General features: G+C 62.4%; 121 protein-coding genes, 2 tRNA genes and 1 pseudogene (1 of these 124 cut by a window edge). 74 read left to right on the top strand and 50 right to left on the bottom strand.

The window, feature by feature from the left end:
- From ABCR88_RS07260 to ABCR88_RS07275, 4 genes are all read left to right on the top strand, one after another.
- A protein-coding gene (locus ABCR88_RS07260; RefSeq protein ID WP_350024122.1) for an LLM class flavin-dependent oxidoreductase crosses the window boundary here: on the top strand, nucleotides 1–385 show its end. Its footprint begins 947 nt before the window's first position; only the last 385 of its 1,332 coding nucleotides appear in the window; the start codon falls outside the window, past its left edge; it ends in the stop codon at nucleotides 383–385.
- A gap of 62 nt (nucleotides 386–447) precedes the next feature.
- A complete protein-coding gene (locus tag ABCR88_RS07265; protein WP_011059734.1) occupies nucleotides 448–786 on the top strand; it encodes a YegP family protein in 339 nt (112 codons plus the stop codon).
- 272 nt (nucleotides 787–1,058) lie between these two features.
- Entirely contained in the window at nucleotides 1,059–1,703 is a 645-nt protein-coding gene (locus tag ABCR88_RS07270; protein WP_019094812.1) for a hypothetical protein, read from the top strand.
- Nucleotides 1,703–2,236, top strand: a complete 534-nt coding sequence (locus tag ABCR88_RS07275; RefSeq protein ID WP_041116411.1) for a hypothetical protein — start codon at nucleotides 1,703–1,705, stop codon at nucleotides 2,234–2,236. The genes ABCR88_RS07270 and ABCR88_RS07275 overlap by 1 nt, the downstream gene beginning before the upstream one ends.
- 69 nt (nucleotides 2,237–2,305) lie before the next feature.
- On the opposite strand, the gene ABCR88_RS07280 is transcribed toward ABCR88_RS07275, so the two are convergent.
- The gene (locus tag ABCR88_RS07280) at nucleotides 2,306–3,193 is read right to left on the bottom strand and encodes a dihydrodipicolinate synthase family protein (protein ID WP_015634478.1); all 888 of its coding nucleotides are present in this window, start codon (nucleotides 3,191–3,193) and stop codon (nucleotides 2,306–2,308) included.
- Between the two features lie 31 nt (nucleotides 3,194–3,224).
- The gene (locus ABCR88_RS07285; protein WP_011059738.1) at nucleotides 3,225–4,007 is read right to left on the bottom strand and encodes an aldolase; all 783 of its coding nucleotides are present in this window, start codon (nucleotides 4,005–4,007) and stop codon (nucleotides 3,225–3,227) included.
- 161 nt (nucleotides 4,008–4,168) lie between these two features.
- Between ABCR88_RS07285 and ABCR88_RS07290 the strand changes: the two genes are divergently transcribed.
- Nucleotides 4,169–4,708: an XRE family transcriptional regulator gene (locus ABCR88_RS07290; RefSeq protein WP_325985643.1), complete on the top strand. Its 540-nt coding sequence runs from the start codon at nucleotides 4,169–4,171 to the stop codon at nucleotides 4,706–4,708.
- Between the two features lie 109 nt (nucleotides 4,709–4,817).
- Here ABCR88_RS07290 and ABCR88_RS07295 read toward each other — a convergent pair whose 3' ends face one another.
- Entirely contained in the window at nucleotides 4,818–5,837 is a 1,020-nt protein-coding gene (locus ABCR88_RS07295; protein ID WP_350404891.1) for a DUF4917 family protein, read from the bottom strand.
- A gap of 158 nt (nucleotides 5,838–5,995) precedes the next feature.
- On the opposite strand from ABCR88_RS07295, the gene yiaY reads away from it, so the two are divergent.
- From yiaY to ABCR88_RS07330, 7 genes are all read left to right on the top strand, one after another.
- Entirely contained in the window at nucleotides 5,996–7,144 is a 1,149-nt protein-coding gene (yiaY, locus tag ABCR88_RS07300) for an L-threonine dehydrogenase (RefSeq protein WP_011059741.1), read from the top strand.
- Between the two features lie 158 nt (nucleotides 7,145–7,302).
- Nucleotides 7,303–8,040: a hypothetical protein gene (locus ABCR88_RS07305; protein WP_015634481.1), complete on the top strand. Its 738-nt coding sequence runs from the start codon at nucleotides 7,303–7,305 to the stop codon at nucleotides 8,038–8,040.
- A gap of 25 nt (nucleotides 8,041–8,065) precedes the next feature.
- A complete protein-coding gene (locus ABCR88_RS07310) occupies nucleotides 8,066–8,797 on the top strand; it encodes a hypothetical protein (protein ID WP_350404287.1) in 732 nt (243 codons plus the stop codon).
- Nucleotides 8,798–9,036: 239 nt separating this feature from the next.
- Nucleotides 9,037–9,675 carry a LysE family translocator gene (locus tag ABCR88_RS07315; RefSeq protein WP_011059744.1) on the top strand — a complete coding sequence of 213 codons (639 nt, stop codon included), beginning with the start codon at nucleotides 9,037–9,039 and terminating at the stop codon, nucleotides 9,673–9,675.
- 104 nt (nucleotides 9,676–9,779) lie between these two features.
- Complete coding sequence (locus ABCR88_RS07320) at nucleotides 9,780–11,129, top strand: GGDEF domain-containing protein (RefSeq protein ID WP_011059745.1); 1,350 nt, start codon at nucleotides 9,780–9,782, stop codon at nucleotides 11,127–11,129.
- 159 nt (nucleotides 11,130–11,288) lie between these two features.
- Nucleotides 11,289–11,819, top strand: coding sequence for a DUF4142 domain-containing protein (locus tag ABCR88_RS07325; RefSeq protein ID WP_011059746.1), 531 nt, complete (start codon nucleotides 11,289–11,291; stop codon nucleotides 11,817–11,819).
- Nucleotides 11,820–11,862: 43 nt separating this feature from the next.
- Nucleotides 11,863–12,771 carry an SDR family oxidoreductase gene (locus ABCR88_RS07330; RefSeq protein WP_041116417.1) on the top strand — a complete coding sequence of 303 codons (909 nt, stop codon included), beginning with the start codon at nucleotides 11,863–11,865 and terminating at the stop codon, nucleotides 12,769–12,771.
- 38 nt (nucleotides 12,772–12,809) lie between these two features.
- On the opposite strand, the gene ABCR88_RS07335 is transcribed toward ABCR88_RS07330, so the two are convergent.
- Complete coding sequence (locus ABCR88_RS07335; RefSeq protein WP_072451069.1) at nucleotides 12,810–13,220, bottom strand: low affinity iron permease family protein; 411 nt, start codon at nucleotides 13,218–13,220, stop codon at nucleotides 12,810–12,812.
- A 201-nt stretch (nucleotides 13,221–13,421) separates the two neighbouring features.
- Here ABCR88_RS07335 and ABCR88_RS07340 point away from each other — a divergent pair, with 201 nt between their 5' ends.
- Nucleotides 13,422–14,195, top strand: a complete 774-nt coding sequence (locus ABCR88_RS07340; protein ID WP_232642696.1) for a GNAT family N-acetyltransferase — start codon at nucleotides 13,422–13,424, stop codon at nucleotides 14,193–14,195.
- 7 nt (nucleotides 14,196–14,202) lie between these two features.
- On the opposite strand, the gene ABCR88_RS07345 is transcribed toward ABCR88_RS07340, so the two are convergent.
- Genes ABCR88_RS07345 through ABCR88_RS07365 form a run of 5 tightly spaced genes read right to left on the bottom strand, consistent with a single transcriptional unit; the run spans nucleotide 14,203 to nucleotide 18,605 of the window.
- Nucleotides 14,203–14,979 carry an AraC family transcriptional regulator gene (locus ABCR88_RS07345; RefSeq protein ID WP_011059750.1) on the bottom strand — a complete coding sequence of 259 codons (777 nt, stop codon included), beginning with the start codon at nucleotides 14,977–14,979 and terminating at the stop codon, nucleotides 14,203–14,205.
- 59 nt (nucleotides 14,980–15,038) lie between these two features.
- Nucleotides 15,039–16,328 (bottom strand): FAD/NAD(P)-binding oxidoreductase, encoded by a 1,290-nt coding sequence (locus ABCR88_RS07350; RefSeq protein WP_174394854.1) that lies wholly within the window; start codon nucleotides 16,326–16,328, stop codon nucleotides 15,039–15,041.
- Entirely contained in the window at nucleotides 16,325–16,558 is a 234-nt protein-coding gene (locus tag ABCR88_RS07355) for a 2Fe-2S iron-sulfur cluster-binding protein (RefSeq protein WP_350404289.1), read from the bottom strand. The genes ABCR88_RS07350 and ABCR88_RS07355 overlap by 4 nt, the downstream gene beginning before the upstream one ends.
- Entirely contained in the window at nucleotides 16,555–17,676 is a 1,122-nt protein-coding gene (locus ABCR88_RS07360; RefSeq protein WP_053149521.1) for an FAD-dependent oxidoreductase, read from the bottom strand. Before ABCR88_RS07360 ends, ABCR88_RS07355 begins: the two co-directional genes overlap by 4 nt.
- Nucleotides 17,673–18,605: a 4-hydroxyproline epimerase gene (locus ABCR88_RS07365; RefSeq protein WP_065364415.1), complete on the bottom strand. Its 933-nt coding sequence runs from the start codon at nucleotides 18,603–18,605 to the stop codon at nucleotides 17,673–17,675. Before ABCR88_RS07365 ends, ABCR88_RS07360 begins: the two co-directional genes overlap by 4 nt.
- 276 nt (nucleotides 18,606–18,881) lie before the next feature.
- Here ABCR88_RS07365 and ABCR88_RS07370 point away from each other — a divergent pair, with 276 nt between their 5' ends.
- From ABCR88_RS07370 to ABCR88_RS07385, 4 genes are all read left to right on the top strand, one after another.
- Nucleotides 18,882–19,802 (top strand): dihydrodipicolinate synthase family protein, encoded by a 921-nt coding sequence (locus tag ABCR88_RS07370; protein ID WP_350404292.1) that lies wholly within the window; start codon nucleotides 18,882–18,884, stop codon nucleotides 19,800–19,802.
- Between the two features lie 159 nt (nucleotides 19,803–19,961).
- On the top strand, nucleotides 19,962–21,533 hold the full coding sequence (locus ABCR88_RS07375; RefSeq protein WP_350404293.1) for an APC family permease: 1,572 nt from the start codon (nucleotides 19,962–19,964) through the stop codon (nucleotides 21,531–21,533).
- A 32-nt stretch (nucleotides 21,534–21,565) separates the two neighbouring features.
- Nucleotides 21,566–23,140, top strand: coding sequence for an aldehyde dehydrogenase (NADP(+)) (locus tag ABCR88_RS07380; protein WP_350404294.1), 1,575 nt, complete (start codon nucleotides 21,566–21,568; stop codon nucleotides 23,138–23,140).
- A gap of 88 nt (nucleotides 23,141–23,228) precedes the next feature.
- Nucleotides 23,229–24,239 (top strand): Ldh family oxidoreductase, encoded by a 1,011-nt coding sequence (locus ABCR88_RS07385; RefSeq protein WP_065364411.1) that lies wholly within the window; start codon nucleotides 23,229–23,231, stop codon nucleotides 24,237–24,239.
- Between the two features lie 57 nt (nucleotides 24,240–24,296).
- Here ABCR88_RS07385 and ABCR88_RS07390 read toward each other — a convergent pair whose 3' ends face one another.
- Nucleotides 24,297–26,456, bottom strand: a complete 2,160-nt coding sequence (locus ABCR88_RS07390) for a TonB-dependent siderophore receptor (protein WP_350404295.1) — start codon at nucleotides 26,454–26,456, stop codon at nucleotides 24,297–24,299.
- 231 nt (nucleotides 26,457–26,687) lie between these two features.
- Here ABCR88_RS07390 and ABCR88_RS07395 point away from each other — a divergent pair, with 231 nt between their 5' ends.
- Nucleotides 26,688–27,224, top strand: a complete 537-nt coding sequence (locus tag ABCR88_RS07395; RefSeq protein WP_053156760.1) for a GNAT family N-acetyltransferase — start codon at nucleotides 26,688–26,690, stop codon at nucleotides 27,222–27,224.
- Between the two features lie 56 nt (nucleotides 27,225–27,280).
- Here ABCR88_RS07395 and ABCR88_RS07400 read toward each other — a convergent pair whose 3' ends face one another.
- From ABCR88_RS07400 to ABCR88_RS07415, 4 genes are all read right to left on the bottom strand, one after another.
- Entirely contained in the window at nucleotides 27,281–27,655 is a 375-nt protein-coding gene (locus ABCR88_RS07400; protein WP_041116439.1) for a hypothetical protein, read from the bottom strand.
- A 218-nt stretch (nucleotides 27,656–27,873) separates the two neighbouring features.
- Entirely contained in the window at nucleotides 27,874–28,161 is a 288-nt protein-coding gene (locus ABCR88_RS07405; protein ID WP_041116441.1) for a hypothetical protein, read from the bottom strand.
- A gap of 333 nt (nucleotides 28,162–28,494) precedes the next feature.
- Complete coding sequence (locus ABCR88_RS07410) at nucleotides 28,495–29,682, bottom strand: DUF1501 domain-containing protein (RefSeq protein WP_072443248.1); 1,188 nt, start codon at nucleotides 29,680–29,682, stop codon at nucleotides 28,495–28,497.
- A gap of 27 nt (nucleotides 29,683–29,709) precedes the next feature.
- Entirely contained in the window at nucleotides 29,710–31,248 is a 1,539-nt protein-coding gene (locus ABCR88_RS07415; RefSeq protein WP_350404296.1) for a DUF1800 domain-containing protein, read from the bottom strand.
- Nucleotides 31,249–31,622: 374 nt separating this feature from the next.
- On the opposite strand from ABCR88_RS07415, the gene ABCR88_RS07420 reads away from it, so the two are divergent.
- A complete protein-coding gene (locus tag ABCR88_RS07420; RefSeq protein WP_350404297.1) occupies nucleotides 31,623–33,398 on the top strand; it encodes a sensor domain-containing phosphodiesterase in 1,776 nt (591 codons plus the stop codon).
- Nucleotides 33,399–33,477: 79 nt separating this feature from the next.
- Here the strand turns inward: ABCR88_RS07420 and ABCR88_RS07425 are convergent, their stop codons facing one another.
- Nucleotides 33,478–34,206, bottom strand: a complete 729-nt coding sequence (locus tag ABCR88_RS07425) for a class I SAM-dependent methyltransferase (protein ID WP_041116450.1) — start codon at nucleotides 34,204–34,206, stop codon at nucleotides 33,478–33,480.
- 273 nt (nucleotides 34,207–34,479) lie between these two features.
- Here ABCR88_RS07425 and ABCR88_RS07430 point away from each other — a divergent pair, with 273 nt between their 5' ends.
- On the top strand, nucleotides 34,480–34,815 hold the full coding sequence (locus ABCR88_RS07430; RefSeq protein WP_350404298.1) for an SMI1/KNR4 family protein: 336 nt from the start codon (nucleotides 34,480–34,482) through the stop codon (nucleotides 34,813–34,815).
- 106 nt (nucleotides 34,816–34,921) lie between these two features.
- On the opposite strand, the gene ABCR88_RS07435 is transcribed toward ABCR88_RS07430, so the two are convergent.
- The 5 genes from ABCR88_RS07435 to ABCR88_RS07455 form a co-directional block, all read right to left on the bottom strand.
- A tRNA-Gly gene (locus ABCR88_RS07435) sits at nucleotides 34,922–34,995 on the bottom strand.
- Between the two features lie 155 nt (nucleotides 34,996–35,150).
- Nucleotides 35,151–36,035 carry an alpha/beta hydrolase gene (locus tag ABCR88_RS07440; protein ID WP_350404299.1) on the bottom strand — a complete coding sequence of 295 codons (885 nt, stop codon included), beginning with the start codon at nucleotides 36,033–36,035 and terminating at the stop codon, nucleotides 35,151–35,153.
- Between the two features lie 324 nt (nucleotides 36,036–36,359).
- Nucleotides 36,360–37,052 carry a pseudouridine synthase gene (locus tag ABCR88_RS07445; protein WP_015634506.1) on the bottom strand — a complete coding sequence of 231 codons (693 nt, stop codon included), beginning with the start codon at nucleotides 37,050–37,052 and terminating at the stop codon, nucleotides 36,360–36,362.
- Nucleotides 37,053–37,081: 29 nt separating this feature from the next.
- Nucleotides 37,082–37,300, bottom strand: coding sequence for a cysteine-rich CWC family protein (locus ABCR88_RS07450; protein ID WP_325985651.1), 219 nt, complete (start codon nucleotides 37,298–37,300; stop codon nucleotides 37,082–37,084).
- Complete coding sequence (locus ABCR88_RS07455) at nucleotides 37,293–38,780, bottom strand: sensor domain-containing diguanylate cyclase (protein ID WP_350404300.1); 1,488 nt, start codon at nucleotides 38,778–38,780, stop codon at nucleotides 37,293–37,295. The genes ABCR88_RS07450 and ABCR88_RS07455 overlap by 8 nt, the downstream gene beginning before the upstream one ends.
- A 312-nt stretch (nucleotides 38,781–39,092) precedes the next feature.
- On the opposite strand from ABCR88_RS07455, the gene ABCR88_RS07460 reads away from it, so the two are divergent.
- Both ABCR88_RS07460 and ABCR88_RS07465 read left to right on the top strand, forming a co-directional pair.
- The gene (locus ABCR88_RS07460) at nucleotides 39,093–39,329 is read left to right on the top strand and encodes a hypothetical protein (RefSeq protein ID WP_232642682.1); all 237 of its coding nucleotides are present in this window, start codon (nucleotides 39,093–39,095) and stop codon (nucleotides 39,327–39,329) included.
- Nucleotides 39,330–39,603: 274 nt separating this feature from the next.
- A complete protein-coding gene (locus ABCR88_RS07465) occupies nucleotides 39,604–39,999 on the top strand; it encodes a hypothetical protein (protein ID WP_065364737.1) in 396 nt (131 codons plus the stop codon).
- 104 nt (nucleotides 40,000–40,103) lie between these two features.
- Here the strand turns inward: ABCR88_RS07465 and ABCR88_RS07470 are convergent, their stop codons facing one another.
- Nucleotides 40,104–41,216: an enoyl-CoA hydratase/isomerase family protein gene (locus ABCR88_RS07470; protein WP_041116463.1), complete on the bottom strand. Its 1,113-nt coding sequence runs from the start codon at nucleotides 41,214–41,216 to the stop codon at nucleotides 40,104–40,106.
- A 132-nt stretch (nucleotides 41,217–41,348) separates the two neighbouring features.
- On the opposite strand from ABCR88_RS07470, the gene ung reads away from it, so the two are divergent.
- The gene (gene ung, locus ABCR88_RS07475; RefSeq protein WP_041120579.1) at nucleotides 41,349–42,041 is read left to right on the top strand and encodes a uracil-DNA glycosylase; all 693 of its coding nucleotides are present in this window, start codon (nucleotides 41,349–41,351) and stop codon (nucleotides 42,039–42,041) included.
- A 154-nt stretch (nucleotides 42,042–42,195) separates the two neighbouring features.
- On the opposite strand, the gene ABCR88_RS07480 is transcribed toward ung, so the two are convergent.
- From ABCR88_RS07480 to ABCR88_RS07500, 5 genes are all read right to left on the bottom strand, one after another.
- The gene (locus tag ABCR88_RS07480; protein ID WP_350023715.1) at nucleotides 42,196–43,227 is read right to left on the bottom strand and encodes an AbrB family transcriptional regulator; all 1,032 of its coding nucleotides are present in this window, start codon (nucleotides 43,225–43,227) and stop codon (nucleotides 42,196–42,198) included.
- The gene (locus ABCR88_RS07485; protein WP_011059777.1) at nucleotides 43,220–44,734 is read right to left on the bottom strand and encodes a tripartite tricarboxylate transporter permease; all 1,515 of its coding nucleotides are present in this window, start codon (nucleotides 44,732–44,734) and stop codon (nucleotides 43,220–43,222) included. Before ABCR88_RS07485 ends, ABCR88_RS07480 begins: the two co-directional genes overlap by 8 nt.
- Before the next feature lies 1 nt (nucleotide 44,735).
- A complete protein-coding gene (locus ABCR88_RS07490) occupies nucleotides 44,736–45,194 on the bottom strand; it encodes a tripartite tricarboxylate transporter TctB family protein (protein WP_011059778.1) in 459 nt (152 codons plus the stop codon).
- 58 nt (nucleotides 45,195–45,252) lie between these two features.
- Complete coding sequence (locus tag ABCR88_RS07495; RefSeq protein ID WP_350404302.1) at nucleotides 45,253–46,239, bottom strand: tripartite tricarboxylate transporter substrate binding protein; 987 nt, start codon at nucleotides 46,237–46,239, stop codon at nucleotides 45,253–45,255.
- A 79-nt stretch (nucleotides 46,240–46,318) separates the two neighbouring features.
- Nucleotides 46,319–47,611, bottom strand: coding sequence for an OprD family porin (locus tag ABCR88_RS07500; protein WP_041116471.1), 1,293 nt, complete (start codon nucleotides 47,609–47,611; stop codon nucleotides 46,319–46,321).
- A 236-nt stretch (nucleotides 47,612–47,847) separates the two neighbouring features.
- Between ABCR88_RS07500 and ABCR88_RS07505 the strand changes: the two genes are divergently transcribed.
- Entirely contained in the window at nucleotides 47,848–48,519 is a 672-nt protein-coding gene (locus ABCR88_RS07505) for a response regulator (protein WP_041116473.1), read from the top strand.
- Nucleotides 48,512–49,897 (top strand): sensor histidine kinase, encoded by a 1,386-nt coding sequence (locus ABCR88_RS07510; protein WP_011059782.1) that lies wholly within the window; start codon nucleotides 48,512–48,514, stop codon nucleotides 49,895–49,897. The genes ABCR88_RS07505 and ABCR88_RS07510 overlap by 8 nt, the downstream gene beginning before the upstream one ends.
- 7 nt (nucleotides 49,898–49,904) lie before the next feature.
- On the opposite strand, the gene ABCR88_RS07515 is transcribed toward ABCR88_RS07510, so the two are convergent.
- Together ABCR88_RS07515 and ABCR88_RS07520 are read right to left on the bottom strand one after the other, a co-directional pair.
- On the bottom strand, nucleotides 49,905–50,726 hold the full coding sequence (locus ABCR88_RS07515) for an HDOD domain-containing protein (protein ID WP_325985654.1): 822 nt from the start codon (nucleotides 50,724–50,726) through the stop codon (nucleotides 49,905–49,907).
- 37 nt (nucleotides 50,727–50,763) lie between these two features.
- Nucleotides 50,764–51,705, bottom strand: coding sequence for a folate-binding protein YgfZ (locus ABCR88_RS07520; protein ID WP_041116481.1), 942 nt, complete (start codon nucleotides 51,703–51,705; stop codon nucleotides 50,764–50,766).
- A 149-nt stretch (nucleotides 51,706–51,854) separates the two neighbouring features.
- Here ABCR88_RS07520 and ABCR88_RS07525 point away from each other — a divergent pair, with 149 nt between their 5' ends.
- Both ABCR88_RS07525 and ABCR88_RS07530 read left to right on the top strand, forming a co-directional pair.
- A complete protein-coding gene (locus tag ABCR88_RS07525; RefSeq protein WP_011059785.1) occupies nucleotides 51,855–52,109 on the top strand; it encodes a succinate dehydrogenase assembly factor 2 in 255 nt (84 codons plus the stop codon).
- Nucleotides 52,093–52,545 carry a protein YgfX gene (locus ABCR88_RS07530; protein ID WP_015634517.1) on the top strand — a complete coding sequence of 151 codons (453 nt, stop codon included), beginning with the start codon at nucleotides 52,093–52,095 and terminating at the stop codon, nucleotides 52,543–52,545. The genes ABCR88_RS07525 and ABCR88_RS07530 overlap by 17 nt, the downstream gene beginning before the upstream one ends.
- Here the strand turns inward: ABCR88_RS07530 and ABCR88_RS07535 are convergent.
- Nucleotides 52,514–52,705 (bottom strand): annotated as a pseudogene (locus tag ABCR88_RS07535) (L-aspartate oxidase); the annotation flags it as partial. The gene ABCR88_RS07530 and the pseudogene ABCR88_RS07535 overlap by 32 nt on opposite strands.
- 43 nt (nucleotides 52,706–52,748) lie before the next feature.
- On the opposite strand from ABCR88_RS07535, the gene ABCR88_RS07540 reads away from it, so the two are divergent.
- The 7 genes from ABCR88_RS07540 to ABCR88_RS07570 all read left to right on the top strand — a co-directional run bounded on the left by ABCR88_RS07540 (nucleotide 52,749) and on the right by ABCR88_RS07570 (nucleotide 58,654).
- Nucleotides 52,749–54,182, top strand: a complete 1,434-nt coding sequence (locus tag ABCR88_RS07540; RefSeq protein WP_350404305.1) for a tyrosine-type recombinase/integrase — start codon at nucleotides 52,749–52,751, stop codon at nucleotides 54,180–54,182.
- A 477-nt stretch (nucleotides 54,183–54,659) separates the two neighbouring features.
- A complete protein-coding gene (locus ABCR88_RS07545; RefSeq protein ID WP_350404306.1) occupies nucleotides 54,660–55,283 on the top strand; it encodes a hypothetical protein in 624 nt (207 codons plus the stop codon).
- 456 nt (nucleotides 55,284–55,739) lie between these two features.
- Nucleotides 55,740–56,495 (top strand): KilA-N domain-containing protein, encoded by a 756-nt coding sequence (locus ABCR88_RS07550; protein WP_350404307.1) that lies wholly within the window; start codon nucleotides 55,740–55,742, stop codon nucleotides 56,493–56,495.
- Nucleotides 56,495–56,689, top strand: coding sequence for a hypothetical protein (locus ABCR88_RS07555; protein ID WP_350404308.1), 195 nt, complete (start codon nucleotides 56,495–56,497; stop codon nucleotides 56,687–56,689). Before ABCR88_RS07550 ends, ABCR88_RS07555 begins: the two co-directional genes overlap by 1 nt.
- A complete protein-coding gene (locus ABCR88_RS07560) occupies nucleotides 56,686–56,973 on the top strand; it encodes a hypothetical protein (protein ID WP_350404309.1) in 288 nt (95 codons plus the stop codon). The genes ABCR88_RS07555 and ABCR88_RS07560 overlap by 4 nt, the downstream gene beginning before the upstream one ends.
- A gap of 165 nt (nucleotides 56,974–57,138) precedes the next feature.
- Complete coding sequence (locus ABCR88_RS07565) at nucleotides 57,139–57,573, top strand: hypothetical protein (protein ID WP_070415300.1); 435 nt, start codon at nucleotides 57,139–57,141, stop codon at nucleotides 57,571–57,573.
- Nucleotides 57,574–57,610: 37 nt separating this feature from the next.
- Nucleotides 57,611–58,654, top strand: a complete 1,044-nt coding sequence (locus ABCR88_RS07570; RefSeq protein ID WP_350404310.1) for a hypothetical protein — start codon at nucleotides 57,611–57,613, stop codon at nucleotides 58,652–58,654.
- 542 nt (nucleotides 58,655–59,196) lie between these two features.
- On the opposite strand, the gene nadB is transcribed toward ABCR88_RS07570, so the two are convergent.
- Entirely contained in the window at nucleotides 59,197–60,804 is a 1,608-nt protein-coding gene (nadB, locus tag ABCR88_RS07575; protein WP_350404312.1) for an L-aspartate oxidase, read from the bottom strand.
- 558 nt (nucleotides 60,805–61,362) lie between these two features.
- Here nadB and rpoE point away from each other — a divergent pair.
- The 4 genes from rpoE to ABCR88_RS07595 all read left to right on the top strand — a co-directional run bounded on the left by rpoE (nucleotide 61,363) and on the right by ABCR88_RS07595 (nucleotide 65,183).
- Nucleotides 61,363–61,944, top strand: coding sequence for an RNA polymerase sigma factor RpoE (rpoE, locus tag ABCR88_RS07580; protein ID WP_007930230.1), 582 nt, complete (start codon nucleotides 61,363–61,365; stop codon nucleotides 61,942–61,944).
- A gap of 31 nt (nucleotides 61,945–61,975) precedes the next feature.
- Nucleotides 61,976–62,563, top strand: a complete 588-nt coding sequence (locus ABCR88_RS07585; RefSeq protein WP_011059788.1) for an anti sigma-E factor RseA C-terminal domain-containing protein — start codon at nucleotides 61,976–61,978, stop codon at nucleotides 62,561–62,563.
- An 8-nt stretch (nucleotides 62,564–62,571) separates the two neighbouring features.
- The gene (locus tag ABCR88_RS07590) at nucleotides 62,572–63,528 is read left to right on the top strand and encodes a MucB/RseB C-terminal domain-containing protein (RefSeq protein ID WP_041116484.1); all 957 of its coding nucleotides are present in this window, start codon (nucleotides 62,572–62,574) and stop codon (nucleotides 63,526–63,528) included.
- Nucleotides 63,529–63,752: 224 nt separating this feature from the next.
- On the top strand, nucleotides 63,753–65,183 hold the full coding sequence (locus ABCR88_RS07595; protein ID WP_041116486.1) for a DegQ family serine endoprotease: 1,431 nt from the start codon (nucleotides 63,753–63,755) through the stop codon (nucleotides 65,181–65,183).
- Nucleotides 65,184–65,258: 75 nt separating this feature from the next.
- Here the strand turns inward: ABCR88_RS07595 and ABCR88_RS07600 are convergent, their stop codons facing one another.
- A complete protein-coding gene (locus ABCR88_RS07600; RefSeq protein WP_350404314.1) occupies nucleotides 65,259–66,692 on the bottom strand; it encodes a M48 family metalloprotease in 1,434 nt (477 codons plus the stop codon).
- A 232-nt stretch (nucleotides 66,693–66,924) separates the two neighbouring features.
- On the opposite strand from ABCR88_RS07600, the gene ABCR88_RS07605 reads away from it, so the two are divergent.
- Both ABCR88_RS07605 and ABCR88_RS07610 read left to right on the top strand, forming a co-directional pair.
- On the top strand, nucleotides 66,925–67,164 hold the full coding sequence (locus ABCR88_RS07605) for a sulfurtransferase TusA family protein (RefSeq protein WP_011059792.1): 240 nt from the start codon (nucleotides 66,925–66,927) through the stop codon (nucleotides 67,162–67,164).
- Nucleotides 67,165–67,204: 40 nt separating this feature from the next.
- On the top strand, nucleotides 67,205–68,275 hold the full coding sequence (locus ABCR88_RS07610) for an AI-2E family transporter (RefSeq protein WP_123430209.1): 1,071 nt from the start codon (nucleotides 67,205–67,207) through the stop codon (nucleotides 68,273–68,275).
- Between the two features lie 36 nt (nucleotides 68,276–68,311).
- Here the strand turns inward: ABCR88_RS07610 and ABCR88_RS07615 are convergent, their stop codons facing one another.
- Both ABCR88_RS07615 and ABCR88_RS07620 read right to left on the bottom strand, forming a co-directional pair.
- On the bottom strand, nucleotides 68,312–68,785 hold the full coding sequence (locus ABCR88_RS07615) for a peroxiredoxin (protein ID WP_015634519.1): 474 nt from the start codon (nucleotides 68,783–68,785) through the stop codon (nucleotides 68,312–68,314).
- A 9-nt stretch (nucleotides 68,786–68,794) separates the two neighbouring features.
- Entirely contained in the window at nucleotides 68,795–69,355 is a 561-nt protein-coding gene (locus tag ABCR88_RS07620; RefSeq protein WP_011059795.1) for a glycine cleavage system protein R, read from the bottom strand.
- 326 nt (nucleotides 69,356–69,681) lie between these two features.
- Here ABCR88_RS07620 and dapA point away from each other — a divergent pair, with 326 nt between their 5' ends.
- The 8 genes from dapA (at nucleotide 69,682) to ABCR88_RS07660 (ending at nucleotide 75,750) form a co-directional block, all read left to right on the top strand.
- Nucleotides 69,682–70,560: a 4-hydroxy-tetrahydrodipicolinate synthase gene (gene dapA / locus ABCR88_RS07625; protein WP_011059796.1), complete on the top strand. Its 879-nt coding sequence runs from the start codon at nucleotides 69,682–69,684 to the stop codon at nucleotides 70,558–70,560.
- 17 nt (nucleotides 70,561–70,577) lie between these two features.
- A complete protein-coding gene (gene bamC / locus ABCR88_RS07630) occupies nucleotides 70,578–71,693 on the top strand; it encodes an outer membrane protein assembly factor BamC (protein WP_011059797.1) in 1,116 nt (371 codons plus the stop codon).
- Between the two features lie 4 nt (nucleotides 71,694–71,697).
- The gene (locus tag ABCR88_RS07635; RefSeq protein ID WP_232642671.1) at nucleotides 71,698–72,456 is read left to right on the top strand and encodes an MBL fold metallo-hydrolase; all 759 of its coding nucleotides are present in this window, start codon (nucleotides 71,698–71,700) and stop codon (nucleotides 72,454–72,456) included.
- Between the two features lie 28 nt (nucleotides 72,457–72,484).
- Entirely contained in the window at nucleotides 72,485–73,198 is a 714-nt protein-coding gene (purC, locus tag ABCR88_RS07640; protein ID WP_011059799.1) for a phosphoribosylaminoimidazolesuccinocarboxamide synthase, read from the top strand.
- An 84-nt stretch (nucleotides 73,199–73,282) separates the two neighbouring features.
- Nucleotides 73,283–73,372 (top strand) — tRNA-Ser (locus tag ABCR88_RS07645).
- A gap of 373 nt (nucleotides 73,373–73,745) precedes the next feature.
- A complete protein-coding gene (locus ABCR88_RS07650) occupies nucleotides 73,746–74,441 on the top strand; it encodes a hypothetical protein (RefSeq protein ID WP_350404316.1) in 696 nt (231 codons plus the stop codon).
- The gene (locus tag ABCR88_RS07655; RefSeq protein ID WP_350404317.1) at nucleotides 74,442–75,110 is read left to right on the top strand and encodes a hypothetical protein; all 669 of its coding nucleotides are present in this window, start codon (nucleotides 74,442–74,444) and stop codon (nucleotides 75,108–75,110) included. It abuts the gene before it with no gap.
- Entirely contained in the window at nucleotides 75,103–75,750 is a 648-nt protein-coding gene (locus tag ABCR88_RS07660; RefSeq protein ID WP_350404318.1) for a hypothetical protein, read from the top strand. The genes ABCR88_RS07655 and ABCR88_RS07660 overlap by 8 nt, the downstream gene beginning before the upstream one ends.
- Before the next feature lie 57 nt (nucleotides 75,751–75,807).
- Here ABCR88_RS07660 and ABCR88_RS07665 read toward each other — a convergent pair whose 3' ends face one another.
- From ABCR88_RS07665 to ABCR88_RS07745, 17 genes are all read right to left on the bottom strand, one after another.
- Nucleotides 75,808–77,037: a DUF3596 domain-containing protein gene (locus tag ABCR88_RS07665; RefSeq protein WP_350404319.1), complete on the bottom strand. Its 1,230-nt coding sequence runs from the start codon at nucleotides 77,035–77,037 to the stop codon at nucleotides 75,808–75,810.
- A complete protein-coding gene (gene xisR / locus ABCR88_RS07670) occupies nucleotides 77,034–77,264 on the bottom strand; it encodes an excisionase family protein (RefSeq protein ID WP_350404320.1) in 231 nt (76 codons plus the stop codon). The genes ABCR88_RS07665 and xisR overlap by 4 nt, the downstream gene beginning before the upstream one ends.
- Nucleotides 77,261–77,569 carry a hypothetical protein gene (locus tag ABCR88_RS07675; RefSeq protein WP_350404321.1) on the bottom strand — a complete coding sequence of 103 codons (309 nt, stop codon included), beginning with the start codon at nucleotides 77,567–77,569 and terminating at the stop codon, nucleotides 77,261–77,263. The genes xisR and ABCR88_RS07675 overlap by 4 nt, the downstream gene beginning before the upstream one ends.
- Nucleotides 77,566–77,751, bottom strand: coding sequence for a hypothetical protein (locus ABCR88_RS07680; protein ID WP_350404322.1), 186 nt, complete (start codon nucleotides 77,749–77,751; stop codon nucleotides 77,566–77,568). Before ABCR88_RS07680 ends, ABCR88_RS07675 begins: the two co-directional genes overlap by 4 nt.
- Nucleotides 77,748–77,981, bottom strand: a complete 234-nt coding sequence (locus ABCR88_RS07685) for a hypothetical protein (RefSeq protein ID WP_350404323.1) — start codon at nucleotides 77,979–77,981, stop codon at nucleotides 77,748–77,750. Before ABCR88_RS07685 ends, ABCR88_RS07680 begins: the two co-directional genes overlap by 4 nt.
- Nucleotides 77,974–78,825 (bottom strand): hypothetical protein, encoded by an 852-nt coding sequence (locus tag ABCR88_RS07690; RefSeq protein ID WP_350404324.1) that lies wholly within the window; start codon nucleotides 78,823–78,825, stop codon nucleotides 77,974–77,976. Before ABCR88_RS07690 ends, ABCR88_RS07685 begins: the two co-directional genes overlap by 8 nt.
- Nucleotides 78,818–79,402, bottom strand: a complete 585-nt coding sequence (locus ABCR88_RS07695) for a hypothetical protein (protein ID WP_350404325.1) — start codon at nucleotides 79,400–79,402, stop codon at nucleotides 78,818–78,820. Before ABCR88_RS07695 ends, ABCR88_RS07690 begins: the two co-directional genes overlap by 8 nt.
- A complete protein-coding gene (locus ABCR88_RS07700; RefSeq protein WP_350404326.1) occupies nucleotides 79,399–81,456 on the bottom strand; it encodes a DNA cytosine methyltransferase in 2,058 nt (685 codons plus the stop codon). Before ABCR88_RS07700 ends, ABCR88_RS07695 begins: the two co-directional genes overlap by 4 nt.
- Entirely contained in the window at nucleotides 81,453–82,064 is a 612-nt protein-coding gene (locus ABCR88_RS07705; protein ID WP_350404327.1) for a hypothetical protein, read from the bottom strand. The genes ABCR88_RS07700 and ABCR88_RS07705 overlap by 4 nt, the downstream gene beginning before the upstream one ends.
- A 76-nt stretch (nucleotides 82,065–82,140) precedes the next feature.
- Nucleotides 82,141–82,962, bottom strand: a complete 822-nt coding sequence (locus tag ABCR88_RS07710; RefSeq protein WP_350404328.1) for a DUF2303 family protein — start codon at nucleotides 82,960–82,962, stop codon at nucleotides 82,141–82,143.
- 33 nt (nucleotides 82,963–82,995) lie between these two features.
- Nucleotides 82,996–83,340, bottom strand: coding sequence for a hypothetical protein (locus ABCR88_RS07715; RefSeq protein ID WP_350404329.1), 345 nt, complete (start codon nucleotides 83,338–83,340; stop codon nucleotides 82,996–82,998).
- A 52-nt stretch (nucleotides 83,341–83,392) separates the two neighbouring features.
- A complete protein-coding gene (locus ABCR88_RS07720) occupies nucleotides 83,393–83,635 on the bottom strand; it encodes a pyocin activator PrtN family protein (RefSeq protein WP_350404330.1) in 243 nt (80 codons plus the stop codon).
- Entirely contained in the window at nucleotides 83,632–84,000 is a 369-nt protein-coding gene (locus ABCR88_RS07725) for a hypothetical protein (RefSeq protein WP_350404331.1), read from the bottom strand. The genes ABCR88_RS07720 and ABCR88_RS07725 overlap by 4 nt, the downstream gene beginning before the upstream one ends.
- Nucleotides 83,997–84,272 (bottom strand): phage antirepressor KilAC domain-containing protein, encoded by a 276-nt coding sequence (locus ABCR88_RS07730; protein WP_350404332.1) that lies wholly within the window; start codon nucleotides 84,270–84,272, stop codon nucleotides 83,997–83,999. Before ABCR88_RS07730 ends, ABCR88_RS07725 begins: the two co-directional genes overlap by 4 nt.
- 10 nt (nucleotides 84,273–84,282) lie before the next feature.
- Nucleotides 84,283–84,855, bottom strand: a complete 573-nt coding sequence (locus ABCR88_RS07735) for a deoxynucleotide monophosphate kinase (RefSeq protein ID WP_350404333.1) — start codon at nucleotides 84,853–84,855, stop codon at nucleotides 84,283–84,285.
- Complete coding sequence (locus tag ABCR88_RS07740; RefSeq protein ID WP_350404334.1) at nucleotides 84,852–85,037, bottom strand: hypothetical protein; 186 nt, start codon at nucleotides 85,035–85,037, stop codon at nucleotides 84,852–84,854. Before ABCR88_RS07740 ends, ABCR88_RS07735 begins: the two co-directional genes overlap by 4 nt.
- Nucleotides 85,038–85,175: 138 nt before the next feature.
- Nucleotides 85,176–85,898 (bottom strand): LexA family transcriptional regulator, encoded by a 723-nt coding sequence (locus ABCR88_RS07745; RefSeq protein WP_350404336.1) that lies wholly within the window; start codon nucleotides 85,896–85,898, stop codon nucleotides 85,176–85,178.
- Nucleotides 85,899–86,014: 116 nt separating this feature from the next.
- On the opposite strand from ABCR88_RS07745, the gene ABCR88_RS07750 reads away from it, so the two are divergent.
- The 26 genes from ABCR88_RS07750 (at nucleotide 86,015) to ABCR88_RS07875 (ending at nucleotide 106,685) form a co-directional block, all read left to right on the top strand.
- Nucleotides 86,015–86,224: a helix-turn-helix domain-containing protein gene (locus ABCR88_RS07750; RefSeq protein WP_350404337.1), complete on the top strand. Its 210-nt coding sequence runs from the start codon at nucleotides 86,015–86,017 to the stop codon at nucleotides 86,222–86,224.
- Nucleotides 86,225–86,367: 143 nt separating this feature from the next.
- Complete coding sequence (locus ABCR88_RS07755) at nucleotides 86,368–86,856, top strand: phage regulatory CII family protein (RefSeq protein WP_350404338.1); 489 nt, start codon at nucleotides 86,368–86,370, stop codon at nucleotides 86,854–86,856.
- Nucleotides 86,849–87,055 carry a TraR/DksA C4-type zinc finger protein gene (locus ABCR88_RS07760; RefSeq protein ID WP_350404340.1) on the top strand — a complete coding sequence of 69 codons (207 nt, stop codon included), beginning with the start codon at nucleotides 86,849–86,851 and terminating at the stop codon, nucleotides 87,053–87,055. Before ABCR88_RS07755 ends, ABCR88_RS07760 begins: the two co-directional genes overlap by 8 nt.
- A complete protein-coding gene (locus ABCR88_RS07765; RefSeq protein ID WP_350404342.1) occupies nucleotides 87,052–89,745 on the top strand; it encodes a bifunctional DNA primase/polymerase in 2,694 nt (897 codons plus the stop codon). The genes ABCR88_RS07760 and ABCR88_RS07765 overlap by 4 nt, the downstream gene beginning before the upstream one ends.
- Complete coding sequence (locus ABCR88_RS07770; RefSeq protein ID WP_350404344.1) at nucleotides 89,742–90,077, top strand: hypothetical protein; 336 nt, start codon at nucleotides 89,742–89,744, stop codon at nucleotides 90,075–90,077. The genes ABCR88_RS07765 and ABCR88_RS07770 overlap by 4 nt, the downstream gene beginning before the upstream one ends.
- Entirely contained in the window at nucleotides 90,074–90,553 is a 480-nt protein-coding gene (locus ABCR88_RS07775) for a hypothetical protein (protein WP_350404345.1), read from the top strand. Before ABCR88_RS07770 ends, ABCR88_RS07775 begins: the two co-directional genes overlap by 4 nt.
- A 263-nt stretch (nucleotides 90,554–90,816) precedes the next feature.
- The gene (locus ABCR88_RS07780; RefSeq protein ID WP_350404347.1) at nucleotides 90,817–91,161 is read left to right on the top strand and encodes a phage holin family protein; all 345 of its coding nucleotides are present in this window, start codon (nucleotides 90,817–90,819) and stop codon (nucleotides 91,159–91,161) included.
- Between the two features lie 217 nt (nucleotides 91,162–91,378).
- Complete coding sequence (locus ABCR88_RS07785) at nucleotides 91,379–92,233, top strand: hypothetical protein (protein WP_350404348.1); 855 nt, start codon at nucleotides 91,379–91,381, stop codon at nucleotides 92,231–92,233.
- A gap of 183 nt (nucleotides 92,234–92,416) precedes the next feature.
- Nucleotides 92,417–92,989 carry a terminase small subunit gene (locus tag ABCR88_RS07790; protein WP_232642834.1) on the top strand — a complete coding sequence of 191 codons (573 nt, stop codon included), beginning with the start codon at nucleotides 92,417–92,419 and terminating at the stop codon, nucleotides 92,987–92,989.
- Nucleotides 92,990–92,993: 4 nt separating this feature from the next.
- Nucleotides 92,994–95,006 carry a phage terminase large subunit family protein gene (locus ABCR88_RS07795; protein ID WP_350404349.1) on the top strand — a complete coding sequence of 671 codons (2,013 nt, stop codon included), beginning with the start codon at nucleotides 92,994–92,996 and terminating at the stop codon, nucleotides 95,004–95,006.
- Nucleotide 95,007: 1 nt separating this feature from the next.
- Nucleotides 95,008–95,214 carry a hypothetical protein gene (locus ABCR88_RS07800; protein ID WP_041118658.1) on the top strand — a complete coding sequence of 69 codons (207 nt, stop codon included), beginning with the start codon at nucleotides 95,008–95,010 and terminating at the stop codon, nucleotides 95,212–95,214.
- Nucleotides 95,214–96,695, top strand: coding sequence for a phage portal protein (locus ABCR88_RS07805; protein WP_350404350.1), 1,482 nt, complete (start codon nucleotides 95,214–95,216; stop codon nucleotides 96,693–96,695). Before ABCR88_RS07800 ends, ABCR88_RS07805 begins: the two co-directional genes overlap by 1 nt.
- The gene (locus ABCR88_RS07810) at nucleotides 96,692–97,834 is read left to right on the top strand and encodes a head maturation protease, ClpP-related (protein WP_350404351.1); all 1,143 of its coding nucleotides are present in this window, start codon (nucleotides 96,692–96,694) and stop codon (nucleotides 97,832–97,834) included. Before ABCR88_RS07805 ends, ABCR88_RS07810 begins: the two co-directional genes overlap by 4 nt.
- On the top strand, nucleotides 97,831–98,175 hold the full coding sequence (locus ABCR88_RS07815) for a head decoration protein (protein WP_041118655.1): 345 nt from the start codon (nucleotides 97,831–97,833) through the stop codon (nucleotides 98,173–98,175). The genes ABCR88_RS07810 and ABCR88_RS07815 overlap by 4 nt, the downstream gene beginning before the upstream one ends.
- A gap of 63 nt (nucleotides 98,176–98,238) precedes the next feature.
- Nucleotides 98,239–99,234 (top strand): major capsid protein, encoded by a 996-nt coding sequence (locus ABCR88_RS07820; RefSeq protein ID WP_041118654.1) that lies wholly within the window; start codon nucleotides 98,239–98,241, stop codon nucleotides 99,232–99,234.
- A gap of 2 nt (nucleotides 99,235–99,236) precedes the next feature.
- A complete protein-coding gene (locus ABCR88_RS07825) occupies nucleotides 99,237–99,551 on the top strand; it encodes a hypothetical protein (RefSeq protein ID WP_041118653.1) in 315 nt (104 codons plus the stop codon).
- Nucleotides 99,548–100,201, top strand: coding sequence for a hypothetical protein (locus ABCR88_RS07830; protein WP_350404352.1), 654 nt, complete (start codon nucleotides 99,548–99,550; stop codon nucleotides 100,199–100,201). The genes ABCR88_RS07825 and ABCR88_RS07830 overlap by 4 nt, the downstream gene beginning before the upstream one ends.
- Nucleotides 100,194–100,703 (top strand): hypothetical protein, encoded by a 510-nt coding sequence (locus ABCR88_RS07835; RefSeq protein WP_232642825.1) that lies wholly within the window; start codon nucleotides 100,194–100,196, stop codon nucleotides 100,701–100,703. Before ABCR88_RS07830 ends, ABCR88_RS07835 begins: the two co-directional genes overlap by 8 nt.
- A complete protein-coding gene (locus ABCR88_RS07840; protein ID WP_350404353.1) occupies nucleotides 100,700–101,290 on the top strand; it encodes a phage baseplate assembly protein V in 591 nt (196 codons plus the stop codon). The genes ABCR88_RS07835 and ABCR88_RS07840 overlap by 4 nt, the downstream gene beginning before the upstream one ends.
- A gap of 43 nt (nucleotides 101,291–101,333) precedes the next feature.
- Nucleotides 101,334–101,549: a hypothetical protein gene (locus tag ABCR88_RS07845; RefSeq protein WP_041118649.1), complete on the top strand. Its 216-nt coding sequence runs from the start codon at nucleotides 101,334–101,336 to the stop codon at nucleotides 101,547–101,549.
- A gap of 4 nt (nucleotides 101,550–101,553) precedes the next feature.
- Nucleotides 101,554–101,880: a GPW/gp25 family protein gene (locus ABCR88_RS07850; protein WP_103326585.1), complete on the top strand. Its 327-nt coding sequence runs from the start codon at nucleotides 101,554–101,556 to the stop codon at nucleotides 101,878–101,880.
- Entirely contained in the window at nucleotides 101,877–102,758 is an 882-nt protein-coding gene (locus ABCR88_RS07855; protein ID WP_350404354.1) for a baseplate J/gp47 family protein, read from the top strand. Before ABCR88_RS07850 ends, ABCR88_RS07855 begins: the two co-directional genes overlap by 4 nt.
- A 1-nt stretch (nucleotide 102,759) precedes the next feature.
- A complete protein-coding gene (locus tag ABCR88_RS07860; protein WP_350404356.1) occupies nucleotides 102,760–103,449 on the top strand; it encodes a phage tail protein I in 690 nt (229 codons plus the stop codon).
- Complete coding sequence (locus ABCR88_RS07865; RefSeq protein ID WP_350404357.1) at nucleotides 103,446–104,990, top strand: phage tail protein; 1,545 nt, start codon at nucleotides 103,446–103,448, stop codon at nucleotides 104,988–104,990. The genes ABCR88_RS07860 and ABCR88_RS07865 overlap by 4 nt, the downstream gene beginning before the upstream one ends.
- 9 nt (nucleotides 104,991–104,999) lie before the next feature.
- Nucleotides 105,000–105,425, top strand: coding sequence for a phage tail assembly chaperone (locus ABCR88_RS07870; protein WP_350404358.1), 426 nt, complete (start codon nucleotides 105,000–105,002; stop codon nucleotides 105,423–105,425).
- Between the two features lie 96 nt (nucleotides 105,426–105,521).
- On the top strand, nucleotides 105,522–106,685 hold the full coding sequence (locus tag ABCR88_RS07875; RefSeq protein ID WP_350404359.1) for a phage tail sheath family protein: 1,164 nt from the start codon (nucleotides 105,522–105,524) through the stop codon (nucleotides 106,683–106,685).
- Nucleotides 106,686–106,692: the final 7 nt, after the last annotated feature.

A 106,692-nucleotide genomic window follows, 5' to 3' on the forward strand; every position in this document is an offset into this window, starting at 1 on the left:
GCAGGTGCCGTTGCTGGACGACGCCGCCCCCACCGAGCGGCATAAAAGCCGCCGGCACCTGGTGCAGGAACTGATCCGCCGGGAGCGGCCGAGCCTGGCGCAACTGCTGCGCAGCCTGTCGGCCAGCGGGCACAAGGTACTGGTGGGCACGCCGGGGCAGATCGTCGATGAGCTGGCTACCTGGTACCAGGAATACGCCGCCGACGGTTTCAATGTGCTGTTCACCCATCTGCCGGGGGCCATCGACGATTTCGTGCAACTGCTCACCCCCGAGCTGCAGCGCCGGGGTCTGTTTCGCCAGCGCTACACCGGCCACAGCCTGCGCGAACACCTGGGGCTGGCGCGGGTGGAAAACCGTTTCTTCAGCCACCGGGGCAATGGCTGAATGGCTGAAAGAGTCTTTACTCTCAAGGCGCAACGCCCATCGATCACCCTAGGAGCTACAGCATGTCCGGATGGTATGAGTTGAAGAAAAGCAGCAACGGCCAGTTTCGCTTCGTGCTCAAGGCGGCCAATGCCGAGGTCATTCTCAGCAGCGAGCAGTACACCACCCGCGCCGCAGCCGAGAACGGCATCGCCTCGGTGCAGGCCAACAGTCCCCTGGAAGAGCGCTACGAGCGCAAGAGCGCCAAGGATGGCAAACCCTATTTCAACCTCAAGGCGGCCAATCACCAGATCATCGGCAACAGTGAAACCTATTCCTCGGAAGCAGCCCGGGAAAAGGGCATCGCCAGCGTCAAGGCCAACGGCCCCAGCCACAACATCAAGGACCTGACGTCCGTTTAGGCCTGGCTCCACACACCCTCGACAGCACAAGGCCCGAACCCAAGCAGCGTTCGGGCTTTGTGCTGTCAGCGGGTTTTCACAAGCACCTGGCATTTGCCTGGAGGCCGGGCGAGGGCAGCGTATTGTGATCTGGCAGGCCGCCAGCCGATTGGCGACGGAGTTATGGCGCAATGCCATCATTTGCCTTATCCTCCGCGCCCGTCACCGGGCGCTCGGCAGGCCTGGCACTCTGGTTGACGTTATCAATCATTGTCCAAGGGATCTGCGACCTCATGATTCGCCCTCTCGTATTACTCGCCGCGCTGCTGGCGTTGAGCGGTTGCTACAGCCTGTCTTCCACGAAAGTTGCCGAGAGCATGCGCCCCGACTCGCAGTCGGGGGTGGCCTATGTGGTGGGGGTGGTCGGCATCTGGCCGAAGGCGGTGCACACCGCCAACGAACAAATGCTGCTGATTCGCCCGCGCGGCGGTGACGGGTTCGCCTCGGCGCGCTTGTACAACCAGATCTACGGCCGCACGCCACGGGATGTGCGCGAGACCTGGCACGGCATCGGCAGCCTGTTCGTGATGCCGCTCAAACCCGGGCGCTACGAGATCTACAACCTGCACTTCGACCGCGGCAACGCCACCGCCTGGAGCCGCGAAGACTTCTCCATCCCCTTGGAGCTGGAAGCCGGCAAGGCTTATTACCTGGGTGATTTTCGCGCCGGCTGCCTGTCGGCGTCGGGGGCCAAGTGCGTGTTTCTGCACAGCGACCACCTGGAGCGCGACGCCGCCCTGGTGCGCGCCAAATACCCGCAGGTGCCGAACCTGCAACGGGTCGATCTGGAGAAGATGGAGGAGGTCACGTCGTTGATCGTCAGGGAGCAGGGGCCCAAGGCGTCGATGCTCAAGGCCATGCTGTCGGGGGATCTGTAATGCGTAATCAATTGTGGTTTTTGATGGTGCTGATGCTGGGGCTTGGCGGTTGTCAGACCAGCCACAGTCTCAAGCCGGCCGAGGTGGATTATCAGCAGCGGCTACCGGCGATCAGCGTCAGTGTGATGGGGGCCATCCCTGCCGGCCTGATCCGTGACGAACTGCGTCGTCGCGGTACCTTCGAGCAGGTGCAGCCGGGGTTCAGTGCCGATGGCTACAACGTGATCGTGATGGCCAACAGTGATTACTTTGGCTGGCAGAACATTCCCATGGGGCTGCTCAGTGCCATGACCTTGTTTATCGTGCCGGGCCGGACCACTTGGGACAGCCAGGTGATGTTCCATGTCAGCCGCGGTGACCAGGAGGTGGCCAAGTATCGGGTCAGCAACCAGACCCGCTCCTGGCGTGGTTGGGCCAACACTGATGGCGGCCAATACCAGCATGTGCGGCGCATCACCGACGACTTCATTGCGCAGATGCTGCAGGACCCGCAGTTCAAGGCCCAGGCCCCGGTGGCGCTGGACAGTCACTGAACCACGCTTGAGCGCGGCCCCCGCCAAAGCCCGGACGGTGTCAGCCGTCCGGGCTTTTTTTTCAGGAAATCAACCCAGGCTCTGCAGCAGCGTCTGCAACTGTTGGCGACCGCCCTCGTTCAGTGCGAATACCGGCTTGCGAGGCTCCCCGGTGGGCAGCCCGGCGAGCTCCAGCCCGGCCTTGACCGTGGCCGGCAAACCGCCCTTGAGGATGAAGTCCAGCAGCGGCAACTGGCGGTAGAACAGCGCCCGGGCGCGAGCCAGGTCGTTGCTCAGCACGGCCTGATAGAGGTCGAGATTGAGCTGCGGGATCAGGTTCGCCGCCGCTGTGCACCAGCCACTGGCACCGGCAGCGAAAGCTTCCAGGGCCAGCGGGTTGCAGCCGTTGTAGAACGGCACCTGGCCTTCGCCCAGCAGTTGCAGCTTGTGCATGCGCTGGATATCGCCGGTGCTTTCCTTGACCAGGGTGACGTTTTCCACGGCGTGGAAGATCTTCAGGATCAGTTCCACCGACATGTCGGTGCCGCTGGTGGCCGGGTTGTTGTAGAGCATGATCGGCACGCCGATGCTGGCGCCGATGGCCTGGTAGTGAGCGAGGATCTCGGCTTCGCTGAGCTTCCAGTAGGAGGCGGGCAGCACCATCACCACGTCGGCGCCCTTGGCTTCGGCAAAACGCGCGCGGCGGATGGCCTTGGCGGTGGTCAGGTCGGAGACGCTGACGATGGTCGGCACGCGCTTGGCCACGTGGCGGATGCTGAACTCGCTGACCTGGTCCCATTCGGCGTCGCTCAGGTAGGCGCCTTCGCCGGTGCTGCCCAGGGGGGCGATGGCGTGGACGCCCGCGTCGATCATGCGGTCGATGGAACGCCCGAGGGCGTCCAGGTCCAGGCCTTCGCCGTTGGGGCCGAAGGGGGTGACGGTGTAGCCGATGATGCCGTGGATCTGGGTAGTAGGCATGGTGCAACTCCTGCAAGGCATAAGGGGTGGATCAGTTCAGGCAGTCGGCGTGTTTTTTCAGGTTTTGCCGAGCGTAGTAGTTGAAGGCGGCGCTGTGGCGCTTGGGCTTGGAAATCCAGTCGTGGGCTTCGCGGCCCAGCTCCGGGAGGATCGGCTTGATGGTGCCGGCGGCCATGGCCAGCAGTTGCAGCTTGGCCGCACGCTCGATCAGTTGAGCGATCACGCAGGCTTCCTCGATGCTCGCGCCGGTGGACAGCTGGCCGTGGTGGGAAAGCAGGATCGCGCGCTTGTCGCCCAGGGCGGCGGAGATGATTTCGCCTTCTTCGTTGCCCACCGGCACCCCCGGCCAGGCTTCGAGAAAGGCGCAGTCCTCGTACAGTGGGCAGAGGTCCATGTGCGACACCGCAAGCGGCACTTCGATCATCGACAGCGCGGCGACGTGGGTCGGGTGGGTGTGGATGATGCAGTTCACGTCCGGCCGGGCGCGGTACACCCAGCTGTGGAAGCGGTTGGCCGGGTTGGGCATGCCGTGGCCTTCGAGGACCTCCAGGTCTTCGTTGACCAGCAGCAGGTTGCTGGCGCTGATTTCATCGAAGCCCAGGCCCAGTTGCTGGGTGTAGTAGGTGCCCGGTTGCGGGCCGCGGGCGGTGATCTGCCCGGCGAGGCCCGAGTCGTGGCCGTTCTCGAACAGAATGCGGCAGGTCAGGGCCAGCTTTTGTCGGTCGGTCCACGTATTATCCGCCAGGGTATTTTGCATCTGGGTCAGGGCTTGCTTGACCAGTTGGTCTTTGGGCAATGCTAATGTCTTGGCCATGTCGAAGGTCCTTTGAGAAGTGCAATGGACGTCGGATCTGCGCTTCACCTGCTGCTTGCGACGGCGCTTGGTGAATTGCGATGACACTTAAGAGGCTATATGACACTTTGTGTCATTGGCAAGCGCCAATCGTTGTTTTCTAGATGGATTAACCGCTCTACATGTCTATCCGTTTGAAATTACTGAGAAAAAAACTGGGCGTGACCCTGGAAGCCCTGGCCGAGAAATCCGGGATGACCAAGAGCTATCTGTCGAAAGTCGAGCGCGGGCTGAACACGCCGTCGATCGCTGCCGCGTTGAAGCTGGCCAAGGCGCTAAACGTCAAGGTCGAGGAACTGTTCGCCGAGGACAGCATCAGCCTCGACAGCTACAGCCTGGTGCGCAGCGACCAGCGCCAGTCACTGGCGGCCAATGGGCAGGTCCCGGGTTATGCGGTGCTGGCCCATCAGGTCAGCGAGCGCAACCTGCTGCCGTTCATCATCTACCCGGCCCGGGAATTCAGTGACAAGACCTTCAAGGAACACCTGGGGGAGGAGTTCCTGTTCGTCCACGAAGGCCAGGTGGAAGTGGATTTCATGAACGAGCGGGTGATTCTCAACCGTGGCGATGCACTGCACTTCAATGCGCAGAAACCCCACCGCATCCGTTCCGTGGGGGACGAGCAGGCGCAGTTGCTGGTGGTGGTCAGCAGCGAGGACTGAAGGCGTTCAGCACCGCCAGGAGCCGGCTGGTTGGCGAATGAGCACCAAGACATGCATCGCCCTGGCGGACGTCTTCGCTGGCAAGCCAGCTCCTACAGGGCGGGAGTGCTCAGTGCTCCACGGGCACCGACAGGGCCGGATTGCCCAGGGCGTGGGTCTTGGAGTCGAAGAAACGCAGACTCAGGTCCAGGCCTTCGAACAGCTTGGCGTAGTGGCGTTTCTGGTGCTGGATGAACGCGGCGCTGCGCGGGTAGATGGAGATCGCCAGGGTCTGGGTCGCCGACTGGCGGATCGCCTGGACCAGGTGGCTGTCCTGGGGCCCCAGGTTGTGGCCGAAGATGCACAGCGCGCCGCTGTGATCCAGCAACTGCTGGTAGCAGAACGACAGGTAATCCGAGCTGCGGATGGTCTTGAGCTTGTCCGCCAGCGGCCCCTCGCTGACGAACAGCGGCACGTCGTCCAGGGTCTTGAGGGTGTTGTTGATGGCGAAGCTGCCCAGCAGGGTGCCTTCGGTGGAGGTCAGCTTGCGTGCGCTGCCGTCCAGGTTGCGCACCAGGTGCAGGCCGCCATGCAGGTAGAGAATGCGGGTTGGGGCGCTAGGGGCGCTGCCCAATTCGAAGGCCGGATCGGCACCGTGGAACAGGTCGTCGATGCCTTGGCTGTCCTGTTGCACGGCCCAGTAGTTGAGCAGGTCATAGTTGCTGGCGAACACCGTGGGATAGCGCCGCAGTTCCTGGTTGATCGCCGCCAGGCTCTGCTCCTGGACCAGGCGCCAGGGAATGTGCACCGCGTGCACGGTGTTGATCAGCGCTTCCTTGATGGCGTAGTAGCGATTGCGCGGCGCCGCCGAGCTGACTGCCAGGGCCTTGTTGACTCGGCTGGTGGTTTTCAGGGCGCCCAGTACCTGCTCGAAACTGCGAGTCTGCAGGGCCTCGAATACGCTGAGCTCGGACTGGCTGAGGGGTTTTTCTTCCACTGTGCGAGCGTTTTCGAACAGTGAGTCGTAGGCAAAGTCTTCCCACACGGCACGGCTGGCGCCGTTGCCGATCAGCAGGCCACTGAACGGTGTGCTGGCACCCAGGGCGTTCCAGTCTTCAAGTTCGGCATCAAATTCCTGGAAATCCATCATCGCGGTCATCGGTCTCAAGGCTGGAGGTATTTCGGCTGGCGACTTTATCACGACCGACCCTTGAGCCAGATCAACAACGCCGGTGACCGATCGGTCGATCCTGTTTGGCAAACATTGCATCGACACCGTGAAATCGGCATTCGCCGGGAGATCTTCTGATGAGCAGCACCTTTTTCATTCCAGCCGTGAACATCATGGGCATCGGCTGTCTCGACGAGGCCATGAGCGCCATCCGCAACTATGGATTTCGCAAGGCGCTGATCGTCACTGACACGGGCCTGGCCAAGGCTGGCGTGGCCAGCATGGTGGCCGAAAAGCTGGCCATGCAGGACATCGATTCGGTGATCTTCGACGGTGCCAAGCCCAACCCCAGCATTGCCAACGTCGAGCAGGGCCTGGCGCAATTGCAGCAGGCACAGTGCGATTTCGTCATCTCCCTGGGCGGCGGATCGCCCCATGACTGCGCCAAGGGCATTGCCCTGTGTGCCACCAATGGCGGGCAGATCCGCGATTACGAAGGCGTCGACCAGTCGGCCAAGCCGCAACTGCCCTTGATCGCCATCAACACCACCGCCGGCACTGCCAGCGAAATGACCCGTTTCTGCATCATCACCGACGAATCGCGCCACGTGAAAATGGCCATCGTCGACCGCAACGTCACGCCGTTGCTGTCGGTGAACGATCCGGCACTGATGGTGGCGATGCCCAAGGGCCTGACCGCAGCCACCGGTATGGATGCCCTGACCCACGCGGTGGAAGCCTATGTGTCCACCGCCGCCAACCCCATCACCGACGCCTGCGCCCTGAAGGCCGTGGAAATGATCAGCGCCAACCTGCGCCAGGCGGTGCACGACGGCAACGATCTGCTGGCACGGGAGAACATGGCCTATGCGCAGTTCCTCGCCGGCATGGCATTCAACAATGCGTCCCTGGGTTTCGTGCACGCCATGGCCCACCAGCTGGGCGGCTTCTACGACCTGCCCCATGGCGTGTGCAACGCGGTGCTGTTGCCCCATGTGCAGAGCTTCAACGCCACGGTATGCGCCCAGCGCCTGACCGATGTGGCCCACGCGCTGGGAGCGGACATTCGCGGTTTCAGCCCGGAAGAGGGCGCCCAGGCGGCCATCGCGGCGATCCGCACCCTGGCCCGTGATGTGGAGATTCCCGCTGGTTTGCGCGAGTTGGGCGCCAAGTTGCAGGATATTCCGCTATTGGCGGCCAATGCCCTCAAGGATGCCTGCGGCCTGACCAACCCGCGTCCGGCAGATCAGCGGCAGATCGAGGAGATTTTCCGCAACGCGTTCTGAGGGACGGGACCCTTCGCTGGCAAGCCAGCGAAGGGTTCATCCGCACGCCCGGTACCACAGACTCCCGAGCACCTGCTCCCGGCGTTGAAAGCGCCCGCGCCGCGGAGGATAGTGCGACCTGAAATGGCGCTCTATCCGCCTGTCACAAGGAGTCGTGAATGATCCGTTGCTCTTCCCTGGCCCCGCTTCTGGGCAGCTTGGCCCTACTGGCCGGTGCCACATCCGCCGCCGCCCAGTGCCTGCCGCCGCCACGCAATGCCGAAGTCCCGGGCTTTTCCCTGTGCAAGGACTGGCCGGCCTTTGCCGACCAGAGCATCAGCCTGCTGTCCGAGCAGGTTCCGGACCCCAGCGACACCGGCACCGATGACGGCACCTACAACCTGCAACTGGCCGTGCTGGACCGCAGCAGCGGACAGGCCCTGGCCAGCTATGAGCAGCCTGCCGCCTTTGTCTCCGACGCCTTTCGCCTGGAGAGCGTGAAGCTCGATACCGGGCGCTTCCAACTGACGCCTCAGGTTCGAGCGTTCGGGGTCCGGGCCGCGTTCGAGGGCTCGTCCCGGGTCAACCCCTTCAATCAGACCTGGCTCAGCCTCTACGTGCGCGAGGGCAGTACCCTGCGCCCGGTGCTGGAGAAGTTCGTGGCCCATTCCTACAACGGCGAATGGGACGGCCAGTGCGCCGGCGAGGGCACTAAAACCACGCGCACCCTGGATATCGCCAAGACCCGCAGCCACGGTTACGCCGACCTGATCGTGCGTTCGGTCAGCGTCAGTACCCAGAGCAAAAAAGTCGGGGAACAATGCCAGTCCACCTCCGTGGCCGCCAAACCGGTGGTCAGCACCCTGCACTACGATGGCCAACGCTACGTCCTGCCCAATGGCTTCAGTGGCATCTGATACCGGCGATCGATAAGGAAGCTTGATGAACCTGATTGAACAATCGACCCGCGGGCTGGTGCTGTGCGCTTTGCTGGGCGTGGCGACGATGGCACTGGCCGAGTGCGACAACAGCCCCAATTCCCCGGGAGAACTCCATGTCTGCAAACCCTGGCCGGCGGAAGACGGCATGAACATCGGGGTTCGAGCAACGCCGGTGCAAGGGGCCGAAAACGCCAAGGTACCTCGCTACAACCTGGATGTGGCGCTGCTGCTCGACGACAGCGGCTGGGCCGTGGCCAGCTACAACAAGGACCTGGCCCGGCGTTCCGATGGCTTTGCCTTACAGGGGGTGCAGATCGATACCGGGCGTTACCAGTTGAGCGAGGAGGAGCGGGCCTTTGGCCTGCGGGCCACCTACCGCCGCGCCTCAAGCACCCACCCCCATGAGAAAACCGTGCTGACCCTGTTCGTACGTGATGGCAAGGGCCTTCCGCCGAGGCTCGAAGGGCTGGTGGTGGATGAGCGCCGCGCTGAGCTCAGCCGGGGCGGTGAGTGTGTCGGGCGCAGCCGGACCCTGTACCGGACCCTGGAACTGGGCAACGGCCAGCGCAACGGCCATGCCGACCTGCTGGTGCGTACGCGAATCGTCGACACCGAGCATTTCAAGGGGCCGGCCGGTTGCGAAAGCCGCGACCTGGCGCCCAGGGACAGCCGTGTCACCTTGCACTACGACGGCCAGCGCTACCCCTTGCCGAAAACCTTGACGGGAGCGTGAACCATGCTCAAGGGGCTCAACCACCTGAGCCTGGCCGTCAGCGATCTGGCCTCGCGATTGCTGGCCTGGCGCGATCATCCTTACCCGGGAATGCGCTTTTACTCCGCCGATTGAGCGACTGTTCCACAGGGGCAGCTGACGAAAGCGGCTGGTGGCAAGGTGCCTTGATCGTGCAGAATCCGCCACATTCCCCCTGTGCCTGGCGTTTTTGTCAGGCGCATCGTCCTGGAGTCTTGCTGATGACCTCATCGCTGTTGCTGGCCGTTATCGCCTCGGGTTTCATTTATGCGATCACCCCCGGGCCCGGAGTGCTGGCGGTGTTCGGCATCGGCGCGGCCCGCGGGCGGCAGGCGGGGGCCGGTTTTCTCTGCGGGCACATGCTGGGCGACGTGGTCTGGTGCAGCACGGCGCTGATCGCCATTGTCGGGGCCCGGGAGATCGGCAGCGATGCGTTCAATATCCTCGGCGTGCTCAGCGGCCTGTACCTGTTCTGGCTCGGCCTGCGGGCCATCCGCAGTAAACCGCGCGATGGCGACGAACCCCAGGGCCCGGCGCGCAACCCGTTCTGGCACGGGATCCTGTTCGGCCTGACCAATCCCAAGGCTTATCCGGTGGCGGTGGCAACCTTCACCGCGCTGCTCTCCAGCCGCGCGGAGCTGTTGACCTGGTCGATGCTGCCGGGGCTGATTGCCCTGAGTTTCCTTGGCGGCCTTGGCGCATACGCTATCCTCATCGGCATCGTCGGCGCGCGTAAGGTACGCAATTGGTACCAGCGCCACGAGCTGGCGATCACCCGGGTCTGCGGGGTGATGTTCATCGGTTTCGCGATCAATGCCTTGCTGCACGCAGTGCCAGGGTTGGTCGGCAACAAGGCGTGACGCGCCGCGCGGGTTGCGACGGTGTGCAGTTGCAGGCTTCGGCCTGCGACCGGGCTCAAGGGATGGGTACTCAGTGCATTTTTCATGGGTAGTAGCTTTCTCTGATGGCAACCAAGAACTCCGCGCCTCTGGCCAGTTTCATCGACCTGCTCCTGGACGCCGTGTGCGCCGTGGATGTCGAGGGTCGCTTCGTGTTCGTCAGCGCCGCCTGTGAGCGGGTCTTCGGCTACACCGCCGACGAGCTGATCGGCCGCCCGATGATCGAGCTGGTGCACCCGGCCGATCGTGAACGTACCTTGCAGGCTGCCCGGGAAATCATGGGCGGGGTGCCCAAGCCGAATTTCGAGAACCGCTACGTGCGCAAGGACGGGCGGGTGGCGCATATTCTCTGGTCGGCGCGCTGGTCGGAAGTGGATCAATTGCGCATCGCCGTGGCCCGCGACATCACCGAGCGCAAGCAGGCGGAATCCCGGCAGGCGGCGCTGTACGCGATTTCCGAGGCGGCCCATGCCACCGAAGACCTGCTGGTGCTGTTCCGGCATGTGCATCGGATCATCGGCGAGTGGCTGCCCGCGCTGAACTGTTCCCTGGCGCTCTACGACGAGCGCAGCGCCAGCCTGAGTTTTCCCTATCACGTCGATGACTGTGAGGGCAGCCCGGAACTGCCGGGCACCTTGATCGAGCGCTTCTGCGTCGAGGTGCTGCAATGCGGCCAGCCCTTGCTGCTGGCGCCGGAGTGCCCGGTGAACCGGGTGCTCTGGAGCGAGTTCGCGGCTATCCAGGGTTCGCGCTGCTGGCTGGGCGTGCCGCTGAATTCGCAAAAGGGCACCATCGGCGTGCTGATGGTCAAGAGCGCCCCGGGCACCGAAAGCTACAGCGAACAGGACCAGGAACTCTTGCAGTACGTCAGCGCGCAGCTGGCCGCGGCCATCGAACGCAAGCAGCTGCATGCACGCCTGCATTACATGGCCGAATACGATCAATTGACTCACCTGCCCAACCGCGAACTGCTGCGCGAGCGCCTGCGTTCGGCCCTGGCCCGGGCCCGGCGCGAGTCGGGGCGCATGGCCCTGCTGTATGTCGACCTGGACAAGTTCAAGGAGGTCAACGACACCTGCGGGCACGCGGTGGGGGACATGCTGCTGCAAGCGGTGGCCAACCGGCTCAAGGGCTGCGTGCGGGAAACCGACACCGTGGCGCGGATCGGCGGCGACGAGTTCGTGATCCTGCTGGAGAGCGTGCAGCACAGCGAGGATGCCCAGCGGGTAGCGGAGAAGATCCGGCGGACGCTGGGCGAGCCGCTGCGCCTGGACGGCCACTCGTTGAACATCCTGCCGAGCATCGGCATCGGCCTGTATCCCGAGCATGGCCTGGAGGAAAAACAGCTGTTCAAGCACGCCGACGAAGCCATGTACGCGGTCAAGCGGGCACAGAAAAGCCGCTCCAACGCCTGAGCCGGCAAGCACCGGATGAAGCCCTGGCCCGGCCGTGCCGGGGTTCACCGTTCGTCGTGCAAGCGAGGGTTTTTCTAAACCTTTGCGCCCCCCACCTTTCCCTATGCAGACGGGAGCCATGGCTTCCGGCAGATCAATTTGCAAGCGGAGAGCCACCTCATGAACCCCATGGCCACAGTCATGCGCGGTGCCGGACTGGCACTGCTCCTGGGCCTTGGCGCCACCAGCGCCCTGGCCCAGTCCCCCGCGGATTTCATCGACGACGCCTCGGCCAAGGGCATGGCCGATATCGAAGCCAGCCGCCTGGCCCACCAGCAGACCTCATCCAAGGCGGTCAAGGAATACACCATCCAGGTGATCAACGACCGCACCACCGCCAACCAGCACTTGGCCAAGATCGCCAAGCAGCTGGACTTGCCGGTCGCCCCCCGGGAACAGGTGATGGACCAGGCCAAGCGCCTGATGCCCCGCGTACCTGAAGCCGAGGGCGAGGACTTCGATCGCGCCTACGCCGCCAGCCAGGTCAAGGCCACCGAAGAAGCCATCGAGCAGATCCAGCAGCAGGCGCAGACCAGCGAGGTGCCGGAGCTCAAGGCATTTGCCGAAGAGACCCTGCCCAAGCTGGAAAACCACCTGCAGATGGCCAAGGCCCTGCAGGCCGGGCGCCGGTCCGACCGGCTGGACGGTTGAGCCCCGCCGTTGCCCCATCCTTGCCCTTTAGTTGGAGAGCACCATGTCGACTCAACCCGTATCCAATCAGTACGCGATGCAGGATCCCCTGACCCAGTACCCCCAGCCGGAATTTCCCGACCAGCCGCAAACGGCGCCGGGCATTGACCAGGACATGATTCCCCGTCCCGACCACGGCGAGCACAGCTATCACGGTTTTGGTCGGTTGCTGGGGCGCAAGGCCCTGATCACCGGCGGCGATTCGGGTATCGGCCGCGCGGCGGCCATTGCCTATGCCCGTGAAGGCGCGGACGTCGCCATCAACTACCTGCCCGAGGAGGAGCGCGACGCCCGCCAGGTGATAGAGCTGATCAAGGCCGCTGGGCGCAAGGCCATTGCGCTTCCCGGCGATATCAGCGACGAACGTTTCTGCCGCGACCTGGTGCGCCGTGCCCATGAGCAACTGGGTGGGCTGGACATCCTGGTCAACGTGGCGGGCAAGCAGGTGGCGCAGGAGGACATCGCCGACATCAGCACCGCTCAGTTCGACGCCACCTTGAAGACCAACGTGTATGCCTTGTTCTGGATCTGTCAGGCGGCCTTGCCGCTGATGCCGGCTGGCGCCACGGTGATCAACACCGCGTCGATCCAGTCCTACCAGCCTTCGGCCAGCCTCCTGGATTACGCCACCACCAAGGCGGCGATCGTGGCTTTCACCAAGGCCCTGGCCAAACAGGTGATCGGGCGGGGGATCCGGGTCAACGCCGTGGCGCCGGGGCCGATTTGGACCGTACTGCAACCCAGTGGTGGCCAGCCTCGGGAAAAGATCCCGCAGTTCGGCCTGCAAACCCCCATGAAGCGTCCGGGGCAGCCGGCCGAATGCGCTCCCCTGTACGTGCTATTGGCGTCGCAGGAATCGAGCTACATCACCGGCGAAGTGTTCGGGGTCACCGGCGGCAACCCTCTGCCCTAGGATGATCGGCGCAGGGGCCTGCCTTTGTCGAACCGATCTCAGCACTGGTTGAGATCGGTCTTGTCCTGCTGGCTGGAGGTGCTGACGGACAGCTCGGAATCGCCGCCCTGGCCGATCTCGCGGTATTCGCGGCGCATCTGCTCCAGCTGCTTGAGGTCCAGCCCGTCCAGGCTGAGCATGGCGTTGTGGGCCGCCTTGGTGGCCCGCAGCAGCTCGTCGATCTTCAAGTGCAGAATGTCGTTGTCGCGGTTCTGGGTGTTCTGGATCAGGAACACCATGAGGAAGGTGATGATGGTGGTGGAGGTATTGATGATCAACTGCCAGGTGTCGTTGAAGTGAAACACCGGCCCGCTGAGCCCCCAGATCAGAATCAGCAGCAGCGCGCCGAGAAAGGTTTTCGGGCTGCCGGCCCACATCGACAGCGCTTGCGAGATCTTCGAGAACTTCATGGCCGTGTTCCTTATGGGGAGATGTCTGAAGGTGTGACAGCAGGGCTCTGGCGAAAGTGCTTTTTTCCAGTGCCCGCTTACACCTCACAGCACTCCTTCGCACAATAAAACAGGATTGTGCTGGAGCTGTCGGGGCGCTGGGCTTAACGTGGCCCGGGCCAGGTGCCCCATGGGGCGCCACGACGCTCAAGGAGGCAGCTTATGTCGGCCAGTACCGGTGCTTCGGTCATCGACCTGTATCACCAGGCGCAAGACTATTTCTTCGTTTCCATCTCCCAGTTCTATCGACGTTTCGGCAGTGGCCTGAGTGCCTATTGCACCGGGGTCGAAGCCAGCAGCCTGAACCTGTTGATGATGAATGTCTGCGCCGTCGACGAGCCGGGGGCGTTGGCCGAAGGCGTGGCGTTCCTGCAGCGCACGGGCATGCCGTTCTGTGTGGTGGTGCCCGAGGCGCTGGTGCCCCGGGTCAGCGGGCAATTGCATCAGCAGCATCTGCTGGCGGCGGACAAGACCACCTGCATGGTGCTCGATCTGACGCGCCATGAGCCCCGGCAAGCGCTTGCGGCGCAGGCCCAGGTGCGCTGTACCGACCTGCGCCTGGAGGATTGGGCGCAGCCCGTGCAGAGTGCGTTCGAGTCCGGCGAGGGGGGGATCGAGCAGTACCTGGCCCGGCATCGGGCGGCGCTGTCGGCGGGCCGGGCCCTGAGCCATTTCACCCTGTATGTCGAGGAGCGCCCGGTGAGTGCCCTGACCCTCTCGCTGCTGCCGGGGCTGGCGCGCCTGGATGACATCGGCACCGTGCAGGATTGCCAGGGCCAGGGCTATGCCACGGCGCTGATTCAAGCGGTGCTGGCGTTCGCCCGGGCCAGGGGCGCCAGGACCTGCGTGCTGGAAGCCTCCCTCGATGGCCTGTCGATCTACCGCAAGGCCGGCTTCGAACCGCTGTTCGACTACCGCACCTTCTGCCAGGAATGAGCCCGCCCTAGCGGGCAGCGTTCTGCCGGAACTGGCGCGGGCTGAGCCCGGTCAGGGCCTTGAACTGGCGGCTGAAGGCGCTGTGGTCGGTGTAGCCGCATTGCAGCGCCACCTCGGTGATGGGTTCTTCGGTGAGCAGCAACTGCGAAGCGTGTTCCAGGCGGACCTTGTGGATCATCTGCCGTGGCGTGAGGTGGAAGATGCGCTTGCAGTAGCGCTCCAGCTGGGCAGTGGACAGGCTGGCGATGCGGGTCAGGTCGTCCAGGCGGATGGCCTCGCTGTAGTGCTCGCGGATATGCCGGTCCACCGCTGCCAGGCGTTCATAGGCCGGATGGGTGTCATGGGCGGCCTGCAGGTCCAGGGAGATCCCGGCCATGCCGATGATCTGCCCGTCCCGCCCGTACAGCGGCAGTTTGTGGGTCAGGCACCAGCCGGGCTCGCGGCTGCCATACAGATGCAGTTCCAGCTGACCCTTGATGGTGATGCCCTGGCGCAGCACGCGCTGATCCTGCTCGGTGTAGACCGGGCCGAGCACCGCCGGGAAGACTTCGGCGGAGGTCTTGCCCAGCAGGGGCCGCACATTCTTGAAACCGCAGCGCTGGGCCAGGGTCAGGTTGGCCACTCGGTAGCGGGCCTGCAGGTCCTTGATGAAGAACACCGCGCTGGGGATGCAGTCCAGCAGCGGGGTGATCGGCGCCATATTGGCCAGCAGGCCATTGAGGTCCCGGGGTGCATGGGCGGCGATGGCCCGGGGCAAGTGGTGCAGCTGTGCGCCATCGATCATCGTCTGCCTCTCTCTATGGGGGCTTGGGGGATGGATCTGGGTCGATAAAGCCAAGGGGTTCACGGGCCGCCGGTTGCATTGTCGGCGCCGGGGCGTGCCTGCTGGCTGTCGAGCAGCAGCGTGGCGATTCGCGCCGGCACCAGGGGTGCCCGTGGCGGGGTGGGCGCCCAGCCGAACAGGCGGTGGGCCGCGCTGGCACAGACCCGGCCCTGGCAGGCGCCCATGCCGCAGCGGCTCTGCAGCTTGGCCTGGGCCCAGTCGGGGGCTGCGGCCACGGCGGCGTAGGGCACATCCTCGCACCGGCACAGCAGAGTATCAGCTCGGGCCAGTTGCAGGACCTGCGGCTGCAGCTCGAAATGCCGCAGCAGGCGCTCGGCAAAATGCTGCCAGTGACGGCGCTGCTGGATCAGTTCGGCGGCCCGGTCTGCCTGCCCGCTGGCCACACAGCCGGCGATCCGGCCTTCGATCAGCGCCAGTTCGCTGCCACCGATGCCCGTGCACTCGCCGGCGGCCAGGACCTGGGGCAGGCTGCTGCGCTGTTGCTGATCGACCGCGATGGCGCCCTGTTCTAGGCGGCAGCCCAGGTGGTTGGCCAGGCGCACATTGGGCACCAGGCCGAAGCCGCAGGCCAGGTAGTCGCAGGGGATTTCCAGGGTGCGCCGGCCCTGGCGGATGCGCACGGCCTGCAGGTGCTGCTCGCCCAGCGCCTCGACCACGTGGGCGTTGCAGCGATAGCTCGGGGTGGCCAGGCTCAGGGCTTGGGCCAGCTTGTTCGGCCAGCGCCACAACTGGGCGGCAAAGCCCAGCAGCGAGGCCGCCGGGGCCTGTTCCAGCACCCGCACCACCCGGCCGCCGGCGCGGCGCGCGGTGGCGGCGCTGGCCAGCAATAAGGGGCCGCTGCCGGCGATCACCAGGGTCTTTCCTGCCACCGCCAGGCCGTTCTTGAGCAGCGCTTGCAGGCCGCCGGCCCCGGTCACCCCGGGCAGGGTCCAGCCGGGGAAGGGCAGCAGCAGTTCTTGGGCGCCACAGCACAGGATCAGTTGTTCGAATTCCACGTGCCAGGCCTGCCGGGCATCTTCGAGCAACAGGCTGTGAGTACCCAGGGTCGAGATGATGCGGGTGGCGCTGAGGTAGCGCACCGCCGGGTGCTGCAGCACCTTGAAGTGTTCGGCCTGGGCGGCGCTGGGCGGATGCTGGGGGCCGTGGCGCCAGATCTGGCCGCCGGGGCGCGGGTTGTCATCGACGATCAGGATCGAGCTGGCGCTGCGGCTGGCGGCCTGGGCGGCGGCCAGCCCCGCCGGGCCGCTGCCGACGATGAGGATCTGGCACTGCAGGTGGCGGGCGGTCATTGGCTGCGCTCCACCTGCATGGCGTTCCGGCACAGGGTCTGGCAGGCCAGCTGGCGGCGGCCATCGATGGTCATCCGGCATTCCTGGCAGATGCCCATGCCGCAGAACACGGTCCGCGGCTGGCCACCGCAGGAGGTGCGGGTGCGCGGGTCGGGACTGCCGGCCACGGCGGCGGCCACGCTGAGGCCGTCGGCTACCTGCAGGGCCTGCTGGTCCAGGTAGATGATCATGGCAAGTCTCCAGTCAGGGCGGCAAAGCGCCCGGGCAGATAGGGGCGCGGGTCGAGCGCCGGGCATTCGCCCAGCATCAGGTCCACCAGCAGTCGCGCGCTGCCGGGGGCGGTGGTGACGCCCAGGCCTTCATGCCCGACCGCCAGCCACAGGCCCGGTTGCCGCGGGTGTTCGCCGAGGATCGGCAGGCCATCCGGCGTGGCGGCGCGAAAGCCGGTCCAGGCGCGGATGCCGTTGAGCTCGGCGAGCGCCGGCAGGTAGTCCACGGCGCGCCGCAGCATGGGCGCCAGTACGCTGGGGTCGATGGCCGGATCGAGGGTGTCGAACTGTCGGGACGAGCCGATCAACAACTGGCCGGTGGGCCGCGGCTGGACATTGAACGCCACCGAGGTGCCGTGGCTGGCGTGGGCGCTGGCGGCGTAACCCAGTTCCACCAGTTGGTGGCCGACCTGTTGCGGGTAGCGGTCGCTGATCAGCAGATGGCCCTTCTTCGGGCGCAGGGGCAGGGCCGGCAACAGTTCCCGGGCAGCGAAGCCGTTGGCCAGCAGCACCCGTTGTGCCCTCAGCACGCGACCGTCGGCGAGCTCCACCTGGTCCCCGGCGACGCTGCGCACCCGGGCTGCCTGGCGCCTGATCAGCGAAGCGTTGCCGAGCAGCCAGTGGGCAGTGGCCGGGGCGTAGAGGATCGCGTCGCCGGGGATCTTCAGCGCACCGGCCAGGCCTTTGCGCAACATCGGTTCCAGGCTCGCCAGCCGGGTGCTGTCCAGCAGCTCGCCGCTGATGCCGTGGTCGGCCAGGGCCTGCTGTTTGGCCCGCGCCAGGTCCCTCTCATGGTGGTCGGCGGCCAGCCACAAGGTGCCGCAGTTGCGGTAGGCGCAGGCCTCGGGCAGGCGTTCGCGCAGCTGCCGCCAGAGGCCGAGGGAGTAGTGACTCAAGGCCAGTTCCGCCGGGTTGTCGTCCATCACCACCAGATGGCCCATGCCGGCCCCGGTGGCACCGCCACGACCATCGTCGAGCACCTGCACCCGCAGGCCGCGCCGGGCCAGCTCATGGGCGCAGGCGGCACCGATGATGCCAGCGCCCACCACTATCACCTCGGCCTCGGCCACCGGCGTCACGAGCCGATGCCCCAGGCGAACGGATCGCTGTCGTCCAGCAGCAGAGTGGCTTCGGCGCTGATGTGGGCATTGCCGCGAAGGATCGGAATCAGTTGCTCGCCGACCTTCTCATAGTGGGCGCTGAACTGGCTGCCGATGACACTGGCCTGGCGCCAGGCCTGGCCCGGGGCGAGCTTGCCGTCCGCCGCCAGGCACGCCAGTTTGGCGCTGGTGCCAGTGCCGCAGGGCGAACGGTCGTAGGCCTTGCCGGGGCAGAGCACGAAGTTGCGGCTGTCGGCTTGCGGGTCGTCGGCGAACAGTTCGATGTGGTCGATGACCCCGCCCTCGGCGCCGGTGATGCCGGCGGCTTCGAGGGCCTGGCGTACGTCCCAGGTGTAGTGGGTCAGGGCTTCGACATTGTCCAGGGCAATGCGCTGGCCGTGGTCGCTGATCAGGAAGAACCAGTTGCCGCCCCAGGCGATGTCGCCGTGCACCTTGCCGTGGCCGGGCAGTTGCAGCATCACCTGGGTGCGGTAGCGGTAGGCGGGGACGTTGCGCACGCTCACCGACAGGTCCTCGTGCAGGGTGGCCTCGACGGTGCCCACCGGGGTTTCGATACGGTGCACGCCCTGGTCGATGCGCCCCAGGTGATACAGCGAGCGCACCAGGCCAATGGTGCCGTGGCCGCACATGCCCAGGTAGCCGCTGTTGTTGAAGAAGATCACTCCGGCACAGGCGTCGCTGGCCTGTGGCTGGCACAGCAGGGCCCCCACCAGCACGTCGCTGCCCCGGGGTTCGAGGACGCAGGCCCGGCGCCACTGGTCGTGCTCGCGCTCCAGGATCTGCAAGCGTTCGGCCATGGAGCCGCGGCCCAGGTCGGGAAAGCCGTCGATGACCAGGCGGGTGGGTTCACCCCCGGTGTGGGAGTCGATCACGGTTATTTTTTTCATGAGGGCACCTGAGGGCAAAGAGCTACAGAGTGGCCTTGGCGGGGGCGCTGCCGCTTGTGGGTTTTCGCTGTTGTGGATGACGAAATCGGCACAGTCCGTTCGGCTGTAGAGGCGGTGCGCGAGGAGCATGCCGGTGAGCCGCGAGCGTCGGGCAAGTGTGCCGATTTCGTCTCCTTCGGGGGTGAAAAGTCTCAAGCTGCGACGGGGATAAAAGGCGACTCTGGATTTCGTATCCAACGCCTGTCGGCCCGGCCGACCTCATACAAGGACAAGACCATGAGCCGTAAAGCCATCCAGTGGAGCGGTGTGTTCCCCGCAGTGACCACCCAGTTCAACGCCGATTTTTCCCTGAACCTGCAAGCCACCCACAAGGTCATGCGCAGCCTGGTGGACGATGGCGTCTCGGGGCTGGTGGTGTGCGGCACCGTGGGGGAGAACACCTCGTTGACCACCGCGGAAAAACTCGCGGTGATCGAAGTGGCCAAGGACGCCGCCGGCGGCCGGGTGCCGGTGATTGCCGGGGTGGCCGAATTCACCACCGAGTTTGCCCGCAACACCGTGTGCGAGGCCGCCAGGGCCGGGGCCGACGGGGTGATGGTGATGCCCGCCCTGGTGTACTCGGCCAAGCCCCATGAGACCGCCGCGCATTTTCGCGCCGTGGCCACCGGCACCGACCTGCCGGTGATGGTCTACAACAACCCGCCCATCTACAAGAACGACGTCACCCCCGACGTACTGATCGCCCTGCAGGACTGCGAGAACATCGTCTGCTTCAAGGATTCCTCCGGCGATACCCGGCGCTTCATCGACCTGCGCAATGCCGTCGGCGACCGCTTCGTGCTGTTCGCCGGGCTCGATGACGTGGTGGTGGAAAGCGTTGCGGTGGGCGCCGAGGGCTGGGTCTCCGGGATGTCCGTGGCCTTCCCCAAGGAGGGCGAGACGCTGTTCCGCCTGGCCAGGGAGAAGCGCTTCGAGGAAGCCCTGGCCCTGTACCGCTGGTTCATGCCGCTGCTGCACCTGGATGCCCGTCCGGACCTGGTGCAGTGCATCAAGCTCTGCGAGGAACTGGTAGGGCGTGGTTCGTCCATTACCCGGCCGCCGCGCTTGCCGCTGCAGGGCGAGACCCTGGCCGAGGTCAAGGCGATTGTCGCCAAGGCCCTGGCCACGCGCCCGAGCCTGCCCAACGTCGGCTTGTAAGGCGTTCACGGGCGCCCAGGGTGAAGGGCGCCCGCTTCCAAACAACAGTTCCGGGCAGCCACAAGGCACAGCCCGGGTGCAGTGTTGCAAGCGTCGGACGGCCCCGCCGACGTGACATTCCATCTGCCCATTCCAATAATCCAAAACAGGCGCAGCCCCATGTCAGGCAAAGGCAAATTCAAGAAGCAACTCTCTCTGGTGGACCTGACCTTTATCGGTCTGGGTGCGATTTTCGGTTCCGGCTGGCTGTTCGCTGCCAGCCACGTTTCGGCGATTGCCGGGCCGGCGGGGATCTTTTCCTGGTTGCTGGGCGGCTTTGCCGTACTGCTGCTGGGCATCGTCTATTGCGAGCTGGGGGCAGCCCTGCCCCGGGCCGGCGGGGTGGTGCGCTATCCAGTGTTTTCCCACGGGCCGCTGCTGGGCTACCTGATGGGGTTCATCACCCTGATCGCCTTTTCCAGCCTGGTGGCGATTGAAGTGGTGGCCGCCCGGCAGTACGCCGCGGCCTGGTTCCCGGCGCTGACCCATGAGGGGTCGAGCAACCCGACAATCATCGGCTGGCTGGTGCAGTTCGCCCTGTTGTGCCTGTTCTTCTGGCTCAACTACTACAGCGTCAAGACCTTCGCCAAATCCAACAACTTCATCAGCCTGTTCAAGTTCATCGTGCCGCTGCTGGTGATCGGGGTGCTGTTCACCTTCTTCAAGCCCGATAACTTCCATGTCCAGGGCTTTGCGCCGTTCGGTCTCTCGGGGATCGAGATGGCAGTCTCGGCGGGGGGCATCATCTTTGCCTACCTGGGGCTGACCCCGATCATTTCCGTGGCCAGCGAAGTGCGCAATCCGCAGCGCACCATTCCCATTGCCCTGATCCTATCGGTGTTGCTCTCGACCCTGATCTACGGCCTGCTGCAACTGGCCTTCCTGGGCAGCATTCCTACGGAAATGCTGGCCACCGGCTGGAGCGGCATCAGCAAGGAGTTCTCTCTGCCGTACCGCGATATCGCCCTGACGCTCGGGGTCGGCTGGCTGGCCTACCTGGTGGTGGCCGACGCGGTGATCTCCCCCAGCGGCTGCGGCAACATCTACATGAACGCCACGCCGCGGGTGGTCTACGGCTGGGCCCGCACCGGGACCTTTTTCAAGATCTTCACCCGCATCGACGAAGAATCCGGCATTCCGCGTCCGGCGCTGTGGCTGACCTTCGGCCTGTCGGTGTTCTGGACCTTGCCGTTCCCTTCCTGGGAAGCCTTGATCAATGTGGTCTCGGCAGCCCTGGTACTGAGCTATGCAGTGGCGCCCATCAGTGTCGCGGCCTTGCGCAAGAGCGCGCCGGAGTTGGCGCGGCCGTTCCGCGTGCGTGGTTTTGCCCTGCTGGGGCCGGTGTCCTTCGTGATCGCGGCGCTGATCGTCTACTGGTCGGGCTGGGGCACGGTGTCCTGGCTGCTGGGGCTGCAGATCCTGATGTTCGTGATCTACCTGTTGTGCAAGCGCCTGGTGCCCACCGATCACTTGAGCCTTGGCGAACAGGTGCGTTCGTCCCTGTGGCTGATCGCGTTCTATGCCCTGACCATCGTCATTTCCTACCTGGGCAGCTTCGGCGGCATCGGCGCCCTGGCTCACCCCTTCGACACCCTGACCGTCACCCTCATGGCCCTGTGTATCTACTACTGGGGCGCCAACACCGGCGTGCCCGGCGCCAAGCTGGTGCTGGACGGCGATGAGGTGGAATGAGGGTGCCCACTTTCAAGCAGACGAGGCAAACCATGACTGTTACTGGACAGATGCTGATCGGCCAGCAAGCCGGCTTAGGCACCCACGGGCATATCCATGGGCTGAACGCGGCCACCGGCCAGGTGCTGCAACCGGCTTTTGGCGGGGCCGCACCGGCCGACCTGGAGCGTGCCTGTGCCCTGGCCCAGGCGGCGTTCGAGCCTTATCGGCTGTTGCCGCTGGAGCAGCGGGCGGCGTTTCTGGAGAGTATCGCCAGCCAGATTCTTGAGCTGGGGGATGAACTGATCGAGCGTTGCCTGCTGGAAACCGGCCTGCCCCGTGCCCGCCTGGAAAGCGAGCGCGGGCGCACCGTTGGCCAGTTGCGGCTGTTTGCCGCGGTGGTGCGCAAGGGCGGGTTTCTCGGGGTGCGGATCGACCCGGCGCAACCCGGGCGCCAGCCTTTGCCCAGGGTCGACCTGCGCTTGCGGCAGATTGGTCTGGGGCCGGTGGCGGTGTTCGGTGCGTCGAACTTTCCTTTGGCCTTTTCCGTGGCTGGCGGCGATACCGCATCGGCCCTGGCGGCGGGCTGCCCGGTGATCGTCAAGGCGCACTCGGCCCACCCCGGCACCTCGGAGCTGGTGGCCCAGGCCATCGCCCGGGCGGCACGGCAGCAGGGAATACCCGAAGGGGTGTTTTCACTGTTGTTCGACAGTGGCCGGGATATCGGCCAGGGGCTGGTGGCGGACTCGCGGATCAAGGCCGTGGGTTTCACCGGCTCGCGCAGCGGCGGGATGGCCCTGATGCAGATCGCCGCGGCGCGCGCCGAGCCGATCCCGGTGTATGCGGAGATGAGTTCGATCAATCCGGTGCTGCTGTTGCCCCATGCCCTTGAGGAGCGCGGCGAGCAGATCGCCCCGGCGTTTGTCGCCTCGCTGACCCAGGGCGCCGGGCAGTTCTGCACCAACCCGGGGTTGATCCTGGCCGTCGAGGGGCCGGCGTTGCAGCGTTTTGAGCGGGCCGCCGCCGAGGCCCTCGGCCACGTGGCGGCGCAGACCATGCTTACGCCGGGCATTTACCGCAGCTACTGCCAAGGCGTGGCCAGCCTCGCGGCGCATGCCCGGGTGCAGCTCCTGGCCCAGGGCCCGGAAGGGCAGGGCCAGCAGGCGCGCGCGGCGTTGTTCGCCAGCTCGGCCGCGGCGTTCATGGCGTGCCCCGAGTTGCGCGGGGAGATCTTTGGCCCGGCCTCGCTGATTGTCCGCTGCGCCGACTTGACTGTCCTGCAACAGGTACTGCGCAGCCTGGAGGGCCAACTGACCATTGCCATTCACCTGGGCGAGGGCGATCAGCCGCAGGTGCGGGCGCTGCTGCCGCTGCTGGAGAGCAAGGCCGGGCGCCTGCTGGCCAACGGTTTCGGCACCGGTGTCGAAGTGGCCCATGCCATGGTCCATGGCGGGCCGTTCCCGGCCACTTCCGACAGCCGCAGCACTTCCGTGGGCAGCCTGGCGATCCAGCGCTTCCTGCGCCCGGTGGCCTACCAGGACCTGCCCGAGTCGCTGTTGCCGGCTGAACTGCACAGCGCCAATCCGTTGCAGGTGCCGCAGCTGCTCGACGGCCAGGGCCCGGGCTGACCCGAGGCGCGCCTGCTCATCCTTCTTGCCTTACCTATCCGCAAACTCTCCCACAGGAGCGTTCCCCACCTGCCATAGAGGTTCCTGCATGTCTGAATACATCACCCTGTCACTGGATGAAGTCTGTGCTCTGTCCTATCAGGTCCTCACTCGCCACGGCCTGTCCGACGCCCATGCCCGGGCGATCGCCGAAGTCATCACCCAGGGCCAGCGTGACGAGTGCCACTCCCATGGGGTGTATCGTCTGCTGGGCTGCGTACGTTCGGTGCGCGAGGGCCGGATAGACCCCCGGGCCGAACCCAGCCTGCGGCATGTTTCTCCCGGGGTGCTGGAGGTGGATGCCCATTACGGCTACTCCCTGCTGGGTTTTCATACCGGTTTGCCGATCCTTGCGGAAAAGGCCCGCAGCCAGGGCATCGCCGCTATGGTGATCAAGCGCTGCTTCCACTTTTCCGCGCTGTGGCCGGAGGTCGAGGCGATTGCCGACTACGGCCTTGTGGGGATGGCGATGAACCCCAGCCATAGCTGGGTGGCCCCGGCGGGCGGGCGTCATCCGGTGTTCGGCACCAACCCCCTGGCCTTTGCCTGGCCGCGCCCGGGGGGCCAGCCTTTTGTCTTTGACTTCGCCACCAGTGCCATTGCCCGGGGGGATATCGAACTGCATGCACGCCAGGGCAAGCCGATTCCCGAGCACTGGGCCATCGACGCCGATGGCCAGCCCACCACTGATGCCAAGGCGGCGTTGCAGGGCGCCATGCAGACGTTCGGCGGGCACAAGGGTTCGGCCCTGGCGGCGATGATCGAGTTGCTGGCCGGTGCCCTGATCGGCGACCTGACCAGTGCCGAGTCCATGGCCTTCGATGGAGGCGTGGGGGCTACGCCCTGCCATGGGGAACTGGTGCTGGCGTTCGATCCCAGGGTGTTTTTGGGGGAGGGCTATGCGCAGGGGCTGGAACGGGCGGAAGGGTTGTTCGCGGCGATTGCCCGGCAGGGCGCACGGCTGCCGTCACAGCGGCGTTTTGCGGCCCGGGCCCGCAGCCTGGAGCACGGGGTGCAGATTCCCCGAGGGCTGCTGGAGGATATTCGCGGGTTGCTCTGAGGCCTGTTCACCGGCAGACGGCTCCTGCGGATGAGTGCAGGAGCCGGCTTTACGGCATCAGAAGCGTACGTTGGCCGCCAGCTCGGCGGAGCGCCCCGGCGCGACGGTGGCGAACATCCCCACGTGGGAGGCGTCGTAGTAAGTCTCGTCGGTGAGGTTGAGCACGTTGAGTTGCAGGTCCAGGTTCTTGTTCACCCGGTAGGCGAGCATGGCGTCGTAGCGCCAGTAGGAATCGAGGCTGCGGGTGTTTTCATCGTTGGTATAGCGCTTGTCCACATAGTTGGCGCCGCCGCCGACCTTCCAGCGGTCGGTGAGGGCGTAGGTGGTCCAGACCGAGCCGCTGTTGGGGGCGATGAACTTGGCCTGGTTGCCATCGAAGTTGGTGTTTTTTCCGGACGCATACTTGACCGTCTTGGCATCCAGGTAGGTGTAGCCCGCCATCACTTCCCACTGCTCGGTGAGATGGCCGGTGGCTCCCACTTCAAACCCCTTCACCTCGACGTCGCCGTCCAGCGTGACCTCGTTGCTGATCGGGTCGTAGGTCCGGGCGTTGGTCTTCTCGGTCTTGAACAGGGCCGCGGTCAGGGACAGGCGTTCGTTCAGCAGGTCCCACTTGGTGCCCAGCTCGATGCTGCGGCTCTTTTCCGGATCCAGGTTGCTCAGCCGCCCGCCCGCGGCGCCGTCGGCCCCCCCGGATTGCCCGGCGGTTTCCCCCGATGGGTTGAACGAGGTGCCGTAGGACAGGTAGATGCTGCCGTACGGCAGCGGCTTGAAGACGATGCCGCTCTGGTAGGTCCAGAGGTTGCTGCGGTTGCTCTGCACACCATCTCGCACGTGGTAGTTGTCGAAGCGCGCCCCCAGGTTCAGGTCCCACTGTTCATGCAGGGCCATGGTGTCCATCACGTACAGGGCGCGGTTGTTGTGCTTGGTGACGCTGTGGTTGCCATTACCTCGTGCCACAGGCGCGTAGGGATCCTTTGGATTGGGGTTTTCCAGGCTGCCCGGGTCACTGCCTTTGGGTGAGTAGCGATTCTTGACATCGATCCGTTCGCGGGAGAACTCGACCCCGGCGCTGTAGCTGTGGCCGATGGAGCCGGTATCGAACTTGCCGAAAATATCGGTCTGGTTGATGGTCGAGGTGTTGACCACGTTGCGCCCACGGGCCGGGCCACGCAGTACGACACCCGTGAATTCGTTCTGCGCGGAGCCAAGCGTCGGCCGGCTCATGATGTAGTCCTGCATGCTGCGGCCCTGGCGCGTGGTGTTGCGCAGGGTCAGGTGTTCACTGAAGTCGTGCTCCAGTTGCAGGGTAGCAAGATCAGCCGAGGTCTTGCGGAAGTCACGCTTGGCAAAACCGTAGAAGTTGTCGCGGTCGACCTTGACCGGTTTGCCGGTGACTTCCGAGACCGGGTGCCCCTGGTCGGGAATGTCGTCGCTCTGCATGTGGTAGTAGCTGAGGGTGCCGCGGGTATCGGTGTTCAGGCCGAAGGAAAAGCTCGGTGCCAGGCCCCAGCGGGTAACTTCCACATCGTCGCGCCCGGGGGTATCGGCTTCATGTTTCATGGCGTTCAGGCGCAGCGCCATGTTCTGTTCGGGCAGGTACTGGTTGAGGTCGACGGTGGTGCGGCGCAGTTGATCGGTGCCCAGGGTCAGGCTGCCGGCGGCGAAGGTTTCCTGCTGCGGCACTTTGCTGACCAGGTTGATGGTGCCGCCGGTGGAACCGCGCCCCGCGTAGGCCGAGCCCGGGCCCTTGACGATCTCGATCTGCTCGACGTTGAAGGCTTCGTGGGTCATGCGCCCGACGTCGCGAATGCCGTCGATCATGATGTCGGTGCTGGCTTCGAAACCACGGATGAAGGGCCGGTCGCCCAGCGGCGTGCCGCCTTCGCCCGCGCCGAAGGTGATTCCCGGCGTGGTGCGCAGGGCATCGGCCAGGGTCGACACCGCACGCTCCTGCATCAGGGATTCGGTGATGATGGTCACCGACTTCGGGGTTTCGCGCAGCGGTGCGGTGAACTTCACCGAATCCGATGTTTCGCGCTTGTATCCCGGCTTGTGTTCGCCCTTGACGTAGGTGGTGCCGAGGGTGACGGATGCCGGGTCGGATGGGCGTTCGGTGGATTGCTCGGTGGCGCCGAGGCTGGTTTCGCTAAGGGCCATCAAACCGAGGGATGTGGACCACAACTTCCATGGGTGTGGGCGGGCAGGACTGGACATTTCGGTGGAGCCTCCGTTTTATTTGGAAGCGATTCTTATCTGCGAATTAATATCATTCAATCAGAACTATCTGAACAATCATGTCCAAAAGTGTATGCGTCGTTGTATGCGTGATAGCCGGGCCCTCCTCAGGACCGCTACCGGGGGGGCCGTGGCCTGTTGCTGAACCTGAGGGTTCTTTTTTTTCCGGCGTTGCTGTTTCATGAGCGCCCCCTTTCAGGAAGCTCACGGATGAACCTGCATTTCGAAACCGCCCGCCTGTTGCTGCGCCCCCGTACCCTTGAGCACTTCCAGGCGTGCCTGGGTATGGATCAGGATCCCGAAGTCACGCGCTTCATTCCCGGGACCTGGGATGGCGGGCAGTGGCACAGGGATTTTTTACAGGGGCGCATGACCCAGGATTTCGGCCCGCGCTGCGGGTATTGGGCGATCTTCGCCAAGGACGCGCCGGATGAGTTGCTGGGCTGGGTTTCCTTCATTCCCTTCGATGCTGTGGGGCCCGAGCTGGAAATGGGCTGGCGCCTGGTGCGGCGGGCCTGGGGGCGGGGTTTTGCCAGCGAGGCCGCGCGGCGGATCGTCGAGCATGCGTTTGCCGACCCGGCGGTGCAGCGCATAGTCGCCGATGCCCATGTCGACAACGAGGCGTCGTTGGCGGTGGCGCGCAAGGTCGGTTTTCGCTTCACCCACAATGCCGATTTCGAAGGCTTGCCCTGCCGCTTCTTTGCAATGACCCGTGAGGATTTTTGCCAGCAACGGCCGGCTGGCTGAGGCGGGGGGCACGCATGGGGCGCCGTTGGCGGCGCCCCGTAGGTCCATGCCTGCCGTCAGAGGTGGCGGCTGACCCACCACAGCACCAGGAAGGCAATGACGGCCACCAGGGCCGCGAACTGGAACAGATTGATCAGCCACTTCAGGCCCAGGGGGAACTTCCTGTAGTCCTTCACGTTCAGGCCGCCGTTGCGCAGGAACAGGTGGGGCATGGCGAACAGTGCGCCGATGCACAGCAGCATGAAGAAACGGCTAAGGGGGTCCTTGCCCAGGAGTGGCGTGCGGATGGCAATGACCCGGCAGCGCGACAGATGCTTGACCATGTCATCAAGCCTGAAATAGCCCAGGTAGACCTGGATCGCCAGGGACACCAGCCCGGCCATGACCACCAGAACCCAACCCGCGGTATAGATATCTTTTGCGTTACACATATCTCTTCAGTGACCTCCTCAAGGTGGCGACCACGCGCTCAGCGTATTGCTCCTCCAGTGAGCCCTGGCACGCAGGGCAGCCGGCCACCATAGCACTTTGGGAGCCGTGTCGGGCGCAGGTGCTCCGGTCCCCAGGGGCCAATGAGCACCGCATCAGGGCTGTTTAGCGCGGTCGTAGCCCTGGTCGGAGGCTGGGAGAGAGGGGGGGCAGGGCGGCCCTAGAGCTTGGCGCAACGCTCCACATCGGCCTGGGTGGTGACCTGGGTGTCGATGCCCAGGCGATATTTGCAATAGTCGATGATCATCTGGCGCTGTTCATCGGTGAGCTTTTCCACGCGCCGGTAGTCGCCGTCATTGGCGTGGATGTTGAAGAATTCCAGGCGCAGGGTCGGGGATGTCTTGATAAACCAGCGGGTATGGGTTTCAGCCTCTTCAAGCTCGGTGTAGTAACCGAGGTTGAGCACCGTCAGCAGGATGAGGGAGAGCAGCAACAGCAGTGTTTTCAAGGCACGGCTCCTTCCGTGGGGGGGCGCCAGGGGCGCGGGCTGCGAATGCTTCAGGATTTTCCCCGGCTTGGCAAGCGCTCGGGCAGGAGGGGGGACAGCATCGATGGCGGGATTGGCTTCAGGTTCAGCAAGCAGACAGTTGCGCACTGGTAAAAATATCGGCACGCCTGGCAGGAGCCGGGCGGTGACAGGGGGCAAATGGTTTCAAGCGGATTCACGGCAGGTTGCCAAGAGTCTGTCGGGGCGAATGGCCCGGTGCATCCGTTTGCAAACCGCAGAGCGATCTCAGGATCGCTCTTTTTTTGCCAGCACCCGGGCGTTTCAGCAATGGCATCAGACCAGGCCCAGGGTCGCGGGCCGGGAACCGGGGAACACCGCCTGCACCTGAGCGCTGGAAAGCCCCCAGGTAGCGCCCAGTAGGCCGCCGAGCAGATCCCGGTAGTTGTTGAGCACCGGGTAGTCGCGGTTCTGCAGCAGGCTTTGCGCGTTCACCGTCACTTGCTCGCCGGCCAGGCGCCCGCCGCGAATGCTGCCGCCCAACACCCAGTACACCGTGCCATGGCCGTGGTCGGTGCCCCGGGCGCCGTTCTCGCGAAAGGTCCGGCCGAATTCGGAGACCACGACCACCAGGCTGTCCTTCCAGTGCTCGCCCATGGCCTCGGCATAGGCCGCCAGCCCTTGCCCGAGATTGGCCAGGTTGCTGGCCAACTGGCCCTGGGTGCTGCCCTGGTTGACGTGGGTATCCCAGCCGCCGACATCGACGAAGCCCAGGCGATACTGCTCGCGCATCAGGCCGGCCATGCGCCGGGTCTGGGCGGCGAAGCTCTGTGCATTGGCCGCCCCGCGATTGGCTGCGAGCATCTCTTGCTGCAGCTCCCGGGAGACCTTCTGGCGCAGGGCCAGTCCATCGCTGGCCGCGGCGGCATAGGGCGTGTGCTGGTACATGGAGGCCAGAATCGCTGCCTGGCGCTCATCGAAGGGCGTCTTGCCGGCGCTGCGCAAGGACAGGTTGGGAATCTCCTGGCCGCCCTGGAAACTCAGGGGCAGGGCGTCGGTAAAGGCGATAGGCGCGCTGTCGGGCACCTGCCGCGCCAGGCGTGCGAGGAACCCCGAGTCGTAGCGCCGGTGCTGCTGGCTCGGCTGGCCGGCCTCGATAGTGTCCTGGGTCTGGAAGTGGCTGCGGGACAGGTCGTCGGTGCCGGCAAAGGGCACGAAGGCGAGTTCCTGGCGCTGCCACAGCGGGTACAGCGAATCGCGCAGCACCGGGTTCAGGCCCCAGTGGCTGTCCAGCGCGATGGCGCTCTGCGGGTTGTGCCCATCGGGCCGGGCTATCGCCAGGGTCGGGCGCGACTCGTAGTAGAAGTCGCTGCTGTAGGGCACCAGCAGGTTGTTGCAGTCATAGCCGCCGCGCAGGAACACCAGCAGGGTGCGCGGCGCCGAGGCCGGTGCGGCGAACAGCCGGGCACAAAACGTCAGGCTGGGCAGGGCGGCGGCTGCGATCAACAATTGGCGACGATTCATGACGGCTCCTGGTCAGGTGGGGCGCTCTCAGCGATTGTTGAAATCCGGCGAAGACAGCAGGAAGGTGTTCCATTCCTGGGGGGAAACGGCCTGCTCCAGGGCGTTGCGGGTGGTGCTGGAGAGATAGGGGGCGATCGCCTGGTAATACATCGGCGTGGTGATCATGGGAAACCCCGGCCCCGGGACCTGGCTGCCCTCGGCGGTGAACAGCCGGTTGTTGCCCGAGCCCATGGCCCGGGCGATTTCAAAGCGCTTGGCCATCTGCCCGGAACTCGACCAGCCACTGGCTACCAGCGGCCAGCCGTCGGGAGTGATGCGCCCGAACAGCGGCTGGCCCATCTGATTCAGCCAGTTGAGCAGTGGTCGCGGGTTGGCCAGGGGCTTGCCGTCATAGGTCAGGCGCAGCGCCGAGACCACGAACTGTTGCGGGTCCTTGAATTTCCTGCCGGCCGCATGCAGCAGCTCCGGCGATTGCATCAGGGTGGCCATGACCTGGGCGATGTCGCCATCGCTGTCACTGAAGCTCTTGGCCATGCGCGCCACCAGCGCCGGCGGCGGCTCGTCCGCGACGAAGTACTGGGCCAGCTTGCGCGAGATGAACCGCGCGCAGGCCGGTTGCCGGGTGATGAGGTCCACGGCCTGGGTGATCTCGTCATACCCGCTGCCCCTGATGGTATGGCCCAGCAGGTGCTTGTCGCTGAAGTCGTGACGTTTGGGGTTGAACTGGAACAGGCCCTGTTGCACCACCAGGGGCTGCAGGTTGCGGGGAAAGTGCTGCTCGCGACCGTCCAGGGGCGCCAGCCCGGCTCCGGTGAGGATCAGCGCCAGCTGTTGCACGTCTTCCTGGCTGTAGCCGGCGTCGACGCCCAGGCTGTGCAGTTCCATCAGTTCACGGGCGTAGTTCTCGTTGACCTTGCCCCTGGCGTTGCTGCTGTTGTCCAGGTATTCGAGCATGGCCGGGCTTTGCAGGGTGGCCAGCAGCAGGTCCTTGAACTTGCCCAGGGCGTGGGGGCGGAGGGTGTTTTCAAGGTAATCGGCGGTCAGCAGCCGCACCCTGCCCTTGCCCTGGAACACGCTGAAATGGTTGAGCCAGAACAACACCAGTTGTTCCTTGAGCTGGTTGGGGCCGTAGACAGCTTGCAGCAGCACACTGGACTGAGTCTGTTCAGCCAGTTGGGCGGCGTACTGGCGCAGGTCTTTTTGCGCCTGGTTGCGCGCCTCGCCCTCGGGCATTGCCTTGATCTGTTCCTGGCGCTGCCGGAACTCCTCCAGCAGGGAGCGGGGCGAATCGTTCAGGGCCGGATAACTGCGCAACAGGGTGTCGATGGCCGGTGGCAACGGATCGTGCAGGCGATCGTCCAGTTGCGCCCTCAGCAGCTCATTGCGCCCCAGGGTGCGCAGGCGCTGGAGTTGCGCCGCGTCCAGGTCGAAGCCGTCACGCCGCAGCCAGGCGATGTCGGCGGCACTGGGCGCGTGAGGTTGTGCGGCGTGGGCCAGGATTGGCAGCAGCACAGCCAGGGCAGTCGCCAGGTACAGGCAGCGGGGCAACGGGGAAAGCCTTGGCATGGGCGGTTGGTCCGAAGTGAGAGGTCGCGGCCGATGGGATTTTCGCCGTCTGTCGCCAGGTTCAGGGCAGGGCGTGAGGCCTGTCCCGGCTCCCTGGGCAGCACAGCGGTATAGCGTCGCAGGCTACCAGAGGGTTGTTCCGGCTTTCAGTCGGCAATGCTCTAGGACAAGTGTTTCAACGCAGGGTTGGGGGGCTTGCCGTCGACCGTTCGTCCGACGGATGGAATTGGCAAGCACTAGTCACTGCGTCATGCTGTCGATGGATGTCGTAGTGCCACTACTTCAAGGCCCGACCCGGTTTCCGGGTGTCGTTCCATCCCTGCGTTGGTGAGATAGATTGGTGATGAGTGTGTTGATCCTGCCCGAGGCGCAATATGCCCGATAAGGCGCTGGCCGAGGAGCAGCGCCTGGCTGCCCTGTATGCCCTGGAACTGCTGGATACGGCCCGGTGCGAGCGTTTTGACCGCATCTGCCGGCTGGCCGCAGAGTACTTCAAGGTGCCCACGGCCCTGATCACCCTGGTGGACCGTGATCGGCAGTGGTTCAAGTCGCGGGTGGGCTTTACGCCCGAGCAGACCCCCATCGAGCAATCGTTCTGCGCCTATACCATCAAGTCCGGTGATGTATTCGAGGTGGAAAACGCCCGCCAGGATGTGCGTTTCCACGCCAATCCCCTGGTGACCCAAGACCCGGGCATCGGTTTTTATGCCGGCGCGCCGCTGATTACCTCCACCGGGCATGCGATCGGCAGCCTGTGCGTCATCGATCGCCAGCCCCAGCGCCTGAATGCTGCCGAGCGTCAGCAACTGCGCGACCTGGCATCCCTGGTGATGGAGCAGGTGGAGCAGCGTCAGCGCCTGACCCGGCGCGACCCGGTGAGCAGGCTGCCCAACCGTGAGCAATTTCAGAGCGACCTGTACGACCTGGCGGATGAGAACCCGGGAGAACGGCGCGTGCTGGTGCTGGTGGACGCGGTGGACATGACCGTGGCCCACGAGCTGACCCTGGCCATGGGCCTGGCGCCGTTCGAGACCATCGTGCGTTTCCTGGCCCAGCAACTGCTCGCCTACCTGGGGCGCCATGTGCGGGTGTATCACGTATCGGTCAAGCGCTTCGGCTTCCTGCTGCCGGCGGCTCCCGGGATCGAGCGCTTCCTGGAAGGCCTGGTGCGGCGCCTGCGGCGTCAGCCGCCAGGGCTGGAACTGCCGATGATTCCCGGGGTATGCGCGGGCACGGTGGAGTTCTCCACGGATCGCGACGCCGTGCCCGACGTGTTGCGCAAGGCCATGTTCGCCCTGGAACTGGCGACCCTCAACCGCAGCACCTGGGCGCCTTACGACGTGGTGCGGGACCAGGCCTACCGGCGAGCCTTCAACCTGGCCTCGGATATCAGCGAAGCCCTGGACAGTGGGCAGATCTACCTGATGTTCCAGCCGCGTTTCGCCCTGCCCGACGGCGCCCAGGTCAGCGCCGAGGCGCTGATCCGCTGGGATCACCCCTGGCTGGGGCCGATTTCACCGGCGGAGTTCATTCCGGTGATGGAGCGCAATGCGTTGATCCACCGCGTAACCCACTGGGTGATCAATGCGGTGCTCGGCAAGCTGCAGGCCTGGAGCGACGGTGAAGTGCAGCGCCTGTCGATCAACCTCTCGCCCCAGGATTTCGAGGACCAGGACATCGCTGATGTGCTCAAGGCGGCCTGTCGCCGCCACGGCATCGAACCCCATCGCCTGGAAGTGGAAATCACCGAGGGTGCCTGGTTGCGTTCCAACCCGCGGGTGCTGGACCAGTTGAGCAAGATCCGCGCCCTGGGCATGGATGTGGCCATCGACGATTTCGGTACCGGCTACAGTAACTTCGCCTATCTGCATCAGATTCCGGCCAACGTGGTGAAACTCGACAAATCCATGGTCACCGACCTTGAGAGCAGTGCCCAGCACCAGAAGATCACCCGCTCGGTCATCGCCCTGGCCCGGGAACTGGGCTACCGCACCGTGGCCGAGGGCATTGAAAGCTTCAAGTGCCTGCAGATGCTGCGCACCTTCGGCTGCGATGAGGCCCAGGGTTATTTCCTGGCCCGACCCATGGTCCAGGAAAAATTCCTGGCCCGCAGCGCGGCCCAGCGCTTTCCACTCCAGCAAGGCTACTGACTGCGGCTTCTGTAGCCGCTGTCGCAGGCTGCGAGCGGCCCGAAGGGGCGTTAAAAAACCTTGAGGGCGCCGCACCTCCTCACCGCTGCGCTGCCACCAGCAACAGCATCGGCCGCTCCCGCTCCTCTGCCAGCGCCGGAAGGTCCTCGACCTGCTGCGCCGTGGGGCCCCACTCCTGCACATGGCGCAGGTTGAAGCCGGTATCGATCAGCGTGTTGAGCAGCGTGCCTAGGGTACGGTGTTGCTTGATCACCCCTTCGGCCAGCCAGTGGGTCACCCGCTCGCCTTCCTGCTGGTAGCTGTCCACCGGCCAGGACTGGCGGCCCTGCGCGTCCACCTGCCAGCCCGGGTTGCGCGGTGCCATGAAGATCGGGTGCTCGATGGAGAACACCAGGCGCGCCCCCGGTACCAGGGCCGCATAGACCTGGGCGAACAGGCCGGGCAAATCCTTGATGTAATGCAGGGCCAGTGAGCTATAGGCCAGGTCGAAGCTACAGGCGGGCAGACGCAGTTGTTCCAGGTCCTCCTGCTGATATTGCACGTTGGTTGCCGAGGTGGTGGCGCGGGCGGTGGCCAGCATCTTCTGCGAAACGTCCAGGCCTACTACCTGGCGGGCACCGTGCTCGCTGGCCCAGCGGCTGAACCAGCCATAGCCGCAGCCCAGGTCCAGCACCCGCAGCCCGTTCATCGGTGGCAGCAGGGCTTGCAGGGCTGGCCATTCCGGCGCGGCGTCGAGGCCGCCGAGGGAGCGGCCCATCTGGCTGTAGGCGTGAAAAAAAATCGGGTCGTCGTAGATGTTCTGAGTCATGTCGGGAGGCTCTATCAGGTTCGTGTGCAGCCCTGGTGGGCAGGGAATGTCATGCAGTGGAAACGGCTGAGGGGCTTCTCCCTCGCAGGGCGCGACGCAGGTATCGTCGATGGCCGAGCAGGTGGTGCAGCAAAACAGGTCGGATATCTTAGCCAGTTTTGCGGGCCGGGCCATCGCCGGATGCTTTGCACGCCAGGATCTTCATCAGCACAATTGCCGGCCCGGGAACACCGAGTGTCCCCGGCCCCGAATTCGTACCCCAAGAGAGGCATCATGGGCAAAGCGAGAGTGACAGGCACGACGATCGAGGCGATCCGCGCGGCAGAGATGGCATTGGGGCGTACCTTGCCCAGCTCGTTCGCGCGCTGGTTGCTTGAGCACAACGGCAAGGCCCTGGGGGCGCTGGAGGTGTTTCCGGTCTTCGATGCCCGGGATCCGCGCAAGACCTGGGAGTCGATAGTCCGCCATTTCGAAGGCGGGTGGCGGGCCTGGCAGGACAACGTCTGCGCTGACCCGGCGGTGGTGCTCTGGTCCCATGAGACTGGCGCCACGTCCGTGGTTGCCGATGGCTATACAGCTTTTCTGGCCAGCACCGATCGGCCCGGGTAGGCACAAGGCTTGGGCTTGAATGGTCAGGTCTGGAGGGAGAGATCGTTGCGGTTCAACGACTGGGAAACTGCTTGGAGCTTCTGCGTGGGCACGCAGATTGGGGAAGTGGAGCGGGTGAAGGGAATCGAACCCTCGTTATCAGCTTGGGAAGCTGGAGTAATGCCATTATACGACACCCGCTCGAACGGCTGCCTTTGTACCAGATGTGGCCGTGGATTTGAAGTTTTTCTTTAGCTGACTTGTGCTTGCGCGCCGCTGACCTTCATCGCCAACCCGCCCCATACCGTGAAAACCGGGGTTGTCACGGTATGCAGGCGGCCTGCGAGGAGGGCTTTTCAGAGGGCTCGTACATGCTGCTCCTGGGCATGCGGGGCACGCGAACGGTTGTCGTACTGGCCCGGTTTGAGGAACCCCAGCAGGGCCTGGCGGGTGTCGCGGCAGGCGGCCTTGTGCTCCATGTCGAGAAAGTGCCCGGAGGCCTGGATGGTGCTGAAGCTCGACTGCTGCACATGGTTGGCGAACAGCCGGGCATCGTTGGCCGAGGTGTACTCGTCCCATTCGCCGTTGATGAACAGCACCGGGACCTGGATGTTGCGTGCGGCCCTGAGGTAGCACTGGCGATCACCATGGAGCACATGGTTGATGTGGAAGTGCATCTGCCCGTATTCATGTTCTGCCAGGCTGCTGACATGGCGATAGTTGAAGCGCTTGAAAAGCGACGGCAGGTGCTTGCCGATGGTGTTGTTGACCAGGTCGCCGACGCGATGGCCATCGCGGCTGCCGAGGTAGTCGACACCGCGTTCCAGATAGTCGCGCATCGGTTCGTTGATCACCGGCGAGAACGAGCTGATCACCGCCTTCTCGATGCGTCGCGGGCGCTGGGAGAGCGCTTGCAGGGTGGCGGCGCCGCCCCAGGAAAACGACAGCACATGTTCGGCGGCGAAATGCTCGATCAACTCCAGCAGGATCTGCCCCTCGACTTCCTTGGTGAGCATCCGTTCGTGCCTGTTGTGGGCCTTGGAGCGACCGGCATAGGGCTGGTCGTAGAGCACCACATTGAACTGCGGGTGGAGGTTCTTCACGGTCTGGGCAAAGGACGCAGTGGTGGCCAGTGAGCCGTTGACCAGAATGATGGTCTTGTCTGCGGCATCTGCGCGATAGAACTCCGTGTAAACCCGATACTGACCCTGTATATCCAGCACAGCGATTTCTGGCCTCATGTCATAAGACTCCTGGCAAGCGGGTATGCGCGCAACGTGAGTGTGCACGGGCAATGTGACAGGTAGGCATACGCCTGGAATCGGAGCCCATGTCGATCCGGTAAGGCAGGTCGACGGGTGTTGTTATAGGCGGGCGATTTGCCGGGGGAAGGCAGAGCAGGCAGGGCTCAGGCCGGCAAAGGGTTTCTTAGATGTGTGGTTGTGACTCGTCGGTCACAATTCGGCCGACGGACAGATTCAAGCAGGGCAACCGGGAACCTGCAAGGTCATTGGGCAAATTGTTCGACAGCTTCTGCCCAGCGGTCGTGTGGCGCGGCGCAACGCTCAGATCAGGCGTATTTCGGCGTCGCTCAGAGCACGGTATTCACCGGGGGCCAGGCGTTCGTCCAGCAGCAGCGGGCCCATGCGTTCGCGGTGCAGGCGCAGCACCTTGTTGTTGAAGTGGCCGAACATGCGCTTGACCTGGTGATAGCGCCCTTCGACGATGCTCAGCCGGGCGCTGCGGGGGCCGAGGATCTGCAGTTGAGCGGGCAGGGTGGTCAGGTCCTCGAAGGCGAAATACAGGCCACGGGCGAAAGTCTCGACGTACTCGGGGCCGATCTCCTGCTCGGTTTCCACGTAATAGAGCTTGGGCAGTTTGGTCTGGGGCTGGGTCAGGCGCCGCGACCAGTTGCCATCGTTGGTGATCAGCATCAGCCCGGTGGTGTTGTAGTCCAGGCGCCCGGCGATATGCAGATCCTGCGGGTCCGGCTCATGGATCAGTTCGAGCACGGTCTTGTGCTCGGGGTCGCGGGTGGCGCTGACGCAGCCCATGGGCTTGTGCAGCATGAAGTAGCGCGCCGGCTTGCCGGCCTGCAGCACTTCGTCGTCCAGCTCCACCCGGCTGAACTCGCGGACCTCGGCCTTGGGGTCGCTGACCGGCTGCCCATCGATGCGAATGCGTCGTTGCACCAGCAGCACGCGCACTTGCTGGCGGTTGAAACGGGGCAGGTTGCTGAGAAAACGGTCAATGCGCATGGTGATCGGTGGCTATCGGCTGGAGGGGCTCAGGGACGGGGCAGGGTAGCGGCGCGCATCTGCGCGTCGACCCCGGCACAGCGCGGGCACAGGCAGGCCTGGTTGCGCAGCTCCGGCGCCAGGGCTTCGATGATCGCCGGGTCGATGTCCACGCTGTAGCACCAGCAGGCCTGGCCGGCGCGGCGCGGGTCAGCCAGGGTGCAGTCGTTGCGGGCACCGCAGGCGGGGCAGAGTTCAGGTTCATTCATGGCTGGAGTGAGGCATTTCCACGCAGGTTCGATTGCGTCCGGTGTGCTTGGCACGGTACATCGCGTGGTCGGCACGGGACAGCAGGCTGTGCAGGGTGTCCTGGGCTTGCAGGCTGGTCAAGCCGATGCTGACGGTCAGTTGCAGCGGCTGCCCTTCATAGTGATAGCGCTGCTGTTCGGTGAGCAGGCGGATCTTCTCGGCGATGCCCAGGGCCACGCTGCTGTCGGTGTCCTTGAGCAGGACGATGAATTCTTCGCCGCCCCAGCGGCAGACGATGTCGGACTGGCGCAGGCAGCCCTGCAGATCCCGGGCGAAGCCACTGAGCACCTGGTCCCCGGCCAGGTGGCCGTAGGTGTCGTTGAGGCGCTTGAAGTGGTCCAGGTCCAGCAGCATGGCGCACAGCGGCGTCAGGTCGCGCCAGGCCTCTTGCAGGGCCTGGGCCGCCAGCAGGTCGAACCCGCGGCGGTTGGGCAGACGGGTAAGGCTGTCGAGGGTGGCCTGGGCTTCGATCTTGCGCTGATAGCGGCGCACCACGGCGCTGAGCAGGACCAGCACGATGGCGGTGATCACCAGGCAGATCAGCAGGTTCAGGTACAGCGACTGGCGGATGCTGTTGAGGGCGCCGTCTTCGCGTTTGTCGACGAACAGGTACCAGTTCAGCTCGGGAATGAAGCGCACATTGAGAAAGTGCCCCTGGCCCTGGGAATTGTATTCATAGCTGCCGCTGTGGGGCTTGGGCAATTGGCTCAGCAGCCCCTTGAGGCTGTCCAGTTCATGCAGCGACTGGCCGCTGCGGGCGCCCTGGGGGCCACCGTCGGCACCGGTGAGGACGATGCGGCCGAAGGCGTCGACGAAGTACACGCTGCGCTGGTAACGCTGCTGGTACTTGTCGATCAGCTTGATCACCGCATCCACGGTCAGGCCGACCCCGGCGGCGCCGATGAAGCGGTCCTGGTAGTCGTAGACCTTGTAGTTGATGAAGAAGGTCAGCTTGTCCTGGTTGGCCAGGTCCGGGTCGACGTTGATCTCGTAGGGCGTGCTCATGTCGCGTACGCGAAAGTACCAGGCGTCCCGGGGCTCATCGGCCTTGACCTTCTTCAGCACGCCCTTGGCCTGGTAGTAGGTGAGGCTGGTGTTGGAGACGAAGAACGCGGTGTAGGCGTCGTAGTGGGTCATGACCTCGTTGAGGTAGCGTGTCATCTGGCTCGGGTCGCGCTCGCCGGCCACCACCCAGTCGCGCATGAAGGTATCGCGGGCCATCATCGAGGAGATCAGCACCGGCCGCACCAGGTCCTTCTGGATTTCCGAGTACACGGTATCGGAGGTCAGGGGCAGTTCGGTATTGACGATGCTGTCGCGGATCGAATCCCGCGAGGCGTAGTAGCTGAGCAGCGAGGTGGCGAGAAAACCGCTGCCCAGCAGGGCGATCAGGACCAGAACCAGCGAGCGCTGGGAATACAGGAGAGAGCGGCGCGGCATGGTGATTCCGTGATAGTGGCCCGATGACGCATTCTAGTGGCACCGCGCGCAAATAACTCGTTCATCACGCGCCTGAATTGTCTCGACTTCGATACGTTTGCCAGGCGCTGGAAGGCCCGTGGTGAGCTCGTAGCAACTGGAGCCTGCAAGGCCGCCAAGCGGGCCCCGCCACTGGTCGGTGAAGTCATCGGGGCACTGCTGCGCGACGCACCGCAAAGGCTTTTTGCGGTCCTATGCAATGCCAGTCATGCCGTTTCGATTGGCGTCGTCCAGCGTCGCTGGTACGGCTTGCACGCGGTCCGGGAGGCCGCCATGTTCCGTCGAATCTTGCTCGGTGTTGTGCTTGGTTTGAGTCTGTCCGCCTGTGTGCCCTATTACGTCGAGCCGGGGTACTACCGCACTGACGTGTATGCGGTTCCAGGCCCCTATTACTACGGTGGCTACCCCTACTATGGAGGCGGCTACAGGCCTCACTACTATGACCGGCCCTACTATCACGGTGGCTACGGGCCGCACTACTACGGCGGCTACCGACGCTGGCACCACTAGCCGGTACCAAGGCCCGGACAACAGGCCACCGCCTCGGATGACAAGAGGCCAAGGGCCGAGAGTCGTTGCCCACAGCGCTGCCTTTGCCTGAGGCAGCGCTTTTTCGTGGGCGTGGAAAACCGCAGGAAAGGACGTCAGCAGCACTTGTTTCAAAGTGTTGCGCAAATCGCACCACAAGCGCTTTTCGCGGTCAGATATTGCGTCAGTCAGCCTGTTGCTGATTGCCGCCTGCCAGCGTCGCTGGCGAGGCTTCTTCGCGGTCCAGGAGGCCGCCATGTATCGTCGACTTCTACTGATTGCCTTACTGGGTTCGAGTCTTGCTGCGTGTGCCCCTTATTACGGTGGAGGCTCCGGCTACTACAGCTCGGAGGTCTACAGCGCTCCCGCGCCGGCCTATTACTACGGTGGCGGGTCTTCCTACTATTCCACGGGGCGCAGTTACTACCCTCCGCGCTACTACCAGCCCGCGCCGCGCTATTACCAACCGGCCCCGCGTTACTATCAGCCACCACGCGCGGTATACCGGCCTTATCCGAACCAGGGTTGGGGTGGGCATGGCCGGCCGAACAACTGGAGCAACCAGGACTGGGGCGGCCACGGCGGGCGTGACAATGGCGGGCGCGGCGATCACGGGCGCGGCGACCATGGCCACGGTGGCCGGGGTCATTGAGCCGAACCTTGTAGCCGCTGCCGCGGGCTGCGACAAGGTCCGCAGGACCTTCGGCGAATCCGTTGTCGCCGGGTCCCTTCGGGCACTGCGCAGCCTGTGACGATCTAGTAATCCGTCAGGTCCGCCAGGGGATGGCGACCTTCCCAGGCCTTGTGGAAATGCGCCTCCACCACGGCCTCGGGCACGCTGTTGATATCCGCCCAGTGCCAGTGCGGCTGGTGATCCTTGTCGATCAGCCGCGCGCGCACGCCTTCGGCAAACTCCGGATGCCGGCAGCAGTTCAGGCTCAGGGTGTACTCCATCTGAAATACCTCGGCCAGGGACAGGTAGCGGGCGCGGCGGATCTGTTCCCACACCAGGTGTGCAGTCAGCGGGCAGCCTTCGACGAGGGTCTTGGCCGCACGGCTGTAGAGGGCATCGCTGTGGTTGTGCAACTGGCTGATAGCCCGCCAGGCACAGGCCACGTCACTGACATCCAGCCAACTGTCGATCTGTTGCCGGCGCGGCAGCCATTGAGCGTCGGGCATCTGCTCCAGGGCTTCCTGTTGCAGGGCCTTGAGCAGGCTGTTGAGCTGCCTTGGGGTCTGTTCCTGCCAGTTCAGTTGCAGCAGGCCCTCGATCAGCGCCTCCTGTTGCTCATCGAGCAGGAAACGGTCGGCAAGGTTCAGGTCCAGAGCGTCGCGGCCGTTCATATGGGCGCCGGTAAGGCCCAGGAACAGCCCGAGCTTGCCGGGCATGCGCGACAGGAACCAACTGGCGCCCACATCCGGGTACAGGCCAATGCTGATTTCCGGCATCGCCAGGCGGCTGCTGGGGGTGACGATACGAATGCCTGCACCTTGCAGCAGCCCCATACCGCCACCGAGGACATAACCGTGGCCCCAGCAGATCAGTGGTTTGGGGTAGGTGTGCAAGCGATAGTCGAGGCGGTATTCCGCGGCGAAGAAGTGCCCCGCCAGCGGCGGCACTTCGCCGGGGTGGGCCAGGCAGGCCTGGGCCAGGCTGCGCACTTCGCCGCCGGCGCAGAAAGCCTTGGCGCCGTTGCCCCGCAACAGCACGCACACTACCTGCGGGTCCTTGGCCCAGGTGTCGAGGTGTTCGCTCAACTGCTGGATCATGGGCAGGGACAGGGCGTTCAGGGATTTTTCCGCGTCCAGGGTGGCAATGGCAATGCGTGCACCATCGGTGCCGGTGAGTTCTTCGACGTGCAGGTTCATCGTGACCTCGATGGGAAATTTAAGCGGTCAGTATGATCGCTGTAAGGGAAAGTGCCGGTTCTGTGTCAGATCAATTGACAAGCGAAGTGGGCTTTCCTAGGGTGCGGCCATTGTTTTTTCACGGGCATGGCCATGACTGCTGACGATCGTATCAAACTCGAACCGAGCTGGAAGGAGGCCCTGCGTGCCGAATTCGACCAGCCCTACATGAGCGAACTGCGGGAGTTCCTGCGCCAGGAACATGCCGCCGGCAAGGAAATCTACCCGCCGGGACCGATGATCTTCAACGCCTTGAACTCCACGCCGCTGGATAAGGTCAAGGTGGTGATCCTCGGCCAGGACCCCTACCACGGGCCGGGTCAGGCCCACGGGTTGTGCTTCTCGGTGCAGCCCGGGGTGCCCGCGCCACCGTCGCTGGTGAATATCTATAAAGAGCTCAAGCGCGACCTGAACATCGATATCCCCAACCATGGCTACCTGCAGAGCTGGGCCGACCAGGGCGTGCTGATGCTCAACACCACCATGACCGTGGAACGGGCGAACGCCGCTTCCCATGCGGGCAAGGGCTGGCAGTTCTTCACCGACCGGATCATCGAAGTGGTCAGCGAGCATCAGCCGCACCTGGTGTTCCTGCTGTGGGGCGCCCATGCCCAGAGCAAGCAGAAGCTGATCGACGCCACCAAGCACCTGGTGCTGACCTCGGTGCACCCTTCGCCCTTGTCGGCCTATCGCGGCTTTCTTGGTTGCGGGCACTTCAGCCGTACCAACAAATACCTCGAGCAGAACGGCGAGACGCCGATCGAGTGGCGCCTGCCGCCGTTGTAACCAGTGCTCGATGGGGAGGCTGCTTGGCGGCCACCCCACTCGCGACTTGAACCAAGGCATATCGGTAGCCGTTGCCGCAGGCTGCGAACGGCCCGTGGGGACGCGGCGGTGGTTCGGCCACTGAAGGTCCTTCGGACCTTGTCGCAGCCGGCGGCTACAGGGGGCCTTTGTTCCAGTGGCGGAACAGGGGCTCGGCGAGAAACAGCACGAACAGCAACCTCATGACCTGCATCGCCGTTACCAATGGCACCGACAGTTGCAGGACCTCGGCCGTCAGGCTCATTTCCGCAATGCCGCCGGGCATCATGCCCAGGGTCAGCGAGCGCAGGTCCAGGCGGGTCAGGGCGCTCAGGCCCAGGGCTGCGAGGCCGGCGATCAGCATGGTCAGGGCGGTGCCGATCAGGGTGCGGCCCATGAACGAAGGGGCCCGGCGAAAGAACTGGCGGTTGAAGTGGCAGCCCAGGCCGCTGCCAATCAGCCACTGGCCCATCTGGCTGGCGCCGTCGGGCAGGCCGACGTGCAGGTCCCAGGCGATGCTCAGTGTCGCGCTGAGCAGCAGGGGGCCGAACAGCCAGGGGTTGGGCTGGCGCAGGCGCTGCCAGAGCCAGGCCAGCAGGGCACCGGCCGGAAACAGCAGGGCCAGCCAGCGCCAGTCCACCGTAGCGGCATGCAGGGCGGGCGTGCCTTCCCCCAGCAGGTACTTGAACGCCGCCGGCACACAGAGCACCACCGTCAGTACCCGCAGGCTCTGCCCGGCCGCTACCCGGCTGAGCACAGCGCCGTTGCGCGCGCCGAGGTTGACCATCTCCCCGGAGCCGCCGGGCATGCTGGAGAAGAACGCGGTGGCCCGGTCCTCGCCGGTGCGCCGCAAGAGCCAGACCCCGACCACGCTGGACAGGCTGGTGACCAGGGCGCCGAAGAAGATCAGGCCGAAATGGCTCAGCACCTGCTCCATCACCTGTGGAGTGAAGTGCAGGCCTATGCCGATACCCACCACCCATTGCCCGCATTTGCGCCCGCCGGGGATTTGCGCCAGTTGCCAGGGCGTCAGGCAGCGCACCAGGATGATCGCCAGCAACGAGCCGACCATCCACGGCAGCGGCCAGCCGATCTGGCTGGCGAAGTAGCCGCCAGCCAGGCCCACCAGGGGCGTGCCCCACCACTGTTTCCAAGTGGATTCAGACATCGGCCACGGCACGTTGCTGGGCCGCGCGCTTGCGCCAGATACGCAGCAGCGGCATCAGCAGCATGATCACGGTCAGCACCCAGACCCCGACGGTGATCGGGCTCGACCAGAGGATCTCCATGGCGCCGTTGGAAATCGACAGCGCCCGGCGCAGGTTCTGCTCCATCAGGCCACCGAGGATGAAGCCCAGCAGCACTGGCGACAGCGGGAAGTCCAGCTTGCGCAGGATGTAGCCGAAGATGCCGATGCCCACCATCAGGAACAGGTCGAAGGTGGTGGCGTGTACCGCATAGACGCCGATCCCGGTAATGATGGCGATCACCGGCACCAGGGCCCAGTTCGGCACCGCAAGGATGCGGGTGAAGATGCGGATCATCGGAATGTTGAGGATCACCAGCATGATGTTGGCGATGAACAGCGAGGCGATCAGGCCCCAGACGATATCCGGCTGTTGCTGGAACAGCAGCGGGCCGGGGGTGATGTTGTACAGCGACAGGGCGCCGATCATCACCGCGGTGGTGCCGGAACCGGGCACGCCGAGGGTCAGCATCGGTACCAGGGCGCCACAGGCCGAGGCGCCGATGGCGGTTTCCGGGGCTGCCAGGCCGCGCTTGTCGCCCTGGCCAAAGGTGCCGCTGGCACCGGCGATGCGTTTCTCGGTCATGTAGGCCACGGCGCTGGCCAGGGTCGCGCCGGCTCCGGGCAGCACGCCCATGATGAAACCCAGCAGGCCGCAGCGGATGTTCACCACGAACACCGAGGCCGCTTCCTTGAAGTTGAACATCATGCGCCCGGTGGCCTTCACCGCTTCCTGGCCGCGATGGGTCTTTTCCAGCAGCAGGAGAATCTCGCTGATGGAGAACAGGCCCAGCACCAGCACCACGAACTGGATACCGTCGGTGAGGTGGATGTTGTCCCCGGTGAAGCGGTACACGCCGCTGTTGGCGTCGATGCCCACGGCCGACAGGAACAACCCGATCAGCGCGGCGATGAAGGTCTTCAGTGGCCGATCGCCGGCCATGCCGCCGAGGCAGACGATGGCGAACACCATCAGCACGAAGTACTCCGCCGGGCCGAAGGCGATCGCCCACTTGGCCAGCAGCGGGGCGAACAGCACCATGCCGCAGGTGGCGATGAAGGCACCGATGAACGAACTCCAGGCCGACAACGACAGGGCTACGCCCGCCAGGCCCTTGCGTGCCATGGGGTAACCGTCGAGGGTGGTCATCACGGTGGAGGCTTCGCCGGGAATGTTCAGCAGGATCGAGCTGATCCGGCCACCGTATTCGCAGCCCAGGTACACCGCCGCCAAGAGGATCAGCGCCGATTCCGGCGGCAGGCCCAGGGCGAAGGCGATGGGGATCAGCAGCGCCACGCCGTTGATCGGGCCCAGGCCCGGCAGCAGCCCGACCACGGTGCCGATCAGGGTGCCGGACAAGGCGGTGACCAGGTTGTAGGGGGTCAGTGCAACGCCGAAGCCCTGGCCCAGATAGCTGAGGGTATCCATATCAATTCTCCAGAACGTCGAGCAGGCCGAGGGGCAGGGGGACGTCCATGACCCGGTCGAACAGCCAGTAGAGGCCGACACTGAGCAGGCAGATGATCACCAGGCTGGGCAGCCAGCGGCCGCCGTACAGGCGGGCCATGGGCACGCCGATGAGAATGCTGGCGACGATGAAGCCCAAGGGCTCGAAGGCCCCGGCGAAGACCAGCAGCAAGGCCACGCAGAGGGCGATCTTGGTCAGGGTCTGCCGGTCCAGGGGCGGTTCTTCTTCGCTGTGCTTGATCGGCGCCGGGCGAAACAGCATGTACAGCAGGGCCAGGCCCATCAGCCCGAGCATCAGCAGGGGGAAGGCCCGCGGGCCCACCGGTTCGTAGGAAAAGGCCGCCTGGTAGGGCCAGGCCATCAGTGCCAGGCCGGCACAGGCCAGCAGCAACACCGCGGCGAAGAGACGTTGAACGAGCATGGCTAACTCCCGGGCCCGGCCCCCGATGCGCGAGGGCCGGGCCGTCAGAAAGGGACGGTCACTGGATCAGGCCGAACTCTTTGGCCAGGGTCTTGTAGTCGGCTACCTGCCTCTTCACATAGGTATCCAGTTCGGGGCCGGTCATGGCGAAGGGGAACAGCTCGCGCTGGTCACGCAGCTTGGCGAACTCTTCGGAGGCCAGCAGCTTGTCGAAGGCCTCTTTCCACCAGGCGTACTCCGCATCGCTGACCTTAGGCCCGAGGTAGAAGCCGCGTACCACCGGCCAGACGATGTCGTAGCCCTGCTCCTTGGCGGTGGGGATGTCTTTCATTTCCGGCTCGTCCAGGCGCTGCTCGGAGAACACCGCCAGCAGGCGCATGTCGCCGGCCAGGATATGCGGCATGGAGTCGGAGATGTCGGTACTGCCGACCTGGATATGCCCGCCCAGCAGGGCAGTGGCGATCTCGCCGCCGCCTTCCAGGGCGACATAGCGCAGGTCTCGCGGGTTGATCCCGGCGGCCTTGGCGATCAGCGCGGTCTGCATCCAGTCCTGGCTGCCGACGGTGCCACCGGAACCGATCACCACTTTGCTCGGGTCTTTCTTCAGGGCCTGGACCAGATCGTCGAGGTTCTTGTAGGGCGAATCGCTTTTCACCGCGATGGCGCCGTAGCTGGTGCCCACCGCCGCCAGCCAGCGCACCGCGCTTTCATCGAAGCGGCCGAACTTGCCCTGGGCCAGGTTCAGCAGCGAACCACTGGACCAGGCCACCAGGGTCCCAGCATCGGCCGGACGCTGGGCCACCACCGCGTTGTAGGCCACGGCCCCGACACCGCCGGGCATGTAGGTCACGCGCATCGGCTTGGACAGGAGTTTCTCGTTGACCAGGGCGCTTTGCGCCAGCTTGCAGGTCAGGTCGAAACCGCCGCCAGGGGAGGCCGGGGCGATGCATTCCGGGCGCTTGGGCTCGGCGGAGGCTGCCAGCAACTGGCCGGCGAACAGCATGCAGCCGGCGGCGAGGGCGAGTTTGCGCAGTGAAAGGTCCATGAGCGTCTCCACAGGAGTTGTTGTAGGTATGTCCGGGTCATCCCCGACCCGTTTTTCGTAGGAGCGTGATAGGGGGGGCTTACCACAGCGCTACGCTGTAGCTCACCAGCAGGCGTACTTCATCCGCATCGCGTGCCGAATAGTTGGAACGGTAGGTGGCGTTGCGCAGGCGCACGGCGACGTCCTTGAAGGTGCCGCTTTGCACTACGTATTTGACCTCGGTGTTACGTTCCCACTCTTTGCCGGTGTCGCCGTTCTTCAGGGCAATGTTGTCGCCGCTGAGGTAGCGGGTCATGAAGCTCAGGCCGGGGACTCCCAGCTTGGCGAAGTCGAAGTCGTAACGGGCTTGCCAGGAGCGCTCCTTGGCCCCGGCGAAGTCGTTGATCTGCACGAAGTTCACTAGGTATGGGTCGCTGCCATCGACGTAGGGGAAAGCGCTGTCGCCGGACATGTGCTGGTAGCCGGCGCTGAGTTTATGCCCGTTGAGGGCGTAGCTCACCAGGCCGTTGAGGGATTTGTTGTCGATCTTGCCGCCCCGGGCCTGGCCCTGGTCGTCGCTGATGGCCAGACGCAGGTCGGTGCCGAAGGTGCCCGGGCCCATGGGCTGGGAGGCTACCAGGCCGAGAAAGTGCTGGTTGTAGACATCGTCCAATTGGGCGAAGTGGTAGCTGCCGGTGATCTTGTCGGTGAACTTGTAGTCCAGGCCGCCGAAATTGAAGTGCTTGCCGGCCACGGTGCCGGCGAAGCGGCTGTTCTTGTTGTTGAGGCGGATATCCTCGTAGTTGCTGTCATCGCGGTCCTTGGCCTTGTCCAGGCGACCGCCGGTGAAGGTCAGGTTCTTGATCTCCCTGGAGGTCAGCAAGCCGCCCTCGAAGGTCTGCGGCAGGATGCGCCCGTCGTTGGGCTTGAGGATCGGCAGTTCCGGAATCAGGCTGCCGATTTTCAGTTCGGTGGCGGAAATCTTCACCTTGCCGGTCAGGCCGAGCTTGGAGTACTCGTTGGCCGCGCGCCCGTCATCGTGGGTCGGCAGCAGGCCGGTGCCGGTGCGGTCGGGGCTGGAGTCGAGCTTGACCCCGAGCATGCCCAGGGCGTCCAGGCCGAAGCCCACGGTACCTTCGGTGTAGCCCGACTGCAGGTTGAGCATGAACCCCTGGGCCCATTCATCGCGCTTGGACTGCTGGGCGCTGGTGCCGTCGCGAAAGTCGCGGTTGAAGTACATGTTGCGGGTTTCGAAGGTGGCGCTGCTGTCTTCGATAAAGGCGGCCTGGCTCAAGGGCGCGAAACCGGCAAGGGTGGCGGCGCTGGCAAGAGCAGTTGGGGTCAGACGGGAAAAACGCGCGGGCTGGACAGCCTGAGGGTGCGTGGATGGCATCCTGGAGTACTCCGTTATTGTTCTTATTTTGACGAAAACGCTTCGAGGCGTTTTGCGGGTCAGCGGCCTTCACGGCCAGGGCAGTCGAGACTGTCCGTGGCGGGACTCTAAAGGGCCAACCTTTCGCTAACCTTTCAGTGCACTTTCGTGGCTTTCGGGCTTCACAGCGGCGGTTGCGGCGGTACACTCCGCGCCAAAGAGCGGCGTCGATCCCCCCTGAAACGAGGTAAACAGCCATGCGAGTCCTGCTCGTGGAAGACCACCTGCAACTGGCCGAAAGTATCGCCCAGGCGCTCAAGAGCACCGGCCTGACCGTGGATGTGCTGCACGATGGGGTGGCGGCCGACCTGGCCCTGGGCAGCGAGGAATACGCCGTGGCGATCCTTGATGTCGGCCTGCCGCGCATGGATGGTTTCGAAGTGCTGGCGCGCCTGCGGGCCCGCGGCAAGAACCTGCCGGTGCTGATGCTGACCGCCCGCAGCGACGTCAAGGATCGGGTCCACGGCCTGAACCTGGGGGCCGACGATTACCTGGCCAAGCCCTTCGAGCTGACCGAGCTGGAGGCCCGGGTCAAGGCCCTGTTGCGCCGCAGCGTGCTGGGGGGCGAGCGCCAGCAGCGTTGCGGAGTGCTGACCTATGACCTGGACACCCGGCGTTTCACCCTGGGCGAGGAGTTGCTGACCCTGACTTCCCGCGAACAGGCGGTGCTCGAAGCCTTGATCGCCCGCCCCGGCCGGGTCATGAGCAAGGAGCAACTGGCCTCCCAGGTGTTCGGCCTGGACGAAGAGGCCAGCCCCGACGCCATCGAGATCTACGTGCACCGCCTGCGCAAGAAGCTCGACGGCCATGCGGTCGCCATCGTCACCTTCCGCGGCCTGGGCTACCTGCTGGAAAGCCGCGATGCATAAGCCCAGCAGCCTGCGCTGGCGCTTGCTGTGGAACCTAGCACTGCTGCTGGTGGTGCTGATGCTGGCCAGCGGCCTGAGCGCCTATTGGAACGGCCGTGAGGCCGCCGATACCGCCTATGACCGGACCTTGCTGGCTTCGGCGCGAACCATCGCCGCCGGCTTGTCCCAGCGCGATGGCAGCCTGAGTGCCAACGTGCCCTATGTGGCCCTGGACACCTTTGCCTACGACAGCGCCGGGCGCATCTACTACCAGGTCAACGACATCCATCAGACACTGATTTCCGGTTATGAGAACCTGCCCGGGCCGCCGCCCGGCACGCCGCGAACCGATGATTACCCGGCCCTGGCGCGCTTCTACGACGCCCGCTACCAGGGCCAGAACGTACGGGTGGTGAGCCTGCTCAAGGCGGTCAGCGAGCCGAACATGAACGGCATGGCGGAAATCCGCGTGGCGGAGACCGACGAGGCGCGGGTGGCCATGGCCCGCAGCCTGATGGCTGATACCCTGCTGCGCCTGGGCATGCTGGCCATCGGCGCCCTGGTGCTGGTGTGGTTTGCGGTGAGTGCGGCCTTGCGCCCCCTGGAACGCCTGCGCGGGGCGGTGGAAGAGCGCCAGCCGGACGACCTGCGGCCGTTGCCCCTGGTCTCGGTGCAGCGCGAACTGTGGCCGCTGGTACGCGCCTTGAACCATTTCACCGAGCGCCTGCGCGGGCAGTTCGAGCGCCAGGCGCAGTTCATCGCCGAGGCCGCCCATGAGTTGCGCACCCCGCTGGCTGCGCTCAAGGCCCGCCTGGAACTGGGATTGCGCGCGAGTGAGCCGGATACCTGGCGCGCCACTCTGGAAAGTGCGGCCCAGGGCACCGACCGCCTGACCCACCTGGCCAATCAGTTGCTGTCCCTGGCCCGGGTGGAAAACGGCGCCCGGGCGATCGCCGAGGGCGGGGCGCAGTTGCTCGATCTCAGCCAGCTGGCCCGGGAACTGGGCATGGCCATGGCGCCTCTGGCCCATGCCCGGGGCGTGGCCCTGGCCCTGGAGGCCGACGAACCGGTGTGGCTCAGGGGCGAACCGACCCTGCTCAATGAACTGCTCAGCAACCTGGTGGACAACGCCCTGGCCCATACTCCGCCGGGTGGCAATGTGGTGCTGCGGGTGTCACCGCCCGGGGTGCTGGAGGTGGAGGACGATGGGCCGGGCATTCCCCTGGAAGACCGTGACCGGGTCTTCGAGCGCTTCTACCGGCGCAATCAGCAGGGTGCGGGTTCGGGCCTGGGGCTGGCGATCGTCGGTGAGATCTGTCGCGCGCACCTGGCACAGATCAGCCTGCACGATGGCGAGCCGTCGGGGTTGAAGGTGCGGGTGAGCTTTACAGCCGGCTAGGGGATGCTCAATAGAGCATGGAGCGTGATTCTTCCAGGTCCAGGCACATGGCCTTGTTGTCCGGGTCTATCCCCAGCTTCTTGAAGGCCGGCACGCTGAAGTCGTCGATCCGCGACAGCGGGTGCTCGGTGTCCTTGTGGCAGTACAGGGTCGCCACCTGGACCAGGTCGACGTAGTCGATCCGGCTCGACTGGCGGCTGAAGTCCAGGTATTGCCCGGGGATCTCCACCAGTTGCTCGGGGAACTCCCAGACCCGCAGCAGCTTGTCTCCCAGCAACGGGTGGATGCGCTCGATCACGTGATTGAGGCTGACCGGGTCGGAGAGCAGTTCGTAGTGGTCTTCGGCGTAGGTAAGAATCGGCAGCACGCCGATCTGGTGCACCAGGCCGCCCAGGGCCGCCTGGTCCGGCTTGAGCTGGCTGTAGCTGCGGCACAGCGCATAACTGACCCCGGCCACCTCCAGGCTGCGGCGCCAGACATCGCGCATTTTCTGTTCCACCACTTCGGAGCGGGCGTTGAAGATCTGCTCCATCACCAGGCCGATGGCCAGGTTGCTGCTGTAGTTGACCCCCAGGCGGGTGATTGCCGTGTGCAGGTCGGTGACTTCCTGGGCCGCCCTTAGCAAGGGGCTGTTGACCACCTTGATCAGCCGCGCCGACAGCGCGGTATCGCGGCCTATCACCTTGCTCAGGGTACTGACGCTGATTTCCGGGTCTTCGGCGGCCTGGCGAATCTGCAGGGCCACCTCCGGCAGGGTTGGCAGAACCAGGTCATCGTTGCCGATGGCCTCCAGCAAATCCTGTTGGACCTTTTGCGCCAGCTCAGTCATGTAAGTTCTCTAGGGTGTTGCAAGAAAAGGCAGGCAATCAGCGCTGGATCTCGCGGTCGCGATCCAGCTGGTACGGCAGGTCCAGCAGTTGCAGGGTTGGCCCTTCGAGTGTTTCCAGGTGCAGTTCGCCCCCTTCCACCGCTTCGGCCTGCAGCACGGCCAGCAGTTCCACGCCCTGCTGCGCCCGGGCGGCCAGGACCACTTCGCCAATGGCGCTGTTGTGGCTGGGAGCGAACAGCGCAGTGCCTGGAACGGGGAGGGCGTCGCCAGGCAGGGCAAGGCGGTACAGGCGACGCTTGAGCTTGCCCAGGTACTGCATGCGGGCGACGATTTCCTGGCCGGTGTAGCAGCCTTTCTTGAAGCTGACGCCGCCAACGGCCTGCAGGTTGAGCATCTGTGGAATGAACAGTTCACGGGTCTCGGGCATGACTTGGCCGAGGCCCGCGCGGACTTGCCCCAGCAGCCACTGGTTCAGCTCGCCCTCGGGCAGTTGCGCGGCCAGTTGCTGGCGCAGGCTGGCGACGCGCTCGGCCGGCACCCAGAGTTCGGCGCGCTGGCTGGATACGCGCAAGGCGATCAGGCCATCGGCGCGGGCCACGGAGCCGTCTTCCTCGGGCAGCTCAAGGCCCAGACCGCTCAGGGCGACCTGGGCATCGGCCAGGCCGAAACGCGCCCAACTGGCGCTTTCGTCGGCAAGCTTGGCCTTGGAGAACACCGCGTACTTCTTCAGGTCCGCCAGTTGCGGCTCGATCAGCTCGCGGGCCATGGCCAGTAGGCAGCCGTCGCCTTCCAGAAGGATGCGGAAGCTCGATTGCATGCGGCCTTTCTGATTGCAGCGGGCGCCGAGGCTGGACTGGCTGTCACTGAGGTAATTGAGGTTGCAGGTCAACTGACCCTGAAGGAATTTGCTGGCGTCAGGCCCGCGGACAGCGAGCACGCCTTCGTGGGAGAGGGGGCAGAAAAAAGCGGAGTCAGCCATGGTTCATCGCAGGGTAAAAAGTCTGGAGCACATCATAAGGGGGCGCCCCTGAAATGGATAGTTCACAAAGGATGGGTGGCCACCGACCAAAGCCGACTGTTCTCGTCTTCCCCGGGCTGTATACTTGCGCTCTATTTGAGGAGCGCTCCATGGTTGAAGATGTTGAACTGAATCGCCTCTACTGGCACAGCCGCCGCGGCATGCTTGAGCTGGACGTATTGCTGGTGCCGTTCGTCAGGGAGGTGTACCCGCATCTCAATGAGACCGACCGCGAGTGCTATCGCAAGCTGCTGGAGTGCGAGGATCAGGACATGTTTGGCTGGTTCATGGAGCGCAGCGAGTCCGAGGACCCCGAGCTGCAGCGCATGGTCCGCATGATTCTGGACCGTGTCCAACCCAAGTAGGTTGTTCGAATGCCGCTGGCGTGCCTCACGGCAACTGCTGGCGGCCTACCTGCTGGCCCAGGCGTTCGCCCTGGGCGCGTTTTTCCTGCTGGATCTTCCGTCTGTCGCCAGGCTCGTGGGGCTAGGGTTGTGCCTGCTGCACGCCGGCTGGGTGTTGCCGCGGCAGATTCTCTTGAGCCATCCACGTGCCTTCACCGGGTTGCGCCATTCGCCCGAAGGCTGGCAGCTGTGGAGTCGATCCGAGGGGTGGCAGGCCGTGCAGTTGCGCCCCGACAGCCTGGCTCTGCCATTGATCGTGGTGCTGCGTTTTCGGCTGCGGGGCGAGCGCTGGGTGCGCTCCCTCTGTGTACCGCGGGACGCGCAGGCTGCCGACCAACATCGGCGCCTGCGGCTGCGGCTCAAGTTCAGCCGGCGTAGGTGGGCGGCACCAGAATAGTGTCCCGGGCCTCGGGCAGCATCTGCGGGTAGTCCAGGGTGTAGTGCAGGCCGCGGCTCTCCTTGCGCTCCATGGCCGAGAGAATCATCAGCTCGGCCACCTGGGCCAGGTTGCGCAGCTCGATCAGGTCACGGCTGACCTTGTAGTTGCTGTAGAACTCGACCCTATGAGGCTAAACCCAATGGATACAGGGGTTTCAGCCGATGACCGTCAACCACCGCTCCCAAAGTGGGACAAACCTGTTACAAACTGCGCTCGCCAAGCCGTACCACTATCGCCGGTCTGGTCGCTATTACCTTCGCCTTCGCCCTCAAGGAACCGTTAAGGGCTTCTTCACGCTGTCACTCAGGACTACCGACAAGGCCACCGCAATGACCATCTCAGACGACATCCTCTCGACCCTCAAGGCTTACCACTTGGACAACCCAGAGGCGTCATGGGATGAACTGCGTGAGCGCCTGACTGACTTCGCTGAGTACAACCTGACGGTGGCACACGGTGACAGCTCACTGGTCGCTTACGAGATGATCAACGATGAGCATCACTTGGCGCTGCGTAAGGCGTCCGCAACGTTGCCTCTGAGCGTGAATCAGCAGCGGGCAGTGAGTAAGGCACTTGAGATCCTTGAGGCCTCTCAGGAGCGTATGCGGGGCCGTTCAGGGAAGCTGGTCGAGATCGTCAAAGACCTCAATGGCGAACCTTGTGGCACGTCTGAAGCCCTCTTTCTCTCCCAATCTGTAAATGCTTCTCCGGGTCTCACCTTCAAGTCCCTCTCTGCGTTGTACATGGAGGAACGCAAAGACAGCATTCAGGCCAGCACCATGCGGGACGTGAAGTCATCGTGTGAGGCTATCGGTGTGATCCTTGGCGACTTGGACATGAAGAGCCACACACGGGATGACATGAAGGGCCTGAGGGACAAGCTCCTTGAGGACCGTAAGCCTTCGACGGTAAAGAAGCTGCTGACCCGGCTATCAACGGTCATGGATTGGGCTGTGAACAACGGCTATTTGGACAAGAGTTTCGACAAGGGTCTGAAGCCCACGAAGGGCGCTGACAGTTCCCGTGAGGCGCTCTCTCAGGATCAGGTAAAGGCCCTGATGACCCATGCTAATTCACTACCAGTGGACGCATGGCAGCGCTGGGCGTTGTCCCTTGGGGTGATCACAGGGACCCGTATCGAGGAACTGAGGCAGTTGACCAAGGCTGACGTAAAGCAGGTCGGGACTGTGTGGGTCATCGACATCAATAGGAACGATGGCAAGACAGCCAAGACCAAGAATGCTCTGCGTGTCGTACCGTTGACTGACGGTGCCTATGGCTTCGACCTTAAGGCGTTCCTTGAGTTTGTCAGGAAGGCCGAATCTCGGCTGTTCACCTTGGGCGCTGGTCAGTTCTCGAACCTGCTTAACGGTGCGTTACGGGATGTCTTGAGCTTGAACGCTGATCGGACCCAGACCTTCCACTCGTTGCGTCACTCGCTGGCCGGTGCCTTGAAGGCCGCTGAGGTGCCTGTGGGGACCGCTGAGTCCATCTTGGGGCATGCGTCGGGATCTATCAGCTACGACCTGTACGGGTCTGGGAGTGCTGTTGAGGTGGGGCGTATGGCTGACGCTTTGGTGAAAGCTCTGCTCTGATTAGGCTGGGCACATTCGTGCTGGGCCCGCAGTGGAAAGACAGTATGCGGGCCCTACGTTACTTATTTTCCTTCAGTGTTCGTCCTTACATTCAGACGCCACCGAATAGTCCCTTGAGCCGCTGTGTGTTGGTGGTGGCTCTGTGGGGGAAACGGATCATCCTTGTTAGAGGTCACCTCTTTGTTGCAACCCAAGCAGCGGTAAATACCAGACATTGGAACGGTTGATCCCGGCTTATGCGTGGCTGTCCAATGATCACCCGGTTCGGTGACCCTCGTGACTCGCGAATCGTTTGTGTACCAAGACATCGCTAACTCCGTTTATTGAGATGTGAGTCCCTATCAGATAGCGCTGGATCCGTTATGTCAATTGGCCATGTGTCGTGCCTTGTGGCGTGGCGTGATGGCTGGTGTCGTTAAAAACACTCACTGAAACAGGATGACCACAACGGTCGCCATGATTTCAAGTGAGGACCATATGACCCAGCTAAACCAGCCCGGCCCGTATCACCGCCATGTTGACTACGAGGCCGGTTGCATCTTGCACGTTAACCCAGTCACTGGCGAGGTCATTGCCCAGAGCGCGATGGTTCGGGCGAAGAACCCCGAAGAGAAGTATCAAGCATGGGCTACTGAGCGACGTGCTGATGCCCTGCTCGTTTCGGACCACTCCAGTGCTGTCACGCTTTCGACTTTCCCGGAAGCGGTGGCCTCAGCTTTGAGGGCTCCTAAGCCTGCCAAGGCCGGACGGGGGAGACCCAAGACCAGTTACGCGAATCCGGTAGCCGCCTACATGCATCTCCTTGCGTTGCCTGACCTGCTGCCATGGGTCGATCACATCATCACCGGGTCGATCATCACCAGTGCCGGAGTCACGAATGGCAAGATCAACGTAAAGGCCCGTGCAGTCATCGGTGCGTTGTTCGCCACGGAGATCACAGCGGAGGTCTGCAAGACCAGCGAGATCAGCTTACGGACCGCACAGCGCATCGCTAAGGCTGCCCGACATGCTGCTCATGGGATTGCCTCGTATGTTGAGCGGCACCCTACAATCAAGGCTGAAATAGACGCGGAGGCTCTATTCCGGGCCTTTTCGATTTAACGCCGGATAATATAAAAGAAAACTTTATGACCTCAGGTCTTTACGGGTCTTGGGGTAAAACTCACTGGGTTACGCATTGTGGACCCCAAGGGCGTTAGGTGGACCCAGTGTGAAGGGATTTGCTATTGCAAAATAATCCCCTTCCTCAAAGTCAACTTTAAGTACTCCATGAGCAGCACGCCAAGGGTCTATTGAGTCTAAGGCCTAACAGGTTCTGCATGGTCACGTCAAGGGTGACGCAAAAACCCTCACTACAACAGGGTAGGCCCAAAGTCCTTTCGTAAAGGGCGCTCAATGGGTCTGCCCCGTGCATCTACGCCCGTCGCTGGGCGCAAACACAACTAATCCAGTCTTTCTGATAGTGCCTTTCATGCCACGCCGGGTCCCTTTGTCGGGGTCTGGATGCTCGGCTGTGGGTGCGACCTGAAGGGCACTACCAAAAAGGATCCGACAACTATGCTGACCAATAACCAAACCGAACTGCTGCCCATCGTGATTGAGGGTCAAACGTTCAAGCCGAACGAAGATGGAATGTGGAGCCTCACGGCCATCCACAAGGCACTGGGTCTGCCCGACAATAAACGCCCCGGTCAATGGAGCAATGCCGTACAGGCTGAGCTGCACCGATGTGGAAATTTCAACATCGTTCATGGCGACAACGGCGGGACCATGGCAACCGAGGCTGCGACTATCGCTTACGCCATGTGGGTTTCGACTGACTTCTACCTAATGGTCATCCGTGCGTTCATCGCCATGCGTAACAGCGCCATCCGTGACGCCAAGACAAAGGACGCCCTGCTGGCTGCCAACATGCCCAAGGCTACGACCCTCGACCTGAAGGCCCGTGGTGCTGGTCTTACATGGACCGAAGCGTGCCGTGTAGCAGGTATTCAGCAACCTCGCTTGGCTATGGACGTTCTGGTCACCATGAAGTCCTTCGTGTACCCCGTCGATAACTTCGGGTCCCGTACCGGCTCGCCACGACCCAAGAAACAAGGCTTCGAAGTGGGCGCCTTCGTAAAGGTCTCGTCGGTCTACGGCAACCGTGAAGGCTGGCGGGTTAAACCTCGTGGACTCGACTGGCTGCGTGAGAAAGCTCAAGAGGTCAACCTGAAGGTCGCCGAAAAGAAGACCGCTCAGGCCAAAGCCAAAAAGGCGGCTCAGGCATCACGCATTGACCGCTGGGGCCGTGTAAGCAAGGAGGTGGCCTGATGAGTATCCCTCAGGTCAACACCCTGTCCCGTAAGGAATCACGCCGTCTAATCTTGGTTCTGACCATGATGCTTCAAGGAGCCTCGGCGTATGAACGCAAGGTCGCCATGCAGTACCACAAGGACACCATCAAGATTCGTGAAGCAGCTTCCCGTGCCCGCGCTAAGGCTCGTGATAAGGAGGTCCACCCATGACCTTCGCTGAGCAACTCAATGCGTTCTTAACGACCCCTGCAAGTCGGACCAAGCTGGTCATCCTGCGTGCCATCTGGCGTGATCATTACGTCCGTAGACGGATGACCTGCAAGGGTGAGCAGGGTGTCATTTACGAGCGACTTTGCGAGCATCTGAAGGCCACCAATCCGGCCTTGGTCTCGTTCATCGACTCTATCGCCACCAGCAATATGCACCTTGATGCGGTCCTGATGGTCCCCATGCAGATCCCGCTGACCCGTCAACCGATCACCCTACCGCTGTAACACCCACCGCCGTCCGCCATCGGCACAACAACCCCATCTAACTGAAACCCAGAAGATATTGATCATGACCTTGAGAGGCCCGTGAGGCTACTCCTTGCCATCTGGTCACGTTGCCTCTATGCGGCAAGGCCATGAATCAATGTCTCTAATAGGAGACCCACAACCATGCAACTGAATATCCAGAAAGTCACCCCTGAAACCGTTGAAGTACAAGGTCAGGTCGTAGCCCGTGCGTATGCCGAGGGCGTCATGCTGGCGACCCTGATTGCCACCGCAGGGACCAACAAGCCTGCCCAAGAGGCCATCGTAGGTCAGTACCTCGATGCTGGTCTGAGCGCTGGTGCCTTCCCGTCCATCGTAAGGGCCATCGAGACCCGTAAGTTGGTCGCACAACGTGAGCAGGCTGAGCGTATCGCTGAAGCCAATGCCCATGCCGAGCGCTGCAAGTCCTATGAAGGTGGCTCTGCCCTTGAGGTCGCTCGTCGTCGTGCCGCTCGTGAGACCCGAGAGGACAAGTACCGGGCCATGGGCGTAGCTATCCGGTCCGCTAATGGCCGTAGCAGCTTCTCATCGGATGCCAACTGGCTCGACAACCACTAAGACCGACCTTTCTCACCAATTTCAGGAGACCACTATTATGTCCAACGCATTCAAAACTACCGATCACCGTGACCAGCGCGACCGCTACACTGCGCCGACTTCCTATGAGTCTGCCGTGTGGGGCAATGGCGGCAACCTTCAGTTCAGCTCGCAAGCCTCTACGGGCACCCAAGCGACTGACTCCAGCGTATTGGCTCAGGCCATCACTCAGGGCATGGACGAATTCTTCAATGGCGGCGAATGGGAGCAGAACGCTGTCGATGCGATCCCCTGTGAGTTCCGCCCTAAAGGCACCGAGCCGACCCCCGTTCAACTGGTCAACATGGTCAACCGCAACGTCGAGTTTGATCCGCGCCAGTCGATCTACGATCACTCTCTGATCACCAAAGGGGAGGCCGTAGCGGGCGACTTCATCTTCACTGAGCCGACCAATACCGCAGCGTTCTTCTCGCATCGCTTCACCCTTCTGGATGCTCACGTTGTTGCTGGCTTCACTGGCAATAGCATTGGTCAGATGATGGACAAGATGCTGGCTGACTTTGAGAAAGCCTGTGGTTCCACCGTGGTAGACATCCTCATCAAGTCCCCAAGCGTCGAAGCCAAGGAAGTCTCCATTGCGGGCACCACTCCGCGTGAACGTGCTGAGGACTGGATCGACGCCCTGACCTTGAGCATTAACCAGTCGGTCGGTAACTCACTGAGCGACTTCGTGTTGCTGATGCACATGACCGAGCAGGCAATGCTTGAGCGTGCTGCCCAGCGTGCCGGTGTCGAATCCATTGAGGAACTCTTGGGCTGCCGTACTCAGTTCTATTCCGGGTCTGACCGTGGCGTCTTCATGTTGCCCAAGGGCTTCGCCTCGCTGTCGTTCCGTCATGACCAAGAAGGCGACGTGTGGAAGATCCTTGCGAGCCGTAACGCTGGCGTACAGGGCTGGGACTTTGAGGTGAGCGGTGTGGCTGACGTAATGGCTCAGGCCAAGGTCAAGATCAAGCTGGCAAACCCTGAGGACCCAGCCGAGCGCCTGCAAGTTGAGTCCGTAAACTTCCCGCTGATTACCCGCGTGGTCGTCAAGGCGTAACACCCGCAGTATCCATAGGGCCCATCGCGGGCCTTGTGGGCTGACCTGAGCATCTACCTAAATAGGTGGGTCTTCAGTTGAGCCCATTCCGTGGCGCGTTCCTACGCTCGAAGAGCAGGGACATGACCCACAACAACCATCACATTTTACGTAGGAACGCCTAAGGAGACCGCTATGGCCGCCAAGAAACCGTGGTTGGCCGTCCTTAAGGCTATCGCTATGTCGAAAGCTACGTGGAAGCTGGTCGGAACCGTAGCGGTTCTTTATGGCTGCGCTCATGGCGAGCTAATCGCTGAGCTGGTCGGAGAGGTCATTGGCGACGTATCGCGTACCCTTTGAGAATCTGACACAAATTTCTCTGAGACCACCTGTAACTACTAACCTGCGCGGTTACCCCCGTAGGCCCTCGCACGCTCGCTCAGGCGCACACGATAAGGACCCTTGCGGGCAGGCGATAAGGACCCCAGCGTTGGGACAAATGTGTGCCAAAGCTGTTACAAAACGGGGTCCTATGGTGCTACGCTATGGGCTCCTAACGTGCCTCAAAAGGTCGGTGTAAGGATCGTATCCTTCGCCTCTGGCAGTAGCTCTGGATAGTCCAGCGTGTAGTGCAGACCCCGAGATTCCTTACGCTCCATGGCAGACCTGATCATCAGTTCCGCTACTTGAGCAAGGTTCCTCAACTCAATCAGGTCTCTGCTTACGCGATAGTTGCTGTAGAACTCGTCGATCTCGTCCAGCAGCAGGCGCACCCGGTGCTGGGCCCGCTGCAGGCGCTTGTTGGTGCGCACTATGCCTACGTAGTCCCACATGAACCGCCGTAACTCGTCCCAGTTGTGCGCAATGATCACGTCTTCATCGGAATCGGTGACCTGGCTGGCATCCCAGGCGGGCAGGGCGATGGGGATCGACACCTGGGGCAGTTGCCGAAGGATGTCGGCCGCCGCCGAACGGGCGTAGACGAAGCACTCCAGCAACGAGTTGCTGGCCATCCGGTTGGCGCCGTGCAGGCCGGTGAAACTGGTTTCGCCAATGGCGTACAGGCCCGGCACGTCGGTGCGGCCCTGTTGGTCCACCATCACCCCGCCGCAGGTGTAGTGCGCGGCCGGCACCACCGGGATCGGCTGCCGGGTGATATCGATGGAAAACTCCAGGCAACGCTCGTAAACGGTGGGGAAGTGGCTCTTGATGAAGGCTTCCGGCTTGTGGCTGATGTCCAGGTAGACGCAGTCGATGCCCAGGCGCTTCATTTCATGGTCGATGGCCCGGGCCACGATGTCCCGTGGTGCCAGCTCGGCCCGAGGGTCGAAGCGCGGCATGAAGCGTTCGCCGTTGGGCAGCTTGAGGTGGGCGCCTTCGCCACGCAGGGCTTCGGTAATCAGGAAGCTCTTGGCCAAAGGGTGATACAGGCAGGTGGGGTGGAACTGGTTGAATTCCAGGTTGGCCACCCGGCAGCCCGAGCGCCAGGCCATGGCGATACCGTCGCCGCAGGCACTGTCGGGGTTGCTGGTATAGAGGTAGACCTTGGCTGCGCCGCCGGAGGCGAGGATCACGAAGCGCGCGCCAAAGGTGTCGACCTGGCCGGTGCTGCGGTTGAGCACGTAGGCTCCCAGGCAGCGGTCGCCTTCCAGCCCCAGGCGTTTTTCGGTGATCAGGTCGACGGCGACCCTTTGTTCCAGCAATTCGATATTGGGGTGTTGCCGAGCCTGGGCCAGCAGGGTCTTGAAGATGGCCGCACCGGTGGCATCCGCCGCGTGGATGATCCGCCGGTGGCTGTGGCCGCCCTCGCGGGTCAGGTGGAATTCGAAGCCGCTGTCGTCGCTGCTGGAGTCTTCGTCGCGGGTAAAGGGCACGCCCTGGTCGATCAGCCACTGGATGGCCTCGCGGCTGTGTTCCACGGTAAAGCGCACCGCATCCTCGTGGCACAGGCCGCCCCCGGCATTGAGGGTGTCATCGACGTGGGATTCTACGGTGTCGGTATCATCCAGCACGGCCGCGACGCCGCCCTGGGCCCTGAATGTCGAGCCGTTGGCGAGGTCGCCTTTGCTCAAGACGGCAATACGCAGGTGGCTGGGCAGGGTCAGGGCCAGGCTCAAGCCGGCGGCACCGCTGCCAATCACCAGAACATCGTGTTGAAACTGTTGGCTCATTTGAAGGATTCCGCTCAAAGCGACCCGGGAAGGGGTTGGCGCAAGACGCCTGAATCGGCAAGTCAAAGCAGCCACACAGCCCACTAGTATATAGAGGGGGGGATCGGCACAATAGTCGCGCCTTCATGGCATTGTGCGACTTCACCGAGCAAAAGCGTTGCTCTCGGTCAGTCCGATATTCGGAGCATTCCAGCCTCTGGAGCGGCTAATCGAAGACATAGGGCGGTTTTTCTTGCCACCGTTACACAATCTTCGTCTGGCGCAGCTATAAAGATTGGGAACTTTTGCCAAGGCCCCAAACTCAATAGAAGGTTGCCTGAAAGAAGGGACAGCGTCGGTTATATCCAAGGTTTACAGTGTGTCCCTTGTGACAGAATTCGACGACAGGATTATTCGCGCAGCCGGCCTCGCCCGTGCTGCGTTTTTCGTGCGTGCCGGATCAGAGCCCGCAGGAAACTTGCTTGGAGGGGGAGAACTTTTGCGAAAAGCCCGAGTCTATGTTTGCAAGCCTGATCGTTTAGTGATGCAAGCCTCCTCCGAGCTTATCGAGGAGTGTTCATGCTAACCCAGGAAGAGGATCAGCAGCTGGTCGAGCGCGTTCAGCGTGGCGACAAGCGAGCGTTCGATCTGCTCGTGCTGAAGTACCAGCACAAAATTCTCGGGTTGATCGTGCGTTTCGTGCACGACACCCATGAAGCCCAGGATGTTGCACAAGAAGCTTTTATCAAGGCTTACCGTGCGCTAGGTAATTTTCGGGGTGACAGCGCGTTTTACACGTGGCTGTACCGTATCGCCATCAACACGGCGAAAAACTATCTGGTTTCACGCGGCCGCAGGCCGCCGGATAGCGATGTAAGTTCTGAGGATGCGGAGTTCTATGACGGCGATCATGGCCTGAAGGATCTCGAATCGCCGGAGCGTGCGTTGCTGCGGGATGAGATCGAGGGCACCGTCCATCGAACCATCCAGCAACTGCCTGAAGATTTGCGTACGGCCTTAACTTTACGTGAATTCGATGGTCTGAGTTACGAGGACATTGCCAGCGTCATGCAGTGTCCGGTGGGTACCGTGCGCTCCCGGATTTTCCGCGCTCGGGAAGCCATCGATAAAGCCCTGCAGCCGTTGTTGCAGGAAACCTGAGACAGCGGCGACAGCCAAGAGAGGAACCGCCATGAGTCGTGAAGCCCTGCAGGAATCGCTGTCCGCGGTGATGGATAACGAAGCGGACGAACTGGAATTGCGTCGGGTATTGAATGCCGTCGACGAAGTGGAAACCCGTGAGACCTGGGCCCGTTATCAAATCGCCCGGGCAGCCATGCACAAGGAGTTGCTGCTTCCGCGTCTGGACATCGCCGCTGCCGTTTCTGCAGCTCTGGCTGATGAGGCCGTGCCGGCCAAAGCCTCCCGCGGACCTTGGCGCAGCCTGGGCCGTCTGGCCGTAGCTGCCTCGGTGACCGTGGCCGTGCTGGCGGGTGTTCGCCTGTACAACCAGGACGAGATCGCAGGTGTCGAGCTGGCACAGCAAACCGGCCAGCCCACCCTGGCGACTCCACAAGTCAAAGGGCCGGCAGTACTGGCTGGCTACAATGAAAGCTCGGAAGCTACTGGGCCCATGGCCAATGGCGTACTGCAAGGGCAGCCAGGCTGGCACGATCAGCGTCTGCCAAGCTACTTGCGCCAGCATGCCCAGCAAGCTGCACTCAAAGGCACTGAAAGCGCTCTGCCTTACGCCCGTGCGGCAAGCCTGGAAAACCGCTAAGGAGGATCATGCGCGCCATACCTCTATTAACGCTTCTGCTCAGTGGCTGGTTTGTGGTTCCAGCCCATGCCGACGAAGCCCAGGACTGGTTGCAGCGTCTTGGGCAAGCGGAACAGCAGCAAAGCTTTCAGGGCACTTTCGTTTACGAGCGCAACGGTAGTTTTTCTACCCATAACATCTGGCATCGCGTCCAGGATGGAAAGGTCCGTGAGCGGTTGATCCAGCTCGATGGGTCCGCTCAAGAGGTGGTGCGTGTCGACGGTCGTACCCAGTGCGTCAGTGGCGAGTTGGTGGCAGGTCTCGGGGATTCCCCGGACGGTGCCGCCCGAGCCCTGGACCCGCAAAAACTCAAGAATTGGTACAACCTTGCTGTCATCGGCAAGTCGCGGGTGGCCGGTCGCCAGGCGGTGATCGTTTCGGTCACGCCCAAGGACCAGCATCGCTATGGTTTCGAGCTGCACCTGGATCGTGAGACCGGGCTGCCGCTCAAGTCCCTGTTGCTCAACGACAAGGGGCAGTTGTTGGAGCGCTTCCAGTTCACTCGCCTGGATACTGCGGATGTGCCTGACGACGTCGAGTTGCGTCCCAGCGCTGGTTGCAAGCCGGTGTCTCTGGACAGCGACAAGGCCTCGGCGGTCAAGACTGTGCAAACCTGGCATTCCGACTGGCTGCCTCCGGGCTTCGAATTGACCAGCAGCAGTGCCCGCAAGGATCCGGAAACCAAATCCATGGTCAACAGCCTGCTGTATGACGATGGTCTTGCGCGCTTTTCGGTGTTTCTCGAGCCGCTCAACGGCGCGACGGTCACCGATACCCGCACTCAGCTCGGACCTACGGTGGCTGTATCACGCCGCCTGACTACCCCCGATGGCGAGATGATGGTCACGGTGGTCGGGGAGATCCCCATTGGTACTGCTGAACGTATTGCGCTGTCGATGCGTTCCGATGCCACTGCCAAGCAATGAGCCTTTGTTGGTTGTGTAAGAGGTCAGTGATGCCCGCTCCACAATTGAGAAGATGAAATGTTTGGTCAGCAATTTCATTTGCAAAATTCCCAGAGTTTTTCTATAGGTCAGAACCCCCTCGGTTCTGACCTTATTTGTCGTTCCTGGAACAAAGATGCCGCCCCTGCAGTTTCGGTATTTGCTGTTCCATATCGCTTAACCACGCTCGTCGTAACGGGAGCCGTATGTCGATACCACGCTTGAAGTCCTACTTCACCATTCTTGCCACCGTGCTGGTGCTTGGGCAGGCCGTTTCTGCCCAGGCGGCCGAGCTGCCTGATTTCACCCAACTGGTCGAGCAGGCCTCGCCTGCGGTGGTGAACATCAGTACCACGCAGAAACTGCCGGACCGCCGGGTTTCCAATTCGGCGCAGATGCCCGACCTCGAAGGCCTGCCGCCAATGCTGCGCGAGTTCTTCGAACGGGGCATGCCCCAGCCACGCTCTCCGCGCGGGGATCGTCAGCGCGAAGCGCAGTCGCTGGGTTCCGGGTTCATCATCTCCGCGGACGGTTATATCCTCACCAACAACCACGTGATCGCCGATGCGGACGAAATTCTTGTGCGTCTGGCCGATCGCAGTGAGCTGAAAGCCAAGCTGATCGGTACCGATCCACGCTCTGACGTAGCACTGCTGAAAATCGATGGCAAAGACCTGCCGGTGCTGAAACTGGGTAAATCCCAGGACCTCAAGGCCGGCCAGTGGGTGGTGGCCATCGGCTCGCCGTTCGGCTTCGACCATACCGTGACCCAGGGTATCGTCAGTGCCATCGGTCGCAGCCTGCCGAACGAAAACTACGTGCCGTTCATCCAGACCGACGTGCCGATCAACCCGGGCAACTCCGGTGGCCCGCTGTTCAACCTGGCCGGTGAAGTGGTGGGGATCAACTCGCAGATCTACACCCGCTCCGGTGGTTTCATGGGCGTGTCTTTCGCCATCCCGATCGACGTGGCGATGGACGTTTCCAACCAGCTGAAAGCCGGTGGCAAAGTCAGCCGCGGCTGGCTTGGCGTGGTGATCCAGGAGGTCAACAAGGACCTGGCTGAATCCTTCGGCCTGGAGAAACCGGCCGGTGCGCTGGTGGCACAGATCCAGGATGATGGCCCGGCGGCCAAGGGCGGCCTGCAAGTGGGTGACGTGATCCTCAGCCTCAATGGCCAGCCCATCGTCATGTCGGCCGACCTGCCACACCTGGTAGGCGCGCTGAAGGCCGGGGCCAAGGCCAACCTGGAAGTGATCCGCGACGGCAAGCGCAAGAATGTCGAGCTGACCGTCGGCGCTATTCCTGAAGAAGACAAAGACCTGAGCATGCTGCCCAAGTCGGGTGTCGAGCGCAGCAGCAACCGTCTGGGTGTAGCGGTGGTCGAGCTCAACGATGAGCAGAAGAAAGCCTTCGACCTCAAGGGCGGGGTAGTCATCAAGGAAGTCCAGGACGGTCCTGCGGCGCTGATCGGCCTGCAGCCGGGCGACGTGATCACTCACCTGAACAATCAGGCGATCACCTCGGCGAAGGAGTTCACTGAAATCGCCAAGGCATTGCCGAAGAACCGCTCGGTGTCCATGCGGGTACTGCGGCAGGGTCGAGCCAGCTTCATCACCTTCAAGCTGGCCGAGTAATTCGCCAGCCCCTGAGGTTGCCCAATAAAAAGCCCGCCTCGTAAGAGGCGGGCTTTTTTGTGGCTTGCGTCAATGTCAGCGCATCATGTCCTTGACCATCTGTTCCTGGTCCATCATCTCGCGCTGGCGAGCGTCGATCCTCGACGACAGGGGGAAGTTGCTGCCGGCCCGGCGCTTGGCGAAGTCCAACTGCTGGATGGCCTGGCGATAGTCGCCCACCAGGGCGAAGTATTCGGCTCGGGCCTGGTGCAGGCCGATGATGTTGCCCGACAGGCCGCGGGTTTCCGCCACCAGGTACCAGACATCCGGGTCGTCCGGGCGGCTTTTCAGCAGGCCTTCCAGGGCCTTTTCGGCATCGGCCGGGCGGTTCTGCTTGAGCAGCAGGTCCACGCGGATCTGGTTCAAGGGGTAATTGCCCGGGTACAGGTTGAGCATCCTTTCGACCCGAGTTTGCGCGTCTGGCAGGCGGCTGTTGGCCATGTCCAGTTCGATCTGAGCCAGGTTGAAGGTCACGTCGTTGGGCGACTTGGCCAGCAGGGGCTTGAGGTTTTCCCGTGCTTCGTTCCACTGGCTGCCCTTGATCTGGGCGATGGCCAGGCCGTAGCGAGCGATGTCGTTCTTCGGGTTCTCATCGAGCTGCGCGCGAAAGCGCTTGGCGGCCAGCCCTGGCGATTCCTCATAGGTCAGTTGCACCCGGGTGCGGATCAACTGGTAGCGCAGGCTGTCTTCGGTGCCGCCTTGCCGGGCTTGTTCCGCGCGGTTGCGGGTGTCGGCGATCCGCGATTCGGTCACCGGGTGAGTCAGGAGAAATTCCGGCGGCTTGGCATCGAAGCGGTACTGGCGCATCAGGCGTTCGAACATGGTGGGCATTGAGCGCGGGTCGTAGCCGGCCTTTTCCAAATTGAGGATGCCGATGCGGTCGGCTTCCTGCTCGTTCTGCCGGGAGAAGCGCCGCTGTTCCTGGATGGCTGCGGCCTGGGTGCCGGCGATGGTGGCGATCCCCGCGTCCCCGGCGCCAGCGGCGGCAATCACGATCCCGGCCAGCAGGGCGGCCATCATCGGCACCTGCATGCGCTGCTGGGCTTCGACCCCCCGGGCGAAGTGACGCTGGGAAAGGTGCGCCAGTTCGTGTGCCAGCACCGAGGCGTACTCGCCTTCGGTCTGGGCATTGAGGAACAGCCCGCCATTGACCCCGATGATTCCCCCGGGAGCGGCGAAGGCGTTGAGCTGCGGGCTGTTGATCAGGATGAACTCCAGGCGCCGGTCGTTGACCTGGCTGGTCTCCACCAGTTTGTAGACGCTGGTTTCGACATAGTCCTTGAGTTGCGGGTCGTTGAGCTGCGAAACCTGGCTGCGCAGCAACGCCAGCCAGGCACGGCCCAGTTGGTATTCCTGTTGCGGAGAGACAATGGCTGAACTGGCATCACCGAGTGACGGCAGGTCGTCGGCGAAGCCCGGTGAGGCGAGCAGGCAAGCGAGCGTCAGCAGGGTAGGGCGCAATACATTCATGCACAAAGCCTTAATCGACAAAGGCTCTACTGTAGCTGGACACCTGGCCGGGGACCAGACAAAGCCAGTGAAAACTCTGAGGATAAAAAGTGCTTTTGGATAAATTCCGGCGTCTACCTGATCGTGGCTTCGGCAGCGCGCGGCAGTGCTCTGGTGTCGGCCTTCTTTATTGCCGGTGGGCCTGGCTTGCAGGGTATTCTAGACGCCTTGAATTGATGATCGGAGTAACCCAATGACCGATGTTGTCGCCCATGATGCCGAGCTGGACGCCAGCGGCCTGAACTGCCCGCTGCCGCTGCTCAAGGCCAAGATGGAACTCAATCGCCTGGCCAGTGGCGCGGTACTCAAGGTCATTGCCACCGATGCCGGCTCCCAGCGTGACTTCCGCACTTTCGCCCGCCTGGCCGGTCATACCCTGCTGCGTGAAGAGGATGAGGCCGGGGTGTATCGCTACTGGTTGAAAAAGGCCTGAGCGTAGTCTGCCCTTGAGGGCCTTCATCTAAGGAACATCGATGTTCAAAGTGCTACGTGACTGGATTCAGCGCTACTTCTCGGATGAAGAGGCGGTGGTGCTGGCCGTTCTGCTGTTTCTGGCCTTCACTGCCGTCCTGACCCTGGGCGGCATGCTCGCGCCGGTGCTGGCGGGGATGGTCCTGGCCTACCTGATGCAGGGGCTGGTGGTGAGCCTGGAGCGGCTGCGCCTGCCTGGCGGGGCGGCCGTGGGGCTGGTGTTCGCGCTGTTCATGGGGCTGCTGCTGGTGTTCATCCTGGTGGTGGTGCCGTTGCTCTGGCATCAGTTGATCACCCTGTTCAACGAGCTGCCGGGCATGCTCGCCAAGTGGCAGTCGCTCTTGCTGCTGTTGCCCGAGCGCTACCCGCATCTTGTGTCCGACGAGCAGGTGCTGCAGGCCATCGAAGTGGCCAGGGGCGAGATCGGCAAGTTCGGCCAGTGGGCGCTGACCTTCTCCCTGTCCAGCCTGCCCTTGCTGGTGAACATCATGATCTACCTGGTACTGGTGCCGATCCTGGTGTTCTTCTTTCTCAAGGATCGGGCGATGATCAGCCGCTGGGTGATCAGCTATCTGCCCCGCGAACGTACGCTGATTACTCGCGTGGCCCATGAAATGAACCGGCAGATCGCCAACTACATTCGCGGCAAGGTCATCGAGATCGTCATCTGTGGCGGGGTGACCTACATCGCCTTCGTCGCCCTGGGCCTGAACTATGCGGCCCTGCTGGCTCTGCTGGTGGGGGGCTCGGTGGTGGTGCCCTATGTCGGCGCCGTGGTGGTAACGGTACCGGTGGCGCTGATTGCGCTGTTCCAGTGGGGCTGGAGCGATCAGTTCATCTACCTGATGGCGGTCTACGGGATCATCCAGACCCTGGATGGCAACGTGCTGGTGCCGCTGCTGTTCTCCGGCGCGGTGAACCTGCACCCGGTGGCGATCATCTGTGCGGTGCTGCTGTTTGGCGGGCTGTGGGGGTTCTGGGGGATATTCTTTGCGATTCCCCTGGCGACCCTGTTCAAGGCGGTGCTGGATGCCTGGCCCAGGAAGGACCCGGTGGTGGCACCTCTACTCTAGGTACGCGGGGCGGCTGATACAGCCGCCCCGGTCATTTCAGGCCTTGTTCAGGGCCTGGGCCGCGGCCAGTACGGCGTCGACGTGCCCGGGTACCTTCACCCCGCGCCATTCCTGGCGCAACACACCGTCCTTGTCGATCAGGAAGGTGCTGCGGTCCACGCCCAGGTATTCCTTGCCGTAGAGCTTCTTCAGCTTGATCACGTCAAACAGCTGGCAGACGGCTTCGTCCTTGTCGCTGATCAGCTCGAAGGGGAATTCCTGCTTGCACTTGAAGTTCTCGTGGGACTTCAGGCTGTCGCGGGAAACGCCGAAGACTTCGGTGTTGGCAGCCTGGAAGGCGGCGTATTGATCGCGAAAGCCCTGGCCTTCGGTGGTGCAGCCCGGGGTGCTGTCCTTGGGATAGAAGTAGATCACCACTTGCTTGCCCTTGAGGCCGGACAGGCTGACGGTCTGCCCGCTGGTGGCGGGGGCCTGGAAATCGGCAATAGGTTGATCGATAGCAACGGCCATGGGGCTTCCTTACATAGGGTTCTGTGGGCGCCAGGGTTCGATCAGCGCGTCGAGGTTCATGGCATCGGCGAAGTCCAGGAACTGGTCGCGCAGCCAACTGATCTGGGTGCCGGCGGGCAGGGTCACGGTAAAGGTGGCATTGAGCATGGTGCCGCCGGTCTGTGGAGCCTGGTAGGTATCGCAGGTGAGGTTTTCCAGCTCGACCTGATGGTCGATGAAGAACTGGCACAGCTCATTGACGATGTCCGAGCGGTACGCGGCGCTGACGTAGGCCACATAAGGCAGGGCCTGGGGGCGGCTTTCCAGGGCGGCGCTGCGCACCACGTTGACCGTGAAGGCATGCTTCTTGGCCAGGAACGGCAGGCTGCTTTCCAGGCGCGCCAGGGCGTCCCAGCTGCCGGAAATCTCCAGAACCAGCGCGCTGCACTCGCCATGCCGGGTCAGGCGCGACGTCACCACGGCGCAGCGGTTTTCATGGCTGGCGCGGCACAGGACGTTGGTCAGCTCCATGGGGTTGGCGCCGAGGGCACTGATGACAAGGAATTGTTCGCGAACTGTGGGGGTGGACATGCAGCATTCCTAAAGCGATGAGCGGTCGGTACTTTTTGACAAGCCAGTACCGGGCAAGCGTCGCCGGCGGAACTTCAAGGCCTCGGACCACAAGCCGGCGACTGGCCCCGAAACGCTCGGAACACAGGCTGGCAACGCGGGAATGGGGCTTTGCAGATCCAACAGGCAGGCGATAACCCGGTCTACACGCTTATCAGTAGCGATCAAAGCCTGAAGGGTAGCGAAAACCATCGCTCAGGGGAATGCTCATGGCGCGGGACTTCGCTTGTGCAAGGAACTTGGCGCCAGTACCATTACCGCTCTCTTTTTCCGGCAGGAGCGGTTGCATGATTGCGGGCAGTATGGTGGCACTGGTCACACCCATGGATGCACAGGGAAATCTCGACTGGGACAGCCTGAGCAAACTGGTGGACTTCCACCTGCAAGAGGGCACCAACGCCATCGTGGCGGTCGGCACCACAGGTGAGTCGGCCACCCTGGATGTGAACGAGCACATCGAAGTGATTCGTCGGGTGGTCACTCAGGTTGCAGGGCGCATTCCGGTGATCGCCGGTACCGGCGCCAACTCGACGCGCGAAGCGATCGAGCTGACCACCAATGCGAAGATCGCCGGCGCCGATGCGTGCCTGCTGGTGACCCCGTACTACAACAAGCCGACCCAGGAAGGCCTGTACCAGCATTTCCGCGCCATTGCCGAGGCCGTGGACATCCCGCAGATCCTCTACAACGTTCCGGGCCGCACCGCATGCGACATGCAGGCCGAGACCGTGATCCGCCTGTCCTCCGTGAAGAACATCATCGGCATTAAGGAAGCCACCGGCGACTTGCAGCGCGCCAAGGCCATCCTGGCCGGCGTGCCCGGCGATTTCCTGGTGTACTCCGGCGATGACGCCACCGCAGTCGAGCTGATCCTGCTGGGCGGCAAGGGCAATATCTCGGTGACCGCCAACGTCGCGCCACGGGCCATGAGCCAGATGTGCGCCGCGGCCATGGCCGGCGATGCCGCCAAGGCCCGGGAGATCCACGAGACCCTGATGCCGCTGAACAAGACTCTGTTCATCGAATCCAACCCTATTCCCGTGAAATGGGCCCTGCACGAAATGGGCTTGATGCCGGACGGTATTCGTCTGCCGCTCACCTGGCTCAGTGCCGCCTGTCACGAACCGCTGCGGCAGGCCATGCGCCAGTCCGGCGTCTTGGTTTAATTGAGGAAGTACAACGCATGAAGCGAATGGCCGGACTTTCCGCACTTGCCTTGATTATCTCCAGCACCAGTGGCTGCGGTTGGATCTGGGGCCCGGAAGGCTACTTCCGTGACCGGGGTAGCGATTACCTGCAAGCGCAACAAACAGCACCGATGCAATTGCCGCCGGATGTACAGACCGCCAAGCGTCTGGACCCTCTGCTGCCGATTCCGCGCAACGTGGCCGACGACAACGTCAAGGGCGAGTACGAAGTGCCTCGTCCACAGCCGCTGTCGGCCATTGCCGATGCCAGCGACTACACCCTGCAAAAGAGCGGCGATTCGCGTTGGGTCATGGCCCAGCATCCACCGGCCGAAGTCTGGCCAGTGGCGGTGCAGTTCTTCCAGGACAACGGTTTCCGCCTGGATCAGCAGCGCCCGCAAACCGGTGAGTTCACCACCGGCTGGCAGCGTTCCGACGAGCTTTCCGCTGCCGTGGCCAAGCGCCTGAGCAGTGCCGGTGTCGCCGCCGACAGCGAAACCCGCGTGCGGGTACGCATCGAGCCAGGCGTGCAGCGCAACACCAGTGAAGTCTATGTGGTCAGCGCCGAGCGCCCTGCCGGCAGCACTGCCGACGTGGAGTTCACCAACCGTTCGGTCAACACCGGCCTGGACGCAGCGCTGGTGGACGACATGCTGGCAAGCATGAGCCGCACCTCCGAGAAGGGCGGTTCGGTGTCTCTGCTGGCGGCCCGCGATTTCGATACCCCGAGCCGGGTCAGCCTCAGCGAGGACGGCAGCGGCAACCCGGTACTGAACCTGGGCGCCGACCTCGATCGCGCCTGGTCCAGTGTTGGCCGTGCCCTGGAACAGGGCGAATGGCGGGTTGAGGACATCAACCGCAGCCTGGGCCTGTACTACATCAACCTGGCGGAAAAAGCCGAGAAGAAAGACGACGAGCCGGGCTTCTTCGGCAAGTTGTTCGGCAGCAAGCCGGCCAAGGAAGAGATCGAAGCCCGTGCCGAGCGCTATCAGGTTCGCCTGAGCAAGGTAGGCGAGAACGTCCAGGTCACCGTCGAGAAGAACATCAACACCGTGGCGCCGGCCGATGTGGCACGCAAAGTGTTGGGCGTGATTCAGGACAACCTGGGCTGATCCGATGCGTTTTGCCGTTCTCGGCAGTGGTAGCCAAGGGAATGGCACGCTGATCGTCAGTGCCGACACCTGCGTTCTGGTGGATTGTGGTTTCTCCCTGCGGGAAACCGAGCGGCGCCTGCTGCGTCTGGGAGTCGATCCCGCGCAGCTGAGCGCCATCCTGGTAACCCACGAACATGCCGACCACGTGCATGGCGTGGGTTTGCTGTCTCGGCGCTACAATCTACCGGTCTACCTCAGCCAGGGCACGTTGCGCGGGATGCGCAAACCGGTGGAGGTCGCGGGTTTTGTCCGCGGTGGCGAGTCGCTGCAGATCGGCGCCTTGCGCATCGACGTGATTGCCGTGGCCCACGACGCCCAGGAACCTACGCAATTTGTCTTCAGTGATGGCCAGCGGCGCTTCGGCCTGCTGACCGACCTCGGCTCCTACTGCGCCGGGGTGCTGGACGGCTACCGTGGCCTGGATGCCTTGATGATCGAGGCCAACCATTGCCGGGATCTGCTGGCACGGGGTTATTACCCGTACTTTCTCAAGCAGCGGGTTGGCGGCGACCTGGGACATTTGAACAACCATCAGGCCGCAAGCCTGGTGGCCGAATTGGGATGGCAGGACCTGCAGCATCTGGTCCTGGCTCATCTGAGCAGTAAGAACAACCTGCCGCAGCTGGCCCGGCAATGTTTTGTCGACACCCTCGGGTGCGACCCGGACTGGCTGCAACTGGCCGATCAAGATTCAGGGCTCGACTGGCGCCACATCGCCTAGCCCACCTACTTAGCAAGCGGAGCCCATCATGGAAAAACGTGAAGAACTCTACCGCGGCAAAGCCAAATCGGTTTACAAGACCGACGACGCCGACCGCTTGATCCTGCTGTTTCGCAACGACACCTCGGCGTTCGACGGCAAGCGCATCGAGCAGCTGGACCGCAAGGGGATGGTGAACAACAAGTTCAACGCCTTCATCATGCAGAAACTCGAAGCCGCCGGCGTGCCGACCCAGTTCGACAAGCTGCTGGGCGACAACGAATGCCTGGTGAAGAAGCTCGACATGATTCCGGTGGAGTGCGTGGTGCGCAACTACGCCGCCGGCAGCCTGGTCAAGCGCCTGGGCGTGGAAGAGGGCATGAAGCTCAACCCCTACACCTTCGAGCTGTTCCTCAAGGACGACGCCAAGGGCGACCCGTTCATCAACGAATCCCACGTGGTGGCATTCGGCTGGGGTACTGCCGAGCAACTGGCGCGCATGAAAGAGTTGTCGCTCAAGGTCAACGAAGTGCTGAGCAAGCTGTTCGATGACGCCGGCCTGCTGCTGGTGGACTTCAAGCTGGAGTTCGGCGTGTTCAGCGACGGCTCCATCGTCCTGGGCGACGAGTTCAGCCCGGACGGTTGCCGTCTGTGGGACAAGGACACCAAGAAGAAGATGGACAAGGACCGCTTCCGCCAGGGCCTGGGTGATGTGATCGAAGCCTACGAAGAAGTGGCCCAGCGCCTCGGCGTACCGCTGTAATCGACGCAAGCATCTGATAGCACGGAAAAAATTTGCTCGGGGGGCTTCGCTTCGAGCAAAGGTGCTGTTATGATGCGCGCCGTTGGAGAGATGCCAGAGTGGCCGAATGGGACGGATTCGAAATCCGTTGTACCTTCACCGGTACCTAGGGTTCGAATCCCTATCTCTCCGCCATTATTGAACAAGACGAAGCCCCCGTAATCATTGAAGATTACGGGGGCTTTTTCGTTTTTGGCAAAATTTTTAGGGCAAATTTAAGGCACTCGGTCGACGGTTTTGATGCCGCTGCGGGAACTCTACGGCGGTTCAGCAGTAGTACGAAATGGACTTATCAGCGCGAGTGTGGCTGGTTGCAGAGCTGTGAGCTCGTGGGTGTCGAAAAATTATTGTATCGCTTACGCTTGTGTGTGGAGGCCACCTATGCAAGCTTGCATAAAGTTAGCTAGACTCCGCGCATGATTCGTATCACTCCCGCAACGGGAATGAGAAGAGCGTGTGAAATGGATTCACACGATTCTCGTACCATCAAACTGACAAGTGAATTTCGATGACGCAGACAACCGCTTGGACCACTGAGACAATCCGTTTCACTCTCCTGGGAGTACCTGAGGGCGTGAAGGTGTCTTGGCAATCCATCGTGGGAGAAGAGCCGGAATCAGTGACAAACCGTCCAGCTCAACGGCTTTCGATCCAGGAGGGGCCGTTCCAGGGTGGACGCCTCGTGATCACATCGCACCCTGGTCGGGTTGATATCTCCCTCGCGGCGGTTCCGACTAATCCTGAGAGTCATCCGACACTCGGTTACTTTGCAGAGGTCTCTGGGATCTTTGAGGAACGTTTGAGCCTCATTAAGTTTCCCACGGTCGCAAGATTAGCTATGGGCGTTACGCTCAATGTTTTTCCAGAATCTTTGGAAAAGAGCAATCTTATGTTCAGGGAGCTGGTTCCTGGCTTGGATTTTGGTAATGATGCATCTGATCTTATGGTTCAAGTTAACAGGGTTAAAAAGTTCCCCAAGATCAGCGGTATGGTTATGAATAGGCTTTCAAAATGGTCTCAACTGTTGAGTCAGACTGTTCAGTATCAAAATCATGAGGCGCTTGCTACTAAGCATAATCACCTAATCCAGTTGGAGTTAGATTTGAATACAAGTCCTAACTCTAAGCTGCCACATGCTGATGCGTATAAAAGTATTATTGCGGCATTCTTCAGTGAGGCTCGTTCGTTAGCAGGGGTTAAATAAATGCACATGGATAATGCACCTCATATGTTGGAGACATCTGTGATGATGGCTCCAATAGAAAGAAGAGTTACCGATTTCTATGACTCAAACCGTGTCGGCTCGGTTGTGGTCCCTAGTTCTACTTCCTCGTATCCGGCGTATGAGTTTAGACTTAACTTAGTAAGCTACAGCTCTCCAATTGAAGATGTTGCAAAAACAGCAAAGAAAATCCAAGGATTTAGTGACTTTTCTAGCTCGTTGGATGTGCTTGATGTCAAAGATGGTTGGATAGTTAACAAGCTTGTTGGTGTGCAAGTAAAGCCGCTTACAGGGAATTTGATTGCTGCGTTGGAAGAGCAACTCGACTCTATATATGCATTGGATGCTGCAGCTATAGTCGATCCTGAACAGAGCAGAGTTGCAATTCGAGCCGTGGTTGATATTGTCGAAGACTATATCAAAGCTAAAGATCTCTGGAGTTTGAATGAGTTTTTAGCTCTTGTAAATCCAGAGTCTATGCGAAGGATAACGAGTGTGTCTGTTTTGCGAACTTCGTTCCGAATGAGAGACAAGCTTAGTAATTGGTCCACTTTGTATGATCTTGTATATGCTCATCTAAAAGAGACAGATCAGGATCCTGAGCGCGCCTTGCGTGGATTGTCTCGTCCTAAGGTGCTGCAGATTGCCTGAGGTTAAGCTTATTGGTGAAGTTGGCCTGTTCGGGGCCGCGATTCTTCAAACGCCAACCCCCGGACAGCGCCATGCGGCGCTAGTGTTCAAGGATCGTAGTAAAAAGCACTTGAGTCTTTTGCATTTGGCTTGGCATTACACCCTGAAGTGCGATCCGTTTAACGCGCCTTATCGTTCAGTGCCTAACCAGCATTTCGATGAAGAAGAGCTTGAACTCTTCGCTGAGCACGCCTCTCGTTTGTATGACGAAAATACGGCAGGTATTCCATATGGGATGGAATATACAGGCGCATCAGTATTTAATGGTGATTTAAAATTTATCGACTCCCCGGGTGCCGGGCTCACATGTGCCACTTTCATACTTGGTTTTTTTGATAGTTTGGGGTTCGACATTCTTGATGTTTCATCCTGGCAGAGCCGTGATGATGACACTCAGTGGCAGTCAAATATATTTGCTGCTCTTGAGCCGCGCTTAACTCCTGAGCGAAAAGAAAATCAAAAGAACTTGATTGGTGCAGCATATCGATTCAGGCCAGAAGAAGTAGTAGGGTCTTTTGGGGTTTTCGAATCGGCACCCATTAAATTTTCTGATGCCGTCAATGCCGGGCTGCAGTTACTTGACGAAATGCGAACAAAATAATTGAGAGGACCCACCTGGTCCTCTCAATATGGAGCAAATAGCTCTGTTAATAATTAGCTAAGCAGTTGTTGGGTCTTCTCTAAATCCCAACATTTTTGAAACGATACCTGCCATGCTCTTGGTGTCCTTAGGTATCCATCTGCCATAATGCTTTCTCACCATGGTTGTGTCAGCGTGGCCCAATTGGCGGGCCACCCACTCGACAGGAACGTAACTCGACAGCATCTGGCTGGCGAACGTATGTCGGCATTGGTTGGCGCCGCGGTGCCGAACCCCGAGTTTTTTCAGGTGGGCGGTAAACCACTTACTTAGCGTCTTTCCGTTCCATAGCGCGGTGCTTCTTGAGTTGCGGAAAAGGAATCGGACCTTCTGTTTCTTCGCTGTGATGTTGTCGCGCTGCATCACTTTGATCTCAACTGCCGGTGCTGTCTGTGCTGCAGCAACAATCTCGCGCATCAGGTCGAGGGCGGGATCTATCAGCTCGACGATCCGTATCCGTGATCGTTCCTTGGGTACTTTGAATTCCCCGACGACCAGGGCGCGGCGCACATGAACAGTGCCGGCGACGAGGTCTACATCTTCCAGGGCCAGGGCGATGATTTCGGACATTGACAGGCCGGTCCAACAGTTGAAGGCCAGCATGCGGGCATCCTCCAGGCGCTCTGGGTCGCCCGTCGCAATTAGCTCGATTTCCTCGCGACTGAAAGGGTCGGCGTGTTCCGAGTCGGAATCGGTCCCGACATTGCTGATCCGCTCCAGAGGGTTTGATTTCAGTATTCCGTCGCCAAAGGCGTCGGCCCAAACCCCACGGACTACGGTGAAAATATCGTTTACGGTCTTCGGTGATAGGCCCTGCTTGAGCAGTTGCGCCTGGAACAGTTCGATATCGCTTTTGCTGATGTCGACAATGCGCCGTTTGCCGAATTTGACGCCGACGTGTTTCGATTTACTTGCGTAGTTCGCGACTGTGCTGGAGGCTCGAAGTGCGCGTTGTACCTCAAGCCACCTATCTATGCCTTCCTGCACAGTTCGTTTCGTCGAGTGGCCGCCGGTACCCGAGAACATGGCCGCCCTCGGTGAATCGGGAAAGTGGGCGGCGTAGTCAAAGCGTCCCTCTTTGATTTCCGTAAGGATCGTCCGGCGCTTGTTGTCGGCATAGGCAATCGAAGCTTTGTTGACGGCAACTATGCCGGGCAGTGGTTCGCGGCACCGCTGCCCGTGGAGCATGAACACAATGCGTAGTTGCTTGCCGTTCATCTCGACGCCTGTTGGCATTTTCCCCTTCATGGTTGGCCGGCCATCCACTTCTCAATGGCTTCTTTGTTGTAAACCAGAACGTTTGCGGGGTCGGTTCGATAATGCCTGCCCTCCAACCATTTGCCCCTGGACCTGTATTTCCGGGCGGCCTCGGTGCTGATTCCGAAAACGGTCGGCAGCAGCTGCTCCCTGAACCACGCGCCGGGCATGACGAAGTTATGTTCGATCTCGATTTCGATCTTCTCTGCCGCGCTCATACTGCCTCCTCGGTCTGGTTGCCTGGCTGCGTTTTAGTGGCGCAGACTTGTTGCGTGAATGTCTCTCCGCGCTTGCGGCTGACAGTGAGATACCGACGTTGACCTTGCCGCATCTGTTGGATCTTCTCGGGATCGGCCCAGCCCACCAGTGGCGTGCTAGGGCGTGCTGGGTCCTGGCGGGTTTCCAGCTTTTCCAGCTCGGCCAGGACGTCCTTGAGGTCAAGCGTCGAGATCGTCATTGCCTTGTCGCCCTGGTTGATTGCGCGGTGCAGACAGGCTTTCGCGTAAGCGATGGCTTGGTTCATGGCCGCACCTCCATGTTGATCTGATCTATCCACTCGATATCGCGCAGGTCGTCATCGCCAATTTGATTTTCCTGGTGATCGAGGCTGTTCTGAAGTTCGACAAGCTCCTCCACGTCAAGCCCCTCAATCACCTTGTGAAACGTGACGACTGCTTTCCCGGTCAGGACGACTGTTCGGCTCATGGCTGCACCTCCAGGTCGCGGCGGACTGCGCTGTATTTCTCGACGTGTCCGCAGGGATTGAGCCAGCTGTGGACGGCCAGTTGCCTGCTGCCGTCGTAGCTGATGGCCTGGTAGGGTTCTCCCCGCGGGGCGCCGCACTGCCGGCAAACCCACGGAAGCGTCACGGTGATTGAGTCGAGGCCGCCGTGCTGCTCGCGGGCAGGGATGGTTACCGTTCTTTCTTCAGGCATGACTTGTCCTTGCCGCTGCTGCTGGCTTGAAAGTTGGGGGAGGGGCTGCTGCCAACATGTCGCGGTATGCGTCCAGCATGTCTGGATCGTCGATGGTCTGGCGTTTCGAGTACCACGCTTCGGCAAACGCCACGATCATGTCGTCGGTCGGTGCTGCCGGAACCAGCTGGAACCCTGGCGGCACTGGCTGGCGAAGTAAGGCCAAAAAGCTTTTGCCAGTCGCAATGCGCAGCGCCTCGTTCTCTGGTGTCACCTCATATTCGTAGTTCCGCTGCGCAGCCTCTACTACCAGGCGAGCGGACAGACCAGCGCTGAAGCGTCCAGCGCCCATCAGAGCAGGCTTGTCGAGCTTGGGCCACTGATCAGCAACGACCGCGGGCTGCTCGGCTGGGCGGGTGTAGAGCGGGCCACGCCATTCGAATTCATCGCTGAGCTGATCAATCGAGTAGCCATAGCCAAAGTCGCTATCGGTTGTTCTCTGGTGCAGATTGCAGCGCAGCTCGCCTTCGTCCTCGACAACCTCAATCAGCGCTTCACGCTCCAGGCCGTTACCGCGTATCCAGTAGGCGCCTGTGGCGACAGGCTTGCTCACCGTCCACCCCACCGGCTCGCCCTGGTGCTGCTCGGCAGGCTGGGCGAGAAAGGCGCGCAGCTCAGTCCCCGCGTCGGTGAACTCGTAGCGTGATCCACCAACCCAGCGAACAAGGCCGACCGATGCGAGTGACTTCATACGCTCTTTCGGAACGTCGTATCCCTGGCCGTCTTCTGTCGTTTCATGGAAGCGCAGCAGATCCCGCGACTGCTGTTCGGTGATGTTCAAGCGAACGCTGATCAAGTTACTCATGGCTCGCGCCCTCGCTGTACTGAACGATCGACGACCCACAGTCGGGACAGCCGCACTTCGACTTTGGACGCTCCATGGTTGCGCACCAGTCGGCAGGCTCTGCGCTGGTGGATAGAAGCCCCATCACATCCAGCAGCATCATGCAGCAGTTAGCCACGTCGGCCGCGTACTCGCTGATCTGCGGGTAGTCCAGGGCGGAAAGCGCCTCGCCGAGCTTGTCGTGGTGATGCGTGATCTCGTTGAAGGCCGTTGCGGCGGTCATGCCAAGCCAGCCATCGCGGTCGCCCTTATGACTGTTGGCCTTCAGCTCGCGGACCATCAGCGCCAGGAACGGGCGCAGCGTGTCGCCGTATGCTCCGAATAGCGCATCCCGCTCGGCCAGCTGCTGCTTGGCTTGGTACAGCTGTTTGCGCAGGTTGTGCTCTCGCTCGCCCGCCCGGATGTAGGCGTTTTCAAGCACGGCGATACGCTGGGCTGCGACTTTCTGATCCTGCTGTAGCTGGGCTACTAGGCGTTGAGGGTTGCAGGTACAAGGCAAGCGGCCCTGGTTGCAGTCACACAGGGGTTTATGGCTCATGCGGCCTCCTTGACTTGCTCGGCGTTGCGCCATGGATCATTGGCCCGGGCCAGTGCGGCCATGGGTGGCGGGCTGACACTGTTGCCGCACATGTGGACCTGTTCAGTCTTGGTGAATGGCTTACCGTCGGCACCTTTGTCGATGATGTAGCTGGCCGGGAAGCCCTGGGCGCGGTACAGCTCGTGCGGCTGGAGCATGCGCAGGCAGATATCTACGATCACGTAAGGCGTGCCTTTCACGTACACGGTGACCAGGGCCAGGCGGTCCTTGGTGGTGATCGTCGAGAGCGATTCGTCGCAGGCGCTCATGTTGTGAGTGCCGTAGTAGCGGATCAGAAAGGCCGCGACGCGAAGGGCGCCGGCTTCCTGCTCGGGCGACAGCTTGTATTCGATCAGGGCGTGATGCTCGGCCCCGGCGGTCATGGTTGGCACTGGATCTTCGATGGCGACCCCGGTGCAGTTGCGGCGCAGGGTGGTCAGGTTGGCGGTTACAAAACGCTGCTGGCTGCCGCTGCTGGTTATGGTGGTCATGGGGTCGGTGACACCTTTGGCGTGCGTGGTGTTGAACCCGCCGTTGGCCTGTTCCATGAATGCCGTGCAGGTGCCCAGGGCATGGGCTGCCCCCGCCGGGCGCTTGTAGTTGCCGCCGCTGGTGATGGTGGGCAGCGGTTCGGTAATGGCTGCGCCTTCGCTGTTGAAGCGGAATTTGACCAGGTGCGCCGACGCTAGGGCGCGATGGCTCTGGGTTGTGATCGTGCCTATGGGTTGGTCAACAGATACCGGTTTGCTTGCGTACGCTGGGCCGCCGGCACCCACCATCACCGGGCTGGCGATCATCAGTTCACCTCGGTTGGCAGCGGTGACGGTGGGCAGTGGTTCGGCTGGGTCGTTGGTGCGATCGCTGCCCTGGTGAGTTGCGGGCAGGATCACGGCGCTGGACAGCGCATGCTTCACGCCGCCGGCGACCACGGTGCCCAGGGGGTGGTCGATGTCGGGGGCGCGTGGCTGCTGCCCCTCGCGTTCTCCATACCCCGTCTGTACCAGGGTAGGGCTCGCCATGGCGAAAGTGCCCCCGCGTGGCCAGGAGGTGACGGTGCGCAAGGGTTCGTCCAGGGGCTGCACACTCTCGCCCGACCAGTTAGCTATCGGCACGATGAACGGAGTCGGGTTGTCCAGAACGAACTTCTTCATTCCTTTGGCTACCCGTCGCAGCGTGGCCTCGGCCAAGGGTTTCTTGCGACCGAAAATGCTTTTGCTCGGCACAGTCCAGTCGATGCAGTCGGCGGCGGTGCGGTGCTTCTGCTGCCCCTTTGCTGGCTTCTTAGCGTGGGTTGGTTCCGGCCAGATGATGGACTGACCATCGCAGCGGGCAATCATGAACAGGCGTTCACGGGTGGTGGGGGCACCGTAGTCGCAAGCCTTCACGATGCGCCATTCCACCTGGTAACCCATGCCTTCCAGCAGTTGAACAAACCGGCGCCAGGTGATGCCGCGACGTTTCGGGTCTGGCACCAGGAACTGTTGGTGCACCGGAACGCGCTCGCCCGGGGCGGCTACGGTGCCATCGAGTTTCATCACCCGGCCGGTTGCCTTGTCGCGCTTGGCGATCAAGGGGCCCCATTGCAGGATCTGCTTTACGTTCTCCAGGCTGATTACGCGAGGCTTCTTCTTGCCGCCCCACTTGAGGCCAATCCAGGACAGATTGCGGATCTCGCGCTTGCGCGGTTGCCCGCCGGCGGCCTGGCTATGGTGGGTGCAGTCGGGGCTCATGTGGAACCAGCCAACGCGGCGGCCTTGGCATTCTTCGTCGGGGTCGCCATCGAAAACGTCTGTGGTGTAGTGCCGGGCGTGCGGATGGTTGGCGGTGTGCATGCTGATCGCTGCGCGGCTATGGTTCTTCGCCACGTCGACCTTGCGGCCCAGGCCCATTTCCAGACCGGTGCCTACGCCGCCGCCGCCGCAGAAGAAGTCGACAACGATTTCATCATCCTGGGCGTTGAGATTCAGGGAATACTGGGTCTTGAAGTCGAAAGGAGGCGTTTTCATGGAGGTCATGCCGCGTCCTCCACCGCCAGTTCGCCGGCTTCGCGCTCCTGGTACCGCTCGTAAGCCTCGCGCAGTGCGTCCCGTAGGTGCGGATAGCCCTCGGTGTCGGCTTCGTGAGGGAAAGTAACGGTGCTGGTTTCCGGCTCGGCCCAGAGGCTGCCGTGGGAGTTCAACCATTCGATCAGCCGGGTATCAAGTGAACCGGCGTTCAGTGCGGTACCCGCCATGGCGGTGTGAAAGACGCGATCGGCCAGGGCCCGGGCCTGCGGAACGAGTGCGGCTGCTTCCGCTTGGGGATCTTCAGCCTTGAGCACTTTGTACGTCTTCGTGGCCAGTTCCAGCGCTTGGGCCATGCGAATCAGGGTCTGTTGATCGTCAACCGTGAAGGGCTGGGCCTTGAGCTGCTGTTGTTGGGCCTGGTGTTCGGCTACCTGGATCGCCAGTGTTTGGCAGCGTTCGGCAGTTCGCGCCAGGTCGTTGCTCAAGGCGTGGTTGCGGTCCCGGTAGTCGGCCGTGATGCGAGCCAGGGCGCGCAGAAAGGCCCTGCGGATGAAGAAAGCCAAGACGATGCCGCAGAGTAGGGCGCCGGCGATGATGATCAGGTGTTGAGTTTGCATGTGCTGTGATCCTCGTTAGAGCCCGCCGCCGGACGGATACGTGGTGAGAGGACGGCGACGGGGTGTTGCAGCTGAGTTAGCGGGTGGCTTCGTACAGCGGTACTTCGTTGATCGCGGCCTTGATCTTGGCGCGGACGGCGTTGTACGCCTCCTCAAGCACCTTTTCCGGGCGGATCAGTTCGAACCACATGGCCAGGCGACCATCGACGATGCGATAGCGGAAGCGGGCAGGGATGCAGAAGCCTTCGCCGCCCAGGAAGGGTTTGATGCCGATAAAGAACTGCTCGGGGATGTTGAGCTGGCCCGCTTCACCGGCGCGGCCGTCGATTTCCTCGTTGTAGGTCAGTTGAACCTGGCCGTTATCGAGGCGGGTGCCTTGGCGAAAGCTGATGTTCTTTTTGGCTTCCAGGGTGCGGCTGATTTCCAGCATGTCCGCCGCGCTGGGGGCAGCTGGGAAGTCGTCTTGCTGGACGATGTCCTTTACGTTGTCCTCGATGAACTCGGCAAATGCGGCCTGATCCATCCGCTTGCGGTCGGCGGTTTTCCAACGTCCCCATTCAACGGTGATAGGGCAGCAATAGCTGGCGGTATGCTCAGCCCAGGCCGGGTTGGTAGGTTGGTGATAGTCCAGTACTGCTGTGAAGGTCCGGCCTTCCGGCCCATTGCAGAAAACCGAAGTAGCCGAGGTGGCGAAGCGGTTCACGTACTCGATAAAACTGTCTGCATCCAGCATGGTGATCTTCTGGCGGATACGGCTCGGCGCGGGCAGCAGCTTCTCCAGGTCTTGTACCGTGACGCCGTCCGGCACCAGGGCTACTGGGGCGTGCAGGCCTGGATGGTCAAAGGGTTTGCCCAGGGCCTGGGACAAGGTGACAAGCTGTTGAATGGCTTCTTGCATTGGATGTGCTCCAGTTTTCGTGGTGAGAGGTGGTTACTGTGAAACGTTGCGCAGGTTGGCCGGGCTTTCTTCGTCGAGGACGGGGCGCAATGGCAGATCTTGCTGGCGTGGATCGCGGCGAGTGAGATTGCCTTCCGGAGTGAGGAAGAACAGCGAAGTGCCCCGGGAAAGGGTCGGCTCCTTCACCTTCACATCGGCCTTGATGTTCATCTGGCCGCGGCCGTCCGGCTTGTAGTTCAACTCGATGACCAGCTTGCCGCCCTTGCCGGAAAGGCGAATTGCATCGATCAGGCGGTGTTGGGCCTCGCTCAGTTCATCGAGCAGGCCGCCGGCCTCGATGTCGCGGAAGGTGTCGATAAAGGGGCGTGCTTTGCTCATGTGCTGTGTCTCCCTGGTTGCTTGCCCCTGGTCGGCAGGGGCTACCGTTGAATCAGGCCGCAGCCTTGCCCGATTGCGCGTCGAGGTAATCCGCCAGGTCGTGGAGGTAGACAACCCACGGGGCGCGGCTCGAGTGGTGAATGCGCTTGGCTGTCAGCTTGATTCGTCCTTTCCGGATCTCCGCCAGCAAGTGCTTGTCCGTCCGTATGTGCGGGAAATACTCCTGCCGCACGGCGGCCAGCGTTGGGCACGGGGTGGCGAACTGGCGTCGCAGCTGGTTTAGGGTTTCGCTCATGGGCCGGCCTCCCCAGCCCCCGCGGTTGGCTGCAGCTTGCGGCTGATCAGCTCGGCCAAACCTCGGGCGTCGGCTGCTCGGCCAGTTGCGCAGATACGGCCGCGGGCATCGGCAATGACCGCGCCGAACGGCGTTTCCGGGGTCTTCGTCGGGGTGACGAATGCGGTTTGTCCGGGTTGGAGGACGCTGTTAACCCGGTGAAATGCTTCGGCAAGGTCGGAAGTGCTGCTCGGCAGCCAACCAAGGCCCTGTGGCTCGCCGATCAATGTCTGCCCAGACACCGCTCCAGGGCTGCCGAGGTAGATCGGAATCAAGGCCAGGGTGTCGCCGGTGGTGGTGAATGCGTTGAAGTAGTTGGTCTTCATGCTGCGGCTTCCTTGTTCGCGATTGTGATGCCCAGTTTTTTGGCCAGGTACGACACGCCGGTTTCGGTGACCATCACCACGGCGTAGTGCTTGTACTGTCCGGACTTACCGATCTGCACAGAGCGCGGGTCGGAGTACAGGTGACCCTGGTCGCGGTGGTGGCTGGCCAGGGTTCCATCCTTTGCCAGCACGCGCAGATCCCGGAGCTTGGCGCGGAAGGCTCGGGGCTTGAGCCCGAGCAGTGCCGCTGTTTCGTCGAGGGTGCGGTTCATGGCTGTGGCCTCAGGCAGCGGTGCGCTGGGGACGGTTGCGGATGCATTCCAGCAGCTGATCGACCTTGACCTTGAGGTGCGAGATCGACTCTGTGTTGGTCAACAGCAGATCGCCTGGCTTTAGCTCTACGCCGGCTTCGCTGATGTGTGGGTTCACTGCTGGGGCTTCCGTTCGCCAGATGTGGACGATTACCCCGCCGCGACGGCGGATGAAGTTCGCTTCGTTCTCGAAACGCACATCGCTGACTACGAACCCGATCACGTCCGTTAGGGCGTTCTGCATGTAGTTCAGGTTCTGCTCTGCGATCTTTACCCAGACGTCTGGGTGGACCACCTGGCGGGCCCACTCGGTGCCCATCGACTGCATGAGCTGGCGCGGGGACTTGCCCAGCCAGGCCAGCTCATGCTCCTTGCGGTCCCCTTCGAAGTCCTCGGTGTCGAGGTTGAAAATCTCCATCAGGCCGGTGCGCAGCGGATCTGCGAAGGCGTACTGCTCGAGCATGTGAACTTGCGCCAGGTGATCCGCGACGGTGGATTTTCCCGAGCGAGCGAGGCCGGCGAGGCCGATCAGAATCGGTTTCATGCTGCATCACCCCCGAATGGGCCGAGGTCCGCTGCCTTGGTGGCTGCGGTACGGCGGGTGGTGGCGATCACCAGTAGGCCAGTCTGGCGCTGGATGGCTTCGACGGCGGCGGGATTAGTGCAGGCTGCGGGGTGTAGATACACCGGGCAGCGGGTGGGGCTGTGCTGTGTAGTCGTTTGCATGATCCGTACTCTTGGTGAGAGGTGTACGGGATAAAATTAGTGTTAGTGGTTTCTTAAGTCAATAGCGGTACTGTTATTTAGTGTTTTTTATGGTCAAAAAAAAAGCCCGCTATTAGCGGGCTTCGTCCTGGCGTGTGATCAAAGGTCTACAATTTTGCGGCGGGCGCGCCCGTAGACCTTCCATTCTTGGCTGATCTTGATGACCCTGTCCGGCCAATTTGGATTGGTTGCATAAAGGTACAGTTCGCCGCCTTCTTCGCTAACTTGTCGCAATGTTGCTGCTTTGTCATTTGGGCGCCTTGCGACCACAAAGTCGCCAGAGTTCCATTGCATGTCCGGGTCAACGACGACTTTATCGCCAGGCTTGAAATCGGGCTCCATGCTTTTTCCTTCAACGCGCAGGATAAATGCGCGGGGTCCAGCAGGGCCTCCTGCTTCGACCCACTCTTCTACATCGTCCTTTTTGAATCCTTCATCCGCCTCGCAAAAGGCTACAGCTTTTACATATCCGATCACAGGCAACAGCCTCCCCGCCGGTCCCATCTCCGTGGTGTTCTGATGAAAGCCCCCAGAACTAGGGTTGCTTATCTTCGAACCGTTATTTGCCGTGCTCATGGTTTCTGCTAATCGAGGGCTAACGCTCTCGGGGGCGAATCCTATGGCACGGCTGAGGCTTAATAACGCGGGGAGGTTCAGAGCAATCTTGCCTGTCATGTATTGGCTGACGGCGCTTTGTCCAGCCCAGCCACAAATGTCCGCAACCTTTTCTTGAGTCAGGGTGCGGTCTTCCGCTTTACGGACGTTATAAGCGGCCTTAAGGCGGGCTGCTTCTTCGGCGATGTAGGGCGGTTTGGTCGTCATGATCGCGATGCTATAAGGGTTACTTATATTCAACAAACACTGATGGTGTTTTTTTCTTGCTCGAATTTATGAGTTGAACTAATATTTTGACCTGCGTCCGTTCTGAGGAACTGAGAATGACAATTGAATATGGAGTTCCTTTGCGAGAGTTCGCAAAGGGGAAGAGTCAGGTGGAGGTTGCTGAGCTTCTTGGTGTAACCCAAGGCGCAATCTCCCAAATGATGCTGAGTGCTCGGGATGTCCGAGTAGTCAGCGGTTCTGATGGGAAGCCTGAAGGTTTCGAAATCCGCCGTATTGGCAGTCGTCGCAAATCACTGGCTGCCTAATTAAAGGTGCCGGGCTGGGACCTCTCACCACAAGATCCCCCAGCCCGGCTACGACGATACACAGCACATGCACATCGGTCGTAGGTCGGATGATAGGGCGTGCCCTAATGTCTGGCTAGACCGTAAAAGAGGTATTTACGGTTATGAGTCGCGTAGCAAAACCAAAGGCCGTCGAGCCAATACTCCCATTGCGTAAGGCGCTCTACCGCGCCGGCCATAGCTACCCGGGCGGCGTCACCGCGCTGGCACTGGATATGGTGATGGATTACGACACCCTCCAGAAGAAGCTCAAGCACGATTTCGAGCATCGCTGGCTTGACCCGGACGAGCTTGAAGAGGTTATCCGGCTGACCGAAAGCCCGGTATTGCTCGATGCGTTGATGCGCCCCGCAGGCATGGTCTGGTACAAGCCCGAGCCTGCGGCGCCAACACAACAAGCCTTGCAGGCGGTCAGTCGGCTACTGCATGAAACCGGCATGTTCGTGTCCAGCATGCACCATGGTGCCGCCGACAACATCTGGGAGCCACACGAAGTAGAAGACCTGGAGAAGCACGGGGCGGACGTGATCCGTGCTGTCCTGGGAATCATGGCCGGAGCCCGTGCCGCGATGGAGGAACACCTCCATGGCTGATGTGATCGATATCGCAAACGACCAGGCCGACTACTTCCTGCAAGTCGCGTTGGAGCGCCGCCAGCGCCTGGCGACTGGCGCCGCCAGTGCGGAACTCTGTGAAGACTGCGACGAGCCTATCCCGCCTCTCCGGCGACAGAAGGTTCTGGGTTGCCAGACCTGTGTCAGCTGCCAGGAGTTGCGGGAGCGGCGCAGATGAGTGAACAGATCAATGCGCCCACTGCAGAGTGGGCGCGGCGCTATGTCGAGCAGTTCGGTCTGGCCCTGGTTTCCATCGACCCAGGTGAAAAGGCACCCAAGGGGCTGGGATGGAACAAGCCCGGCGGCTATCACACCGACGCAGATGCGGCCTCTGGATTCTGGCAACGCAACCCTGAGCACAATCTCGGTGTTGTGCTTGGTCCGAGCCGGGTTTGCTCGCTCGATGTCGATGATGTCCAGTGGACCCGCCACGTACTCTACGAGCTGCACGGCATTGACCTGGATGCCATAGCGCTGGTGTTCCCGACCGTGGTCGGCAACCCGGCACGTTTCCGTGTGATGTTTCGGGTGCCGGATGACCTGGAGCTAACCCGCCATTCTTTGTCCTGGCCGAATGAGAATGACCCGGACGGGTCGATCTACAAGCGGCTGACAGCTCAGGCCAAGGCCGCAAAGGCTGATGGTGATCTGGCAGGGGAGGCAGCAGCCAAGGCCGAGGCGCAACAGTTCCAGCGCTTCACGGTGCTGGAGCTGCGCGCCGGCCTCGTGCAGGACGTATTGCCACCCTCGATTCACCCAGGCACGGGTAAGCCATATTTCTGGCGGACTGCGCCTAATGCGGCCGAGGGCCTGCCGGTGCTGCCAGGTGAGTTGCTTTCGATCTGGAACAACTGGGACATCTTCAAGCGCGACGCCGAGGCAACTTGCCCCTGGGCGCCGAAGCCCAAGAAGGACCCCGGCAAGACAATCAAGCGACCAGCCTCCAAGGGTGACCAGCCGTCGGTGATCGATGAGTTCAACCGCTGTCACGACGTCGAGGAGCTGCTGCGGGCCCACGGCTATATCAAGCGCGGCAGCAAGTGGCTGTACGCACAAAGCAGTACCGGCATGCCCGGCATCACGGTCAAGGAGCGCAAGGTGTACTCGCACCACGGCGCCGACCCGTTGGCGAACGGCCACCAGAATGATGCGTTCGAGGTGTATTGCCTGCTCGAACACAACGGCGACCAGTCCCGGGCGGTGAAAGAGGCGGCGCGCATGCTCGGTATGCAGCATTCGTCGCGACCCGATCCCCGGGACCTTCCCCCGCCCCCTTCTGAGGACATGAGCGGGCCGGGTCCTGATGGTGCAGTCGCCCCCAGCGAGGCTGCTCCGGCTCCTATGGGGGGCGCGGGGGAGGCGTTGACGCTCGAGCAAGTGCTGCGACGGTTTGCGCTGATTGAGGGGACTACTCACGTCTGGGACTGCGATCAAGCGCGGGCGATGAAAAAATCAGCATTTGAGGCGCGAGTCAGCAAGCCTATTGCCAAGGAGTGGCTGGACAACACCGCCAAGCGCCTTATTTCCGCTGACCATGTCAGCGACATTGAGCAAGCGCGGCGCATGGCAGGCAAGAAGACGGACGCCTTCGGCATGTCACCGACAGACCGCTATGTGTACATCGACGGAACCAAGGACGTCTGGGACCGGGAGAAGAAGAGGCGCATAGCCGAGGGTGCAGTAAAGATGGCCCTCGGTGATGCCTACGCGCTGTGGCTGAACAGTAGCGAGCGGCGCACGGTGGACGTTGAACACATTGTGTTCGACCCGACCATGACGAAGGACCCCTCGATCTACATCAACACCTTTGACGGGTTGCCGCTGGAACCCGTTCGGAATGATGAAGCCTGCAAGAACCTGCGCTGGCTGATCTCGTTTCTGTGCAACAACGACGAAGCCGCGGTGCAGTGGCTCACGCGGTGGCTGGCGTACCCGTTGCAGCACCTGGGCGCCAAGATGGATACCGCAGTGCTGATGCACAGCACCATGGAAGGCTCGGGCAAAAGTCTGTTGTTCGCCGATGCCCTGGGCATGCTGTACGGCCAGTACGCGGCAACCGTGGGACAGACCCAGCTGGAAAGCAACTTCAACGCCTGGCAAAGCCGCAAGCTCTGGTCGGTGTTTGAAGAGGTGGTCAGTCGTGACCAGCGTTACAACCAGGTGGGCAAGATCAAGCACTTGATCACGGGTAAAACCGTGCGGATGGAATCGAAGTTCATCAACGGTTGGGAGGAAGCCAACCACATGAACGCGGTGTTCCTCAGTAACGAGATACTGCCGTGGCCGATCAGCGACAGCGACCGCCGGATGCTGGTCATGTGGCCCATGGAAACGTTGCCGGTGGAACGGCAGAAGGCGATAGGCAAGGAGCTGGAAGAGGGCGGCGTTGCAGCGCTTTATGGCTGGCTGCTTTCGGTCGACCTTGGCGACTTCAACCAGCGCACACGGCCACCCTCGACCGAGGCGCGCGAGCGATTGGTAGCGTTGAGCCGGGCCGCCTGGCAGACGTTCTTGCATCTATGGCGCTATGGCGAGCTGGGTTATGGCTTGTGGGGCCCGTGCCTGTCCTCGGATGTGTACTCGGTGTTCCTGGAATGGTGCCATCGCAACAAGGAACATGCGATGAGCCAAACCAAGTTCTCGCTGTTCGTCAGCTCAGAGGTCGATAAGACGCGGGCGATACCCTGGACCGAGGGGAACACCCGCAAGTTCGGCGCGTTCTTCTTACCCGCGCATCTAGATCCTTCCCCGCCCCCTTCGATGAAAGCGGCCGACCTGGGCAAGCAGGTGGATGAGTGGCGGGCCCGTGCACGGCTCGCGGGTTGGAGTGTGGACAACTGGGACCATGTGAAGGGGCCTACACCATGACTGCGCCTGAATGTGTGTTGGGTGTGTTGGGTGTGTGTCGGGTTTGTTTTGGCAACTCAACACAGGTCAAACCTTTCTATTTCAAGGGTTCTAGCGCTGTGTGTTGGGTGTGTTGGGTTTCGCTACGCGGGCGCGCATGCGTGACGTCATTTGCAGCTGATTTGAAGGTTAAAAATTCTTCTCATGCGAGGACTGAAAAACCCAACAAACCCAACACACTCAACACAAAAGCTATTAGAGCATTGAATTTATTGGGATTTATCTGTGTTGGGTTTGTGTTGGGTTGGGTGTTTTTTGTGTCGGGTATGGTTTCCAGGGGGATGGGGCAATGATTCAGGAGATAGAAGAGCTGATGTTGCACTGGGCGAGCCAGCTCGGCCGCGTTGGGGATGGCGGCGGCTTGGGCAGCCCCATGGCCACGATCATCGAGTGGGGTGGGAGCGCGCCGCGTGGGACGCCAGGGCCTCGATCGCCAGGTGGCGGTGCTGGGATCGATCACATTGCGTGGGAGGTTTCGGCCGCGCTCGCGCAGATTGAGCGCCAGTCAGAAAAGGGCGCCTTGCTGGTCCGGCTTGCGCATAACCGCTACCTGCCTGCCAAGCCGTTGACCGTCCAGGCGCAGCTCGCTCTGTTGCAGTTGCCCACCAGTGCAGATCGAACCTACCGGAACTGGGTCCACCGGCTGCATCAACAGGTGCAGGTCATTCTCGCGGCGCGCACTGTCACTGCTCGGGGCGGTGGCCGCCGTAGTGGTGCTGTTGAGACGGATCTGACTCGGGCATCGATGAAGAGGCGTCGGCACGGCTGACCGTTCGTCTGAGCGAAATGCGCCAAGTTGGCGTTGAGTTGGCGTCAAGTTGGCGTCGAGTCGAACAACCGAAAATGGGCCCTTTTCGGTTTTTCCGGAGGGGGGTAAAAAGTCACCACGATATGCGATCTGCGCCTAGGCGCTTCACCTGAGCACGTGCTGTGCACCTCGCCCTGGCTTTGGCCAGGACATTGAAAACCCCGTCCCCCTGGCGGGGTTTTCTTTTTCCGGCGTTCGCCGCGCTCCCTCATTTGAGACCCGTTATGACAAACGAGCAGCAAGCGCTGGCAGAAATGCCGATCTGGTTGGTAATCGTCCTGGCCCTGGTCGGAGGCGTGTCCGGCGAGATGTGGCGAGCGGACAAGGATGGCGCCCGGGGCTGGGTACTGCTGCGGCGCTTGGCACTGCGTTCTGGTGCCTGCATCGTCTGCGGAATGGCGGCAATGATGCTGTTGATCGGCGCCGGTGTGTCGGTCTGGACGGCGGGTGCCTTTGGCTGCCTGACGGCGATGGCAGGCGCGGATGTCGCCATTGGCCTGTACGAGCGGTGGGCGGCAAAGCGGATCGGGGTGTGCGAGGTGTCGCCTGTCCCCGAGGATCGGGTTTGATGCTCTGGAGGTCACGTATTACGGGGCTTTCAGAGTTTTTCACCGGTTTGGAGAGGAGAGTCGGGGAGACTTGCGTGTTCTATATATCCCAAGGCTTCTAGGCTGATTCTGGATCTCGGGATACAAGCAGGGATACACGCTGCTTTCTGTTGGGGTATTTTCTCAATCAGGTACTGCTACGATCAAAGCTCGCGGAGGCTATCAAAAAAGGGAAACCATGCGCATAGATTTCGAAGCTGACCTGCTCACGTTCGTCGTATCTGAACTGAAAAAACTGAATGTTGTAGCTCCCAGCAAAGATGTGACCGCCTGCGCGTTGCTTCTTTTCAAGCTCCAAAGAAGATGTCCAATTGCAACGCCACGCCGGACAGAGTGCGCAGCGTCTTTCTCTGTCCCTGCTGATCTAAAAAGCGGTTTCGATGGGCTTTGCCTTGCAATCCACCAAGGCCAGCCGCTGTTTCCGTATTTGAGCAGATCCACGTTCAGCATAGATAAAGTTGATGGGCTTCTTGATGATTGGGGAATTCTTCATTTTCATCTCGGCACTGAACGCTTACCTAATGGACTGATCAAGGGTACTAAGACCGTCGCATTCGGCTTGGTACAAACAGACTGCATCTACTTTCTTGAAGCTCTTCCCCACGGTCGCGGTCATGGTGATGTCTGGGTTCGCGAGAAGCTGATCCACACCATCGAGGAGAATTGGCCGTCGTTGCTACCTTCGAACTCTCGCTCCTTGACCCCGGATACCCTGACGGCTGAGGAGCGAGCGAACTGCAGGAAAAAATCCTTAAACGTCACCGTGACGAAGCTTTCTGGTGAAGTGATCTTTCCACCAGGCGGTGGTGTCATGTGCGATGGCACCGCCATCAATGACTTCATGCAGCTGCAAAAGATCTACGCCCAGTTCGATTGGGCTCGCAAAACGTGCGAATTAAACGAGCAATCAATACGTGATGCGTTAGAGATCGGTGATAAAGACTTCCGTTTGCATGTTGGGTTTGCTGACAGGCAACTGTATTTGTACGAAGGCAGCACGGGCGTCCGCATTGAGTTCGCCGGGCTGGCATAGCCGCATTCTCTCCCATCCTTCAGCTAGCCTCTCCCCAAAAACTGCCGGGGACCCTGGGAAGCTCCCGAGGACACGGGGTCGGAAACCCGCGGATCTTTGTTAGCGGCTGGTTCACCCGCTTAGTGAACTGGCGGTGAACTGGTGAACACCCCGTATTCATTGGGTTAACTGGACGTCAAACACATGACCGTTATCAGCAAGTCGGACTTTGCGGCGCGGCGCGGTTGGGCCAAGTCCTACGTTTCCAAGCTGGCCAAGCAAGATCGGCTGGTGCTGACCGCAGACGGCAAGATCGAGCTGGAGGCCACCGAAGCCCTGCTGGCTGAATCGGCAGACCCCAGCAAGGCGGCGGTGGCTGCTCGGCATGAAGAAGCGCGCATTGATCGTGATGTGCGCAGCGGCCTGGTGCCGACTGCTGAAACCGATGCTGTGCCGCAACTCCCCAGCAAAGGCCCGGATTTTCAGAAGTCCCGAGCCCACCGGGAGCATTACCTGGCCAAGCTGGCCGAAGCTGAGTTCTACAAGGTCCAGGGTGACCTCGTTGACCGCGAGGCGGTAACGGTCGCGGCCTACAACGCCGGGCGCATGGTTCGTGATCTGTTGTTCGGCATGTCGCCGCAACTGGCTGCCGAGGTAGCCGCTCTGAGCGATCCCTGGGAAATCGAGCGGCACCTCACAGGGGCGTTTCGCCGAGCCCTTGAGGACGCTGGGCGCATGACCGCCGCCGACCTACAACAAGCCATCACACAGAGCTAGACCTATGCCCGAATACGCAAACGGTGCAGAGGTGTACCGCGATGCGTATTGCCGAGGGCTCCAGCCAGACCCTGAACTATGGGTTGACGAATGGGCAGATGAATACATGCGAATCCCGCGTGACACGGGAGCCGCAGAGCCCGGCAAGTACCGCACGGACCGGACGCCGTACGCACGAGAACCCATGCGATGCCTGTCCCCGGCCCACCCCTGCAAAAGGGTGGTGACCATGGTGGCCTCGCAGCTGATGAAAACCCAGATCGCCTTGAACTGGATCGGCGGCCTGATCCACATGGCTCCATCCAACATCCTGACCCTGCTGCCGAGCCTCGGCCTGGCCAAACGGGTGTCGTCGCGGATCGGCAAGACGATCAAGGCCACGCCGGAGCTGAACAAACGGGTGGCGTCCAGCCGATCCCGCGACTCCCGCAACACCATGGACACCAAGGAATTCGAAGGCGGTTCGCTGTACGTGACCACCGCCGGTTCTGCCGCCAACCTTGCCGAGCTGTCGGCCCGGTACGTGTACGGTGACGAGGTGGACCGGTGGGAGGTCGATGTGGGCGAGGAGGGCGACCCCATCGAACTGGCGGAAGCCCGGGGCAGTACTTTCGGCCGCAACGCCAAGTTCTACTTTTCCAGCTCGCCGACCATCAAGGGCGCCTCGCGGATCAGCGATCTGTTCGAGTCCAGCGATCAACGGCATTACTACGTGCCGTGCCCAACCTGCGGGCATCACCAGGTTCTGGAGTGGGAGCGCCTGCTGTACTCCCCGGATTTCAGCGTGGTGCACTACCAGTGCGCCAGCCCTGAGTGTGATGTCCTGATCGAGGAGCACCACAAAGGGTGGATGCTGGCTAATGGGCAGTGGCGGACGCACGCCGAGGGCGACGGGGAAACGGTGGGGTTCTACCTCAACGCTTTGTACGCCCCTTCCGGCTGGACCGACTGGCGGACCTTGGCCCGGCAGTACGAGAAGGCCAAGAAGGCCCAGGCCGCTGGCAACCTGGAGCCGATGCAGGTGTTTTACAACACCCGCCTGGCCAAGGTCTGGGACAGCGCCCAGGAGCAAACCAAGGCCCACGTCCTACGGGATCGGGCCCGTCTTGAGCGCTACAGCCTCGGCTCGATGCCGGCCGGCGTGTTGATGCTGACCGCTGCGGTCGACGTGCAGGCCAACCGCCTGGAGTTGATGGTGATGGGCTTCGGTGTTGGCTTGGAGCGCTGGGTGATCGACCACCAGGTGATTTGGGGCGATCCGGCGAACCAGAAGACGTGGGATGTGCTGGACGAGAAGCTCAAGGCCCGGTATCGGCACCCTTGCGGTGTCGCACTGGCGATCCTGGCTGCGGGTGTCGACTCCGGTGGTCACCACACGGACGAGGTTTACCAGTTCTGCCGCCTTCGTCGGTGGCGCAACATCTTCGCCATCAAGGGGGCGAGCAAGCCCGGGCGTCCGGTCATTGCCCAGCGCCCATCGATGGTCGATGTCACCTGGCGCGGGCAGACCGAACGCAACGGCGCCGAGCTGTGGTTTGTCGGCACCGACACCGCGAAGGACTGGATCTACAACCGCTACCCGTTCCCGGACGGTCCGGGGGCGTTGCACTTTGCCAATGACTTGCCCGACGAGTTCTTTGACCAGTGCGTGGCCGAAAGCAAGGTGGCCCGTTACGTCAAAGGCTACAAGCGCATCGAGTGGGTGAAGGGCAAGGCAGATAGAAACGAAGCGCTCGACCTGATGGTGTATTGCCTGGCAATGGCCCATTACCTGGGCATCAATCGCTACCTCGACGCTGATTGGGAGCGGATCCGGCAGGCGCTGGCACAGGGCGGGTTGTTCGACGACGAGGCCGGCCATCAGGCGGTGTCGCCTGCAGCTGCGACCGATGAGCCGGAACCAGAGGCTGTCGAGCGTCCGGCTCCGACATCTGCGGCACCTGTCGCCAGGACCCAACCCGTTGCGCCGCAACCTCAACGCCGCATGTCCACCAGCGGCTATCTCAAGAGACGCTGATATGTCCTTTACCCAGAAACACCTCGACGCTATCGAGGCGGCTATCGCTCGCGGTGAAAAAACCGTGCGCTATGGCGACCGCACGGTGGAATACCGGACGGTGGACGAACTGCTCAGGGCTCGCGAGGAGATCCGAGGCAGTCTTGCCGCAACTGCTGGCCCACGCTCCCGCGTGGTTCGGCTTTACCACGGGGGCAAGGGACTGTAATGGCCCGTCACTACCCAACCTTGAGCCGTCAAGGCTTCCTGCTGCCATCGAACATCAAGGCCAGCTATGAAGGCGCCGGGGAGGGGCGCCGGTCGGCAGGCTGGGACGCTCCGGACAGTAGCCTCAACAGCATCAACACCCCGGCGTTGCGCAACTTGCGCTCGCGCTCCAGGGCGGCGGTGCGCAATGACCCCTACGCCTTCAACGTGGTGGACAAGCGGGTCAGTAACCTGATCGGCACCGGCATCACCCCTCGGGCCCAGACCGCCGACGACGACCTGCGCAAGCTATTGCAGGTGCTGTGGGAGGATTGGGTGGACGAGTCGGATGCCGACGACCTGACCGACTTCTATGGCCAGCAGGCCTTGGTCGCCCGGACGGTGGAAACCTCGGGTGAATGCTTCGTGCGGTTGCGGCCTCGTCGGACCGAGGATGGCCTGGCGGTGCCCTTGCAGGTGCAGCTGCTGGCGCCGGAGTTTGTGCCCCATGACAAGTTTGAAACCACCCGCGACGGCAATGTCATTCGGGCCGGGATCGAGTTCAACGGTGTAGGCAAGCGGGTGGCGTACTGGATGTATCGCTCGCACCCGGGAGAGTCTTCCACTCTGAGCGGCGGCTATAACCAGCTGGTGCGAGTGCCAGCCACCCAGGTGCTGCACATCTTTGATCCGCTTGAGCCCGGCCAATTGCGGGGCGTACCGCGCCTGTCGCCAGTGCTGAAACGCCTGCGCAGTCTCGATAACTACGATGACGCGGTGCTGTTCCGGCAGGAGGTCGCGAACCTGTTCGCGGGTTTCATTACGCGGCCCACACCGGAAGGTGGTCCGCCTCCACTCGACCCTGTCACCGGTCAGCCGTTGACTCTGGATCGAGACGGGTTTACGCCCATGGTGGCGCTGGAACCGGGCACCATGCAGGAGCTGGGGCCTGGGGAGGAGGTCGAGTTTTCCAAACCGCCGGATGCAGGCAACAACTACCCGGACTTCATGCGCCAGCAGCTGATGGCTGCTGCAGCGGGGGCGGGGGTGCCCTACGAGATCGTTACCGGCGATATGCGCGACATCAACGACCGAGTGATGCGGGTGGTGCTGAACGAGTTTCGCCGGCGCCTGGAGCAATTGCAGTTCGGCGTTTACGTGCACCAGCTTTGCCGCCCAGTACGTGCGGCTTGGCTGGATATGGCGGTGCTGTCTGGTGCCGTGCAATTGACGGACTACGCCCAGCGCCGCCGTGAATACCTGCGTACCCGCTGGGTGCCGCAAGGGTGGCCGTATCTCCAGCCGGTGCAAGACGTTCAGGCCCGGCGCATGGAAGTGCAGGCCGGCTTCGCCTCGCGCAGCGAGATGTGCCTGCGTACCGGCTACGACGCCGAAACGGTCGACGCGGAAAACGCCGCGGATCTGGAGCGGGCGAGCCGCCTGGGCCTCAACTACAACACCCTCGAAAGCGTCGAGCAGCTCGACGACAAGGAGCAACCATGAGCAAGAAAAATCAGGTCCGCGTCTACGACGCTGCCGGTGCGTTGGTGCCGGTCAAGGATCAGACCTGGTACACGCTGCGGGCCAGCGGCGAAGCCGAACAACGGAGCATCGAAGTGTTCGTGTATGGCGAGATCGGCGCCTGGGGCGTGACCGCGAATCAGTTTGTGCAGGACCTGCGGGCCCTGGATGACGGAGTATCGCCGGTGGTGGTCGCCTTCAACAGCATTGGCGGGGATCTGTTCGACGGCCTGGCAATGCACAACGCGCTTTCGCGTTTGGGCGAGCGCTGTACCGGTCGTATTGATGCCCTGGCCGCCAGCGCCGCCAGCGTAGCAGTGTGCGGCGCGCACCGAGTGGTGATCGCCGCCAACGCCATGCTGATGATTCACAACCCATGGACCTATGCGGCGGGCGATGCCGAGGACTTTCGCAAGGTCGCCGATGTGCTGGACCAGACCCTGGAAGCGATCATCGCGGCCTACAAGTCCAAGGCGCCGGACATCGACGATTCCGAGCTGCGGCGCCTCGTCGATGCCGAAACCTGGTTGACCGCCAACGAGGCTGTAGCACTGGGCCTGGCGGACGAGGTAGGCGACGGAGTCAAGGTCAGCGCCTGCCTGGGCCATGGCGATGTGCTGCGGCGCTTTCGCAACGCTCCCCCTGGGTTGCTGGCCCAGCTGGACGAGCAACCGCCAGCGGTCCCGAGCGAGCCAGCAACACCGCCCGAGCCGGTTCCGGTGGTCGACGCTGCCCAGCTGGCTCTGCTGATCACCCAGCGTTGCGCTGAGTCGGGTATCAGCAACCTGGTGGAACCGCTGCTCAAGTCCACCCAGCTGGAAAGTGAAGCGGTGGTCCAGGCCGGCCTGACCCGGGCCAAGACCATCAACGATTTGTGCGTAGCTGCTCGACTGCCGGAATTCAGCGCCGAGTTCGTAGCGGCCGGTTTGGATGCAGCCAGTGTCCGGGCTCGCTTGTTCGACAAGCTGGTGGGCACGGGTAAGGGCTTCGAAATCAACAACAGCCTGCCGTTGGAAAACGACCCGCCGCCCAAGGTACAGGCCAAGAAAATCGACCAGCCCTCGATCTGGGCTGCTCGCCAAGCTGCACAACAACCCTCCGCGAAAGGAACCAGACCATGACTGTTCAACGTGAGCCGATGCATGCGGGTGAATTCCTGCTCTCCGAAGGCGCCGGCAACATCTCCCGCGAAGCCATCAACGTCGTCGCTGGCCCGGCGCTGGAGCCCGGTCAGATCCTCGGGTTAGTCACTGCCACCGGCCAGTTCGCACCATACAACCCAACCGCAGAGGATGGCAGCGAGAATGCTCAGGCCATCCTCTACGGCCCGTTGGGCGAGTCGGATGTGGTGCGACGCGGTCGCGCCGTGGTGCGCCTTGCTGAGGTCAGCGAGGCGTGTTTGACCGGCCTCGATCTGGCCGCTGAAAAGGCGCTGGCCAGTCACTTCGTCATCGTCCGCTAAGACATTTCACCCTCGTTTATCGAACCCGCCCTTGCGGGTTTTTTGCTTTCTGGAGATTGCTTCATGGCTGACATTGAGATTTTTAACGACGACGCGTTTTCGGTTTCCTCGCTGACTGCGGCGATCAACGAGCAGGAATACCTGCCGGGTCGCATCAGCAGCCTGGGTTTGTTCAGGGAGGAAGGTATCTCCACCGTGACCGTGCAGATCGAAAAGGACGGCGACACCATCGGCCTGGTTCCGGCGGGTGAGCGTGGCACCTCTGGCCTGGTGGTCGGAGGAAGCAAGCGCACCATGATTCCGTTCAACACCGTGCACCTGCCCCAGCGCTTCTCGATCAGGGCGGACGAGATCCAGGGCATTCGTGCTTTCGGCACCCGCAGCGAGTTGCAATCGGTACAGGACGCGGTCAACAAGCGCCTGGCCAAGTGCCGCCGACAGTTGGACGCTACCCACGAGTTCCAGCGCATGGGGGCTCTGAACGGCCAGATCCTCGATGCCGATGGCAAGACCGTGCTGCTGGACATTTACAAGACCTTCGGCGTCACCCGGAAGAAAGTGCAGATGGAGCTTAGCAATCCCAAGACGGAGGTTCGCGAGAAATGCGGCGATGCCCTGGACGAGCAGGAGGAGGCGCTGGGGAGCATTACCAGTACCGGAGCCCGGGCATTCTGTGGCAAGAACTTCTGGAACAAGCTGATCACTCATGACTCTGTGGAGAAGACCTTCCTCAACACCGTGCAGGCTGCTGCACTGCGTGGTGACTCTCGCGAAAGCTTCGAGTTCGGCGGCATCGTCTGGGAGCGCTATCGCGGCAAGGTCGCTGGGGTTCAGTTTGTGCACCCCGATAAAGCCCTGCTGATTCCTGAGGGTGTGCCCGACCTCTATATCTCTGTGTTTGCCCCGGCCGACTACATGGAGACGGCGAACACCGAGGGCCTGCCGTACTACAGCAAGCTTGAGCCGCTGCCGTTCAACAAAGGCATTGCTGGTGAGGCACAGTCCAACCCGCTGCACATTTGCTCGCGGCCGCTGGCGCAGATCCTGCTGGAGATGTGACCGTGGGTATTCGCGACCTGGTGGCGGATGTCGACGAGGTGGTGTTTGAGGTTCTGGCTGACACCGCCTACATCGAAGGGCGCGAGGTGCGGGGGATGTTCTCCGCACCTTGGCTGCAACCCAAGCTTGGCAAGATGTCCACGGCGCTGCGCGAGCCGCACCTGGTGATTCGTGTGGCAGACGCCGAGGGCGTAGAGATCCGGCAACAGGTGCGGATCGACCTGCCGGAGCATGACGGCGGTGGGGTTTACACCCTGATCCTGGTGGAGCCGACAGGTGACGGCCTGGTGACGCTTGTCCTGAGGATCAACCCATGAACATTGGTAGCTATGCACGGGTGGCCGCCAGAGATGGCGTGATTACCTTGCAGTCGTCGCCTGCGCATCTACAGGCGTTCAAGGACTTTGCCGCCTTGGTCCCGAAAGCGGCGGCGGTGGCCCAGCGCCGGGCGATCAACAAGACGTTGCGCTGGCTGCGTACTTACATCTCCCGAGCTGTCAGCAGCAAGGAGCGTATCGCGGTGGGGGCTGTTCGCCAGCGCCTGCGGGCCTATCCGATCAACAGCGCCGGGCAGGGCAAGCTCTGGTTCGGTATCAACCCGATTGAGTCCAGCCGAATTGGCCGCGCCCGGCAGAACAGGTCGGGTGTGTCGGTGGCGGGCAGGCGTTATCAGGGGGCGTTTTACAAACAGGTCTATGGCAGTCAGGCGGATATCTGGATTCGTACCGGCAGCCGCCACTATGACCCAGCTGACTATCCCGAAACCCGCGAGGGGCGGCGGCGCACGGGCTTCATCAACGAGAACGACAACCGCTTCCCCCTGGCCAAGGCCAAGGTGTCGCTGGATGACGTGCGGCCTATCTTCGATGAATGGGTTAAACGGGCAGATCAGCGGCTGCTGGAGATCCTGGAGCAGGAGCTGAACTTTGAGCTGCAAAAATACTTGAGAGGTAGCAAAGGTGTCTGAACCCCTCGATCTGGACCAGCTCTACCAGGCCATTGAACAGCATATCCGCGAGGCTATCCCCGGCCTGTTTGATGTAGCAGTGATGCCTGACCTGCTGGGGCGCATAGCACTTCCAGCCGTGATTGTTGAGCTGGTCGAACTGGAGCCTGGAACCGATCCGCTGACCGGCGAGACGGCGCTGGAAGCTCGCTTTGAAGCGCGGGTGATGGTGGGAGCCGAGCAGACTCAATCTGACCGGAAGGCGCTGTTCATTGCCTCGCAGCTTGCGGTTTTGCTGCGCATGCAGACCTGGGGGCAGCCGATAGAGCCTGCGCAGTTTGTCCGCTCCGGCCAGGATTGGACGCGGCCGGAGTTGGACGCTTACACGATCTGGACTGTGGAGTGGACCCAGGGCTTATACCTCGGCCTGGAGGAGTGGCCATGGCCCAACCAGCCCCCGGGGACGCTGGTGTTCAACCTGGGTGAAGGTGTCGGTAAGGTCCGGCCCGAGGAGCTGTCATGAGTTATGTCAGCGCACAGCATGACCGAATGCTGGCGGGCCTGATCATTCCCTGTAGCGTGGTTGCGGTCGACCTGGCCGCCGGCATGGTGCGCGTATCCGACGGTGCCGGCTGGACCAGCGCCTGGGTACGCTGGCACAGCCAGGCCGCCGGCAAGGCCCGGCACTGGCGGGCGCCGAGCCTGGGTGAGCAGGGGGCCTTGATTAGCCCCAGCGGCGAGCCGGCTCAGGGCACTTTCATCCCGGGGCTGTACGGTAATGCCGGTGCCCAGCCGGACAACCGCGACCACGTCGAGGTTTGGCGCTTTGACGATGGCGGTTCGCTGGTCTACGACTGGCAGGCCAAGAGCTACAGCATCAACCTACCCAGCGGCACGGTGACCATCCAGGTCGGCGGCAGCTCGGCTGTGATCACCGATAGCTCGATCACCGGCAAAGCCAGCACCATCAGTCTGACCGGGCAAATCACCTTGAACGGTGACGTCCAAATCAACGGCGCGAGCCTGAAACACAACGGGGTCAACGTCGGCTCGACTCATACGCATTCGGGCGTCGTGCCCGGCGGCGGATCGACCGCGGTGCCCCATTGACCAGCAGCCCGCAACAGCGGGCTTTTTTTCGCCTGGAGCAAACATGACCACGACAAAGAAACCCATCGAGCAACCCGGTGGGGAGCCGGCAGTGCCTGACGCCTCGGTGTTCCGCGACACCCTCTATACCTCCCGCGTGCTGGTCCTGCCGGACGGCCGGCAACTGGCGGTGAAGCAAGGCCATGTCACGGCCGATGCGGGGGACCTGGTTGCGCTGGACTACCTGCGCTCGCATCCAGATTTGCAAGCGCAGGAGTGAAGCGATGATCGGAATGGATCGCCGAACGGGCCAGCCGCTGTCGGGCCTTGAGCATGTGCGGCAGTCCATCGAGGACATCCTGACCACGCCGCTGGGCAGCCGGCGGATGCGTCCGGAGTACGGCAGCGACCTGCGCCGCTACGTCGATTTGCCTGTCACTGGCGGCTGGAAAAGTGCTGTCCAGGCCGAGGTGGCCCGGGCGCTGCTGCGCTGGGAGCCACGCTTGAAGCTGGAGCGGGTGCAGGTGGTGGCGGTGGTAGGTGGCCAGATCAGTTTTCAGCTGGTGGGCCAGTACCTGGGGGATAGCGCGATATTGGAGGTAACGGCATGAGCATTCTGGACTTGTCGGCGCTGCCGGCGCCGCTGGTGCTGGAGCCCCTGGACTATGAAGATCTGTACCAGCGCAAGTTGGCACTGTTTCGACTGGCGATGGGGGAGAACTGGACCGCCGCGCTGGAGAGCGACCCGGTCGTTAAGCAGTTGGAGCTGGTGGCCTATGGCGACATGCAGATGCGGGCCCGAATCAACGACGCGGCCAAGGCGCTGCTGCTGGCCCACGCCAGAGGCTCGGACCTGGATCACCTGGCGGCCAATGTAAAGTTGGCTCGGTTGGTGATCCAGCCCGGCGATCCCCTGGCCGTGCCGCCGCTGGAGGAGGTCAAGGAGTCAGACGACGCCTTGCGCGAGCGTGTCCAGCTGGCTTACGAGGGGCTGACCACCGCCGGGCCGCGCAACAGCTACATCCTACACGCCCGCAGTGCCTCGGCGCTGGTGGCGGATGCATCGGCAGAAAGCCCGGCCCCGGCCTGCGTCACCGTGTCGGTGCTGAGCCTGGAGGGCGACGGCACCGCTGGACCTGAACTGCTCGCCGCTGTTGCCCGGGCCGTCAATGATGACGATGTGCGGCCGGTGGCGGATCGGGTCACTGTGCAGAGTGCCCAGGTGTTGCGCTACCGCGTGGATGCGGTGTTGCACATGAAAGGCCCGGGCCCGGAAAGCGATGCCGCGCTGGTGGAGGCAGAGCGTCGGTTGAAAGCCTGGATGAACCCTCGCAAGCGATTGGGCGTCGAGGTGGCGCGTTCGGCCATCGATGCCCAGCTACACGTTGCCGGCGTGGCCCGGGTTGAGTTGCTGGGCTGGCAGGATCTGGCCCCAACCCCGGCGCAGGCGGCGTACTGCACGGGCTACAGCATCAAGCTGGGGGCCTGACATGCCGAGCCTACTACCCATCAACAGCACGGTGCTGGAGCGCGGCCTGGAGGCGGTCAACACGAAGGACACGGCCGGCATCCTGCGCACGCTGTACAACCCCGACACCTGTCCGGCGCACCTGCTCTCGCAGCTGGCTTGGGCCTGGTCGGTGGACCGCTGGGACCCGAACTGGTCGGAGCCGGTCAAGCGCAGCGCCATCAAAGCCTCGTTTTTCATCCATGCACGCAAGGGCACCATCGGTGCGCTGCGGCGGGTGGTGGAGCCCTTGGGTTACCTGATCGAGATCATCGAGTGGTTCAACACCGTGCCCCAGGGCGTGCCCGGGACCTTCGCCCTGAAGGTCGGTGTTCTCGAAACCGGGATCACCGAGGAGATGTATCGCGAGCTGGAACGCCTGATCGACGATGCCAAGCCGGTCACCAGGCACCTGACCGGCCTGGCGATCAGCCTTGAAACCAAGGGCGCACTGAATCTCGGTGTGGCGCTGAGCCTCGGCGACGAAATCGACGTGTATCCGCCCGTGCTGCGCGACATCGTCACGATCGGCATCCTCGGCAACACCGGCCGCGAGGACTCAACCGACAGCGTCGATGTGTACCCGCCCACCTCGGGCGCGATTGCCCTGACTTGCTACATCGGCGCCCCTGGGCGTGAACATTCAATCGACTACCTGGACACCTACCCATGATCGACCCGAACAGTCAGTTCTTCGCAATTCTTACGGCGGCTGGTGAGGCCAAGCAGGCCAACGCCGACGCCTTGGGCATACCCTGGAAGCTCACAGAGATGGGGGTGGGGGATGCCAACGGCACCGACCCAATCCCCGACCGGGCGCAAACCCGGCTGATCAACGAGCGCCGGCGCCGGCCACTGAACAAGCTGTCGGTCGACCCGGCAAACCCGAACATCATTGTTGCCGAGCAGATCATCCCGGCCGACGAGGGGGGCTGGTGGATTCGTGAGATTGGCCTGTATGACGCTGACGGCGCTTTGGTCGCGGTGGCGAACTGCGCCCCGAGTTACAAACCGCTGATGTCCCAGGGCTCCGGCCGAACCCAGATCGTGCGCATGAACTTCATCGTGTCCAGTGCGGCCAGCGTGGTGCTGAAAATCGACCCGGCCGTGGTGCTGGCCACCCGGCAATATGTCGATGACTCGATTGCCGATGCGGTCAACCGGCAGGACGCCAAGGCATCGGTATTGGTGGCGACCACGGGGCCGATTCAGCTGGCCGGGACTCCGACCATTGACGGGGTCCCGGTGCCTTTGGGCTCGCGGGTGCTGGTGAAGGACCAGGCCCAGGCCAAGGACAACGGGATCTACCTCACGGCCGAGATCTGGAAGCGGGCCGCTGATGCAGATACCAGCGCCAAGGTCACCCCCGGCCTGCTGGTGGCAGTCGAGCAAGGTAACGTCAGCGCCGATACCTTGTGGTTGCTGTCCACAGATGGGCCGATTGTACTGGGCACTACGGCGCTGGCGTTCAAGGGCGTGACCCAGGGCCTGGCGCCGATCAACTCGCCAGCGTTTACCGGGGCGCCCGCCGCTCCGACTGCGGCGCAGTTCGACGCCAGTAAGACCCTGGCCACGACGGAGTTTGTGCAGCGAGCTATCGGTGGATTCGGTCGGGCTTACAGCTACGGCACAGCTGGGCAGGTGATCCAGGCGTCGCAAGTCAATGCTCATATCAATGTGTTCGGAGCCTGTAACAGTTTGACCCTGCCACTGCTAGACAGTGTGCCGGTCGGATCTGTAATCGACATTGGTGCATCGTCTTTGTCGTGTTCGATTCTGCGCCAGGGTACTGACACTATTTTTCTGAACAGTGCGCTTGCGCCCGCATCGAGCATCATCGTGAACGATGGCGAGTCTGTATCGCTGGTGAGCAACGGCACGCAATGGATCGCCTCGGGTGTAGCGATGCTTAAGCACGCCGCCAGCTTTGCTGCATCGTTAGCACCAGCTGGTTATCAGAGACTGCCTGGGGGGCTAATTCTGCAATGGGGGAGTGCTGTGTCGGCAGGAGGAGCAATGGGTAACTGGAACGCTGTCTATTACATTGCGTTCCCTAATGCCTGCTTGAGTGCGGCAATTCTCGGAAACGGAGGAGCGACAGTGTTTTCCTTGGTAGACAAGGGCACAAACGGAATCAAAGCCACGGCAATGACGAGCACAACAGGGGGGCCGACTGCCGGACTTGGTGGTTTCTTCATCGCCCTAGGAAATTGAGGAGGGTCTATGTTCAGTTCGAAATCCACTCGCAGTTTCTACGACTCAACCATTCACATGTCTATGCCGAAGGATGTCGTCGAAATCGCCGCTGAAAGGCATGCTGAGTTAATGGCAGGTCAGGCAGCGGGCTTGGTCATTGATTGGGGCAAGGACGGCTTCCCAGTGCTTACCGAACCACCGCTACCGAGCGCTGAGGACCTTGCCGCCGTTGAACGGGCATGGCGGGATCAGCGATTAAATGAAACGGACGGCGTTGTAACTCGGCACCGCGACGAACTGGAGGACGGCGTTGCTACTACCCTGACCGCAGAGCAGTACAGTCAGCTCCAAGCCTATCGCCGGGCTCTACGTGGCTGGCCCGAATCCGGCGAATTCCCGCTCATCGAACATCGACCGCCGGCGCCCGAATGGCTGCCCAGCCTGACCCCATAAACGCCCCGCACTGTCGGGGCGTTTTCATTCCAGCGCTTCGGCGCCCGTTCCACCTACGGCCTCGCTCAGCGGGGCCTTGTCATTTCTGGAGACTCTATGAGCTTTTTCCACGGCGTCACCGTCACCAACGTGGACACCGGCGCACGCACCATCGCGCTGCCCACGTCCTCGATCATCGGCCTGGTGGACACCTTCACCGAAGGCCCGGGCGTCAGCGCCAAGGCCAATGACCTGCTGCTGATCACCAGCGAGCGCGAAGCCATTGCCGCCTGGGGCCCGGATGCGGCGATCACCAAAGCGTGCCAGGCGATCTATCAGCGTGCCAAGGCGGTGATCGTCGCCTGTGGAGTGGCCAAGGTCGCGGACGCTGCGCAACAGACCTCGGCCATCATCGGCGGGGTCCTGGCCAGCGGCAAGCGCACCGGCCTGCAGGCGTTGCTCGATGGCAAGAGCCGTTTCAACGCCCAGCCGCGTCTGCTGGTGGCGCCCAAGCACAGCGCGACCCAGGCGGTCGGCACGGCCCTGGTGGCCCTCGGGGACAAGCTGCGCGGCCTGGCCATCATCGACGGGCCCAGCACCACCGACGAAGCGGCGATGGAGTACGCCAAGAACTTCGGCGCCAAGCGCGCTTACCTGGTTGACCCGGGTGTTCAGTATTGGGAGGGTCAGGCGAGCGCCACCGTCGACGCGCCGGCCTCGGCCTGGGTTGCCGGCCTGTTCGCCTGGACTGATAGCGAGTACGGGTTCTGGGCCTCGCCTTCGAACAAAGAGTTCGTAGGCATCACCGGCACTGGCCGCCCCGTCGAATTTCTGGACGGCGACGAGACCTGCCGCGCCAACCTGCTGAACAACGCCAACATCACCACCATCATCCGTGATGCCGGTTTCCGCCTGTGGGGCAACCGCACGCTGTCCAGCGATCCTAAATGGGCGTTCGTCACTCGGGTGCGAACCATGGACATCGTCATGGACGCGATCCTCTACGGCCACAAATGGGCGGTGGATCGCTCGATCACGGCCACCTATGTGAAGGACGTCACCGAGGGCCTGCAGGCCTTCATGCGTGACCTGAAGAATCAGGGGGCGATTATCAATTTCGAGGTCTACGCGGACCCGGAGTTGAACACCGCCAGCCAACTGGAGCAGGGCAAGGTGTACTGGAACATCCGCTTTACCGACGTACCACCCGCCGAGAACCCGAATTTTCGGGTCGAGGTCACCAACCAGTGGTTGACCGAAGTCCTCGATAAAGCCGCTTAAGGAGCCG

It is taken from the genome of Pseudomonas sp. W17 (assembly GCF_040268305.1).
Classification (GTDB): domain Bacteria; phylum Pseudomonadota; class Gammaproteobacteria; order Pseudomonadales; family Pseudomonadaceae; genus Aquipseudomonas; species Aquipseudomonas protegens.

Excerpts from the sequence above, each read along its gene's own strand:
- ABCR88_RS07265 (WP_011059734.1), top strand. The coding sequence starts at position 448 with ATGTCCGGATGGTATGAGTTGAAGAAAAGCAGCAACGGCCAGTTTCGC.
- ABCR88_RS07270 (WP_019094812.1), top strand. The coding sequence starts at position 1,059 with ATGATTCGCCCTCTCGTATTACTCGCCGCGCTGCTGGCGTTGAGCGGT.
- ABCR88_RS07275 (WP_041116411.1), top strand. The coding sequence starts at position 1,703 with ATGCGTAATCAATTGTGGTTTTTGATGGTGCTGATGCTGGGGCTTGGC.
- ABCR88_RS07280 (WP_015634478.1), bottom strand. The coding sequence starts at position 3,193 with ATGCCTACTACCCAGATCCACGGCATCATCGGCTACACCGTCACCCCC.
- ABCR88_RS07285 (WP_011059738.1), bottom strand. The coding sequence starts at position 4,007 with ATGGCCAAGACATTAGCATTGCCCAAAGACCAACTGGTCAAGCAAGCC.
- ABCR88_RS07290 (WP_325985643.1), top strand. The coding sequence starts at position 4,169 with ATGTCTATCCGTTTGAAATTACTGAGAAAAAAACTGGGCGTGACCCTG.
- ABCR88_RS07295 (WP_350404891.1), bottom strand. The coding sequence starts at position 5,837 with ATGATGGATTTCCAGGAATTTGATGCCGAACTTGAAGACTGGAACGCC.
- yiaY (WP_011059741.1), top strand. The coding sequence starts at position 5,996 with ATGAGCAGCACCTTTTTCATTCCAGCCGTGAACATCATGGGCATCGGC.
- ABCR88_RS07305 (WP_015634481.1), top strand. The coding sequence starts at position 7,303 with ATGATCCGTTGCTCTTCCCTGGCCCCGCTTCTGGGCAGCTTGGCCCTA.
- ABCR88_RS07310 (WP_350404287.1), top strand. The coding sequence starts at position 8,066 with ATGAACCTGATTGAACAATCGACCCGCGGGCTGGTGCTGTGCGCTTTG.
- ABCR88_RS07315 (WP_011059744.1), top strand. The coding sequence starts at position 9,037 with ATGACCTCATCGCTGTTGCTGGCCGTTATCGCCTCGGGTTTCATTTAT.
- ABCR88_RS07320 (WP_011059745.1), top strand. The coding sequence starts at position 9,780 with ATGGCAACCAAGAACTCCGCGCCTCTGGCCAGTTTCATCGACCTGCTC.
- ABCR88_RS07325 (WP_011059746.1), top strand. The coding sequence starts at position 11,289 with ATGAACCCCATGGCCACAGTCATGCGCGGTGCCGGACTGGCACTGCTC.
- ABCR88_RS07330 (WP_041116417.1), top strand. The coding sequence starts at position 11,863 with ATGTCGACTCAACCCGTATCCAATCAGTACGCGATGCAGGATCCCCTG.
- ABCR88_RS07335 (WP_072451069.1), bottom strand. The coding sequence starts at position 13,220 with ATGAAGTTCTCGAAGATCTCGCAAGCGCTGTCGATGTGGGCCGGCAGC.
- ABCR88_RS07340 (WP_232642696.1), top strand. The coding sequence starts at position 13,422 with ATGTCGGCCAGTACCGGTGCTTCGGTCATCGACCTGTATCACCAGGCG.
- ABCR88_RS07345 (WP_011059750.1), bottom strand. The coding sequence starts at position 14,979 with ATGATCGATGGCGCACAGCTGCACCACTTGCCCCGGGCCATCGCCGCC.
- ABCR88_RS07350 (WP_174394854.1), bottom strand. The coding sequence starts at position 16,328 with ATGACCGCCCGCCACCTGCAGTGCCAGATCCTCATCGTCGGCAGCGGC.
- ABCR88_RS07355 (WP_350404289.1), bottom strand. The coding sequence starts at position 16,558 with ATGATCATCTACCTGGACCAGCAGGCCCTGCAGGTAGCCGACGGCCTC.
- ABCR88_RS07365 (WP_065364415.1), bottom strand. The coding sequence starts at position 18,605 with ATGAAAAAAATAACCGTGATCGACTCCCACACCGGGGGTGAACCCACC.
- ABCR88_RS07370 (WP_350404292.1), top strand. The coding sequence starts at position 18,882 with ATGAGCCGTAAAGCCATCCAGTGGAGCGGTGTGTTCCCCGCAGTGACC.
- ABCR88_RS07375 (WP_350404293.1), top strand. The coding sequence starts at position 19,962 with ATGTCAGGCAAAGGCAAATTCAAGAAGCAACTCTCTCTGGTGGACCTG.
- ABCR88_RS07380 (WP_350404294.1), top strand. The coding sequence starts at position 21,566 with ATGACTGTTACTGGACAGATGCTGATCGGCCAGCAAGCCGGCTTAGGC.
- ABCR88_RS07385 (WP_065364411.1), top strand. The coding sequence starts at position 23,229 with ATGTCTGAATACATCACCCTGTCACTGGATGAAGTCTGTGCTCTGTCC.
- ABCR88_RS07390 (WP_350404295.1), bottom strand. The coding sequence starts at position 26,456 with ATGTCCAGTCCTGCCCGCCCACACCCATGGAAGTTGTGGTCCACATCC.
- ABCR88_RS07395 (WP_053156760.1), top strand. The coding sequence starts at position 26,688 with ATGAACCTGCATTTCGAAACCGCCCGCCTGTTGCTGCGCCCCCGTACC.
- ABCR88_RS07400 (WP_041116439.1), bottom strand. The coding sequence starts at position 27,655 with ATGTGTAACGCAAAAGATATCTATACCGCGGGTTGGGTTCTGGTGGTC.
- ABCR88_RS07410 (WP_072443248.1), bottom strand. The coding sequence starts at position 29,682 with ATGAATCGTCGCCAATTGTTGATCGCAGCCGCCGCCCTGCCCAGCCTG.
- ABCR88_RS07415 (WP_350404296.1), bottom strand. The coding sequence starts at position 31,248 with ATGCCAAGGCTTTCCCCGTTGCCCCGCTGCCTGTACCTGGCGACTGCC.
- ABCR88_RS07420 (WP_350404297.1), top strand. The coding sequence starts at position 31,623 with ATGCCCGATAAGGCGCTGGCCGAGGAGCAGCGCCTGGCTGCCCTGTAT.
- ABCR88_RS07425 (WP_041116450.1), bottom strand. The coding sequence starts at position 34,206 with ATGACTCAGAACATCTACGACGACCCGATTTTTTTTCACGCCTACAGC.
- ABCR88_RS07430 (WP_350404298.1), top strand. The coding sequence starts at position 34,480 with ATGGGCAAAGCGAGAGTGACAGGCACGACGATCGAGGCGATCCGCGCG.
- ABCR88_RS07440 (WP_350404299.1), bottom strand. The coding sequence starts at position 36,035 with ATGAGGCCAGAAATCGCTGTGCTGGATATACAGGGTCAGTATCGGGTT.
- ABCR88_RS07445 (WP_015634506.1), bottom strand. The coding sequence starts at position 37,052 with ATGCGCATTGACCGTTTTCTCAGCAACCTGCCCCGTTTCAACCGCCAG.
- ABCR88_RS07450 (WP_325985651.1), bottom strand. The coding sequence starts at position 37,300 with ATGAATGAACCTGAACTCTGCCCCGCCTGCGGTGCCCGCAACGACTGC.
- ABCR88_RS07455 (WP_350404300.1), bottom strand. The coding sequence starts at position 38,780 with ATGCCGCGCCGCTCTCTCCTGTATTCCCAGCGCTCGCTGGTTCTGGTC.
- ABCR88_RS07460 (WP_232642682.1), top strand. The coding sequence starts at position 39,093 with ATGTTCCGTCGAATCTTGCTCGGTGTTGTGCTTGGTTTGAGTCTGTCC.
- ABCR88_RS07465 (WP_065364737.1), top strand. The coding sequence starts at position 39,604 with ATGTATCGTCGACTTCTACTGATTGCCTTACTGGGTTCGAGTCTTGCT.
- ABCR88_RS07470 (WP_041116463.1), bottom strand. The coding sequence starts at position 41,216 with ATGAACCTGCACGTCGAAGAACTCACCGGCACCGATGGTGCACGCATT.
- ung (WP_041120579.1), top strand. The coding sequence starts at position 41,349 with ATGACTGCTGACGATCGTATCAAACTCGAACCGAGCTGGAAGGAGGCC.
- ABCR88_RS07480 (WP_350023715.1), bottom strand. The coding sequence starts at position 43,227 with ATGTCTGAATCCACTTGGAAACAGTGGTGGGGCACGCCCCTGGTGGGC.
- ABCR88_RS07485 (WP_011059777.1), bottom strand. The coding sequence starts at position 44,734 with ATGGATACCCTCAGCTATCTGGGCCAGGGCTTCGGCGTTGCACTGACC.
- ABCR88_RS07490 (WP_011059778.1), bottom strand. The coding sequence starts at position 45,194 with ATGCTCGTTCAACGTCTCTTCGCCGCGGTGTTGCTGCTGGCCTGTGCC.
- ABCR88_RS07495 (WP_350404302.1), bottom strand. The coding sequence starts at position 46,239 with ATGGACCTTTCACTGCGCAAACTCGCCCTCGCCGCCGGCTGCATGCTG.
- ABCR88_RS07500 (WP_041116471.1), bottom strand. The coding sequence starts at position 47,611 with ATGCCATCCACGCACCCTCAGGCTGTCCAGCCCGCGCGTTTTTCCCGT.
- ABCR88_RS07505 (WP_041116473.1), top strand. The coding sequence starts at position 47,848 with ATGCGAGTCCTGCTCGTGGAAGACCACCTGCAACTGGCCGAAAGTATC.
- ABCR88_RS07510 (WP_011059782.1), top strand. The coding sequence starts at position 48,512 with ATGCATAAGCCCAGCAGCCTGCGCTGGCGCTTGCTGTGGAACCTAGCA.
- ABCR88_RS07515 (WP_325985654.1), bottom strand. The coding sequence starts at position 50,726 with ATGACTGAGCTGGCGCAAAAGGTCCAACAGGATTTGCTGGAGGCCATC.
- ABCR88_RS07520 (WP_041116481.1), bottom strand. The coding sequence starts at position 51,705 with ATGGCTGACTCCGCTTTTTTCTGCCCCCTCTCCCACGAAGGCGTGCTC.
- ABCR88_RS07525 (WP_011059785.1), top strand. The coding sequence starts at position 51,855 with ATGGTTGAAGATGTTGAACTGAATCGCCTCTACTGGCACAGCCGCCGC.
- ABCR88_RS07540 (WP_350404305.1), top strand. The coding sequence starts at position 52,749 with ATGACCGTCAACCACCGCTCCCAAAGTGGGACAAACCTGTTACAAACT.
- ABCR88_RS07545 (WP_350404306.1), top strand. The coding sequence starts at position 54,660 with ATGACCCAGCTAAACCAGCCCGGCCCGTATCACCGCCATGTTGACTAC.
- ABCR88_RS07550 (WP_350404307.1), top strand. The coding sequence starts at position 55,740 with ATGCTGACCAATAACCAAACCGAACTGCTGCCCATCGTGATTGAGGGT.
- ABCR88_RS07555 (WP_350404308.1), top strand. The coding sequence starts at position 56,495 with ATGAGTATCCCTCAGGTCAACACCCTGTCCCGTAAGGAATCACGCCGT.
- ABCR88_RS07560 (WP_350404309.1), top strand. The coding sequence starts at position 56,686 with ATGACCTTCGCTGAGCAACTCAATGCGTTCTTAACGACCCCTGCAAGT.
- ABCR88_RS07565 (WP_070415300.1), top strand. The coding sequence starts at position 57,139 with ATGCAACTGAATATCCAGAAAGTCACCCCTGAAACCGTTGAAGTACAA.
- ABCR88_RS07570 (WP_350404310.1), top strand. The coding sequence starts at position 57,611 with ATGTCCAACGCATTCAAAACTACCGATCACCGTGACCAGCGCGACCGC.
- nadB (WP_350404312.1), bottom strand. The coding sequence starts at position 60,804 with ATGAGCCAACAGTTTCAACACGATGTTCTGGTGATTGGCAGCGGTGCC.
- rpoE (WP_007930230.1), top strand. The coding sequence starts at position 61,363 with ATGCTAACCCAGGAAGAGGATCAGCAGCTGGTCGAGCGCGTTCAGCGT.
- ABCR88_RS07585 (WP_011059788.1), top strand. The coding sequence starts at position 61,976 with ATGAGTCGTGAAGCCCTGCAGGAATCGCTGTCCGCGGTGATGGATAAC.
- ABCR88_RS07590 (WP_041116484.1), top strand. The coding sequence starts at position 62,572 with ATGCGCGCCATACCTCTATTAACGCTTCTGCTCAGTGGCTGGTTTGTG.
- ABCR88_RS07595 (WP_041116486.1), top strand. The coding sequence starts at position 63,753 with ATGTCGATACCACGCTTGAAGTCCTACTTCACCATTCTTGCCACCGTG.
- ABCR88_RS07600 (WP_350404314.1), bottom strand. The coding sequence starts at position 66,692 with ATGAATGTATTGCGCCCTACCCTGCTGACGCTCGCTTGCCTGCTCGCC.
- ABCR88_RS07605 (WP_011059792.1), top strand. The coding sequence starts at position 66,925 with ATGACCGATGTTGTCGCCCATGATGCCGAGCTGGACGCCAGCGGCCTG.
- ABCR88_RS07610 (WP_123430209.1), top strand. The coding sequence starts at position 67,205 with ATGTTCAAAGTGCTACGTGACTGGATTCAGCGCTACTTCTCGGATGAA.
- ABCR88_RS07615 (WP_015634519.1), bottom strand. The coding sequence starts at position 68,785 with ATGGCCGTTGCTATCGATCAACCTATTGCCGATTTCCAGGCCCCCGCC.
- ABCR88_RS07620 (WP_011059795.1), bottom strand. The coding sequence starts at position 69,355 with ATGTCCACCCCCACAGTTCGCGAACAATTCCTTGTCATCAGTGCCCTC.
- dapA (WP_011059796.1), top strand. The coding sequence starts at position 69,682 with ATGATTGCGGGCAGTATGGTGGCACTGGTCACACCCATGGATGCACAG.
- bamC (WP_011059797.1), top strand. The coding sequence starts at position 70,578 with ATGAAGCGAATGGCCGGACTTTCCGCACTTGCCTTGATTATCTCCAGC.
- ABCR88_RS07635 (WP_232642671.1), top strand. The coding sequence starts at position 71,698 with ATGCGTTTTGCCGTTCTCGGCAGTGGTAGCCAAGGGAATGGCACGCTG.
- purC (WP_011059799.1), top strand. The coding sequence starts at position 72,485 with ATGGAAAAACGTGAAGAACTCTACCGCGGCAAAGCCAAATCGGTTTAC.
- ABCR88_RS07650 (WP_350404316.1), top strand. The coding sequence starts at position 73,746 with ATGACGCAGACAACCGCTTGGACCACTGAGACAATCCGTTTCACTCTC.
- ABCR88_RS07655 (WP_350404317.1), top strand. The coding sequence starts at position 74,442 with ATGCACATGGATAATGCACCTCATATGTTGGAGACATCTGTGATGATG.
- ABCR88_RS07665 (WP_350404319.1), bottom strand. The coding sequence starts at position 77,037 with ATGAAGGGGAAAATGCCAACAGGCGTCGAGATGAACGGCAAGCAACTA.
- xisR (WP_350404320.1), bottom strand. The coding sequence starts at position 77,264 with ATGAGCGCGGCAGAGAAGATCGAAATCGAGATCGAACATAACTTCGTC.
- ABCR88_RS07675 (WP_350404321.1), bottom strand. The coding sequence starts at position 77,569 with ATGAACCAAGCCATCGCTTACGCGAAAGCCTGTCTGCACCGCGCAATC.
- ABCR88_RS07680 (WP_350404322.1), bottom strand. The coding sequence starts at position 77,751 with ATGAGCCGAACAGTCGTCCTGACCGGGAAAGCAGTCGTCACGTTTCAC.
- ABCR88_RS07685 (WP_350404323.1), bottom strand. The coding sequence starts at position 77,981 with ATGCCTGAAGAAAGAACGGTAACCATCCCTGCCCGCGAGCAGCACGGC.
- ABCR88_RS07690 (WP_350404324.1), bottom strand. The coding sequence starts at position 78,825 with ATGAGTAACTTGATCAGCGTTCGCTTGAACATCACCGAACAGCAGTCG.
- ABCR88_RS07695 (WP_350404325.1), bottom strand. The coding sequence starts at position 79,402 with ATGAGCCATAAACCCCTGTGTGACTGCAACCAGGGCCGCTTGCCTTGT.
- ABCR88_RS07700 (WP_350404326.1), bottom strand. The coding sequence starts at position 81,456 with ATGACCTCCATGAAAACGCCTCCTTTCGACTTCAAGACCCAGTATTCC.
- ABCR88_RS07705 (WP_350404327.1), bottom strand. The coding sequence starts at position 82,064 with ATGCAAACTCAACACCTGATCATCATCGCCGGCGCCCTACTCTGCGGC.
- ABCR88_RS07710 (WP_350404328.1), bottom strand. The coding sequence starts at position 82,962 with ATGCAAGAAGCCATTCAACAGCTTGTCACCTTGTCCCAGGCCCTGGGC.
- ABCR88_RS07715 (WP_350404329.1), bottom strand. The coding sequence starts at position 83,340 with ATGAGCAAAGCACGCCCCTTTATCGACACCTTCCGCGACATCGAGGCC.
- ABCR88_RS07720 (WP_350404330.1), bottom strand. The coding sequence starts at position 83,635 with ATGAGCGAAACCCTAAACCAGCTGCGACGCCAGTTCGCCACCCCGTGC.
- ABCR88_RS07725 (WP_350404331.1), bottom strand. The coding sequence starts at position 84,000 with ATGAAGACCAACTACTTCAACGCATTCACCACCACCGGCGACACCCTG.
- ABCR88_RS07730 (WP_350404332.1), bottom strand. The coding sequence starts at position 84,272 with ATGAACCGCACCCTCGACGAAACAGCGGCACTGCTCGGGCTCAAGCCC.
- ABCR88_RS07735 (WP_350404333.1), bottom strand. The coding sequence starts at position 84,855 with ATGAAACCGATTCTGATCGGCCTCGCCGGCCTCGCTCGCTCGGGAAAA.
- ABCR88_RS07740 (WP_350404334.1), bottom strand. The coding sequence starts at position 85,037 with ATGCAAACGACTACACAGCACAGCCCCACCCGCTGCCCGGTGTATCTA.
- ABCR88_RS07745 (WP_350404336.1), bottom strand. The coding sequence starts at position 85,898 with ATGACGACCAAACCGCCCTACATCGCCGAAGAAGCAGCCCGCCTTAAG.
- ABCR88_RS07750 (WP_350404337.1), top strand. The coding sequence starts at position 86,015 with ATGACAATTGAATATGGAGTTCCTTTGCGAGAGTTCGCAAAGGGGAAG.
- ABCR88_RS07755 (WP_350404338.1), top strand. The coding sequence starts at position 86,368 with ATGAGTCGCGTAGCAAAACCAAAGGCCGTCGAGCCAATACTCCCATTG.
- ABCR88_RS07760 (WP_350404340.1), top strand. The coding sequence starts at position 86,849 with ATGGCTGATGTGATCGATATCGCAAACGACCAGGCCGACTACTTCCTG.
- ABCR88_RS07765 (WP_350404342.1), top strand. The coding sequence starts at position 87,052 with ATGAGTGAACAGATCAATGCGCCCACTGCAGAGTGGGCGCGGCGCTAT.
- ABCR88_RS07770 (WP_350404344.1), top strand. The coding sequence starts at position 89,742 with ATGACTGCGCCTGAATGTGTGTTGGGTGTGTTGGGTGTGTGTCGGGTT.
- ABCR88_RS07775 (WP_350404345.1), top strand. The coding sequence starts at position 90,074 with ATGATTCAGGAGATAGAAGAGCTGATGTTGCACTGGGCGAGCCAGCTC.
- ABCR88_RS07780 (WP_350404347.1), top strand. The coding sequence starts at position 90,817 with ATGACAAACGAGCAGCAAGCGCTGGCAGAAATGCCGATCTGGTTGGTA.
- ABCR88_RS07785 (WP_350404348.1), top strand. The coding sequence starts at position 91,379 with ATGCGCATAGATTTCGAAGCTGACCTGCTCACGTTCGTCGTATCTGAA.
- ABCR88_RS07790 (WP_232642834.1), top strand. The coding sequence starts at position 92,417 with ATGACCGTTATCAGCAAGTCGGACTTTGCGGCGCGGCGCGGTTGGGCC.
- ABCR88_RS07795 (WP_350404349.1), top strand. The coding sequence starts at position 92,994 with ATGCCCGAATACGCAAACGGTGCAGAGGTGTACCGCGATGCGTATTGC.
- ABCR88_RS07800 (WP_041118658.1), top strand. The coding sequence starts at position 95,008 with ATGTCCTTTACCCAGAAACACCTCGACGCTATCGAGGCGGCTATCGCT.
- ABCR88_RS07805 (WP_350404350.1), top strand. The coding sequence starts at position 95,214 with ATGGCCCGTCACTACCCAACCTTGAGCCGTCAAGGCTTCCTGCTGCCA.
- ABCR88_RS07810 (WP_350404351.1), top strand. The coding sequence starts at position 96,692 with ATGAGCAAGAAAAATCAGGTCCGCGTCTACGACGCTGCCGGTGCGTTG.
- ABCR88_RS07815 (WP_041118655.1), top strand. The coding sequence starts at position 97,831 with ATGACTGTTCAACGTGAGCCGATGCATGCGGGTGAATTCCTGCTCTCC.
- ABCR88_RS07820 (WP_041118654.1), top strand. The coding sequence starts at position 98,239 with ATGGCTGACATTGAGATTTTTAACGACGACGCGTTTTCGGTTTCCTCG.
- ABCR88_RS07830 (WP_350404352.1), top strand. The coding sequence starts at position 99,548 with ATGAACATTGGTAGCTATGCACGGGTGGCCGCCAGAGATGGCGTGATT.
- ABCR88_RS07840 (WP_350404353.1), top strand. The coding sequence starts at position 100,700 with ATGAGTTATGTCAGCGCACAGCATGACCGAATGCTGGCGGGCCTGATC.
- ABCR88_RS07845 (WP_041118649.1), top strand. The coding sequence starts at position 101,334 with ATGACCACGACAAAGAAACCCATCGAGCAACCCGGTGGGGAGCCGGCA.
- ABCR88_RS07850 (WP_103326585.1), top strand. The coding sequence starts at position 101,554 with ATGATCGGAATGGATCGCCGAACGGGCCAGCCGCTGTCGGGCCTTGAG.
- ABCR88_RS07855 (WP_350404354.1), top strand. The coding sequence starts at position 101,877 with ATGAGCATTCTGGACTTGTCGGCGCTGCCGGCGCCGCTGGTGCTGGAG.
- ABCR88_RS07860 (WP_350404356.1), top strand. The coding sequence starts at position 102,760 with ATGCCGAGCCTACTACCCATCAACAGCACGGTGCTGGAGCGCGGCCTG.
- ABCR88_RS07865 (WP_350404357.1), top strand. The coding sequence starts at position 103,446 with ATGATCGACCCGAACAGTCAGTTCTTCGCAATTCTTACGGCGGCTGGT.
- ABCR88_RS07870 (WP_350404358.1), top strand. The coding sequence starts at position 105,000 with ATGTTCAGTTCGAAATCCACTCGCAGTTTCTACGACTCAACCATTCAC.
- ABCR88_RS07875 (WP_350404359.1), top strand. The coding sequence starts at position 105,522 with ATGAGCTTTTTCCACGGCGTCACCGTCACCAACGTGGACACCGGCGCA.